The 115,343-nt window shown below is 63.9% G+C and carries 106 protein-coding genes, 1 tRNA gene and 2 pseudogenes (2 of these 109 only partly in view); 50 read left to right on the top strand and 59 right to left on the bottom strand.

Annotated elements, in window-relative coordinates; genetic code table 11:
• The 5 genes in view from ACIPY2_RS09480 to ACIPY2_RS09460 are tightly spaced (at most 55 nt apart) and all read left to right on the top strand, a layout consistent with a single transcriptional unit that may run on beyond the window.
• A protein-coding gene (locus tag ACIPY2_RS09480) for a 5-(carboxyamino)imidazole ribonucleotide synthase (protein WP_400266115.1) crosses the window boundary here: on the top strand, positions 1–826 show its 3' portion. 362 nt of this gene lie to the left of the window's left edge; the window shows 826 of its 1,188 coding nt (coding positions 363–1,188); the start codon falls outside the window, past its left edge; its stop codon occupies positions 824–826.
• Entirely contained in the window at positions 823–1,386 is a 564-nt protein-coding gene (purE, locus tag ACIPY2_RS09475; RefSeq protein WP_400266114.1) for a 5-(carboxyamino)imidazole ribonucleotide mutase, read from the top strand. The genes ACIPY2_RS09480 and purE overlap by 4 nt, the downstream gene beginning before the upstream one ends.
• 11 nt (positions 1,387–1,397) lie before the next feature.
• Positions 1,398–3,038, top strand: a complete 1,641-nt coding sequence (locus ACIPY2_RS09470) for an LCP family protein (RefSeq protein WP_400266113.1) — start codon at positions 1,398–1,400, stop codon at positions 3,036–3,038.
• A gap of 55 nt (positions 3,039–3,093) precedes the next feature.
• Positions 3,094–4,344, top strand: a complete 1,251-nt coding sequence (gene manA / locus ACIPY2_RS09465; RefSeq protein ID WP_400266112.1) for a mannose-6-phosphate isomerase, class I — start codon at positions 3,094–3,096, stop codon at positions 4,342–4,344.
• Positions 4,345–4,347: 3 nt separating this feature from the next.
• Positions 4,348–5,301: a lipid II:glycine glycyltransferase FemX gene (locus ACIPY2_RS09460; RefSeq protein ID WP_400266111.1), complete on the top strand. Its 954-nt coding sequence runs from the start codon at positions 4,348–4,350 to the stop codon at positions 5,299–5,301.
• Positions 5,302–5,379: 78 nt separating this feature from the next.
• On the opposite strand, the gene glpX is transcribed toward ACIPY2_RS09460, so the two are convergent.
• Positions 5,380–6,402 carry a class II fructose-bisphosphatase gene (gene glpX / locus ACIPY2_RS09455; protein ID WP_400266110.1) on the bottom strand — a complete coding sequence of 341 codons (1,023 nt, stop codon included), beginning with the start codon at positions 6,400–6,402 and terminating at the stop codon, positions 5,380–5,382.
• Positions 6,403–6,602: 200 nt separating this feature from the next.
• Here glpX and ACIPY2_RS09450 point away from each other — a divergent pair, with 200 nt between their 5' ends.
• The 5 genes from ACIPY2_RS09450 to ACIPY2_RS09430 all read left to right on the top strand — a co-directional run bounded on the left by ACIPY2_RS09450 (position 6,603) and on the right by ACIPY2_RS09430 (position 11,860).
• Entirely contained in the window at positions 6,603–7,304 is a 702-nt protein-coding gene (locus tag ACIPY2_RS09450; RefSeq protein ID WP_400266109.1) for a DUF4245 domain-containing protein, read from the top strand.
• 9 nt (positions 7,305–7,313) lie between these two features.
• Positions 7,314–7,928, top strand: a complete 615-nt coding sequence (locus ACIPY2_RS09445; protein WP_400266108.1) for a carbonic anhydrase — start codon at positions 7,314–7,316, stop codon at positions 7,926–7,928.
• 87 nt (positions 7,929–8,015) lie between these two features.
• Positions 8,016–9,443 carry a class II fumarate hydratase gene (locus ACIPY2_RS09440; RefSeq protein WP_400266107.1) on the top strand — a complete coding sequence of 476 codons (1,428 nt, stop codon included), beginning with the start codon at positions 8,016–8,018 and terminating at the stop codon, positions 9,441–9,443.
• Between the two features lie 156 nt (positions 9,444–9,599).
• Positions 9,600–10,268 (top strand): TetR/AcrR family transcriptional regulator, encoded by a 669-nt coding sequence (locus ACIPY2_RS09435; RefSeq protein WP_400266106.1) that lies wholly within the window; start codon positions 9,600–9,602, stop codon positions 10,266–10,268.
• Complete coding sequence (locus ACIPY2_RS09430) at positions 10,265–11,860, top strand: MDR family MFS transporter (protein ID WP_400266105.1); 1,596 nt, start codon at positions 10,265–10,267, stop codon at positions 11,858–11,860. The genes ACIPY2_RS09435 and ACIPY2_RS09430 overlap by 4 nt, the downstream gene beginning before the upstream one ends.
• Before the next feature lie 6 nt (positions 11,861–11,866).
• Here the strand turns inward: ACIPY2_RS09430 and ACIPY2_RS09425 are convergent, their stop codons facing one another.
• Both ACIPY2_RS09425 and ACIPY2_RS09420 read right to left on the bottom strand, forming a co-directional pair.
• Complete coding sequence (locus tag ACIPY2_RS09425) at positions 11,867–12,340, bottom strand: NUDIX hydrolase (protein WP_400266104.1); 474 nt, start codon at positions 12,338–12,340, stop codon at positions 11,867–11,869.
• A gap of 19 nt (positions 12,341–12,359) precedes the next feature.
• Positions 12,360–12,905 (bottom strand): prepilin peptidase, encoded by a 546-nt coding sequence (locus tag ACIPY2_RS09420; protein ID WP_400266103.1) that lies wholly within the window; start codon positions 12,903–12,905, stop codon positions 12,360–12,362.
• A 61-nt stretch (positions 12,906–12,966) separates the two neighbouring features.
• Between ACIPY2_RS09420 and ACIPY2_RS09415 the strand changes: the two genes are divergently transcribed.
• Entirely contained in the window at positions 12,967–13,773 is an 807-nt protein-coding gene (locus tag ACIPY2_RS09415; RefSeq protein ID WP_400266102.1) for a hypothetical protein, read from the top strand.
• Between the two features lie 53 nt (positions 13,774–13,826).
• The gene (locus tag ACIPY2_RS09410) at positions 13,827–14,471 is read left to right on the top strand and encodes a GNAT family N-acetyltransferase (RefSeq protein WP_400266101.1); all 645 of its coding nucleotides are present in this window, start codon (positions 13,827–13,829) and stop codon (positions 14,469–14,471) included.
• Positions 14,472–14,527: 56 nt separating this feature from the next.
• On the opposite strand, the gene ACIPY2_RS09405 is transcribed toward ACIPY2_RS09410, so the two are convergent.
• Entirely contained in the window at positions 14,528–15,922 is a 1,395-nt protein-coding gene (locus tag ACIPY2_RS09405) for a PhoH family protein (protein WP_400266100.1), read from the bottom strand.
• A 247-nt stretch (positions 15,923–16,169) separates the two neighbouring features.
• A complete protein-coding gene (locus tag ACIPY2_RS09400; protein ID WP_400266225.1) occupies positions 16,170–16,931 on the bottom strand; it encodes an isoprenyl transferase in 762 nt (253 codons plus the stop codon).
• Positions 16,932–17,082: 151 nt separating this feature from the next.
• Here ACIPY2_RS09400 and ACIPY2_RS09395 point away from each other — a divergent pair, with 151 nt between their 5' ends.
• A complete protein-coding gene (locus ACIPY2_RS09395) occupies positions 17,083–17,724 on the top strand; it encodes a hemolysin III family protein (RefSeq protein WP_400266099.1) in 642 nt (213 codons plus the stop codon).
• A 51-nt stretch (positions 17,725–17,775) separates the two neighbouring features.
• Here the strand turns inward: ACIPY2_RS09395 and ACIPY2_RS09390 are convergent, their stop codons facing one another.
• From ACIPY2_RS09390 to mca, 3 genes are all read right to left on the bottom strand, one after another.
• Complete coding sequence (locus tag ACIPY2_RS09390; protein ID WP_400266098.1) at positions 17,776–19,935, bottom strand: thioredoxin domain-containing protein; 2,160 nt, start codon at positions 19,933–19,935, stop codon at positions 17,776–17,778.
• On the bottom strand, positions 19,913–20,194 hold the full coding sequence (locus ACIPY2_RS09385) for a hypothetical protein (RefSeq protein WP_400266097.1): 282 nt from the start codon (positions 20,192–20,194) through the stop codon (positions 19,913–19,915). The genes ACIPY2_RS09390 and ACIPY2_RS09385 overlap by 23 nt, the downstream gene beginning before the upstream one ends.
• 98 nt (positions 20,195–20,292) lie before the next feature.
• A complete protein-coding gene (mca, locus tag ACIPY2_RS09380; protein ID WP_400266096.1) occupies positions 20,293–21,195 on the bottom strand; it encodes a mycothiol conjugate amidase Mca in 903 nt (300 codons plus the stop codon).
• 76 nt (positions 21,196–21,271) lie between these two features.
• On the opposite strand from mca, the gene ACIPY2_RS09375 reads away from it, so the two are divergent.
• Together ACIPY2_RS09375 and greA are read left to right on the top strand one after the other, a co-directional pair.
• Positions 21,272–21,730, top strand: coding sequence for a DUF4307 domain-containing protein (locus ACIPY2_RS09375; protein ID WP_400266095.1), 459 nt, complete (start codon positions 21,272–21,274; stop codon positions 21,728–21,730).
• Positions 21,731–21,881: 151 nt separating this feature from the next.
• Complete coding sequence (greA, locus tag ACIPY2_RS09370; protein WP_400266094.1) at positions 21,882–22,376, top strand: transcription elongation factor GreA; 495 nt, start codon at positions 21,882–21,884, stop codon at positions 22,374–22,376.
• A 67-nt stretch (positions 22,377–22,443) separates the two neighbouring features.
• On the opposite strand, the gene ACIPY2_RS09365 is transcribed toward greA, so the two are convergent.
• The 4 genes from ACIPY2_RS09365 to ACIPY2_RS09350 all read right to left on the bottom strand — a co-directional run bounded on the left by ACIPY2_RS09365 (position 22,444) and on the right by ACIPY2_RS09350 (position 26,634).
• Complete coding sequence (locus ACIPY2_RS09365) at positions 22,444–23,073, bottom strand: rhomboid family intramembrane serine protease (protein ID WP_400266093.1); 630 nt, start codon at positions 23,071–23,073, stop codon at positions 22,444–22,446.
• A gap of 14 nt (positions 23,074–23,087) precedes the next feature.
• Positions 23,088–24,326 carry a threonine ammonia-lyase gene (ilvA, locus tag ACIPY2_RS09360; RefSeq protein ID WP_400266092.1) on the bottom strand — a complete coding sequence of 413 codons (1,239 nt, stop codon included), beginning with the start codon at positions 24,324–24,326 and terminating at the stop codon, positions 23,088–23,090.
• Between the two features lie 3 nt (positions 24,327–24,329).
• Positions 24,330–25,610, bottom strand: a complete 1,281-nt coding sequence (locus ACIPY2_RS09355; protein ID WP_400266091.1) for an AI-2E family transporter — start codon at positions 25,608–25,610, stop codon at positions 24,330–24,332.
• Positions 25,611–25,680: 70 nt separating this feature from the next.
• A complete protein-coding gene (locus ACIPY2_RS09350; RefSeq protein ID WP_400266090.1) occupies positions 25,681–26,634 on the bottom strand; it encodes an aldose 1-epimerase family protein in 954 nt (317 codons plus the stop codon).
• A gap of 97 nt (positions 26,635–26,731) precedes the next feature.
• Between ACIPY2_RS09350 and galT the strand changes: the two genes are divergently transcribed.
• Genes galT through ACIPY2_RS09335 form a run of 3 tightly spaced genes read left to right on the top strand, consistent with a single transcriptional unit; the run spans position 26,732 to position 30,322 of the window.
• Complete coding sequence (galT, locus tag ACIPY2_RS09345) at positions 26,732–27,880, top strand: galactose-1-phosphate uridylyltransferase (protein ID WP_400266089.1); 1,149 nt, start codon at positions 26,732–26,734, stop codon at positions 27,878–27,880.
• Positions 27,877–29,037, top strand: a complete 1,161-nt coding sequence (gene galK, locus ACIPY2_RS09340) for a galactokinase (protein ID WP_400266088.1) — start codon at positions 27,877–27,879, stop codon at positions 29,035–29,037. The genes galT and galK overlap by 4 nt, the downstream gene beginning before the upstream one ends.
• A 46-nt stretch (positions 29,038–29,083) precedes the next feature.
• A complete protein-coding gene (locus ACIPY2_RS09335; RefSeq protein ID WP_400266087.1) occupies positions 29,084–30,322 on the top strand; it encodes an acetyl-CoA C-acetyltransferase in 1,239 nt (412 codons plus the stop codon).
• A 106-nt stretch (positions 30,323–30,428) separates the two neighbouring features.
• On the opposite strand, the gene ACIPY2_RS09330 is transcribed toward ACIPY2_RS09335, so the two are convergent.
• Entirely contained in the window at positions 30,429–31,352 is a 924-nt protein-coding gene (locus ACIPY2_RS09330) for a Bax inhibitor-1/YccA family protein (protein WP_400266086.1), read from the bottom strand.
• A gap of 402 nt (positions 31,353–31,754) precedes the next feature.
• On the opposite strand from ACIPY2_RS09330, the gene ACIPY2_RS09325 reads away from it, so the two are divergent.
• The 5 genes from ACIPY2_RS09325 (at position 31,755) to ACIPY2_RS09305 (ending at position 36,768) form a co-directional block, all read left to right on the top strand.
• A complete protein-coding gene (locus ACIPY2_RS09325; protein WP_400266224.1) occupies positions 31,755–33,032 on the top strand; it encodes a branched-chain amino acid ABC transporter permease in 1,278 nt (425 codons plus the stop codon).
• Between the two features lie 9 nt (positions 33,033–33,041).
• A complete protein-coding gene (locus tag ACIPY2_RS09320; RefSeq protein ID WP_400266085.1) occupies positions 33,042–34,010 on the top strand; it encodes a branched-chain amino acid ABC transporter permease in 969 nt (322 codons plus the stop codon).
• 86 nt (positions 34,011–34,096) lie between these two features.
• Positions 34,097–35,050, top strand: a complete 954-nt coding sequence (locus ACIPY2_RS09315) for an ABC transporter ATP-binding protein (RefSeq protein ID WP_400266223.1) — start codon at positions 34,097–34,099, stop codon at positions 35,048–35,050.
• Positions 35,047–35,820 carry an ABC transporter ATP-binding protein gene (locus tag ACIPY2_RS09310; RefSeq protein WP_400266084.1) on the top strand — a complete coding sequence of 258 codons (774 nt, stop codon included), beginning with the start codon at positions 35,047–35,049 and terminating at the stop codon, positions 35,818–35,820. The genes ACIPY2_RS09315 and ACIPY2_RS09310 overlap by 4 nt, the downstream gene beginning before the upstream one ends.
• 108 nt (positions 35,821–35,928) lie before the next feature.
• A complete protein-coding gene (locus tag ACIPY2_RS09305; protein ID WP_400266083.1) occupies positions 35,929–36,768 on the top strand; it encodes a phosphotransferase family protein in 840 nt (279 codons plus the stop codon).
• A 69-nt stretch (positions 36,769–36,837) separates the two neighbouring features.
• Here ACIPY2_RS09305 and ACIPY2_RS09300 read toward each other — a convergent pair whose 3' ends face one another.
• From ACIPY2_RS09300 to ACIPY2_RS09185, 24 genes are all read right to left on the bottom strand, one after another.
• A complete protein-coding gene (locus tag ACIPY2_RS09300; protein WP_400266082.1) occupies positions 36,838–38,199 on the bottom strand; it encodes an ABC transporter substrate-binding protein in 1,362 nt (453 codons plus the stop codon).
• A 220-nt stretch (positions 38,200–38,419) separates the two neighbouring features.
• Positions 38,420–38,493, bottom strand: a tRNA-Leu gene (locus tag ACIPY2_RS09295).
• Between the two features lie 21 nt (positions 38,494–38,514).
• Positions 38,515–39,435: an N-acetyltransferase gene (locus ACIPY2_RS09290; RefSeq protein ID WP_400266081.1), complete on the bottom strand. Its 921-nt coding sequence runs from the start codon at positions 39,433–39,435 to the stop codon at positions 38,515–38,517.
• A 105-nt stretch (positions 39,436–39,540) separates the two neighbouring features.
• Positions 39,541–40,995, bottom strand: a complete 1,455-nt coding sequence (locus ACIPY2_RS09285) for an NAD(P)/FAD-dependent oxidoreductase (protein ID WP_400266080.1) — start codon at positions 40,993–40,995, stop codon at positions 39,541–39,543.
• Positions 40,996–41,033: 38 nt separating this feature from the next.
• Complete coding sequence (locus ACIPY2_RS09280; protein ID WP_400266079.1) at positions 41,034–42,413, bottom strand: S8 family serine peptidase; 1,380 nt, start codon at positions 42,411–42,413, stop codon at positions 41,034–41,036.
• On the bottom strand, positions 42,410–43,366 hold the full coding sequence (locus ACIPY2_RS09275; RefSeq protein WP_400266078.1) for an exopolyphosphatase: 957 nt from the start codon (positions 43,364–43,366) through the stop codon (positions 42,410–42,412). Before ACIPY2_RS09275 ends, ACIPY2_RS09280 begins: the two co-directional genes overlap by 4 nt.
• Positions 43,363–44,049, bottom strand: a complete 687-nt coding sequence (locus ACIPY2_RS09270; RefSeq protein WP_400266077.1) for a DUF501 domain-containing protein — start codon at positions 44,047–44,049, stop codon at positions 43,363–43,365. Before ACIPY2_RS09270 ends, ACIPY2_RS09275 begins: the two co-directional genes overlap by 4 nt.
• Positions 44,050–44,119: 70 nt before the next feature.
• Complete coding sequence (locus ACIPY2_RS09265) at positions 44,120–44,899, bottom strand: septum formation initiator family protein (protein WP_400266076.1); 780 nt, start codon at positions 44,897–44,899, stop codon at positions 44,120–44,122.
• Positions 44,900–45,069: 170 nt separating this feature from the next.
• On the bottom strand, positions 45,070–46,350 hold the full coding sequence (eno, locus tag ACIPY2_RS09260) for a phosphopyruvate hydratase (RefSeq protein ID WP_400266075.1): 1,281 nt from the start codon (positions 46,348–46,350) through the stop codon (positions 45,070–45,072).
• Between the two features lie 116 nt (positions 46,351–46,466).
• Positions 46,467–47,174, bottom strand: a complete 708-nt coding sequence (locus ACIPY2_RS09255) for a MazG nucleotide pyrophosphohydrolase domain-containing protein (protein WP_400266074.1) — start codon at positions 47,172–47,174, stop codon at positions 46,467–46,469.
• Positions 47,152–48,294, bottom strand: coding sequence for an adenosine deaminase (locus tag ACIPY2_RS09250; RefSeq protein WP_400266073.1), 1,143 nt, complete (start codon positions 48,292–48,294; stop codon positions 47,152–47,154). Before ACIPY2_RS09250 ends, ACIPY2_RS09255 begins: the two co-directional genes overlap by 23 nt.
• 41 nt (positions 48,295–48,335) lie before the next feature.
• Positions 48,336–49,022 carry a DedA family protein gene (locus ACIPY2_RS09245; protein WP_400266222.1) on the bottom strand — a complete coding sequence of 229 codons (687 nt, stop codon included), beginning with the start codon at positions 49,020–49,022 and terminating at the stop codon, positions 48,336–48,338.
• A 193-nt stretch (positions 49,023–49,215) separates the two neighbouring features.
• Positions 49,216–49,884: a DedA family protein gene (locus tag ACIPY2_RS09240; protein WP_400266072.1), complete on the bottom strand. Its 669-nt coding sequence runs from the start codon at positions 49,882–49,884 to the stop codon at positions 49,216–49,218.
• A gap of 11 nt (positions 49,885–49,895) precedes the next feature.
• Positions 49,896–51,206, bottom strand: a complete 1,311-nt coding sequence (locus ACIPY2_RS09235) for a thymidine phosphorylase (RefSeq protein ID WP_400266071.1) — start codon at positions 51,204–51,206, stop codon at positions 49,896–49,898.
• Positions 51,203–51,607 (bottom strand): cytidine deaminase, encoded by a 405-nt coding sequence (locus ACIPY2_RS09230; RefSeq protein ID WP_400266070.1) that lies wholly within the window; start codon positions 51,605–51,607, stop codon positions 51,203–51,205. Before ACIPY2_RS09230 ends, ACIPY2_RS09235 begins: the two co-directional genes overlap by 4 nt.
• A gap of 3 nt (positions 51,608–51,610) precedes the next feature.
• Positions 51,611–52,900, bottom strand: coding sequence for an ABC transporter permease (locus ACIPY2_RS09225; protein WP_400266069.1), 1,290 nt, complete (start codon positions 52,898–52,900; stop codon positions 51,611–51,613).
• The gene (locus tag ACIPY2_RS09220) at positions 52,897–54,270 is read right to left on the bottom strand and encodes an ABC transporter permease (protein WP_400266068.1); all 1,374 of its coding nucleotides are present in this window, start codon (positions 54,268–54,270) and stop codon (positions 52,897–52,899) included. Before ACIPY2_RS09220 ends, ACIPY2_RS09225 begins: the two co-directional genes overlap by 4 nt.
• A complete protein-coding gene (locus ACIPY2_RS09215; RefSeq protein ID WP_400266067.1) occupies positions 54,257–55,780 on the bottom strand; it encodes an ABC transporter ATP-binding protein in 1,524 nt (507 codons plus the stop codon). Before ACIPY2_RS09215 ends, ACIPY2_RS09220 begins: the two co-directional genes overlap by 14 nt.
• A 125-nt stretch (positions 55,781–55,905) precedes the next feature.
• On the bottom strand, positions 55,906–56,973 hold the full coding sequence (locus ACIPY2_RS09210; protein WP_400266221.1) for a BMP family protein: 1,068 nt from the start codon (positions 56,971–56,973) through the stop codon (positions 55,906–55,908).
• A gap of 266 nt (positions 56,974–57,239) precedes the next feature.
• Positions 57,240–58,262 (bottom strand): NADP-dependent oxidoreductase, encoded by a 1,023-nt coding sequence (locus ACIPY2_RS09205; RefSeq protein ID WP_400266066.1) that lies wholly within the window; start codon positions 58,260–58,262, stop codon positions 57,240–57,242.
• Positions 58,259–58,690 carry an organic hydroperoxide resistance protein gene (locus ACIPY2_RS09200; protein WP_400266065.1) on the bottom strand — a complete coding sequence of 144 codons (432 nt, stop codon included), beginning with the start codon at positions 58,688–58,690 and terminating at the stop codon, positions 58,259–58,261. The genes ACIPY2_RS09205 and ACIPY2_RS09200 overlap by 4 nt, the downstream gene beginning before the upstream one ends.
• 42 nt (positions 58,691–58,732) lie before the next feature.
• Positions 58,733–59,167 carry a MarR family winged helix-turn-helix transcriptional regulator gene (locus ACIPY2_RS09195; protein ID WP_400266064.1) on the bottom strand — a complete coding sequence of 145 codons (435 nt, stop codon included), beginning with the start codon at positions 59,165–59,167 and terminating at the stop codon, positions 58,733–58,735.
• A 119-nt stretch (positions 59,168–59,286) separates the two neighbouring features.
• Positions 59,287–60,492: an amidohydrolase gene (locus tag ACIPY2_RS09190; protein ID WP_400266063.1), complete on the bottom strand. Its 1,206-nt coding sequence runs from the start codon at positions 60,490–60,492 to the stop codon at positions 59,287–59,289.
• A gap of 111 nt (positions 60,493–60,603) precedes the next feature.
• Positions 60,604–61,737, bottom strand: coding sequence for a mannose-1-phosphate guanylyltransferase (locus tag ACIPY2_RS09185; RefSeq protein ID WP_400266062.1), 1,134 nt, complete (start codon positions 61,735–61,737; stop codon positions 60,604–60,606).
• Between the two features lie 253 nt (positions 61,738–61,990).
• Here ACIPY2_RS09185 and sdhC point away from each other — a divergent pair, with 253 nt between their 5' ends.
• The 5 genes from sdhC (at position 61,991) to ACIPY2_RS09160 (ending at position 66,417) form a co-directional block, all read left to right on the top strand.
• The gene (gene sdhC, locus ACIPY2_RS09180; protein WP_018777254.1) at positions 61,991–62,371 is read left to right on the top strand and encodes a succinate dehydrogenase, cytochrome b556 subunit; all 381 of its coding nucleotides are present in this window, start codon (positions 61,991–61,993) and stop codon (positions 62,369–62,371) included.
• Positions 62,372–62,374: 3 nt separating this feature from the next.
• Complete coding sequence (locus ACIPY2_RS09175) at positions 62,375–62,851, top strand: succinate dehydrogenase hydrophobic membrane anchor subunit (RefSeq protein ID WP_400266061.1); 477 nt, start codon at positions 62,375–62,377, stop codon at positions 62,849–62,851.
• A 97-nt stretch (positions 62,852–62,948) separates the two neighbouring features.
• Positions 62,949–64,748, top strand: coding sequence for a succinate dehydrogenase flavoprotein subunit (sdhA, locus tag ACIPY2_RS09170; protein WP_400266060.1), 1,800 nt, complete (start codon positions 62,949–62,951; stop codon positions 64,746–64,748).
• A complete protein-coding gene (locus ACIPY2_RS09165) occupies positions 64,748–65,530 on the top strand; it encodes a succinate dehydrogenase iron-sulfur subunit (protein ID WP_144647665.1) in 783 nt (260 codons plus the stop codon). Before sdhA ends, ACIPY2_RS09165 begins: the two co-directional genes overlap by 1 nt.
• A gap of 110 nt (positions 65,531–65,640) precedes the next feature.
• Positions 65,641–66,417: an alpha/beta hydrolase gene (locus ACIPY2_RS09160; protein WP_400266059.1), complete on the top strand. Its 777-nt coding sequence runs from the start codon at positions 65,641–65,643 to the stop codon at positions 66,415–66,417.
• 77 nt (positions 66,418–66,494) lie between these two features.
• Here ACIPY2_RS09160 and ACIPY2_RS09155 read toward each other — a convergent pair whose 3' ends face one another.
• Positions 66,495–67,799, bottom strand: coding sequence for an ABC transporter substrate-binding protein (locus ACIPY2_RS09155; RefSeq protein ID WP_400266058.1), 1,305 nt, complete (start codon positions 67,797–67,799; stop codon positions 66,495–66,497).
• A gap of 113 nt (positions 67,800–67,912) precedes the next feature.
• Between ACIPY2_RS09155 and ACIPY2_RS09150 the strand changes: the two are divergent.
• Both ACIPY2_RS09150 and ACIPY2_RS09145 read left to right on the top strand, forming a co-directional pair.
• Positions 67,913–68,758 (top strand): annotated as a pseudogene (locus ACIPY2_RS09150) (glycoside hydrolase family 43 protein); the annotation flags it as partial.
• Between the two features lie 96 nt (positions 68,759–68,854).
• Entirely contained in the window at positions 68,855–71,044 is a 2,190-nt protein-coding gene (locus ACIPY2_RS09145; protein WP_400266220.1) for a hypothetical protein, read from the top strand.
• Between the two features lie 12 nt (positions 71,045–71,056).
• On the opposite strand, the gene ACIPY2_RS09140 is transcribed toward ACIPY2_RS09145, so the two are convergent.
• From ACIPY2_RS09140 to ACIPY2_RS09110, 7 genes are read right to left on the bottom strand one after another with little or no spacing between them, the layout of a single operon-like run.
• Entirely contained in the window at positions 71,057–71,209 is a 153-nt protein-coding gene (locus ACIPY2_RS09140; RefSeq protein ID WP_400266057.1) for a hypothetical protein, read from the bottom strand.
• An 18-nt stretch (positions 71,210–71,227) separates the two neighbouring features.
• Positions 71,228–72,313, bottom strand: coding sequence for a YihY/virulence factor BrkB family protein (locus ACIPY2_RS09135; protein ID WP_400266056.1), 1,086 nt, complete (start codon positions 72,311–72,313; stop codon positions 71,228–71,230).
• Entirely contained in the window at positions 72,240–72,917 is a 678-nt protein-coding gene (locus ACIPY2_RS09130) for a 2'-5' RNA ligase family protein (RefSeq protein WP_400266055.1), read from the bottom strand. The genes ACIPY2_RS09135 and ACIPY2_RS09130 overlap by 74 nt, the downstream gene beginning before the upstream one ends.
• A 4-nt stretch (positions 72,918–72,921) precedes the next feature.
• Positions 72,922–74,025, bottom strand: a complete 1,104-nt coding sequence (trpS, locus tag ACIPY2_RS09125; RefSeq protein ID WP_400266054.1) for a tryptophan--tRNA ligase — start codon at positions 74,023–74,025, stop codon at positions 72,922–72,924.
• Between the two features lie 23 nt (positions 74,026–74,048).
• Complete coding sequence (locus tag ACIPY2_RS09120) at positions 74,049–74,882, bottom strand: exodeoxyribonuclease III (RefSeq protein WP_400266053.1); 834 nt, start codon at positions 74,880–74,882, stop codon at positions 74,049–74,051.
• A 10-nt stretch (positions 74,883–74,892) separates the two neighbouring features.
• Positions 74,893–75,459, bottom strand: coding sequence for a hypothetical protein (locus tag ACIPY2_RS09115; protein WP_400266052.1), 567 nt, complete (start codon positions 75,457–75,459; stop codon positions 74,893–74,895).
• A 60-nt stretch (positions 75,460–75,519) separates the two neighbouring features.
• Positions 75,520–76,557, bottom strand: coding sequence for a LacI family DNA-binding transcriptional regulator (locus ACIPY2_RS09110; RefSeq protein WP_400266051.1), 1,038 nt, complete (start codon positions 76,555–76,557; stop codon positions 75,520–75,522).
• A 124-nt stretch (positions 76,558–76,681) separates the two neighbouring features.
• On the opposite strand from ACIPY2_RS09110, the gene ACIPY2_RS09105 reads away from it, so the two are divergent.
• On the top strand, positions 76,682–77,770 hold the full coding sequence (locus ACIPY2_RS09105) for a C45 family autoproteolytic acyltransferase/hydolase (RefSeq protein ID WP_400266050.1): 1,089 nt from the start codon (positions 76,682–76,684) through the stop codon (positions 77,768–77,770).
• A gap of 35 nt (positions 77,771–77,805) precedes the next feature.
• Positions 77,806–79,131, top strand: coding sequence for an MFS transporter (locus ACIPY2_RS09100; protein WP_400266049.1), 1,326 nt, complete (start codon positions 77,806–77,808; stop codon positions 79,129–79,131).
• Between the two features lie 24 nt (positions 79,132–79,155).
• On the opposite strand, the gene ACIPY2_RS09095 is transcribed toward ACIPY2_RS09100, so the two are convergent.
• The 8 genes and pseudogenes from ACIPY2_RS09095 to glyA form a co-directional block, all read right to left on the bottom strand.
• Positions 79,156–79,989, bottom strand: coding sequence for an ABC transporter permease (locus ACIPY2_RS09095; RefSeq protein WP_400266048.1), 834 nt, complete (start codon positions 79,987–79,989; stop codon positions 79,156–79,158).
• Positions 79,986–80,840 carry an ABC transporter permease gene (locus tag ACIPY2_RS09090; RefSeq protein ID WP_400266047.1) on the bottom strand — a complete coding sequence of 285 codons (855 nt, stop codon included), beginning with the start codon at positions 80,838–80,840 and terminating at the stop codon, positions 79,986–79,988. The genes ACIPY2_RS09095 and ACIPY2_RS09090 overlap by 4 nt, the downstream gene beginning before the upstream one ends.
• Entirely contained in the window at positions 80,833–81,762 is a 930-nt protein-coding gene (locus ACIPY2_RS09085; protein WP_400266219.1) for an ABC transporter ATP-binding protein, read from the bottom strand. Before ACIPY2_RS09085 ends, ACIPY2_RS09090 begins: the two co-directional genes overlap by 8 nt.
• Before the next feature lie 140 nt (positions 81,763–81,902).
• Positions 81,903–82,220: an SHOCT domain-containing protein gene (locus tag ACIPY2_RS09080; protein ID WP_400266046.1), complete on the bottom strand. Its 318-nt coding sequence runs from the start codon at positions 82,218–82,220 to the stop codon at positions 81,903–81,905.
• A 150-nt stretch (positions 82,221–82,370) separates the two neighbouring features.
• Positions 82,371–82,958 carry a response regulator gene (locus ACIPY2_RS09075; RefSeq protein WP_400266045.1) on the bottom strand — a complete coding sequence of 196 codons (588 nt, stop codon included), beginning with the start codon at positions 82,956–82,958 and terminating at the stop codon, positions 82,371–82,373.
• Between the two features lie 338 nt (positions 82,959–83,296).
• Positions 83,297–83,638: pseudogene (locus ACIPY2_RS09070) on the bottom strand (histidine kinase dimerization/phosphoacceptor domain-containing protein); the annotation flags it as partial.
• Positions 83,639–84,129: 491 nt separating this feature from the next.
• Positions 84,130–85,023 (bottom strand): bifunctional methylenetetrahydrofolate dehydrogenase/methenyltetrahydrofolate cyclohydrolase, encoded by an 894-nt coding sequence (locus ACIPY2_RS09065; RefSeq protein WP_400266044.1) that lies wholly within the window; start codon positions 85,021–85,023, stop codon positions 84,130–84,132.
• A 144-nt stretch (positions 85,024–85,167) separates the two neighbouring features.
• Positions 85,168–86,460, bottom strand: coding sequence for a serine hydroxymethyltransferase (gene glyA, locus ACIPY2_RS09060; protein WP_400266043.1), 1,293 nt, complete (start codon positions 86,458–86,460; stop codon positions 85,168–85,170).
• 237 nt (positions 86,461–86,697) lie between these two features.
• On the opposite strand from glyA, the gene purU reads away from it, so the two are divergent.
• The gene (purU, locus tag ACIPY2_RS09055; protein WP_400266042.1) at positions 86,698–87,546 is read left to right on the top strand and encodes a formyltetrahydrofolate deformylase; all 849 of its coding nucleotides are present in this window, start codon (positions 86,698–86,700) and stop codon (positions 87,544–87,546) included.
• 88 nt (positions 87,547–87,634) lie between these two features.
• A complete protein-coding gene (locus tag ACIPY2_RS09050; protein ID WP_400266041.1) occupies positions 87,635–88,156 on the top strand; it encodes a gamma carbonic anhydrase family protein in 522 nt (173 codons plus the stop codon).
• Between the two features lie 122 nt (positions 88,157–88,278).
• Here ACIPY2_RS09050 and ACIPY2_RS09045 read toward each other — a convergent pair whose 3' ends face one another.
• Positions 88,279–89,967 (bottom strand): flavin monoamine oxidase family protein, encoded by a 1,689-nt coding sequence (locus ACIPY2_RS09045; protein WP_400266040.1) that lies wholly within the window; start codon positions 89,965–89,967, stop codon positions 88,279–88,281.
• A complete protein-coding gene (locus ACIPY2_RS09040) occupies positions 89,964–91,394 on the bottom strand; it encodes an amino acid permease (protein ID WP_400266218.1) in 1,431 nt (476 codons plus the stop codon). The genes ACIPY2_RS09045 and ACIPY2_RS09040 overlap by 4 nt, the downstream gene beginning before the upstream one ends.
• Before the next feature lie 195 nt (positions 91,395–91,589).
• On the opposite strand from ACIPY2_RS09040, the gene alr reads away from it, so the two are divergent.
• From alr to ACIPY2_RS09025, 3 genes are all read left to right on the top strand, one after another.
• The gene (gene alr, locus ACIPY2_RS09035; protein WP_400266039.1) at positions 91,590–92,822 is read left to right on the top strand and encodes an alanine racemase; all 1,233 of its coding nucleotides are present in this window, start codon (positions 91,590–91,592) and stop codon (positions 92,820–92,822) included.
• Positions 92,812–94,395, top strand: coding sequence for a PucR family transcriptional regulator (locus ACIPY2_RS09030; RefSeq protein ID WP_400266038.1), 1,584 nt, complete (start codon positions 92,812–92,814; stop codon positions 94,393–94,395). The genes alr and ACIPY2_RS09030 overlap by 11 nt, the downstream gene beginning before the upstream one ends.
• Before the next feature lie 168 nt (positions 94,396–94,563).
• Positions 94,564–94,839, top strand: a complete 276-nt coding sequence (locus tag ACIPY2_RS09025; RefSeq protein WP_400266037.1) for a hypothetical protein — start codon at positions 94,564–94,566, stop codon at positions 94,837–94,839.
• On the opposite strand, the gene ACIPY2_RS09020 is transcribed toward ACIPY2_RS09025, so the two are convergent.
• On the bottom strand, positions 94,836–95,666 hold the full coding sequence (locus tag ACIPY2_RS09020) for a carbon-nitrogen hydrolase family protein (RefSeq protein WP_400266036.1): 831 nt from the start codon (positions 95,664–95,666) through the stop codon (positions 94,836–94,838). The genes ACIPY2_RS09025 and ACIPY2_RS09020 overlap by 4 nt on opposite strands.
• Before the next feature lie 383 nt (positions 95,667–96,049).
• On the opposite strand from ACIPY2_RS09020, the gene ACIPY2_RS09015 reads away from it, so the two are divergent.
• The 8 genes from ACIPY2_RS09015 (at position 96,050) to ACIPY2_RS08980 (ending at position 105,768) form a co-directional block, all read left to right on the top strand.
• Positions 96,050–97,240 carry an ROK family transcriptional regulator gene (locus ACIPY2_RS09015; RefSeq protein ID WP_400266035.1) on the top strand — a complete coding sequence of 397 codons (1,191 nt, stop codon included), beginning with the start codon at positions 96,050–96,052 and terminating at the stop codon, positions 97,238–97,240.
• A gap of 129 nt (positions 97,241–97,369) precedes the next feature.
• Positions 97,370–98,929: a multiple monosaccharide ABC transporter ATP-binding protein gene (gene mmsA / locus ACIPY2_RS09010; protein ID WP_400266034.1), complete on the top strand. Its 1,560-nt coding sequence runs from the start codon at positions 97,370–97,372 to the stop codon at positions 98,927–98,929.
• Positions 98,930–98,974: 45 nt separating this feature from the next.
• The gene (gene mmsB, locus ACIPY2_RS09005) at positions 98,975–100,243 is read left to right on the top strand and encodes a multiple monosaccharide ABC transporter permease (protein ID WP_400266033.1); all 1,269 of its coding nucleotides are present in this window, start codon (positions 98,975–98,977) and stop codon (positions 100,241–100,243) included.
• A 68-nt stretch (positions 100,244–100,311) separates the two neighbouring features.
• Positions 100,312–101,409 (top strand): sugar-binding protein, encoded by a 1,098-nt coding sequence (locus ACIPY2_RS09000; RefSeq protein ID WP_347110231.1) that lies wholly within the window; start codon positions 100,312–100,314, stop codon positions 101,407–101,409.
• A 189-nt stretch (positions 101,410–101,598) separates the two neighbouring features.
• Positions 101,599–103,023 carry an ABC transporter permease gene (locus ACIPY2_RS08995; protein ID WP_400266032.1) on the top strand — a complete coding sequence of 475 codons (1,425 nt, stop codon included), beginning with the start codon at positions 101,599–101,601 and terminating at the stop codon, positions 103,021–103,023.
• Positions 103,024–103,025: 2 nt separating this feature from the next.
• A complete protein-coding gene (locus tag ACIPY2_RS08990) occupies positions 103,026–103,718 on the top strand; it encodes an ABC transporter ATP-binding protein (protein ID WP_400266031.1) in 693 nt (230 codons plus the stop codon).
• A 441-nt stretch (positions 103,719–104,159) separates the two neighbouring features.
• Positions 104,160–104,684: a hypothetical protein gene (locus ACIPY2_RS08985; RefSeq protein WP_400266030.1), complete on the top strand. Its 525-nt coding sequence runs from the start codon at positions 104,160–104,162 to the stop codon at positions 104,682–104,684.
• A gap of 13 nt (positions 104,685–104,697) precedes the next feature.
• Complete coding sequence (locus ACIPY2_RS08980; RefSeq protein ID WP_400266029.1) at positions 104,698–105,768, top strand: Gfo/Idh/MocA family protein; 1,071 nt, start codon at positions 104,698–104,700, stop codon at positions 105,766–105,768.
• A gap of 37 nt (positions 105,769–105,805) precedes the next feature.
• On the opposite strand, the gene ACIPY2_RS08975 is transcribed toward ACIPY2_RS08980, so the two are convergent.
• Complete coding sequence (locus ACIPY2_RS08975) at positions 105,806–106,240, bottom strand: DoxX family protein (protein WP_400266028.1); 435 nt, start codon at positions 106,238–106,240, stop codon at positions 105,806–105,808.
• 120 nt (positions 106,241–106,360) lie between these two features.
• Here ACIPY2_RS08975 and ACIPY2_RS08970 point away from each other — a divergent pair, with 120 nt between their 5' ends.
• A complete protein-coding gene (locus ACIPY2_RS08970) occupies positions 106,361–107,470 on the top strand; it encodes an FAD-dependent oxidoreductase (RefSeq protein ID WP_400266027.1) in 1,110 nt (369 codons plus the stop codon).
• A 56-nt stretch (positions 107,471–107,526) separates the two neighbouring features.
• Here the strand turns inward: ACIPY2_RS08970 and ACIPY2_RS08965 are convergent, their stop codons facing one another.
• Positions 107,527–109,746: an NADP-dependent isocitrate dehydrogenase gene (locus ACIPY2_RS08965; RefSeq protein WP_400266026.1), complete on the bottom strand. Its 2,220-nt coding sequence runs from the start codon at positions 109,744–109,746 to the stop codon at positions 107,527–107,529.
• 345 nt (positions 109,747–110,091) lie between these two features.
• Here ACIPY2_RS08965 and ACIPY2_RS08960 point away from each other — a divergent pair, with 345 nt between their 5' ends.
• The gene (locus ACIPY2_RS08960) at positions 110,092–111,093 is read left to right on the top strand and encodes a trypsin-like serine peptidase (protein ID WP_400266025.1); all 1,002 of its coding nucleotides are present in this window, start codon (positions 110,092–110,094) and stop codon (positions 111,091–111,093) included.
• A gap of 77 nt (positions 111,094–111,170) precedes the next feature.
• Here the strand turns inward: ACIPY2_RS08960 and purH are convergent, their stop codons facing one another.
• Positions 111,171–112,841: a bifunctional phosphoribosylaminoimidazolecarboxamide formyltransferase/IMP cyclohydrolase gene (purH, locus tag ACIPY2_RS08955; RefSeq protein ID WP_400266024.1), complete on the bottom strand. Its 1,671-nt coding sequence runs from the start codon at positions 112,839–112,841 to the stop codon at positions 111,171–111,173.
• 206 nt (positions 112,842–113,047) lie between these two features.
• Between purH and ACIPY2_RS08950 the strand changes: the two genes are divergently transcribed.
• The 3 genes in view from ACIPY2_RS08950 to ACIPY2_RS08940 are tightly spaced (at most 42 nt apart) and all read left to right on the top strand, a layout consistent with a single transcriptional unit that may run on beyond the window.
• On the top strand, positions 113,048–113,995 hold the full coding sequence (locus ACIPY2_RS08950; RefSeq protein ID WP_400266023.1) for an N-acetylglucosamine kinase: 948 nt from the start codon (positions 113,048–113,050) through the stop codon (positions 113,993–113,995).
• Positions 113,970–114,932 (top strand): N-acetylmuramic acid 6-phosphate etherase, encoded by a 963-nt coding sequence (murQ, locus tag ACIPY2_RS08945; protein WP_400266022.1) that lies wholly within the window; start codon positions 113,970–113,972, stop codon positions 114,930–114,932. Before ACIPY2_RS08950 ends, murQ begins: the two co-directional genes overlap by 26 nt.
• Before the next feature lie 42 nt (positions 114,933–114,974).
• Positions 114,975–115,343 carry the 5' portion of an MFS transporter gene (locus tag ACIPY2_RS08940; protein ID WP_400266021.1) on the top strand. It continues 984 nt past the right edge of the window, so 369 of the gene's 1,353 nt are visible here — the first part of the coding sequence; the start codon lies at positions 114,975–114,977; the stop codon falls past the right edge of the window.

Here is a 115,343-nt window from a genome sequence, read left to right as displayed (position 1 = left end):
CGCAGTCCATTCCGTAGAGGAACTCGTGGCTTTCGGCGACAAGATCGGCTGGCCGGTAGTCCTGAAGACACCGCGTGGCGGCTATGACGGCAAGGGTGTCCGCATCATCGATTCAGCTGCGGAAGCCGCTGACGCCGCGGAATGGTTTGAAACCATGAGCCCGCTCCTGGCAGAGGCCAAGGTGGAATTCAGCCGGGAACTCTCCGCGCTGGTGGCACGCACTCCCAGCGGCGAATCCCGCGCATGGCCCGTGGTCCACACCATCCAGGTGGACGGCGTTTGTGATGAAGTAATCGCTCCTGCCCAAAACATTCCGGTGGAGGTTGCCGCGGCCGCAGAGGAAGCAGCACTTCGAATCGCCAACGACCTCGGCGTCACCGGGGTCATGGCCGCCGAACTCTTCGAGACGCCCGGTGTTGGAGCAGGCTTCCTGGTCAACGAACTCGCGATGCGCCCGCACAACACAGGCCACTGGACCCAGGACGGCTGCGTCACCAGCCAGTTCGAACAGCATCTGCGGGCTGTGCTGGACCTCCCGTTGGGAGCCACGGACGCGCTGGCACCCGTCACCGTGATGAAGAACTTCCTCGGCGGCGAAAACCAGGACCTGTTTGCAGCCTTCCCCATGGCACTGGCATACGAGCCGGCCGCCAAAGTTCACAGTTACGGCAAATCGGTCCGCCCGGGCCGCAAGATCGGGCATGTAAACCTGGTGGGCGCATCCGCCGCAGACGTTGATTCAGTCCGCGAACGTGCCACGGCAGTAGCCAACACCATCCGTGACGGCCGCGTTCCGGCTCAAGCAACCACAGAGGAGACCCCATGACCGCCGAAAACACTGCTCCGCTTGTTGGGCTGGTCATGGGCTCGGACTCCGACTGGCCCGTCATGGAAGCTGCCGCAGACGCCTTGGCAGAGTTCGGCATCCCGTTCGAGGCAGACGTCGTGTCCGCACACCGGATGCCCACCGAGATGATCCGTTACGGCCAGACAGCGCACGAACGCGGCCTGCGCGTCATCATCGCGGGCGCCGGAGGCGCTGCCCACCTGCCGGGAATGCTGGCCTCCGTCACTCCCCTGCCCGTGATCGGCGTACCGGTGCCCCTGAAGACCCTGGACGGCATGGACTCGCTGCTTTCCATCGTGCAAATGCCGGCCGGCGTTCCGGTGGCCACGGTGTCCATTGCCGGCGCCCGCAACGCGGGACTCCTGGCGGTGCGGATGCTGGCGTCCGGAACCGACGAGCTCGCCGTCCGGCTCCGCGAAGACCTCCTCCGTTTCGCGCAGGAACTGAACGACGTCGCCACCAAGAAGGGCGAAAACCTGCGGCACAAGGTGGAACAAGTCTTTGCCCCTGCCGATGCTTCCGCACGGAGCACCCGCTAGGAAGGCAGCGGATGACCACCATGCACAACGGCACGGGTCAGCCAGGCGCCGGCCTGACTGACCCAGTCCGCTATCCGGCCGGTGCCAGCGCTCCGGTACGGACCAAACGCGCGTTCGTGCTGGTCCTCCTCACCCTCTTCGTCCCCGGCAGCGCACAGATCGTGGCTGGAGACCGCAAACTGGGCCGTATTGCCCTGCGGGTAACGCTCACCGTCTGGGTCCTGGCCATCCTGGCCCTGGTCCTCGCCCTGGTGGACCGCAGCCTGCTGATTACGCTCGTGACCCATCCTGTGGGTTCCCTGCTGATCATCGTGGTCCTTGCGGCCCTTGCCCTCGGCTGGGCTTTTCTGTTCCTCAATACGCTCCGGCTCATCCGACCCGTGCTCCTTGCTCCCGGAATGCGGCCCATCATCGCGGTTGTACTCGTGGCGGCAACCGTTCTGGCCAGCGGCTCGCTCGGTTACCTGGCGTACGTGCTGAATGTAAGCCGTAACGCCATCGGCAGCATCTTCGACGCCGGTCCGGCCATCGACCCCGTGGACGGGCGCTATAACTTCCTCATGATGGGTGGCGACGCCGGCGATGACCGGACAGGCCGCCGCCCGGACAGCCTCTCGGTCATCAGCGTGGACGCCAAGACGGGCGAAAGCGCCATCATCTCTGTCCCCCGCAACCTGCAGAACGCCCAGTTCAGCGAGGGTTCGCCCATGCGGAAGGTCTACCCTGACGGGTACAACTGTGGCGACGAATGCCTCATCAACGCCGTCAACACCGAGGTCACCAACAACTACAAGGACCTTTACCCCGGAGTTGCCGATCCCGGTGCCCAGGCAACCCTCGAGGCGGTGTCCGGCACGCTCGGCATCACTGTCCAGGCCTATGTGCTTGTGGACATGGACGGCTTCGCCAAGCTGATCGATGCCATGGGCGGCATCCGGGTCAAGGCCGGGGGTTGGGTTCCGATCAGTGGTCCCGTCACCGACGAGGCCCATGGAATCCACGGCATGCCTGACGGATGGATCCCGGCCGGAGACGTCCACCTCGATGGCTTCCACGCACTGTGGTATGGACGTTCCCGCGAATTCGTGGACGACTACGCCCGCATTGCCCGTCAGCAGTGCGTCCAGCAGGCCATGCTCAAGCAGCTGGATCCAGGGACGCTGCTGACCAAGTTCGAGGACATCGCCAATGCCGGGACCAAGGTGGTGGATTCGAACATTTCCTCCTCCCAGCTGGGCAGCTTCGTGGATCTCGCACTGAAATCCAAGAACCAACCGGTCAAGCGCCTGACCATCGGACCGCCGGACTTCGAAGCCTGGTTCTCGACCAGCCCCGACTTCGACACGATTCACACCCGGGTCCAGGAACTGCTGAGGTCCAACAGCGGTGCCAAAGCCGATGACACCTTCATTTCCCACACGGGATCAGCCGCGGGAACTGCGAGTGCGGCCGGACCGGTTGCCAAGCCTGCGGGGACCCAGGGCACCACCGGGCAGCAGCCCTCGCCGTCGTCGTCGGATTTCACGCCGGTGACCACCACCCCGGACGGTACGCCCATCACGGAGGAGTTGCTCAACGGCCTCAAAGCCCAAGGAGATGAGCAGGGAATCCGCGACCTCGTGGCCACCAACGGCCAGTGCGCACCGCTCTAGCCAGCCAAGCCCCACCCACACAAATTTCAGCGCGACGATTAAAGGACTTTCCTTCGTGTACCAGATTGAAAATGTTTTGCGGCCCTATGCGTGGGGATCGACGACGGCGATCGCGGAGTTGTTGGGGCGGCCGGCTTCGGGCGGTCCGGAGGCGGAGTTGTGGATCGGGGCCCACCCGGACTCTCCTTCCACCGCGTTCCATCCCAACGGGGTGACCCAGTCCCTGGATGAGCTCATCGCTTCGAACCCCTTGCACCATCTGGGTGCGGCAAGCCTTGAAGAGTTCGGGCCACGCCTGCCGTTCCTGACCAAACTCCTCGCCGCGGAACAGCCGTTGTCGCTGCAGGTCCACCCCAGCCTGGAACAGGCACGTGACGGCTACGCCCGCGAGAACGCGGCGGGGATGGCGGCCGGTTCAGCCGAACGGAACTACAAGGACGACAACCACAAGCCGGAAATGATCTTCGCCCTGACGCCGTTCCGGGCGCTGTGCGGTTTCCGGCCCGCGGCTGTTTCGCGGAGCATCTTTGAGCACCTGGCCTCCGTGCTGGACTCAGCCGCCAGGAACGTGCCCGCGATCATCACCGGCGTAATCCAGGACCTTGGCCAGGACGACGAAGCGTCTGCGCTGAGGGCTGCGTTCACTCGCTTGATCGAGGGCGGCGACGAGGTATCCGCAGCCGTGGCTGACGTTGAGTCGGTCCTGCGCTCGGGGGCTCCCCGGGAGCCGCACGACGAAGCCCTGACCGCCATGTTGGGCATCAATGATGCGTTCCCCGGGGACCCTGGCGTGCTCATTTCGCTGCTGCTGAACCACCTTTCCCTTCAACCCGGCGAAGCGGTGTACCTCCCGGCCGGGAACATCCACGCCTACCTCCACGGCCTCGGCGTAGAGGTCATGGCCGCCTCGGACAACGTCCTGCGCGGCGGACTGACGCCCAAGCACGTGGACGTCCCCGAGTTGCTCAAAACGGTCCGTTTCGAATCCCTCGGAGTGCCCCGCGTCCTGGCCGAAAGCACCGGCCTGGGCCAGGAGCTGTACCGCCCGCCTTTCAAGGAGTTCCAGCTCCAGCGCATCGAGCTCGGACCCGACGCATCGCCGGTTCCACTGGCGCAATCCGGGCCCGCCGTCGTCGTGGTAGTGGCCGGTTCAGTGGTACTGGACTCGCCCAAGAGCGATCTGCGCCTCACCCGCGGCGGCACCGCATTCATCCCGGAAGTCGAAGCCCCCGTCAACGTCCACCCCGTCCAAGGAGCCAGCGGAACCAGCGTGGCCTTCGCCGTGACCACCGGATTGGGGAACTGAACCGTGGACTACTTCCTCCAAACGCCCGCCTGGGCCGCCGTGCAGCGCTCCCTCGGCCGGCGGGTCCACGAGCAGTCGGGACCTGGCTGGAGCTTCCTTGCCATTGAGGAAAAGAACCCGGCAGGCAAGGTCATCTACGCTCCCTACGGCCCCGTGGCCGAATCAGTGGAAGCGTTCGACGCCGCCACAGCTGCCTTGGTGGCGCTGGCCAGGAAGGAGCATGCGGTCTTCGTCCGCATGGAGCCGGTTTCGGCCGGGTTCACAGCGTCCGACGCCGGTCCCCTCCTACGTGCGCGCGGCCTGCGCCCGGCACCTGCCAACCAGCAGCCGGAGCTGAGCTGGATCGTGGATCTTGAAGGTGATTTCAAGGACGTCCTGGCGGGCATGAAGCCCACCAACAGGAACCTGTACCGGAACATCCACAAGAAGGGCGTGACGTTCCGGGCCTCACAGGACCCCAGCGATATTTCGATCCTGCTGCACTTCCTGCACCTGACTGCGGCGCGGAACGGATTCAAGCCGCAGAGCGACGACTACCTGGCCACGGTGGCGGAGTCATTGCTGCCCTCCGGTGCCGGCACGCTCTTCATCGCCGAGCTTGAAGGTGAACCAATAGCGGCAGCCTTCGCCTACGATTCGGCCGATACCAGGGTGTACGCGCACGCCGCCCTCGATGACACCCACCGGAAGCTGAGCGCCGGCATTCCCCTGCTGGTCAACCTCATGGCCGACGCCCAGGAGAAGGGGCTCAAGCATGTGGATCTGTGGGGCGTGGCACCGGAGGACCAACCTGATCACAAGTGGGCCGGCTTCACGGCGTTCAAGAAGTCGTTTGGCGGCCGCGAGGTCTCCTACCCGGGAACCTGGGACCTCCCGGTCAACAAAATCCGCTACGGCGCCTACCAGTTGGCCCGCAAGCTGCGGGACAAACTGCGCCAGGCAAACCGCGCTAAATAGACTGCGCCGGACCAATCGGGGCCGGAACAACGAAAGGACGGCAGGCCAAGCCTGCCGTCCTTTCGTTTGTTGGTGGGACTACGCCTTGCGCGCGTATGTCTCCCACTTGGATGCGTGGTGCTCAGCATCGACGAAGCGAACGGTGCCCGACTTGGAACGCATCACGATTGACTGCGTGAGCACGCGGTCCTTCTGGTAGCGCACGCCGCGGAGGAGGTCGCCGTCGGTGATACCGGTAGCTGCGAAGTAGCAGTTGTCCGAAGTGACCAGATCGTTGGTGGAGAGAACGCGGTCCAGGTCGTGTCCGGCGTCGATGGCCTTCTGCTTCTCCTCGTCGGAGGTCGGCCAGAGGCGGCCCTGGATCACGCCGCCGAGGGACTTGATGGCACAGGCAGCAACAATGCCTTCCGGCGTGCCGCCGATGCCCATGAGTGCGTCGACGCCGGTGCCCGAGCGCGCAGCCGCGATGGCACCTGCCACGTCGCCGTCCATGATGAACTTGGTGCGTGCACCGGCTTCCCGGATCTCTTCGACCAGCGGGCGGTGGCGGTCGCGGTCCAGGATCATGACGTTGAGCTGGTTGACCTTGACGCCCTTGGCCTTGGCAATGAGGTGCAGGTTCTGCTTGACCGGGAGGCGGAGGTCGACCATGTCGGCAGCTTCCGGGCCCGTTACGAGCTTCTCCATGTAGAACACTGCGGAAGGGTCGAACATGGAGCCGCGTTCCGCAACGGCCAGGACGGCGAGGGCGTTGTTGATGCCAAGGGCCGTCAGGCGGGTTCCGTCGATGGGGTCCACAGCCACATCGCACTCGGGACCGGTGCCATCGCCAACCTGTTCGCCGTTGAACAGCATGGGGGCCTCGTCCTTTTCGCCTTCGCCGATCACTACGACGCCGTTGAAGTGGACTGTGTGGAGGAATGAACGCATGGCGTCGACGGCGGCACCGTCTGCCTTGTTCTTGTCGCCGAAACCAACCCAGTGGCCACCGGCGATCGCCGCGGCTTCGGTGACGCGGACGAGCTCCAGAGCGAGGTTACGGTCAGGCTCGTCGGTGCCGACAGCGAGCGACGGCGAAATCGTGGAATACTGCTGGGTCATTGGTGCAGGAGACACTTGAACCTCTTCTTCGAGTGACGATTCACGGGACCGGACACGGTTGCACGAGGCTCCCTTGGGTCCCTCTACCAACGATCATAGTCGCCGGAGCAGCGCCGGGTCGCTGGATGACCACCGCCCGAAATACGGCCGGTGAGGATTCCGGTTGTGTGTTCGCAGCAGCGATAAGGGACTATGGAAGGGTGAGTGAAACGCAGGACAAGCCCGCGGCCGGCAATGACCGGAATGCCGCGGAAGACAACCCCACCAGCGCCCCCGAGGCCCCTTTCAAGCCCGTGATTCCGGCGAAAGCCGCCAAGCGCGCCAACGCTTCGGTGATCGGCATGATCATTGCCTTGGTGCTGTGCGTCCTCGCATTCCTCCCCGTGGTCCTCATGAACCCGGCTCCCAAGGGCGAGAACTTCCGTCCGCCCGTGGACGTCGCCGGCATCGCCAGGAACGCCACGGATGTGGCGGGATTCACACCGGTCACCCCTGATACGGGCGACACATTCAAGCCGAACTACGCCCGCTGGGAAACCGGTACCGACACCGGCGTCCCCACCTGGGAAGTGGGCTACCTGACACCCAAGGAAGCCTTCATCGGCCTGATCCAGACAAAGCAGGCCAATCCCACCTGGATCCTGCAGCAGACGGGCAACCTCCCCGTCACCGGCACCCGCAGCGCCGGTGGCCAGGATTGGGAACTGCGTGACTCCGGCAAGGACAAGCGCAGCATGACCCTCCAGTACAAGGGCACCACGATCATCTTGAGCGGCACCGCAAGCATCGACGAGTTCGCAACCTTGGCCGCCGCCGTCGTCAAGTCCGCGGACCAGGCGCCGGCTGCAGCTTCTCCACAACCGGGCGCAACACTTTCGCGGCAGGCAACACCTTCCCCGTAAGGTAATAAGGTGCCTACTAAATTGACTCCAGCCCTGGCCTGGCAACGCCTCCGCGAGGGCAACGAACGCTTTGTTTCCGGTGAATCACGTCATCCCAACCAGGATGCGTCCCGCCGCTCCTCGCTCCTCGAGGGCCAGAATCCTTTCGCGGTCATCTTCGGCTGTGCGGACTCCCGGCTCGCGGCAGAGATCATTTTCGACCTCGGCCTTGGCGACGCCTTTGTGGTGCGCACGGCCGGACAGGTGATTGACGACGCCGTCCTGGGTTCGCTCGAGTACAGCATCAGCGAACTCAAGGTTCCCCTGATCGCCATCCTCGGCCACGACAGCTGCGGTGCCGTGACAGCCACCAAGGGCGCAGTGGAAACCGGAGAAATGCCCCCGGGCTTCATCCGCGACCTCGTCGAACGCATCACCCCCTCCGTACTCACCGCCAAGCGCAACGGCCAGGAGGACGTCAACGACATGGTGGTGGAGCACGTCAAGCAGACGGCCGAGCGCCTCGCGGACAGTTCGCGTGTGATTTCCGACGCCATTGAGGAGGGCCGCGTCGCCGTGATCGGCCTCTCCTACAAACTCGGGGAGGGCCAGGCGGCCCTTGTTTCCGCCATCGGCGAGCTGTAGCAAGCCGTGCCCCGGCCAGCCGGCCGGGGCACGTAGCACAGCCTTCCGGGTTTTCGGTGGAGCCCGCAATCGCCATAAGCTAGCCCCATGACTTCCACCACTGAGTTCCGTATTGAACATGACACGATGGGCGAAGTTCGCGTCCCCGTGAACGCCCTGTACCGCGCCCAGACGCAGCGTGCTGTGGAGAACTTCCCGATCTCCGGCAAGACGCTGGAGCGCACGCACATCGAAGCCCTGGCCCGCGTCAAGAAGGCCGCTGCCCTGGCGAACGCCGAACTGGGGGTGCTCGATGGTGAGCTCGCCGAGGCCATCGCCGCGGCCGCCGATGAGGTTGCCACCGGCAAGTACGACGGCGACTTCCCGATCGACGTCTTCCAGACGGGTTCGGGTACGTCCTCCAACATGAACACCAACGAGGTCATCGCCGAGTTGGCGTCCCGCGCCCTCTCCGCTTCCGGCAGCGACAAGGTGGTCCACCCCAACGACCACGTCAATGCTTCGCAGTCCTCCAACGACGTCTTCCCGACGTCCGTCCACGTTGCCGCCACCTCGGCCCTGATCAACGACCTGATCCCGGCCCTCGAGTACCTGGCAGCGTCCCTGGACCGCAAGGCCGAGGAGTTCAAGGACGTCGTCAAGTCCGGCCGCACGCACCTTATGGATGCAACGCCCGTCACGCTTGGCCAGGAATTCGGCGGCTACGCAGCACAGGTCCGCTACGGTATTGAGCGCATCAACGCAGCACTCCCCCGCGTTGCCGAAGTTCCCCTTGGTGGCACCGCCGTCGGTACCGGTATCAACACCCCTGCCGGCTTCCCGGAACGCGTCATCGAGCTCCTCGCAGCCGACACCGGCCTGCCGCTGACCGAAGCTCGCGACCACTTCGAGGCACAGGCTAACCGCGACGGCCTCATCGAAGGTTCCAGCCAGCTGCGCAACATCGCGATTTCCTTCATGAAGATCAACAACGACCTCCGCTGGATGGGTTCAGGCCCCAACACGGGCCTCGGCGAAATCGCCATCCCCGACCTGCAGCCGGGCTCGTCCATCATGCCCGGCAAGGTCAATCCCGTGATTTGTGAAGCCTCCATCATGGTGTGCGCCCAGGTCATCGGGAACGACACCGCGATCGCATGGTCCGGAACCAACGGTGCTTTCGAGCTCAACGTCGGCATCCCGGTCATGGCCGCCAACCTCCTCGAGTCCATCCGCCTCCTGGCCAACACCAGCCGCGTCATGGCCGACAAGATGATCGACGGCATCACTGCCAACGTCGAGCGTGCCCGCTTCCTGGCCGAGGCTTCCCCGTCCATCGTGACGCCGCTGAACAAGTACATCGGCTACGAGAACGCTGCCAAGATCGCCAAGATCGCCGTCAAGGAAGGCCTGACCATCCGCCAGGCTACCGAGAAGCTCGGCTTCGTCGGTGAGGGCGAAGGCAAGGTTTCCGAGGCAGACCTCGACAAGGCACTCGACGTCACCACCATGACGTCCCCGGCCCACAAGGCTTAGGCGCAGCACCCCTTAAGTACGACGACGGCCGGTACCTTCCGCACGGAAGGTACCGGCCGTCGTCGTACCTGCGCCTGCCTGTTTGCGAACCGGTGCGGTGAATGGCATCTCACCACTCTTTTGCACTATGAGGCCTTAAGTGCAAAACTTTACTCTGTGGCAAATAGTGCAATTAACGACGGCGGGCTTCGCGAGCGCAAACGCGCCGCCACCCGCCTTTCCATTACCGAGGTGGCGCGTACCCTCACCGCCGAGCGGGGCCTGAACGGTTACACCGTGGAAGAAGTGTGCGAAGGCGCGGGAATCTCCCGCCGCACGTTCTTCAATTACTTCCACTCGAAGGAAGATGCCGTGATCGGCGCGTTCTCGGACGAGCTGCCGCAGGATGCGCTGGATGAGTTCAACAAGGAAACAGCACCCGTCTCCGGCAGCATTTCCGGCACGCTGCTTGGAGCACTGCGCGCGCTGACGCTGGACATCGTTGGGCGCTCGACCATCAGCCGGACCGAAGTACATCAGCTCATCGCCGCCATCAAAGCCGAGCCGCAGCTCCTGGGCAGGATGACACTGGAGGGCGAAGCGAAGGAGCGGCAGTTCACCGAGCTGATCGCCGCAAGGGAAGGCCTCTCCCCCGAGCATCCCGAAATCATGATGGCAGCTGTCGTCTTCGGTGCCGTCAGCAGGAAAACAGCCCAGCAGTTCTTCTCGCACGACAATTCCCGGCCCTACCGCGAACTCCTGGACCAGAACCTTGCGGCAGCCCGGAAGCTTTTTTCGCAACCGCTGGACACCACCCCCGCAGAAAACCAGAAGGATCCCGCATGACTACACCCTCGAAGGCAGCCGAGCCACTGTTGTTGACCCAGAAGCGAATCTGGATCATTTTCTCGGCACTGATCGCCGGCATGCTGCTGTCCAGCCTCGACCAAACCATCGTTTCCACGGCCATGCCCACTATTGTGGGAAAGCTCGGCGGCGTGGAACACCAGGCCTGGATCACCACGGCCTACCTCCTGGCCACCACCATCGTCATGCCGATCTACGGCAAGTTCGGCGACATCCTTGGCCGACGCAACCTGTTCCTGGTGGCCATCGCGCTCTTCACCCTCGCTTCGGTGGGATGTGCCTTTGCCACCGAATTCTGGGGCTTCGTCATCTTCCGGGCCATCCAAGGCCTGGGTGGCGGCGGCCTCATGATCCTTTCGCAGGCCATCATTGCGGACATTGTTCCCGCCAAGGAGCGCGGAAAGTACATGGGACCACTGGGGGCCATCTTCGGCCTTTCCGCTGTGGCAGGGCCGCTTCTCGGTGGCTTCTTTGTTGACCACCTGACCTGGGAATGGGCTTTCTACATCAACATCCCCATTGGCATCGCCGCCTTCATCACGGCGTGGTTCACCCTGACCCTGCCGAACAAGAAGGCCGAAAAGAAGATCGACATCCCGGGCGTCATCTTCCTCTCCGCAGCCACCACCTGCCTGATCTTCTTCACGGACTTCGGGGGCAAGAAAGAAGAGGGTTGGGATTCTCCCCTTACGTGGGCCTTTGGTGCGGGCATGGTCCTTGCCGCGTTTGCTTTCGTCATGGCCGAACGCCGGGCGGAAGATCCGATCATTCCGCTGAGCCTGTTCCGCAACCCCATCTTCATCAACGCCACGGCTATCGGCTTCACCCTGGGCCTGGGCATGTTTGCCGCAATCGCGTTCGTCCCGACGTTCCTGCAGATGTCCTCCGGCACCTCCGCAGCCGAGTCAGGCTTGCTGATGCTCCCGATGATGGTTGGCTTGATGGGCACCTCCATCTTCTCCGGTATCCGCATTTCCAAAACGGGCAAGTACAAGCTGTACCCGATCATGGGCGCCGCCCTGACCATCGTGGCAATGCTCTGGCTGACCACACTGACCGCGGAGACCCCGATCTGGATGATCTGCGTCCAACTGTTCATTTTCGGTGCGGGCCTGGGCCTGATCATGCAGGTGATTGTCCTGGTGGTGCAGAACTCCGTTCCGGCGGACCAGATCGGTACGGCCACGAGCACCAACAATTATTTCCGCGAGGTCGGCGCCTCCCTGGGTGTGGCCGTCTTCGGGTCCATCTTCACCAACCGCTTGGCAGAGTCCCTGACCAAGGCCTTCACCGGGGCCGGGGCGTCGTCCGAACAAGCGTCGCAGTCCACGAGCACCCTGGATCCGCAAGCCCTTGCCCAGCTGCCGGAGCAGTTGCGCGACGCGATCGTCAACGCCTATGCAGACTCCCTGGCTCCCGTGTTCTGGTACCTGGTTCCCTTCATCGCCGTCGCCTTGGTCCTGGCCATCACGCTTAAGCAGATTCCGCTCTCCGATACAGCCGGCATGGTTGCCCGGGGCGAGGCGATCGGTGGTGCCGAAGCCGAAGAACTGGAAGCAGCCCGGAGCTGACTGCCGCTACTCCGCTTGGAATGCCACGGGGCCTTCGGGCTCCGTGGCGAGCCTTATTGCCTGCAGGTGTCCGTGGCTCATGTCCGGAAGGTCGTCGAGGTCGAACCACTGGACATCCATGGACTCGTCGTCGTTCACCCGGGCGTCGCCTGAGATGTATTTGCAGCGGAAGGTGATGTCCAGGAAGTCGCAGACGTCGCCGTTGGCGAAGGTCACCGGCCCAACCACCCCGACGCCGATAATCCTCTCGGCTTCGGCCACCACAGCCGTTTCCTCGAAGATTTCGCGCACAAGCCCGGGGGCCGGGTGCTCGCCCGGATCCAGGATCCCCGTGATGGGAGTCCAGTGGCCGTTGTCAGAACGCTGGCACAGAAGAACCCTGCCATCATCATCAAAAACGATCCCGCGGACTGCCGGCAGCCACAGAGGATCGTTCCCGATCTTTTCCCGAAGTTTCAGCACAAAATCAGGTGCACCCATGGGGCCCAGCTTACGGATCTCAGGCCGGCAGAACCACCATGGCGGCCGCCGCTCCGGCCAGCATGAACGGGCCGAAGGGAATCGCGGACGCCAGTCCTCCGCGCCGCGTCGCCAAGACCACCAGCCCCCAAAGCCCGCCCAGCAGGAACGCGGCGAACGTCCCGGCAAACACGTGGCCCCACCCGAGGTAGCCGAGGTACAAGCCAAGTACTCCGGCCAGCTTCACGTCGCCAAAGCCCATGCCCGGCGGGTACACCAGCCTGAGCACGAAATAGAAAAGCCAGAGCGCCGCTGCTCCGGCGATAGCCCCCAGTCCCGGAACGCCCAGCCAGGCGGCATCATGGGCGGGACTTGTGCTGTTCGACCAACTCACCAGGGCAGCGGCCACGAGCAGCGCACCTGCCACCGCATATGAAGGAAAAACGATCCGGTTCGGCAGGAGGTGGCTGCGGATATCGATCACCGTGAGCCGTGCTGCCATGACCAGAAAATACAGGCATGCCAGCAGCACAAGCCAGTAGGCCGCAGTGCTGGTTTCCCAGAGCGCGCTGAGTCGTCGGATCACCCTCGGATGCTACCCCGGATTACCCCTGAGACCTGATTGATCCTCTGGCTAAACTGTGGATATGGGTCGCTACAGTGCTGAATTACCCGGGTTCCGTTCGGGGTCCGGGCCTTCCGGCGGCCGGACCGGGCAGCCGGCCGACCTGTCCTCCACATTCCGGAACCTATGCCGCTCGTCTCCCTGGAAATGGATGAGCCTTCGCTTCGAGTACCTGGAACGACCGGGCACCGGCGCCAACATTGTGCGGGCCTGGCTGAGGAGGCCCGGGGCGCTCCGCCTGGAGACTCCGGACGGCCAACTCCTGTACAGCACCACGGGTATCAACGACTCCCGTGACGGGTTCTATGTCAGCGCCACACGGCGGTCCTGGCTGCTCCCCCCGAATTTGGTGACTCCCGTTTATGACGACGCCGGTTTGGTGCGTCGCCGTCCGGAGGCCGCCTACGGTGAACCCTCTTTTGGCAACGGACGCCTCGCCGCTGCGCTGGATCCGGTGGAACTGGCCGGCAACGCCCCGGTCCCCCTCGAGTTCCCGGACACCAATCCGGTTTCCTTCGATCAACCCCGGGAGGTGGACCACGAGGGCCGACCCGCCTTGGAGGCCGTGGTAACCCGGGGCCGGACCTACAAACCCGCTGACGCAACAGCCCCCTTGGCCCATCCCGGCAGGACCCTCATCAGGGTGGACACGGGGACCGGGGTTTGCGTGGCAAGCCAGTCGCTGGACGGTGATTCCTCCGGAGTGGGTCACTGGCTCAAGATTTTGGCAGTGGATGAGTACATGCTCGATGACCTGTTCCTGGCCGAGTCAATGAACCTGACCGATGTCCGCCGCCATATCTCGTGGGACATCGGTCCTGCCGCGTAACCCGCAGCCCCGTGTGACTCTGCCACTGAGCCGAAGCTCGCTAGACTACGGCGATGACCTCGCTGGCAGACATCTGGCCCCCGTTCGCATTTACGCTCACCACGCCGCGGCTCACCTTGCGTCCGATTCTCGACGCCGACATCCCCGCTGCCGTCTCGGCGGCGCGCTCCGGGATCCACGAACCCGGCAAGAGCCCGTTCAGCACGCCCTGGGCCGAACTTCCGGACGATGAACTGGCCCCCAATATGGCCCGGTGGTACTGGCGCTGCCGGGCAGGGTTCTCCCGCGAGGATTGGACGCTCCTGATGGGTGTCTGGCAGGACGATGAGTTCCTGGGCGTCCAGGACCTGGGCGCCAGGAACTTCGCCGTCCTGAGGACCGTCAACACCGGTTCATGGCTTAAGAAAGCCGCGCAGGGCCGTGGGGTCGGCAAGGAGATGCGTGCCGCCGTCGTGTGCTACGCCTTCGACTACCTGCAGGCGGAAGTGGCTGAGTCCGAGGCCGCCGCGTGGAACCGGCAATCCCTCGGCGTCTCCCTGGGCCTCGGTTACGAACCCAATGGCCTGGCCCGCCACACCTGGGGCACCAAAGTGGAAGAAGTGCAGAAAGTCCGCCTCACCCCGGAATCCTTCAAACGCCCGGACTGGACCCTCCACGTCCAAGGGCACGAAGGGCTGAAATCCTACCTGGGGCTTTGAACGGCGAAGGGCCGTGGCCCGGGCGAACCCGGCCACGGCCCTCCGTGGAACCCCGGCTAGATTTCCGCCCCTTCGAGCAACTCGGTCACCAGGGCCGCAATCGGCGACCTCTCGGAGCGGGTCAGCGTGATGTGACCGAACAACGGGTGTCCTTTAAGGGTTTCCACGACGGCAGCTACGCCGTCGTGCCGCCCCACCCGAAGGTTGTCGCGCTGGGCGACATCGTGGGTAAGGACGATCTTTGAGTTTTGCCCGATGCGGCTCATGACCGTCAGGAGCACGTTTTTCTCAAGGGACTGTGCCTCGTCCACGATCACGAACGCGTCGTGCAGGGAGCGGCCCCGGATGTGGGTGAGCGGCAGGACCTCGAGCATGCCGCGGTCCATCACCTCTTCCACCACTTCCTGGCTGACCAGGGCACCCAGGGTGTCGAACACCGCCTGCGCCCAGGGATTCATCTTTTCGGACTCGGAACCGGGCAGGTAGCCGAGTTCCTGGCCGCCCACGGCGTAGAGGGGGCGGAAGACAACCACTTTGCGGTGTTCACGGCGTTCCAGGACGGCTTCCAGCCCCGCACAGAGGGCCAGCGCCGACTTACCCGTTCCTGCGCGTCCACCGATGGAGACGATGCCCACTGAAGGATCCATGAGGAGGTCGATGGCCAGGCGCTGCTCAGCGGACCGCCCGTGAAGGCCGAAGACGTCGCGGTCGCCCTTGACGAGGCGGACCTGCTTGTCCGAGCCCACCCGACCCAACGCCGAACCCCGGTTGGAAAGCAGGACGAGTCCTGTATTGACGGGCAGTTCGGCCGCCGCCGGAATAAAGACCGGCTCGTGGCCGTAGAGCGTGGAAATTTCCTGTTCACTGGCTTCGACCTCGGCCATCCCTGTCCAGCCGGAGTCCTTGACCAGTTCGTTGCGGTATTCGTCGGCGTGCAGTCCCATGGCCGAGGCTTTGACGCGCATCGGGAGGTCTTTGGAGACCACCGTGACGTTATGCCCCTCATTGGCCAGGTTCTTGGCAACGGCCAGGATTCTGCTGTCATTGTCGGCACCGCGGAAGCCTGCTGGAAGTACATCGGGAGAGATGTGGTTCAGTTCCACGCGGAGCATGCCGCCGTCGGTACCCAGGGGGATGGAATGGTCAAGGCTGCCGTGTTCTATCCGCAGGTCGTCCAGGAGCCTCAACGCCTTGCGGGCAAAATAGCCCAATTCCGGATCGTGGCGTTTACCCTCGAGTTCGCTGATGACCACGATCGGAACAATGACCTCGTGCTCGGCGAAGCGCAACAACGCGTGCGGGTCCGAAAGCAATACGGAGGTGTCTATGACGTAGCTGCGGCCTGTGGGCGCCGTAACTTTCTTTGTTCCTTTGGTGGCGCGCTTTGTGCGAGAGGTAGCTGCACTTTCCCCGTCGGAAACCATTGCGGGCAGTTGCTCTGAAATAGCCACATCGACTCCAGCCCCGGGCGTTCGCCCGGCCTTATGGTGAAGCGGCTCGGCCGGAAGGCCGGGCGTGGCCTCCCCTGTAACTGGTGCGATGATCCGCTCCATATACTGGCCTCCCCGATCAGCGGGCGGTTTTGCCTGCTGATGGGTTTAACGTAATCCGGCTCACAGGCATTTCCGCAATCCCTGACCGGCAAGTCGTGAGTCCGTGAAGTGAATTTCGCGTAAACCGGATATCACACCGGCGGAACTAGGAACCGAACCGTCGCTGGCGGCCGGCAAAGTCGCGGAGGGCGCGGAGGAAGTCCACCTTGCGGAACGCGGGCCACAGCGCCTCGCAAAAGTAGAACTCGCTGTAGGCGCTCTGCCACATCAGGAAGCCGGAGAGCCGTTGTTCACCGGACGTACGGATGACGAGGTCCGGATCGGGCTGGCCCCTGGTGTAAAGGAACCGTGAGATATCGTCCACCGATAGTTCATCTGCGACGTCGGACATGTTACGGCCCTTATCCACGGCGTCATGCAGGAGCTCGCGGACGGCGTCCACGATTTCACGCCGGCCACCATAGCCCACGGCGACGTTGACATGGATCTTCTCGTGGACCGGCGTCCTGGCAGTGAGCTTGTTGAGGCGTTCGGCGAGGTAGTCGGGAAGAATTTCCGGCGCTCCCATAGCGTGGACTGAGATGTCCTCGTTTTCATCCAGCCGGTCCATGGTGTTGGCGATGATTCCCATCAGGAGGTCCAGCTCCTCGCCGGAGCGGCTCATGTTGTCCGTGGACAGCATGTAGAGGGTGACCACCTTGACCCCAAGTTCCTGGCACCAGCCCAGGAATTCATGGATTTTGTCAGCCCCCGCTTGGTGCCCCTCACTGGTAGGGGCGTTGAACTGCCGTGCCCACCGACGGTTGCCGTCCACCATCACGCCGATGTGGCGTGGAATCCTGTCATGGTCGATGGTTTTCAGGAGTTGGCGCTCGTAGAAGCCATAGAGGAAACCGGGCAGCTCCACCGGACTCACCTGACTTCCTTGCTCTACTATCGACGACGCACATCCTAGGCTACCCGCCCCAGCCGGGAGGCTTGTGCAGGAAGTGCCGGGAATCCTCCACTCCTAAAGCTACTCATCGGTAACTTACCGGAACGTAGGTTACTCTTAAGCAATGTCAGAGCAGCTGTCCGTGAAGCCCCTGTGGCGCGGTTGGATCCACGCCGTTGCAACGCCTTTCGCCCTCGCTGCCGGCATCGTGCTGGTCGCACTGGCACCCACGGTGGACCGCAAAATCACGTCCTCCGTCTACGCCCTGACTGGCGTCCTGCTGTTCGGCATCAGCGCCGTCTACCACCGGGGCAACTGGTCGCCCCAGGTCCGCCTGGTCCTCAAGCGGCTGGACCACACCAACATCATGCTGGTCATTGCAGGGAGCTACACACCCCTGGCTTGGTCCCTCCTGGAGCGCTCACAAGCCGTGACGTTGCTGTGGACCATCTGGTCCGCGGCGATCGTCGGCGTGCTCTTCCGGGTCCTGTGGACGCACGCTCCCCGCTGGCTCTACGTGCCGATCTACATTGCACTGGGTTGCGGTGCGCTCGTGTACCTGCCCCAGTTCTTCGCCGCGAACGCCGCCTCAGCGGTGCTCATCTGCGTGGGCGGGGCCCTGTACATTGCGGGGGCCGTCTTCTACGGCATCAAGAAACCCAATTTCAGCGCAACGCACTTCGGATTCCACGAACTCTTCCACGCGTTCACGGTGTTCGCGTTCGCCGCGCACTTCATCGCGATCATGATTGCCGTCCTGAACTAGCACCTGGCACACAGCAACCAACCAGGCCCGGAAAGCGGGGCGGACCGGAAATCAGTCGCCGGAAACCATCGCGGCGAGCCGTGACTCGACGTCGGCCAAAGTCCCCACCGGCCGTTCACACACCATCCCGCGGCAAAGGTACACCTGCGGAGATCCGTCCCGGGCGCCGGAGCGGTGGAGGAGCAAAGGGACCTCGACGGCGGAGGCCGGGGACACGTCGTCGTCCTCCGATTGGAGGGCGACCACCAACCCGGGGGCGGCCGAGTTGAGCAGTGCCCGGTGCAGTTCCTGCCGTTGCGGAGACGCAGGGCCGGCAACCGCCGCCTCCAACGGGCCTGCGAGGGCGGCTTGCGCGGTTGCCAGGAGCCAGCCCGCAACCCGCGGAGCGCGGGATGCGAGGGGAGGCAGCAGTCCAAGGATGTTCGCAGCCATCAAGCGGTGTTCATGGGAACCTGAATAGGCCGAGGAGGTCAGCAGGGCGCCGGCGAAGGCGGAAGCACCGCTTGGAGTGGCGTTGTCGAACGGATCAAGCGAAGCCTTCTGCCCCTGGGCGTTGAACACCTGCGCTGATTCGCCGGCGGAGTCAGCCAGCTGTCCGTCCTTCACGAATCGTGCCGCGGCCGCCTCAATCAGTTCGGTTCCCAGCACATACCAGCGCTTCCGGCCTGTCACCGCGTACAAGGCAAAGGAACCCTCAGCGCAGAATGCGTAGTCCTCCAGGAGTCCGCCTATCCCCCGCGCCGCAGAGTCGTGCGAGACCCTCGTCAGCAGACGATTTGAAGCATTCCAATGAACCCGTTCCAGATAGTCCGCAATCCCTTCTGCAGCCTCCACCAGCTCCGGCCTGTCCAGGATCGCGCCGGCCTCGGCAAGTGCTGCCATGGCAAGTCCGTTCCAGCCCGCCACCACCTTGTCATCGCGGGCCGGCTGTTCCCGCCGGCTTCGCGCTTCCTGGAGGACGGGACGCACCCGCTGCCACAACGACGTCTCGGATCCATCCAGCAAGCGGCCCGGATGAAGGGGCGAGCCCAACGCGGAAACCGTACCTTCAGGGCCAACATTCATGATGCGGCCGACTTCCGCACCGTCCGCCTCACCGAGCACCTCGATCAAGGACTGCGGTGTCCAAAGATACGCCGCTCCCTCATGGTGTACGCCGTCCACCACGGTGTCAGCGTCCAGGGACGAAGCCAATGCTCCGTCCGGGAGGGCAAGCGATGCGAGTAACCAGTCGGCGCACTTCGATGCAACGCCGGCTGCCTCCTGCGCGGAAAAGACAGGGTTGCCGCCCAAACGTACCCAATGCGCATAGACACGCAGGAGCTGGGCATTGTCGTACAACATCTTCTCGAAGTGCGGCACAGACCAGTCCGCCGTGACGGAGTACCGGGCAAATCCGCCGTCGAGCTGGTCGCACAAAGCCGAGCGGGCCATCCCGGCCAAGGCCCGCCCGGCCATGTCGCGGGCGGCGTCAGCCGTATCGGAAGTTACTGCGGCATGCCGGACCAGGAACTCCAGAACGGCCGACGGCGGGAACTTGGGGGCGGTGCCGAAGCCTCCGGCGTCGGGGTCCTCGGAACGGGCCAGGCCCTCAACTGCCTCCGCGAGCAACGCGGGGTCCAGGACCTCCGGCGGCCCGTCCAGCCGCACGGCCGCCGACAGTTGGGCGTTCGCCATATTGGCGGCCAAACCCCGGGCGTTCTGCTCCACGGCTTCGCGCCTGTCCCGCCACGCTTCGTGGACAGCTTCCAGGACGTTGCGGAAGGAAGGCCTACCGGGAAGGGGCACGGGCGGAAAGTACGTCCCGGCGTGGAACACCAGGCCTTCGGGCGTCAGGAAGACGGACATGGGCCAGCCACCCTCGCCGCTGATGGCCTGCGTCGCTGCCATGTAGACCGAATCGACATCCGGGCGTTCTTCACGGTCCACCTTGACCGGCACGAAGCGGGCGTTCAGGTAGTCGGCGGTCGCCTGGTCTTCGAATGACTCGTGAGCCATGACATGGCACCAATGGCACGCCGCGTAGCCAATGGAAAGGAACACGGGAACATCGCGGGCGGCAGCCAGCGCGAACGCCTCATCGCCGAAGGGACGCCAGAAGACCGGGTTGTCCGCGTGCTGCCGTAGATAGGCGGAAGGTTCCGAACCCAGGACGTTGGACGCCCCGGGCCAGTTGCTTTCCGGATGCTCAGCGGTTCCCGGGAGCGGCATTGCCGGTCTCATCCGTGGGAGCATCCGTCGACCCCGAGTCGGCGGCGAGGCGCGCTTCCTCCACCTGCGCCCGGTACCTGACACGGCGGATCCGCCTGACCATGTCCACAATGAGGAAGGTAGTCAGGATGACGATAAAGGCGGTGAGGACGAAGCCCCAGGTACCCGGGGTTACCTGGTCCTCGGACAGGCCGGGCCGCAGGGTGCCGGTCGGGTCTGGCGACGGGCTGACGGTCAGGGCGAGGATCAAGTGGTGCACGTTCAAACCTTCTATGGGAGCTGATGCATGCCGGTATCAGCGGGGCTGAAAGCTGGCTGGCCAGGGAAATTCTACAAACGATAGAATCCCGGCTTCCCCTATCTTATCCCCGCGAAGAGATCCTTTTCAGGCAGCTCCGAGGAGACGTTGGACTTCACCAGCGTGTAATCCTCCCAAGGCCAAACCTTGCGCTGCAGCTCAGGGGAAACCGCGAAGAAGAAGCCCAGCGGATCGATCTGGGTCCGGTGCGCCCGCAACGCGTCGTCGCGCTTTTCGAAGAAGTCGCCGCAGTCCACCTGGGTGGTGGTCCGGTGGCCCGGAACCGGCGGGGTGTGTCCCTCGGCGTCGGCCTCCAGCCATGCGGCCAACCGCTCCGCGTAAGGGGACTGAAGGCCCGCCTCTTCCAGGGCGAAGTGCAGGGCGCGGAACCGTTCGGGGCTGAAAGCGCGGTCGTAGTAAAGCTTTGCCGGCTCCCAGGGCTCGCCCGCTCCCGGGTACTTGTCCGGATCACCTGCGGACTCAAAGGCCTCCACGGCCACCTTGTGCGCCATGATGTGGTCGGGATGCGGATAACCGCCGTTTTCGTCGTAACTGATGATCACGTGCGGCTTGAAGTCCCGGACCAGCCGCACCAAGGGCCTGGTGGCACGCTCAAGTGGTTGGAGTGCAAAGCAACCCTTCGGCAGCTCGGGCAGCGGGTCTCCCTCCGGAAGGCCGGAGTCCACGAATCCAAGCCAGCGCTGCTTGATGCCAAGGACCGCCGCAGCATTGGCCATTTCGAGGCGCCGCGCACCGGCCATATCGCGCTTGGGGTGCGGCGCGTCCTCCATGGCCGGATTCTGGATGTCTCCCCGGGAACCGTCGGTGCACGTGGCAACCATGACCTGCACGCCGGCAGCCGCGTACATGGCCATGGTGGCTGCACCCTTGCTGGACTCATCGTCGGGATGAGCGTGGACGGCCAGCAGCCTAAGCTGCTCCGGAGTGCTGGACGCTGTCACGGGACGGCTCCTCTTTCATGGATGGTGCATTGCGGGACTGTGCGGGTGGTGCCGGGAACCGCACTAAACTGGATGGGTGACTTCAGAGGACCTATCGGCCACCGAACTTCCGGCAAGCAACAGCCTAGCCAATCGCTACGGCGGTCAAAAGCGCGGGCTGGGACGGAAGGGCAAACGGAACATCGTCATCGGTGCGCTGGTGGTGGGAATCGGATTCGCGGGCTACGTCGCCACCGGTTCCGGCCAGTCCCCGGTGTCCTTCAAGGACATTGGCTACAGCACCGTGGACGATACCCAGGCCGAGGTGGACTATCAGGTCATCAAGGACCCCGAGGCCACGGCAAAGTGCGCCATCAAGGCCATGGATTCAAAGTTCGCCGTCGTGGGCTGGAAAGTGGTGGAGATCGGCCCCAACCCACCGCAGCAGGACGCAGACGGGGGCAGGACCACCGCCCAGCGAACGGTCCTTGCCACCGAGTCGCCGGCAGTCTCGGGGATCGTGGACAGTTGCTGGATCACGGACAGCGGTAAATAACAACTATGTGACACAGCACTCAACCGGTTTGGGTTCATCCAAAGGATTTACTACAATGGATGAAACCTTCACCCCGTTAAGTTGGTTACTGAGATTCACGAGTGGCCACCTCGGCGGGGTTTTTGCATTGTCAGATCAAGAGGAGAAATCCGTGTCTACCACCAACAGCGCCACTGCAGCTTGGCTTACCCAGGAAGCTTTCGATCGCCTGAAGGCTGAGCTGGACCACCTTTCCGGCGCTGGCCGGGCGGAAATCGTCCAGAAGATCGAAGCCGCACGCCAGGAAGGCGACCTCAAGGAAAACGGCGGTTACCACGCAGCCAAGGAAGAGCAGGGCAAGATCGAGGCCCGCATCCGCCAGCTCACCGTGCTCCTGCGCGATGCCCAGGTTGGCGAGGCTCCGGCCGACGACGGAATCGTTGAGCCCGGCATGCTGGTTGTCGCCAAGATCGCAGGGGACGAAGAGAAGTTCCTCCTGGGCTCCCGCGAAATCGCCGGCGACTCGGACATTGACGTCTTCAGCGAGAAGTCCCCGCTGGGCGCAGCAATCGTGGGCCACAAGGAGGGCGACAAGCTGAGCTACACCGCCCCCAACGGCAAGGAAATCTCCGTGGAGATCCTCTCCGCCAAGCCGTACTCCGCCTAAGCACAACGCTTTAAACGCAACGCCGGCCTTCCCGATACGGGAGGGCCGGCGTTTTGCATGTCCCCACTCAGGCTGTGATTCCGGCGTCATCCGCCGCGCTTTTGGGGCGCAGGAGGACCGCCGCAATGATGCCCCCGATCGCGCCGCCCAAGTGGGCCTGCCAGGACACGTAGCCCATGACGGTCGGCAGTACGCCAAAGAGGATGCTTCCGTAGGCCATGAACAGCACCACCGAAAGCAGGATCTGCCACCAATTGCGGTTGAAGAACCCACGGACCAGCAGGAACGCGAAGAGACCGAACACCAGGCCTGAGGCGCCTACTGTGACTCCGCCTCCCCCGATCAGCCAGACAGTCAGGCCCGAGCCCAGCCAGCTGAACGCCAACGCCGTGATGAACACCCGCAATCCGGCGAGGAACACCAGGAAGCCGAAGATCAGCAGTGGCAAAGTGTTGGACAGCAAGTGGTTGAGGTTGGCGTGAAGCAGTGGAAAGGTCAGGATGTCCAGGACGCCGTCCAACGAACGGGGACGCAGGCCAAAGGTCCGGTTGAGGCCGTGCAGCATCAACGTGTTCAGGAACTCGATGACGTAGAGCACCACGACGAATCCGCCCATGAACAGCAGCCCGCCTTTGGCCCGTGCTGCCAGCGAGTCCCGGGCGTCGGCCTTGGACCCGTCCGGTGTTTCGAGTACCATCCCGGCCGTCCCCGTCAGTGCACCACGATCGGCTGGAACCCCTCGGTGCGGAGTGCCCCGAGGACCTGCTCACCGTGTTCGTGGCCCTTGGTTTCCAGGTTGATGGTGATGGAAACATCGCCCATGCTGATGGAGCCCCCCAGGCGGGTGTGGTCGAGGCCGGTGACGTTGGCATCGTTTTCGGCGATGATGCGCGCAATGGTGGCCAGGGAGCCCGGACGGTCGTCAAGCATCATCCGTACAGTCATGAACCGGCCTGCCGCGGACAAGCCGCGCTGGATGACTTTGAGCATCAGCATCGGATCGATGTTGCCTCCGGAAAGCACGACGGCGGTGTTCCCCGGGTTTTCGATCTTGCCGTCCATCAGTGCGGCGACGCCCACGGCACCTGCCGGTTCCACCACCATCTTGGCGCGTTCCAACAGGAAGATCAGGGCGCGCGCGAGGGAGTCTTCGCTGACGGTGACCACGTCATCGACGAGTTCCCGGATGATGCTGAACGGAAGCTGTCCGGGCCGGCCCACGGCGATGCCGTCGGCCATGGTGGAAACCTTCTTCAGGGGAACCAGCGCGTCGGCGGCGAGGGAGGGAGGATAAGCCGCAGCATTTTCCGCCTGGACACCGATCACGCGGATTTCCCTGCCGAGTTCCTTGGCCTTGGCTTTGATGGCGACCGCCACACCTGCCAGAAGACCGCCACCGCCGACTCCCATGAGGATGGTGTCCACGTGCGGTACCTGTTCCAGGATTTCCAGGCCGATGGTTCCCTGGCCTGCCACGACATCTACGTTGTCGAAGGGGTGGACGAAGACAGCTCCGGTCTCGTTGGCGTACCGCTCGGCCTCGGCCAGGGCTTCGTCTACGTTATGGCCGTGCAAGACCACCTCGGCGCCGTGGCTGCGGGTGGCAGCCAGCTTGGGCAGTGCGACACCGAGCGGCATGTAGATGCGGGCGTTGATGCCGAGGCTCTTGGCCGCGACCGCAACACCTTGGGCGTGGTTGCCGGCAGACGCCGCCACCACACCGCGCTTCTTTTCTGCGTCGGAAAGTCGGGCCATGCGCACATAGGCACCGCGGACCTTGAAGGAGCCTGCACGCTGGAGGTTCTCGCATTTGAAAAAGACGTTGCCTCCCACGAGGCTGCCGAGTGCGCGGGAGGACTCCACCGGAGTCTTGGTAATAATGCCCTCGAGCAGCTCCTGCGCCTTGAGGACATCGTCCAGCGTGACGGGCAGGGTATCGAGGGTATTCACTGGCTATTCTCCTTTGTTGGTGTCGGTTTCAGCAGGCTCCGCCGGGGAGCTTCCTGAGACCTTGGCCTTGCTATCGGCACTGGCGGCAGCGCGGGATCGACCGTGCGGAAGGTCGACTTCCTTGAAGTTGGAGTCGCCGTCCGGCCCGGGTGATCCTTCGGCAGTTGCGGACTCAGCCGCGCCCAGTCCTCCATCATGTTCCCACGTCCGTCCGGCAATGTAGCGAACGGCCGTGTTTACTACGGCGAGCAAGGGGACTGCAAAGAGCGCGCCGGGGATGCCCGCCAGGTACGAACCCGCCGCCACCGTGAGGATTACGGCAACGGGGTGGAGTGCCACGGCCTTGCCCATGACAAGCGGCTGAAGGATGTGGCTTTCGAGCTGCTGCACCAGCAGGACTATTGCGAGCATGATCAGCGCATTCACCGGTCCATTGGCCACTAAGGCCAAGAGCACGGCAATTGCACCGGTCACCAGCGCACCCACCACCGGAATGAAGGAACCGATGAACACCAGCACGGCCAGCGGCAGCGCCAGTGGGACCTGGATGATGGCTGCGCCCACGCCGATGCCGACGGCGTCCACGAAGGCGACGAACATTTGGATCCGCACGTAATTAACCATGGAGGTCCAGCCGCGACGGCCTGCTCCGTCAGTTGCCCTGCGTGCTTTCCTGGGAAGCAGTCGGACCAGGAAGGCCCAGATCCGGTTACCTTCAAGCAGGAAGAAGATCAGGATAAACAGGGCGAGCACCAAGCCGGCCGCAAAATGGCCGGCGGTACTGCCGAAAGAGAGCGCACCGCTGAGGATGCTGCTGCTGTTGTTTTGCAGGGCGTTGGCGGCATCGGAGACGTACTTGTCGATCTGGTCGGCGGTCAGGTGAAGGGGTCCGTCGGCCAGCCAGGTCTGGACTTGCTGGATGCCTGTGAGCGCCTGTTGCCATAGTTCACCGAAGCCGGACGCCAATTGCCGGCCTACCAGCGCCAGCGCCCCCGCTATTACGCCAATGAATCCCAACACCGTGATGGCGACGGCAAGCCCGTTCGGCACTTTCCGCTTACGCAGCCAGGCGACCACGGGATACAGCAGGCCCGCCAAGAGGGCGGCGACCATGACCGGGATGATGAGGAAACTGACCTTGCCGAGCAGCCAGACCAGGATGCCGATCATGACGAGGATCAGTCCGGCCCGCCATGACCAGGCTGCCGCTATTCGCACCCCGTACGGTATGCCCTCGGCGATTTGGCGATCGGAACGGAATTTGGCGTCGGGCGTTGGCGTCATGAATCCATACTTCCGCAGCGTGGGCCGTATGGGAAACCGGATCGCCCTGCCCTTCAGTCGCCAAAGAGAGCTAGAGGGAAGCCGAGATGCCCCAAGACATGGTGAAGGATTCGCCGGGCGCAAGCCAACGGAGGCCATCGCCGCTGTTGAGCGCGTTGGCTGGTCCGGTCATTGGTTCGATCGCGACTGCCTTTGAACGGCCCGGGAAAGTGTCCGTCACGAAGACGTGGACGTACTGGCAGGCTTCGTCCTGCAGCAGGCTCACACTGCGGCCATCAGGTGCGCTGAGGACGTGGCGGGCCAGTCCGCCGTCGTACTTCAGGTCCGTGAAGGCTGCATCAATGTCCAAGCTGCCCACGGAGCGCCCGTCCGAGAGGTCGAAGTCCCCGTCCACGGCAGCGGTGCTGCGGGGAATCTTGCGCTCTCCATCTGCCACCAGGCGCGTTCCGGCACGTACTGTCAGGGTCAGGTCTTCGGGAGCAACGTCCCCGATCCGGAGATACGGGTGGGCGCCGAGAACGAAGGGGGCTTCCTCTCCGGAGTCATTGACGAGGGTCTGTTCCACCTGGAGGTTCAGGTGCTCATCCAGGCCGTAGCAGACGCGGTGGCGCACCAGGAACGGGTAGCCGTGTTGCGGAAAGACGGTCGCTTCCAAGGTCACGGAGAACTCGGATTCGTCCACCAGCGCGTATCCGGTGTTCCTGAGTAATCCGTGGCTGGCGTTGTTACGCGAGACCTCCGTGATGTCCAGTTGTTGCTTCTTGCCATTGAGGTGCCAGACCCCGTCCTCCACGCGGTTGGCCCAGGGTGCGAGGGTGATACCTGTGGCGCCCGGCGGAATCTCGGAATCCCCATAGCTTTCCGTCAGCTGGACACCTCCCCGCTCGTAGAGCCGCAGCCCGGCCGCCAGCTCCGTGACGACTGCGAGCGCGTCGTCACGGCGCAGCTCGAACTGTTTCCCAGTGGCAAACCGCCGGGCAGTGGATTCAGGTGTCCCGCTGGAGGATGGCGAAGTGTTAGGCATGGCAATACCGTACTGCAGCCAATCGCAAGCTGAGATCGGCAATGTGAACTTTTGTTAGAAACTATGCGTTTTTGGGTGCTTGTGGGATGATTGCTCCATGAGCCGCATCACCAACACCCGACTCGCCGATAACCGCGAGCTGATTTACTTCGATGACCCAGGCACCCCGCCTCGTCAGCCTGAATCACTCGTGGACCACCGGGACCTCCCTGCCCGCGGCGAACCTGGTGAAGTCCGGTACGACGCACTCTCGGGAGAATGGGTAGCCGTGGCGGCCCACCGCCAGAGCCGCACGCATCTCCCCCCTGTGGACCAGTGCCCCATCTGCCCCACCACCGCAGCGAACCCTTCCGAGATACCGGCCGCAGACTACGACGTCGTGGTCTTCGAAAACCGGTTCCCCTCGCTGGGACCTGCCTTGGGCGGGATTCCGGAGGCGCCGGCTTCGGGAGGTCACGGGATCAAGGGAGCCGCGTTCGGCCGCTGCGAAGTAGTTGCCTTCACTCCCCGGCACACCGGTTCCTTCGCCGAACTTGGCCAGACACGTGCCCGAACGGTCATCGAAGCCTGGGCCCAGCGCACGGAAGCCCTGAGCGCCCTGCCCGGCATCAAGCAGGTGTTCCCGTTTGAAAACCGCGGTGCTGACATCGGGGTCACCCTGCACCATCCCCACGGACAGATCTACGCCTACCCTTACGTGACTCCGCGCGCGGCCATCCTGGGCGCGGCAGCACGGAAGTATTACGACGACGTCGCCGCCAAGGAAACGCTCGGCGCCTCGCTCCTCCGGGCGGAACGGAACGACGGCAGCCGAATGGTCCTGGAGGCAAAGCACTTCAGCGCCTATGTGCCTTTCGCTGCACGGTGGCCCTTGGAAGTCCACCTTGTTCCGCACCGGCAAGTCGCCGACCTCGCCGGCCTGACGGGAGAGGAACGGGACGAACTCGCCCATGTGTACCTCGACCTGCTCAAACGCCTCGATGCGCTCTATCCGACCCCCATGCCCTACATTGCGGCGTGGTATCAAGCCCCGCTGGACCCGGTCCTGCGCCCTGCCGCGCAGTTGCATCTGCAGCTCACCTCGCCGCGCCGGGCGGCGGATAAGCTGAAATACCTCGCCGGCTCCGAGGCTGCGATGGGCGCCTTCATCAACGACACCACGCCCGAGGCCGTGGCAGATCGCCTGCGCAACGTGGCCGCGCCCCGGACCGCTTCCGCCAAGACCCTGGAGGGCTCACAAGCATGACCGGCACCACCGACACCAGCGCCATCTCCTTGCGCTTCAAGGAGACCTTTGGCCAAGCCCCCGACGGCGTCTGGCAAGCCCCTGGGCGGGTGAACCTCATCGGAGAGCACACGGATTACAACGAGGGCTTCGTCCTGCCGTTCGCGATCGACAGGACCGCCAGGGTGGCACTGCGGCTTCGAGACGATTCACGTGTCCGGTTGCTTTCCACGTTCGGCGGGCAGGGCCTCGTGGAAGCCTCGCTCGATGACCTGCGGCCGGGCTCAGGACAAGGATGGTCCCGCTACCCCCTGGGTGTGGCATGGGCCCTCCAGGAACGCGGGGTTGTCGTCCCCGGATTCGACCTGCTCCTTGATTCCGATGTGCCGCTTGGTGCCGGCCTGTCCTCCTCGCATGCCATCGAATGCGCCGTGATCACAGCACTGAACGAAGTCACCGGGGCCGGCCTGGGGGCCGAGGAGTTGGTTTTGGAGACCCAACGTGCCGAGAACCTGTTCGTCGGAGCTCCCACGGGCATCATGGACCAGTCCGCCTCCCTTCGGGGCGCCAAGGGCCACGCAGTGTTCCTGGATTGCCGCGACCAGCACGTGGACCTGGTTCCGTTCGACGCAGAAGCCTCCGGATTGGTGCTGCTGGTGATCGACACCAAGGTTTCGCATTCCCATGCCGACGGCGGGTATGCCTCCCGCCGGGCCTCATGTGAACTCGGTGCCCAGGTCCTGGGCGTCCGTGCGCTGAGGGACGTCGGGGTGGAGGACCTCGAGGAGGCCGCGGGAGTCCTGGACGGGACAACTCTCCGCCGCGTCCGCCATGTTGTCACCGAAAACGATCGCGTCCTCCAAGCCGTGGAACTCCTGGGCGCGCAGGGACCTGGCAGCATCGGGCACCTGCTGGATGCCAGCCACGCTTCAATGCGCGACGACTTCGAGATTTCCTGCCCGGAACTGGACTTGGCCGTGGAAACTTCAAGGGCCAACGGGTCGATCGGAGCCCGGATGACCGGGGGCGGATTTGGCGGCTCCGCCATTGCCCTCACGCCGGTGGGCCATGAACAGCAGGTTCGTTCCGCCGTCGTACGGTCCTTTGCCCGGGCCGGGTTCACCGAACCGGACATCTTCACCGTAACTCCCGCCGCCGGGGCGCTGCGCCTGGCGTGAGCCTTAGGGCCGGTCTCCGTCCTGATGCCGGGCGTAAGCTTGCCCCATGACTGAGGCCGTCATTGTTTCCACCGCCAGAAGCCCCATTGGCCGGGCCTTCAAGGGCTCCCTCAAGGACGAACGTCCCGACGACCTGGCGACAGCCATGGTGCAAGCCGCGCTGGATAAACTCCCTGGTTTTGACGCCGCCGCCCCGGGCGGGCGGGGGCTGGATGACATCCTGCTCGGTTGCGCTGAGCCAAGTGGGGAAGCCGGGTCCAACATGGCCCGCGTCGTGGCAGTTCTCGCAGGACTGGACAGCGTGCCGGCCGCCACCGTGAACCGCTTTTGCGCGTCCAGCCTCCAGACTCTCCGGATGGCCTTCCATGCCATCAAGGCCGGTGAGGCCCACGCAGTGGTGGCTGCCGGCGTCGAGAGTGTCTCAAGATACCAAAACTGGGCCGGGGCCGGTGAGACGGATGCAGCCAACCACAATCCGCTCTTCGAAGCGGCAGGGCAGCGGACAACGTCCCGCGCAGCGTCGAACATTCCCTGGACTGATCCGAGGCTCGGCGGACGGCTCCCCGACGTCTATATCGCCATGGGCCAGACGGCGGAAAACGTTGCCACCACTTATGGCATCACCCGCGCCGAACAGGACGAATGGGGCGTCTTGAGCCAGAACCGGGCCGAGAAGGCCATAGCTTCGGGTTTCTATGCGCGGGAGATCACACCGTACACGCGCAAGGACGGCTCGGTGGCCAGCGCCGATGACTCCCCACGTCCGGGGGTAACCATGGAAGGCGTCTCAGCGCTGGAACCGGTGTTCAGGACGGGCGGAACCGTCACTGCAGGAAACGCCTGCCCCCTCAACGACGGCGCCGCCGCCCTGGTGGTCATGAGTGACAGCCGCGCTGCTGAGCTTGGCCTGGCCCCGTTGGCCCGGGTGGTTTCCACGGGCGTAAGCGCCCTCTCTCCCGAACTGATGGGCATGGGCCCTGTCGAATCCACTCGAAGGGCGCTGGCCGGGGCAGGCCTGACCATGGCCGACATCGACCTCGTGGAACTCAACGAGGCCTTTGCCGTGCAGGTCATAGCCAGCGCGAGGGACCTTGGCATCGATCCGGAGAAGCTCAATGTCCATGGCGGTGCCATTGCCTTGGGGCATCCGTTCGGCATGACCGGCGCACGCATCACCACCACCCTGCTGAACGGCTTGAAGGAGCGGGACGCCTCACTCGGGCTGGCAACTCTTTGCGTAGGCGGCGGCCAGGGCATGGCGGTGGTTCTGGAGCGCCTCACCTGATACGAGTTGACAGGCCTCAGCCGACGAGCCCGGACCCGCACAAAAAATGCCCCCGAGAGAATTTCGGGGGCATTTTCGGTGAGTCGACTAATTATTCGCGGCCCTGTTAATCGTCGCCGCGCAAAATAGCGAGGAGGCGGATGATTTCAACGTAGAGCCAAACCAGCGTGACGGTGAGGCCAAAGGCCGCAACCCAGGAATAACGCTCGGGTGCGCCGGCCCGCACGCCTTCCTCGATGCTGGTGAAATCCATGATCAAGGAAAAAGCGGCCAGGCCGATCGCCAGGATGCCGATGAAGACACCCAAAGGAATGCCTGCGATGGTGATGCTGGTGCGCAGGCCGAAGGGTTCCTGCACCGCACCGGTCCACATCATGACGAGGTTGATCAAGGCGAAGACGGCGTAACCGATCGTGGCGATCATGAAGAAGCGGATCAATTTGGGCGTTGCACGGACCTTGCCGCTCTTGAAGAGCAGGAGAGTGACGCCGAAAACGGCCAGCGTGCCGATGACGGCCTGGAGCCCAACCCCCGGGAACATGCGGTCAAGGACGCGGGTGAGGCCGCCAAGGAAGAGGCCTTCAAGGCCGGCGTAGGCCAGGATCAGCGCCGGCGACGGCTGTTTCTTAAAGGTATTGACCAAGGCGAGGACGAACCCGCCCAGTGCACCAACGATCATGAGCATCGAGGAGAGTGCAGGGGCGACAAAAAGCGTCACTCCCGCTCCCAGGACCAGCACCACAAGGCACAGGACCGTCTTCATGATGACGTCGTCGTACGTCATGCGGCCGGTTTCGACCGGGCCGGCAGCAGGCTGGTTGTACATCTGCTGCAATTGTTCGTTGGTCATGCTTTGCTGCTGGGCAGACCACGCTGCCTGGCCATCAATGACCTGGCTGGGTGCACGTCCGGGTACCTGGTTGAATTGCTGTCCGTAAGGATTGCCATACGGATTTTGCGGTACAGACGGTGCCTGTTTGGCTCCACGGAAATTCTTTCCGTTGAAGATCGGGTTTCCGCCAAGTGCCATTGCGGGTGTCCTCCTGAAAAAGGGCTGAGTGATAATTCACGGTACCAATTACCACGAGCCCAGGGCAGGGAAAGTTCCCCTGTTCACCCAGCCGAAACCCGATCGTGACACGGGACTGGAAGAGTGAGGGCCAGTTGCCTGTAGCGTCACAGTTGTTACCCGATCGCGACCTTTGTACCCCTGACGTGGGCCTCTTTTGGACCCTCTCGGCGGTAACATAGCCACACATGGGTGACTTGGGTCACATTCGAGGCAGCTAGGCAAGAACTGTTCGCGAGCCCCATGACCGTTCGCACCGGCTGCAATGGCGCAGCCGGGACCACCCCCACTGTGGAGGTTTCCATTTTGAGAAGCACACTGCGCGACCCGTCCATCAGACGGTCCAAGGGACTGCAGAGAGCAATGGGGGCGCTGTTCGCGTCCCTCCTTGCTGTCCTGCTGATCGCCGCCCCCGCGGCGGAGGCAACCACCCCCTCGCCTTCGCCATCCGCCACCAATTTCCAGAACAGCATCAGCGGCTTCCTCCGGGACGACGCCCGCGCCCCGATATCCGGCGTCAAGATCAAAGCTTCCGGCAACGGATTCGAGGGTGAAGCCACCTCCGGTTCCAACGGCGCCTGGAGCATCGGCGTTCCCGTCCAGGGCACCTACAAAGTTGAGCTTGATACGTCGACGCTGCCTGACGGCATCAAACTCGCAGACGGACAAGAGAATCCCCGGAACGTCACCTTCAGCCAGACGTCCAACTTGTCAGTCATCTTTGCCTTCGGCAAAGGCATCGTGGTCCAGCAACAGGACTTCGGCCAAAACCTCCTCAACCGGCTCGTAGCAGGGCTGAGCTTCGGCCTACTCCTGGCACTCGCATCGGTTGGCCTGTCCCTCATCTTCGGCACCACGGGCCTGACCAACTTTGCGCACGGCGAAATGGTTACCCTGGGCGCCGTCCTGGTATTCCTGTTCAACGGGTTCGGCTTCCCGTTCTGGCTTGCCATCCTGCTGGCCCTGGTGGGCGGCGGGCTCTTCGGTTACGTCCAGGATGCAGGGCTGTGGCGCCCACTGCGCCGACGCGGCACAGGACTGGTTCCGATGATGATCGTCAGCATCGGCCTTGCCTTGGCCATCCGCTATGTCATCCAGTTCTACTTCGGCGGCGCAACCCAGCAGCTGCCCGGCGCACAGAGCGCGGAAATCCAGATCGGGCCTGTCTCCATCTCGCCCAACAACCTGTGGTCGCTCATCATCAGCGCCGTCGTGATTGCGCTCATCGGGATCGTCCTGCTGAAGACCCGGCTCGGCAAGGCAACGCGTGCCGTAGCCGACAACCCGGCACTTGCCGCTGCTTCCGGCATCGACGTCGACTCGGTGATCCGCATTGTCTGGATCGTGGGCGGGGTCCTGGCTTCGCTCGGCGGCATCCTGTGGGCCTACTACCGGCCCGGCGTCACGTTCGACATGGGTTCCCAAATCCTGCTCCTTATCTTCGCGGGCGTAACGCTTGGCGGTCTGGGAACTGTATTTGGCGCCCTGATCGGATCGATCGTGGTCGGCATCTTCGTGGAGCTGACCACCGTTTTCGGTCTCCCCGCCGACCTCAAGTACGTCGGCGCCTTGTTCATCATGATCGTTGTCCTTTTGTTCCGACCGCAGGGCATCCTCGGCCGGCGTGAGCGTGTGGGTTAGGAGCGGGCCATGGACTTCGGATTCATTCTTTCCAGCGCCCTGGGCGAACTTTTCAGTCCGACGACGGCGGCCTACGCGCTTGCCGCCCTGGGCCTCGCCGTGCATTTCGGCTACTCGGGCCTGCTGAACTTCGGGCAGGCGGGCTTCATGGCAGTCGGTGCCTATGGTTTTGCCATCTCGACGCTTACCTTCAAGGTTCCCTTCTTCATCGGGCTGCTCATCGCCATCCTGTGCTCGGTGATTTTTGCCTTTATCCTCGGCATTCCCACGCTGAGGCTGCGCGCGGACTACCTCGCAATCGTGACCATCGCCTCGGCGGAAATTGTGCGGTACGTCGTCACCACCAACCAGCTGACCAGCGTGACCGGTTCAGCCAACGGCCTGGCGGCCTTTGAGGGCGATTTCTACGCCATGAACCCCTTCCCCGAGGGCTCGTACATGGGCATGAACAACAGGGACTTCTTCATCCGCGTGGTGGGATGGGCTTTGGTCATTGTTTGCTGCGTGCTGGTCTGGCTCCTGATGCGCAGCCCGTGGGGCCGCGTGCTGAAGGGCATCCGCGAGGATGAAAACGCAGTGCGGTCGCTCGGCAAGAACGTCTACTCCTACAAGATGCAGGCGCTCATCATCGGCGGCGTACTCGGTGCATTGGCCGGGATGATCTTCACGCTCCCCCGCGGCGCCGTGCAACCCTCAAACTACGGAACTGAACTGACGTTCTTCCTGTGGACCTGCCTCCTGCTGGGCGGCATGGCCACCGTCCTGGGCCCCGTCATCGGCGCGATGATCTTCTGGGTGGTCCTTTCCCTGACCCAGAGCCTCCTGTACGGCCTCATCGAATCGGGAACCATCACCTGGCTGACCACGGTCCAAGCCGGCCAGTTGCGCTACATCCTGGTAGGCGTGGCCCTGATGCTCCTGATGATCTTCCGCCCGCAAGGCGTCTTCGGCAATAAGAAGGAGCTTGCATTCGCATGAGTGAGAGCAACAATCCAGTGAACCCAAACAATCCGGTCAATCCACGTGCTTCGGAAAACCCGGCAGACCCCTCGGGGATCGACTACATGACAGACTCCCGGCCGATCGCCATGGGGGAAAACGCCCCCGGCTGCAAGAAGCGGGATCCGATCGTGGTGGCTGAGAACGTGACCCGGTCCTTCGGCGGCATCAATGCCGTCGACGTCGACTACCTTGAGATCCCGCGGCACAAGATCACAGCGTTGATTGGGCCCAACGGCGCGGGCAAGACCACGCTGTTCAATTTGCTCACCGGCTTTGACACCCCCAACTCGGGTCAGTGGAAGTTCGAGGGCAACAGCCTGGCCGGTGTCTCCTCCTACAAGGTGGCCCGGATGGGAATGGTCCGGACCTTCCAGCTCACCAAGGTCATGGGCAAGCTGACGGTCATGGAGAATATGCGGCTCGGCGCTTCCAACCAGCCCGGCGAACGCCTTTCAAAAGCCCTGTTCAGGGGAATGTGGGGCAGCCGCGAGAAGGAAATCACGGCCCAGGCAGATGTCCTTCTTGAGAAGTTCAAACTCGACGCCAAGAAGGACGACTACGCCGCATCCCTGTCCGGCGGCCAGAGGAAGCTCCTGGAAATGGCGCGCTCCCTCATGGTCCGCCCCAAGCTCGTGATGCTGGACGAACCCATGGCCGGCGTCAATCCGGCGCTGACGCAGTCCCTGCTGGACCACATCAAGAACCTCAAGGCAGAAGGCATGACCGTGCTGTTCGTGGAGCACGACATGAACATGGTGCGCCACATCGCCGACTGGGTAGTGGTCATGGCCGAAGGGAAAGTGGTGGCCGAAGGACCTCCCGGCGAAGTCATGAAGAACCCGGCGGTCATTGACGCCTACCTCGGTGCACACCACGACGTCGACCTCGGCGACGCCCAGGGCATCAAGGAACTCGAAGCAGAACTCGTCAATGACGAAGAATCCGTCGTGGGAACCGAAGATGCCGGCATTTTGTCCCCGGAGGCTACCGAAACCAAGCAGGAGGACGAGAAATGAGCGCACCAAGCGCAATGCCCGCCCCCGCCGCCAATCCCACGGAAGACGCCGTCGTAAAAGTCACGGACCTTGTGGCCGGCTACCTTCCGGGAGTGAACATCCTCAACGGATGCAGCATCGAAGCCCGCAAAGGTGAACTGATCGGCATCATCGGGCCCAACGGTGCCGGCAAGTCCACCCTGCTGAAGGCGATGTTCGGCTTGGTCAAGGTCCACTCCGGCACCGTAGTGGTGCGGGGCCAGGACCTCACCGGCCTGAAGGCGAACAAGCTGGTTTCCCAAGGCCTGGGCTTCGTACCCCAGACCAACAACGTTTTTGCCACGCTCACCATCGAGGAAAACCTTCAGATGGGCCTGTTCCAGCGGCCCAAAGTGTTCAACGAGCGCTTCGACTTCGTCACGAGCCTCTTTCCCGAGCTGGGCAAGCGCCGCGCGCAACGGGCCGGCTCGCTCTCCGGCGGTGAACGGCAGATGGTTGCCATGGGGCGGGCCCTCATGATGGATCCGGCAGTGCTGCTCTTGGACGAGCCGTCGGCCGGCCTCTCCCCCGTCAAACAGGACGAGACCTTCCTCCGGGTCCACGAGATCAACCGTGCCGGCGTTTCGGTGATCATGGTGGAACAGAACGCACGCCGTTGCCTGCAGATCTGCGACCGCGGATACGTGCTGGACCAGGGCCGCGATGCCTACACCGGCACCGGTCGTGAACTGATGAAGGACCCCAAGGTCATCCAGCTCTACCTCGGCACCCTGGCGGACGAGGTCGAGTAAGTCCCGCACCAACACCACGTGGGCCCCGGTTCAGGTAACTGAGCCGGGGCCTGCGCTTGTCCGAGGTGGGTCGCAGCCGCCCTCGACCCGTGGCATGCTGGATTGGTGATGGAAGGGATCAACGAGGAGCAGCAGCGGCTTCTGTCCTCGTGGTTGGGCCCCTTCGAGGTTGTTAGGGACCACTCCTGGGCGTTGCAGGACACCACGGTCCTCCAACTTGGCACCTCGGATGGCAGCCAATTCATCGTCAAGGCCAGCCAAACCAGCCACCATATCCGCCGGGAGATCGCCGCCTACGCACGCGGGATGCCCGGGCTGGAGGGGCGCGTTCCCTCACTTGTCGACGCTTCCGCGGATGCCCGCGTTCTGGTGTCGCGCTTCCTGCCGGGCACGCTGGTGGCAGGGACTCCGGTGGAGCACGATCCCGAAACCTACCGCCAGGCCGGGGCAATCCTGAGGCAGCTGCACCAACCCGCGGGCAGCTCCGGGAGCTACATGCGGTCACTGGCGGCAAGGACCAGCGCAGTCATCAACAAAGCGCGGATCCTCCTGCCCGAAGCCCTGGTGCGGCGCCTGCAAGAGGAGGTTGCCGCCGTCGAACTTTCACCCGTTGAGCTGGTGACCAGTCACGGTGACTACCAGCCACGGAATTGGCTCTACCACGACGGCGAGGTGAAAGTCATCGACTTCGGCCGGGCCGATCTGCGCCCGTGGGTGCATGATCTGGTCCGGCTCACCCACCAACAGTTCCTGACGGATGCGGGCCTCGCCACGGCCTTTCTGGACGGCCTGGGGAGGGCCATCGCGAGTCCTGAGGAGACTGCTGTGTGGCGGCTCGAAAACCTGGACCAGGCCGTGGGGACGGTGGTCTGGGCACACAGCATAGGCGACGCATCCTTTGAACAGCAGGGCGTCGCCATGGTGGAAAGAGTCCTCACGAGTCCTTAAAAAGGAACGGGTCCCCTTCCATTGGGAAGGGGACCCGTTTCTTTCTGGAGTTAGCGCAGAGTGGGCGGCTTAGAGCTTGCCGAACTCTTCACGGACGGGCTTGTAGGTGTTGTCGTCCTGGTACTCGTAGATACCGATGTAGGCCTCGGTGGGGTCACCGGCGTCGGAGAACGTGACCGGACCGGACTGGCCGTCGTAGTCGATGTCCTTGCCCTGACGGAGGAGCGTCACGCAAGCAGCGTAGCTGTTGCACTTCTCCCCGCCCTCAGAGACTTCCTTCAGCTTGGCTGCGATGTCCGTGCCCTTGGTGCTCTTGGCTGCCTCGGCTGCCAGGGCAATCAGGTTCACGGCGTCGTAGGACTCACCTGCGTAGCTGTAGTCCTTCAGGGCCGGGTCGATGGCCAGGAGCTTCTTCTTGAAGTCGTCCTTGGCGAAGGTGCCCGGGATGGTTCCCTGGGCGCCCTTCAGCGTGCCCGGCTGGAAGTCCTTGCTGTAGTCCGAGGTGTTGCCGTCCACCATGAACAACTGCGTGGGCTTGATGCCCTTGCCGGTGATCAGGGGAACGATGCTCTTGGCCTGGTCGAAGGTGATCAGTGCGATTGCGTCCGGCTTGGCGGCCAGGACCTTGTCCACCTGGCTGCTGAACTGGGAGTCACCCTCGTTGAACAGTTCCTCGGCAACAACCTTGCCACCGGCTGCTTCGAAGGCTTCCTTCACGTTCTTCTGGAGTCCGGTTCCGTAGGCGTCGTTCAATACGATCATGCCAACGGTCTGGGCGCCACAGGTAGCCATGTAGTTGCCGAGCACCTTGCCCTGCAGGACATCGGACGGTGCAGTACGCCAGTACAGGCCCTTGTCGTCCCACGTGGTGAAGTCAGGCGACGTGTTCGCAGGCGAGAACTGGATGACACCGGCACCGGTGATCTGGTTGATGACCGTCTTGGAAACACCCGAAGAAGCTGCGCCGATGATGGCGCTGACGCCCTGTCCGAGCAGTGCCGTGGTGGACTGTGTGGCGATGTCCGTCTTGGTGTCACCGGAGTCGCGGTGGATCACGGAGACAGGAGCACCCAGCACACCGCCGGCATCGTTGACTTCCTTGATGCCGAGGTTGACGCCGGCAATTTCGGGTGGGCCAAGGAACGCCAGCGACCCCGTTGTCGGCAGGAGCGATCCAATCTTCAGCGGCGTGGAAGTAGTGGTGGTCGAGGGAGGTACAGGGCCAGAGTTGGTGGCAGCCTGGCTGTTGCCGGCACCTGCCCCCGCGCTGGGAGCCGGGCAGGAAATGCCTGCCGAGGCCGCGGAACTGGAACCGGAGCCGGTCTGGCTCGGCGTAGAGGACCCACCACAGGCCGTGGCGAGAAGAGCGACCCCAATGCCAAGCGCTGTTAGCTTGGCGGCCCGGGGCGCCGCTTGGGAAAGATCAAACATTCGTTGTCTCCTCGATCGAAAGGTGCGAACTGCCTTTGATGCGATTACTCAGGTGTTCCTGATTAGGACTCAAACTAGTGCAATTGATCCGGGAACATAAGTGATTCAGGTCACATCCCTATAACACTCGTTGCCTGTGGGGAATCTACGAGCCTGCTGGGAAGATTCTCCGAGAAGAAAACGAAAAAAGGAAGGGGGGCAGACGCTCCCCTTCCTGCAGTGCCCCAGGTGGGACTCGAACCCACAACACGCGGATTTTAAGTCCGCTGCCTCTGCCAATTGGGCTACTGGGGCGCCCGGACCATGGTATCCCAGCTACAGGCGTTCGAACGGCGCTGCGTAGCGGAAGGTCCCGCGCACGTCGTCGGGCCAGCCGGGAAGTGCCAGCAACTGGAAGTGGTCACCCCACACGGCTTCCGGAGGCTGAACGCCGCGAGACGTGGCGGGAACGAACCCAAACCGCCGGTAATAGGCGGGGCTGCCCAGCAAGGCGATGCCTGGCTCGCCGGCGGCGGCGGCACGGACGGCCGTTTCCTTCATCAGGGCCGAACCTATCCCCCTACGCTGCAGCGTGGGAGCGACGCCGATGGGGCCGAGGCCAAGGAGAGGCAACTCCCCTACCCAGGCGCGCGTACTGATCACGTGGCCCACGATGTCCCCGCCGATCTCCGCCACGATGCTGAGCTCAGGCAGGTACTCTTCGCTGGCAAAGAGTTCCCGGAGCAGGCCGACCTCAATCGGGGTGCCCGCCACGGGTTGGCCAGTTACCGGAGAGACGGAAAAAGCCTGCGCCGTCAGCTCAAGGATTTCCGGCCGATCCTGGGGCTGTTCGCTGCGCAGCACGATGCCCTTGCCCAACAGTTTCAAAACACCCAGCGCGCGTTCCGCGTCACCGGCAGGCACCAGCAGATGGTCGTGGTGGAAACCGGCGAGGACGTTGCAGCTGATCCCGGCATGCGTCAGCGCCGCACTGACTGCGGCCGTCAAACCGACGGCTTCCAGGGCCGAGTGGATCTGCAGGGTAATCCATGCGGCCACGAAATCGTAGGCAAGACCCAGCCTGTCGGCCTCCTGCCGGCGCAGGACCACAGTCAATCCCTCCGCCTCGCGGACCGCGGCCTCCACATCGCCCTCCAAGGGGCGTCCGTGCGGCCACAGTGCATAAACGTACTCACCGTTCCGGACCACCGGATGCATGGACTCCAGAAGTGTTTCCAAATCGGTTTCGCCAGCCATGGCTACAGTCTAGGGGCCGGGCCGGGGCACCCTTCCGATATCACCCACCCTTAAACGCCGACGGCGGCCACTCCCCTGAGGGGAGCAGCCGCCGTCGGGCGTTTGCTACTTGGCGTCAGCCGTGACCGGAGTCTTGGACTCTTCGGCCTTGGCTTCAGCCGGGGCCGGTGCAGGAGCAGCGGCAGGCTTGGGGGCCGGGGTTGCTGCAGCCACGAACGCGCCGCGCGGGTTGTCCAGATCCATCAGCTGCGTGGTGTCGCGGCCGGCGAAGAAGGACAGGATCCAGCCGAAGATCACGCGGAACTTGCGCTCAACGGTGGGCATGGCCATGCCGTGGTAGCCGCGGTGTGCCAGCCAGGCCAGGCCGCCCTTGAGGCCGATGCGGCCGAGCAGGTTGATGTTGGCAACACCCTTCCACTCGCCAAAGCCGGCAACAGCACCAAGGTTCTTGTGCTTGTAGTCGTGCAGCGGCTTGTCCCAGCGGGATGCCCAGAGGTTCTTGGCGAGCTTCTTGGCCTGGCGAAGTGCGTGCTGTGCGTTCGGAACGCAGGTACCGTCCGGGAGGCCCTTGCCGGTCAGGTCCGGAACAGCGGCGATGTCGCCGGCGGCCCAGGCGTTCTCGATGATGCCTTCGTCGCCTGCGATGCGCAGGTCCGGGAGGACGCGGACGCGGCCACGCGGTTCCAGCGGGAAGTCGGTGGAGCGGATCATCGGGTTGGCCTGCACACCGGCAGCCCAGACCAGGGTGTCAGCCTCAACTTCGCCGGCGGACGTCTTGTCCGGGAGGTTGATGAGCTTGAGGTTGCCCTCGGCGCTGTCCAGGGAGGTGTTGAGCAGGACTTCGATGCCACGGCTGCGGAGGTGCTCAACGACCCATTCGGCCTGGGAGGCCGTGACCTCGGGCATGATGCGGCCCATGGCCTCGACCAGGATGAAGCGGACCTCTTCCTGGCGGATGCGCGGGTTGTTGCGGACTGCGGCGCGGGCGAGGTCTTCCATTTCGGTAAGGCACTCGATGCCCGCGAAGCCGCCGCCAACCACCACGAAGGTGAGGGCCTTGGCACGCTCTGCGGGGTCCGTCATGGTGGACGCGGCTTCGATGCGCTCGAGGAGCTTGTTGCGCAGGGCAACTGCTTCCTCGATGGTCTTCAGGCCGATGCCCTTGTCCGCGAGGCCCTTGATCGGGAAGGTGCGGGTGATGGCACCGGCAGCCATGACGACGTCGAAGTAGGGAATCTCGAACGGCTCGCCGCCGTCGGAGGGGGCAACCACGGCGGTGCGGTTCGCGTGGTCGATGCTGGTGACGCGGCCCTGGATGAGCTCAGTCTGCTTCAGGTGCTGGCGGTGCGAGACCACGGCGTGGCGTGCCTCGATGTTGCCACCGGCCACCTCGGGGAGGAACGGCTGGTAGGTCATGTAGGGCAGCGGATCGACGACGGTGACGATGCCACCGGCGTTCGCGATCTTCTTCTGCAGTTTGAGGGCTACGTACAGGCCGACGTAGCCGCCGCCGACGACGAGAACCCGGGGACGGTCAATGAGCTCTGGGGTGGTTGCCATGCCTCCAGAGTACAGTACTTTGTGAAAATCTTCACTAACTACGTTCTGTTCGGCGGATCGACCGCCTCCATGACCCCTGTATCTGCTTCCTCGGGCGTGGCAGGCGGGTTCTTGTAAGCCCTGCGCAACTGGAACGCGGCACCCGCGACAATAGCGACAAACAGGGCTCCAAAACCAAGCACGACGACGGCAGGCAGGGCGTTGTCGACATTTGCCGGCGTCTTGGCAACGGGAACCGTTGGATCGGCCAAGGTGGGCGGTGCGCTGGTAGGGCTGGCCACCGGAGCTTGCGACGGCACACTCAAATCACCGCGGCGGTGGACCCTGATCCAGTCCGCGATCGATCCAAGGGGGTTGGTGCTGGTGGTGGGGACGTCGCCCTTGAGCGCAGCCTCGGCATCAAGGATGCCGTAGCCGTAGATCGGATCCTTGCCCGGCGCCCCGGCGTCCTTGGCAGTGCTGACGATCCTGTTGATGACCTGCTTGGCGCTCATGTCCGGCCACTTTGAGCGGATCAAGGCGGCAACGCCGGAAACGATGGGCGCGGCCCCGGAGGTTCCAGCCCATTCGGCGTAGCCGCCACCCGGGATGCCGCCCACCAGATCCTCGGCAGGGGCTGCAACGCCAATACTGATGCCCTGGGAGGAGGAATCGATGCTGGCGTTTCCCTGCCCGTCGAGCCCGGCTACCGTCAAGACGCCGGGGATGGTCGCCGGCGCTCCGACCTGAATGTTTCCGCCCACGCGGTTTCCCGCAGCGGCAACAATCACCACATCCTTCTGCTCGGCATACAGGAAGGCCGCGTCCCAACTCTGTGGCCAATCCGGGGAGGTGCTGCCGAGGGAAATGTTGATGACTTTTGCCCCATTGTCCACCGCCCATCGCACGGCGGTGGGGATCTGTTCCTGGTCTGTCTTCCCTCCCGGGTTGGGTGAACCCAGCCACGTGGAAACGGAAATGATTTCCGATTCGGGGGCTACACCCACCATTCCTTCCGGCCCCCCGGCCGGCGGAGTGGTAGGCGCTGCCGATGGTGACGCTGAGGGAGCGGGAGGCGGCGCGCTGTGACCGCGCCCGGCCAGCATGGTCGCCACCAGCGTGCCGTGTTCCGGCTTTGCGCCGATGCTCTTCTGGCCGTTGGCCGCTCCCGCGCCGGAAGCGTCTGCACCACCGGTGACAACACCCTTCAGGTCGGGGTGGTTGCCGTCAATCCCGCTGTCGATGACAGCCACTTTGACGCCCGCACCTTTGGAGACCTGCCAGGCGTTGGTGATTCCCGAGTCCTTGAGCCAGTGCTCCTTGTCCCGCCAGGAGTCAGCCAGCGCCGCAGGAGCGCCCACGAGCGATCCGGCCAGCGCTCCCCCGGCCAGGAAGGCAGCCAAGCAGGCGGAGAGGACACGGCGGCGCAGCGAAGTCATACGGAATCCCGAATGCTCAGGGCAATGCCGTCCAGGATGTCGTGCTCACTGGAAATCGCTGCGTTGATCCGTCCGTTGCTGAGTTGGCCAAGCCGCCAAAGGATCCGGCGCCACACCAGGGCCCCGGCGCCGATCACATCCACCCGCCCCGGGTGCATGTAGGGCAAGGCCGCCCGTTCGGAGCGGCTCATTTCGAGCAGGTTGGTAGCCGCGTCACTGATGGTCGCTGCATCAAGGCGGGCGCCGTGAATCCGGTTCGGCTGGTACTCGCTGAGCCCTAAGGCGTGTGCCGTGATGGTGGTGATGGATCCTGCCACCCCAACCACGGCGGTGGCGCGGTGGAGGGGTACCACCTGGGCCGCGAGGTCGATGGCGGCATCGACGTCGGCCTCCGCGGCCGTGATTTGTGCCGCCGTGGGTGGATCGCCCTTGAGGTGCCGTTCGGTCAGCCGCACGCATCCGATGTCCACCGAACGCGCGGCGATGACCCCTGCGGAGCCGCCGAGGACGAACTCGGTGCTGCCGCCGCCAAGGTCCACGACGAGGACCGCGTCGTCGCCCCGGACGGGAAGGACGCTGCTGGCCCCCGCAAACGAGAGTGCGGCTTCTTCGTCGCCGGTTATGACTTCCGGCTCCACACCCAGGATTTCCCGGATTCCATCCACGAACACCTGCCGGTTGCGGGCGTCGCGGGTAGCCGATGTTGCCACGAACCGGACGGCTCCGGCTCCGTGCCGGCCAATGAGGTCCGCATAATCCTTGGCAGCCGCGAAGGTTCGCTCCAAGGCCTCCGGCGCAAGCTCACCCGTGGCGTCCACGCCCTGGCCCAGCCGCACCACGCGCATCTCGCGTACGACATCGGTGAGCGGCCCCTTCGAACCGTCCTCCGCGGCGTCGGCAATCAGGAGGCGGATCGAGTTGGTTCCACAGTCAATGGCGGCCACGCGGCTCATGTGCGTTCTTCCGTTGCTTCGGCTGAATCTTCGGTCTTCGACTTCCGGACGGGCGCAGGCCGCCCAACGATCTCCGGCAAACCCTGCGGTCCGTGGCGGCTAAGGTCCCTGGAGGGGGCCTCGCCCGCGGTGTCCCAGGCACCATCGCAGTAGCAGCGGTCCTTGGTCCACCATTCGGCGATGGCCTCGATGGCCTCGTCGCCGAGGGGATTCACACCCGGCCCTGAGGCCAGGGATTGCCCCACCAAGACGTGCAAGCACTTGACGCGGGTGGGCATTCCGCCGGCGGAGACCCCGGCGATTTCGGGTACTTCACCGGTACCCGACCGTTCGGCGATCTCGTTCCTGGCCTGGAGGTAGGACTCGTGCGCGTGCTGATAGGCGCCGGCGAGGTCCTGGTCCGCAACAAGGCGATCGTTCATGGTGTTCATGAGTCCGCCCGCTTCAAGCCTGGAAACAGCCGAGGTAATGACGGGGTGGGTGAGATAGAACGTGGTCGGGAACGGAGTTCCGTTGCTCAGCCTTGGCGCGGTGGCCGCCACGAGTGGGTTGCCGCAGATACAACGCGCCGGAATCTCCACCACGTCGCGCACCGGGCGGCCCAGCTGGCGGCTCAGGACGTCAAGGTCGTGTGCTGATGGCTGGCGGGATTGCTGCGGCACTGCTGCCGTGTTCTCTTCCACTTGCGCTGCCAACCTTCCTGCCCCTTTTTGTCGTTTCCCGTCCAGGGCACGACGGCGGCGGGCACCGCGTCTAGTCTGTTGCCGATCGTTTGATGGACTCCCAGAGCGCATCCACCCAGGGCAGGTTTGCCGGGTTTTCGGATGTGCCGGAGCCGGTGCGGCCCCCAGGGGTTCCGGCGGCTTCATCCCCGCCAAAAACCCAGTAACCCGTTTCACCCGGCATAACCATGTTAATGCGGTCGCGGGCCTGCTGCTTCACGTAGTTGGGGTCCTGCCACCGGGACAGCTGTTTGTTGAGGTCCGCCTGCTCGGCCTGCTTGCTGGAGATCTCTGCCTCGAGGGCAGAGATCTCGGACCGCTTTTCCAAGAAGATCCTGACGGTTGGAGCCAGCATGATGGTGATGGCAATCATGACGACGGCCAATGCCAGCACCCGGCCCGAGAATGCCTTCGCGGGAACGGGATCATTCTCCGGGGTTTCCTCGCGGACGGCCCCAGCGGGCTTGGCTTTGCCGGAGTCCGCTGCCTTCATTTTGTCGGACTTGCCAAGTGTGGCGGCCTGTCCCGGTTTCGATGCCTTGCCTGGAGTGCTTGCCGCACCGGCAGTGGACTTAGGCCGGACGGGAACCCGGGGGGCGCCTGGCCGACGCTCGGCCGCACCCGAGGCCGATGGGGGCGCCGTCTTGGTGGCTGGACGGCCCGAAGCTGCCGCTGTCCGCTCCGATCCTTGACCGGCGTCGTTGTTCCCGGCGCCTTGATGGCCTGCGGACAGCTGGCCGGCTGACTTGGCCGGACCGGACGGGCGGCCAAGTGCGTCCGCCCTGGGTACCTTTGGTCGACGGGTGGCCATGACACTCCTGTAATGCCCGGTGCTTGCCTGGCGGGTTGCTGCGCTTGCCCTGCGCCTAACGTACGTGACAAAAGTCCTGCGGCGCCCGCGGTTGGGCGGGCGCGTGTTAAACAGAACCGGTGGCTATGGTCTTTCCACCATAGCCACCGGTCAGCTGTTTTCGCTGAAGGCTAGCCCTTGAAACGCGGGAACGCGCTGCGGCCGGCGTAGCGTGCGGCGTCGTCGAGTTCCTCTTCGATGCGCAGGAGCTGGTTGTACTTGGCAACGCGCTCGGAGCGGGCCGGGGCACCGGTCTTGATCTGGCCCGCGTTGGTGGCAACGGCGATGTCAGCAATGGTGGTGTCCTCGGTTTCGCCGGAGCGGTGCGAGGTGATGGTGGTGTAACCGGAACGCTGGGCCAGGGAAACGGCATCCAGGGTCTCGGTGAGGGAACCGATCTGGTTCACCTTGACCAGCAGGGAGTTGGCCGTGGCGGCGTCGATGCCCTGCTGCAGGCGGACCGGGTTGGTGACGAAGAGGTCGTCGCCCACCAGCTGGACCTTGTCGCCGATCGTGTCGGTGAGGGTCTTCCAGCCTTCCCAGTCGTTCTCGTCCAGCGGGTCCTCGATGGAAACCAGCGGGTAGTCGGCAACCAGACCGGCGTAGTAGGCGCTCATCTCGGTGGCGGAAAGTGCCTTGCCTTCGAACTGGTAAGCGCCGTCCTTATAGAACTCGGAGGAAGCAACGTCCAGTGCCAAGGCGATGTCAGTGCCCGGGGTGTAGCCGGCGTTCTTGATGGCTTCGGTAATCAGATCCAGTGCTGCACGGTTGGACGGCAGGTTCGGAGCGAAGCCACCTTCGTCGCCGAGGCCCGTGGAGAGGCCCTTCTCCTGGAGGACGGCCTTGAGGTTGTGGTAGACCTCGACGCCCCAGCGCAGGCCCTCGGAGAAGGTCTCGGCGCCGATCGGGGCGATCATGAATTCCTGGATGTCGACGTCGGAGTCGGCGTGGGAGCCACCGTTGAGGATGTTCATCAGCGGAACCGGCAGGACGTGGGCGTTGGGTCCACCGAGGTACTTGTAGAGCGGCAGGTCGGCCGAGGCAGCGGCGGCGTTGGCCACGGCCAGGGAGACACCCAGGATGGCGTTGGCGCCCAGCTTGCCCTTGTTCGGGGTGCCGTCGAGGTCGATCATGGCCTGGTCGATGCTGCGCTGGTCAGTGGCGTCGAAGCCAATGAGTGCCGGGGAGATCTCGTCGATGACGGCGTCGACGGCCTTCTGGACACCCTTGCCGAGGTAACGGCCCTTGTCGCCGTCGCGGAGTTCGACAGCTTCGTGCTCGCCGGTGGAAGCACCGGAGGGAACTGCTGCGCGGCCGATCTGGCCGTCGGAGAGCAGGACCTCAACTTCTACGGTCGGGTTTCCGCGGGAATCAAGGATCTCGCGTGCGTGGATGGCATCGATAAGCGCCATGGATGTGCTCCTTATGGGCAAATTACAGGAATGAGGAGGGAAATTCTCAACGTCCTCGTCGCTACTAGCGTAGTCCAGAGTGGCTCACGTTACGGAACGAATTCCAAGCTTTCACGTCATGTAGGCCGGCTTTGGCCGCCCTGGAACGTCCGCACGGCCTTGCGCAGGGCCCGCTCGGCGTCGAGCCCCCGCTCGCGGGCACCGGCCACGATCGCCAGCAACAGCTCCCCCAGCTCGTCTTCGGAGCCTGGAACCGCGGAAAGCCCGACGGCGGCAGCCGGGCTGACGCCGTCGGCATCGAGTCCGGCGCGGGCAGCCCGGTCGAGGGACTTCTGCGCCGCCGCCAGCGCCGGGAGGTGCGGCGGAATACCTTCGAAGGGATCCCTGCGTTCGGGTTTCTCGGCACGCTTGGCTGCATCCCACTTGATGATGATTTCCTCGACACTCGCCGGGAAACTCTCCTGCAGGGAGCCATCGGCCTTGAAGACGTGCCCGTTCCGCCGGATCATCTTGGCGTTGATCCCGCGGGCCACGGCGTCGAAGTCGAAGCTGCCGCGCTCCTCGGCGAGCCGGGCATGCAGTACCACCTGAAGCAGCACATCGCCCAGCTCGCCGCGGAGCTCGTCATCGAAGGAGGGAGCGTCTCCGCCCCGGCCGGCTTCGATCGAATCCACCACTTCATAGGCTTCTTCGATCAGGTACTCAACCAGCGACTCATGCGTAAGCGCGCCCATCCACGGGCAATGCTCACGGAGCGCTGCGATTGTTCCGATCAGCTGGCCGATGCCGTCCGCCGGCTTGCTAGCCGAGGTTGGCGTAGGCATCGTTGATGTACTCAACCAAGGCCTCGCGCTCGTCCAACGGCAGGAAGGCTGCCTCGGCGGCGTTCAGCGTCAGCTCAAGCAAATCATCGAGATCGTAGTCGAAGGCCTCCACGAGGAGCTCAAATTCGTCCGTGAGGGTGACGCCGCTCATCAGCCGGTTGTCCGTGTTGATGGTGACGTTGAACCCAAGCTGGAACAGCATGTCCAAGGGGTGGCTCTCGATCCCCTCGCCGAAGTTCGCGATAGCACCGGTCTGCAGGTTGGAGGACGGGCAGATTTCCAAGGCGATGCCACGGTCCCTCACCCAACCGGCCACGTTGCCCAAGGTCACCAACCCGACGGTGCCTTCGCCGTCGTCGTCGGCGTTTTCCTCAAACTCAACGGTGATGTCTTCGGCGATCCGTACGCCGTGGCCCAGGCGGAGCGCGCGTCCGTCCACGAGCGCCGACTGGATGCTGTCCAGACCGGCGGCCTCACCTGCGTGAACCGTGGCCGGGAAGTGGTGTTCGGCCAGGTAGGTGAACGCGTCCTTGAAACGGGAGGGCAGGAAACCGTCTTCGGCTCCTGCGATGTCGAAGCCGACTGCGCCCCTGGTCCGGTGCCGGACGGCGAGTTCGGCGATTTCCTGGCCGCGGTCCGCGTGGCGCATGGCGGTAATGAGCTGGCCAACCTGGATCTGCTGGCCGCGTTCGTCAGCGGCGGCAACGCCGGCCTCGAGCCCTGCCTGGACGGCTTCCACTACCTCATCCAGGGTGAGGCCCTTCTGCAGGTGCTGCTCGGGAGCCCAGCGGACTTCGCCGTAGACCACACCGTCCTCGGCGAGGTCTTCGACGAACTCCTTGGCAACGCGGAAGAGGCCTTCCTTGGTCTGCATGACGGCAATGGTGTGGTCGAAGGTTTCAAGGTAGCGGACCAGCGAACCGGAGTCTGCGGACTCCCGGAACCATTCACCCAAGGCCACCGGGTCAGTGGAAGGAAGGGTGTGGCCGACGGCCTCGGCCAGCTCAATGATGGTTGCGGGCCGCAGTCCTCCGTCCAGATGGTCGTGGAGGGAAACCTTGGGCAGGCTCTTCAGGTCGAAGTCGAGGGCAGGGGCGGCGTCAACAATTGGCTCAGTCACAGACTAAGACTAATCCCCCACCGCGCCCGGACGTTGGTCTGTCAGCCGGCCGGCTTGGAGAGGTCGGCACGGGCAACGCCAGTGTGTCCCGCCTCAGGTGCCACAGGTACGTCCGCGCCGGATTCCGCGGCGCGGGCAGCGTCCTTACGTTCGAGGTGCTTGTGCCACCACCGCAACACATGGTCCACGACGATGCCAAGGACCACGGCAAAGGCGATGGCAATGCCGACACCAAGAAGCGGGTTGTGGTGGACCCATTGACCGGCAAGGAGCCCGATGCCGATCGAGTACCCAACCCAGGTGAGGCAGGCAAATGCGTCCAGGAAAAAGAAATTGCGGTGCGGATAACCGGTTTGGCCGGCCACGTAGTTCACTGCCACGCGGCCCCAGGGAATGTAGCGGGCCGTGAAAATCAGGACGGCGCCGCGCTTGTCCAGCTCATATTGCGCCCAGGCGAACATCTTCTGCACCTTGGGCCTGCGCATCCACTTCCACCGGGTCAAGCCGATTTTGCGGCCAAGCATGTAGGCCATGTTGTCGCCGGCCATCGCACCAACGAGTGCCGTGCCGCCCAGGATCCACAGGTTGGGCTCTCCGCTGTGAAGGGACAGCGCCGAAAGCCCCACAATCGCTGTTTCGCTGGGAAGGATGGTGGCAAATCCGTCGATGAAGAAGAACACCAGGAGTACCGGGTAAATCCAGGGCTGCCCGGCTGCATGCTCGAGCATATGGTTCAAAAACTCCACGCGGGGGTAGCTCCTAGATGAATATGACTTGACACTGTGACGGAAGTCGCTCTTAGTGTCCCATGGCCGGGACGTCGTTCGCTACGCCCCAGCCTCGGGATCACACAATTAACGCTATCGGGGACGTACTGGTTCCATCGTCAACCGGCGGGCTGATCTTGCCCCGCCTGTGCCCTCATACCGTGGGTGGAGCCTGGGTGCCTTCTCCCGTTGAGTTCTCCGCCTCCGGGATGTTTTTGCCGTCCAGGGGAACCGAACCGCGGACCTTGCTGATGATCCGGTCAATGATGATGCCGAGGATGACAGCCACCACAATGGCGATGACGGCGCCAAGCAGGTGGTTGTGCTCGAACCACACACCGAAGAAGAACCCGAGCACCACGGAATAGCTGGCCCACAGGAGGGCAGACAACCCAGTCAAGGCCACAAACCGGCGGTGGTTGAAGTGGGTTGCACCGGCCGTGAGGTTGACTGCCACGCGGCCAATGGGAATAAAGCGGGCCACCATGATCAGTGAGGCGGCCCGCCGTCGGAGTTCCTTGCCGGCCCACCGAAAGGCGCCCTGCATCCGCTGGGCACGCATCCATCTCCACCGTTGAATACCGATGCGGCGGCCAATCAAATACGCGATGTTGTCGCCGGAAAACGCGCCGAGTGCCGCCACCAGGCCCAGCAGCCAGACGTTGGGCACGCCGCTGCTGCCGGACACGGCACCAAGACCCACCACCACCGATTCGCTGGGAATGGGCGGGAAGAAACCGTCGATCAGGCAACAGGCCAACACAAGGAAAAGCACCCACGGCTGACCGGCCGCGGCGAGGATGAAATCGTTGATGGCCTGCACGGGATATAAGCCTAGGCGATCCTGTCGATGATGAGTTTCCTGGCCGGTCGGGAGCCTTCGGGGGCAATCACCACGGCATCCCTGAGTGCTTCCTTGGCGCGGTCGAACTTCTCCGGCGTATCCGTCAGAAGGGTCATCAGGGGCTCGCCGGCACGGACCAGGGCACCCGGCTTGGCATGCAGTCGGACACCTGCCGCGGCCTGGACCTGATCCTCCTTGCGGGCCCTGCCGGCCCCGAGGCGCCAGGCGGCGACGCCTACAGACAATGCGTCGAGTTCGACCAGGACGCCGTCCGCCGGGGCATAAATCACCTCGGACTCCTTGGCCACCGGCAACGCCGCACGGGGATCGCCGCCCTGGGCCTCGATCATCCGGTTCCAGACATCCATTGCGCGGCCGTCCCTAAGCGCGGCCGCCGGATCGGCGTCGTGGATACCGGCACCTGACAGCATCTCCTCCGCCAGCCGGACGGTCAGCTCGACGACGTCTTCCGGACCGCCGCCCGCGAGCACCTCCACCGACTCTTCTACCTCGATGGCATTTCCTGCTGTCAACCCCAAGGGCGTGGACATATCGGTCATGAGGGCAACGGTGTGGACCCCCGCGTCCTTGCCGAGTGCCACCATGGTCTCGGCAAGCTCCCGGGCCTTGGCCTCATCCTTCATGAAGGCCCCGGAACCCACCTTGACGTCCAGGACCAGGGATCCGGTGCCTTCGGCGATCTTCTTGCTCATGATGGAGGAGGCAATCAGCGGAATGGCTTCTACCGTGCCCGTAACGTCGCGGAGGGCATAGAGCTTCTTGTCCGCCGGAGCCAGCCCGGAGCCTGCTGCGCAGATGACCGCGCCGACGTCCTGGAGCTGGGCCATGATCTCCTGGTTGCTGAGGTTGGCCCGCCAGCCAGGGATCGCCTCCAGCTTGTCGAGCGTGCCCCCGGTGTGGCCCAAGCCGCGGCCCGAAAGCTGCGGAACTGCCACACCGAAGACCGCCACCAGCGGTGCCAGCGGCAGGGTGATCTTGTCCCCGACCCCACCGGTGGAGTGCTTGTCGCTGGTAGCCTTCCGGCCGCCGTCGGGCGTTGTGAGCGACGAGAAGTCCATCCGCTCCCCCGAGGCGATCATCGCCGACGTCCAGCGCGAAATCTCCACGCGGTCCATGCCGTTGAGCAGGATGGCCATGTTGAGGGCCGCCATCTGTTCCTCGGCGATGACGCCCCGGGTGTATGCGTCGATGGTCCAGTCGATCTGCTCCGGGGTCAGCGTGCCCTTATCGCGTTTGATGGTGATGATCTGGACGGCGTCGAAGGCTTCGGTGCTGGTCAAGGGGTCTCCTCCAGATGTTCCGGACCGAAGGCGTCAGGAAGCACCTGGTCCATGGTTTTGATGCCTTGGGTGGTCATCAGCTGCATCCCGGGTGCCCGGAATTCGTAAAGCAGCTGGCGGCAGCGTCCGCACGGCATCAGGACATTGCCTTGGCCGTCCACGCAATAGAACGCCGCTAGCCTGCCGCCGCCGCTCATGTGGAGCTGCCCCACCAGCGCGCACTCGGCGCACAGGGTCAGGCCATAGCTGGCGTTCTCCACGTTGCAGCCGCTGATGATCCGGCCGTCCTCGGTGAGGGCCGCAGCCCCCACCGGGAACTTGGAATACGGTGCGTAGGCCTTTGCCATGGCCTCCTTGGCCGCGGCTTCCAGGGCTTGCCAGTCGGTATCGGTGGCAGCCACGCGTCAACCCTTCACGTACGGTATGCCGCTGGCCGCCGGTGGCCTCGACCTGCCCACCAAACCGGCGACGGCGAAAATGGTCACCAGGTACGGGAGCATGGCCATGAACTGGCTGGGCACCGGAGTTCCGATGATGCCAAGGATCGACTGCAGGTTGTAGGCGAAGCCGAACAGCAGCGAGGCCAAGAACGCACCAATGGGATTCCATCGGCCGAAGATCAGCGCCGCCAGGGCAATGAAGCCGCGGCCCCCGGAGATCTCCTTGGTGAAGGAGTCAATGGTCACCAGCGTGAAGACCGCCCCGCCAATGCCGGCAATGGCGCCGCCAAGGGTGACGTTCCAGAAGCGGGTTGCGTTGACGTTGATGCCCAATGTGTCCGCCGCTTGGGGGTGCTCGCCGACAGCACGGACCCTTAGTCCCCACCGGGTCTTGAACAGGCCGAACCACACCACGGCCACCGCGATGTACATGAGGTAGCCGGCGATCGACTGTTCAAAAAGGATCGGACCGATGATGGGGATATCGGAGAGCAACGGGATGGGGAGGATGTCCAAGCGGCCGGGAGTGTTGAACTGGTCCTTGTTCGGAGCCATGACGGTGCCGAACAGGAAGCCCGTGAGCCCCGAGACCAGGACGTTCAACACCACACCGACGATGATCTGGTTGACGAGGTACTTGATGCTGAAGACTGCCAGCACCATGGAGACGACGGCGCCTGCAGCGGCCGCCGCGATCAGGCCGATATAGGGGCTTCCGGTCACCGTCGCAACGAGCGCCGCCGTGAAGGCGCCGCCCAGCAACTGGCCCTCGATGGCGATGTTGACCACGCCCACCCGCTCACACAGCACCCCGGAAAGCGATCCAAAGACCAGCGGTACGGCAAGGGTGACTGAACCGGCCACCAAGCCGGCGAGGGAAATGGACGGCTGGCGTGCTCCGGCCACGATCCAGACGAGCAACGCAAAGACAAACACCACGGAGAAGGCGATGGGCAACCACTTGGGCGAGCGTTCTCCGCGGGTCCACAGGTAGATCGAGTAGGCCGCCATGGCCAGCAGCAGGATGGCGAGCACTATGCCGCCAACCTGGCCCGGGATCATGAGCGCCGGGACCTGGAACGTATCGCCCGGATCGCTGATCTTCATCTCGGCAGTCTGGCCGGGACCGAGCAGCCCGAAGAAGACCAGGGCCACGAGGGCCAGCACGCCGAGGGACACGGGGACTTTCAACGAGGGCCGTGCGCCCGGCAATGCCGTTGCTCCAGCCCGGGGAGCTGTTGTAGTTGCGCTCACTTGGCACCTCCGGTGGCGTTGGCAACTGCGGCTTTGGGGGCCGCTTTTTTCTTGTTCTTCTTTTTGCCTTCCAGCCGGAAGATGGACCGGATCAGGGGCGGCGCCGCGATGAAGAGGACGATCAGCGACTGGACCACCAGGACGATGTCGATAGGGGTTCCCGTCTGGATCTGCATCTGCACCGCCCCCGCACGGAATGCGCCGAACAACAGGCCTGCGAAGAAGGTACCCCACGGGGTACTCCGGCCCAGCAGTGCCACCGTGATGGAGTCGAAGCCGATCTGGGCGGCGACGCCACCGGTGAGGACTTTCTCGGTTCCGGCCACCTGGGCCACACCGCCGAAGGCCGCAAGGGCACCAGCGAACGCCATCACCAGGATGGTGGCGCGGGGAACTTTGACGCCGGCGGTTCGTGCCGCTGCGGGGTTGGCACCAACAGCCCGGAACTCGAATCCAATGGTGGACCGGTTGAGCATCCACCAAACACCGTAAGTCAGGGCCACTGCGACGAGGAAGCCCAAATGGAGCCGTGAGCCCGGGATCAGCACCGGATACGTTGCCGAGTCATCCAGGCGCGGCGAGATGGGGCTGTTATCGCCGGGGCGGCGGAATGCCGAGGTATTCAGCAGGAAGTCCAAGAGGAACAGCGCCACGTAGTTGAGCATGATGGTCACAATCACCTCATGCGCACCCGTCCTCGCTTTAAGGACCCCCACGATTCCGCCCCAGACGGCGCCCCCGAGCACGCCCATGACCACTACGAGCAGCAGGTGCAGTCCAACGGGGAGGTGCCAGGTGAACCCGACGTAGGCCGCCAACGTGGCACTGATGATGATCTGGCCTTGGGCACCAATGTTGAACAACCCAGCCCGGAACGCCAAGGCAACGCCCAGGCCGGCGCAAATCAGCGGGGTGGCAACGGTCATCGTCTCCAGGAGCGGCATGAAGCCCTGCCTCGGGTTGAAGACGGCACCTTGGAAAAGCGCCACGTAGCTTTTGGTCATGGCGTCCCACAGTGCGGAGAGGAAGTCCGTGGGCCGGGCGAAGAAGTAACCTGCGGACTTGGCGACGCGGGCATCCGTGCTGGCAATCAGGAGGCCGCCCAGGATCAGCGCCACGATGACGGCAAGGACGGACACAAAGCCGCTGCCCATGACGATCCTGCGGAACAGGCTTCCCTCGTGGTGTCCTGTGTCGCCGCTTTGCGAGGAGACGGGGACTATCGACGGTTCCAGGGTGCCGCCCGCTGTATCCAGCGCTACGTCCGCGGCCTGCACGTCAGCGGTGGATTCCTGCGGCGCAATGTGGGATTCCTGCGGCGCAGTGTGCTTGCCGGCCTGGTCGCTGCTGGTCTGGTCATTCGTTGTCATCGGAGCCCCCTTCCGGGCTGACGCCGGCCATCATGAGGCCGAGGGTGTCGCGGGGAGTCCCAGCGGGAACGATGCCCACGAGCTTGCCCTTGTAAAGCACGGCGATGCGGTCCGCCAGTTCCATCACTTCGTCCAGTTCCGTGGAGACGATCATCACCGGAGTTCCCACGTCGCGCTCGGCAACGATGCGTTTGTGCAGGAATTCGATGGAGCCGACGTCCACGCCACGGGTGGGCTGGCTGGCGATGAACAGCCGCAAGGGCCTGGACAGCTCGCGCGCCATAACGACTTTTTGCTGGTTGCCGCCGGAGAGCGTTCCCGCTGCTGCGCCCGCCGAAGGAGTGCGGATATCGAACTCCTCGATCTTGGCCTTGGCGTTGTCTGCCACCTTGGCGGGCTTCATGCTGACTCCACTGGCGAAGGGTGCCTGGTCATAAAGGTCCAGCACAAGGTTCTCAGCCACTGAGAACGGTCCCACCAGGCCGTCGACGGTACGGTCTTCCGGGACGAAGCCAACGCCGGAGCGCAATACTTCTTTCACCGGCAGCCCAAGGAGTTGCTTTCCGTCCAGTGTGACGGAGCCCGTGACGTGCTCCTGGACCCCGAGGATCGCTTCCGTGAGTTCCGTTTGGCCGTTGCCCTGGACGCCGGCGACGGCGAGGATCTCGCCTTGGGCAATGTCGAAGCTGATTCCATCCACCACGTTGGTGCCGTTGGGGGCCCGGACCGTCAGGTTCTCCACCACGAAGGTGGTTTCCTTCGGCTGGGCTGCTGCCTTGTTCAGGCTCAGGCTGACGGGCCGGCCGACCATCATCGAAGCAAGTTCCGTCGCGGACGCCGACGGAGGAGCATCGCCCACCACTTTGCCGCGGCGGACCACGGTGATGACGTCCGAGACCGCTTTCACTTCACGTAGCTTGTGGGAGATAAATACGATGGACGTGCCGCTGGCTTTGAGCTGGCGCATGATGTCAAGGAGCTCATCGGTTTCCTGGGGCGTCAGCACGGCCGTGGGCTCGTCCAGGATGAGCACCTTGGCTTCGCGGACAAGTGCCTTGATGATCTCGACCCGCTGCTGGACGCCCACGGGAAGGTCTTCCACCAAGGCGTCCGGGTCCACGTCGAAGCCGTATTTATCGGAGATTTCCTGGATCCTCTTGCGGGTTTCGTCCATGCTGAGGACGCCGCCGAAGGAGGTCGGCTCGGCGCCCAGGGCCACGTTTTCAGCGACCGTAAAGACAGGCACCAGCATGAAGTGCTGGTGCACCATGCCAATGCCCGCTGCCATGGCGTCGCCCGGGCCACGGAAGTTCACAGGCCGGTCGTCCACCAGGATTTGGCCGGCTGTGGGCTCGTACAGCCCGTACAGCACATTCATGAGGGTTGATTTGCCGGCGCCATTCTCACCGAGGAGGCAATGGATCTGGCCGGATTCGACCACGAGGTCGATGTCTTGGTTGGCGTAGAAGCTCCCGAATGCCTTCGAGATCCCCTTTAATTCGAGTTTCACAACTCCCACCGTTCTTTGAGTCCGAGGGACGGCTGCAGTGCTCACTACCTATGGCAGCAGCCTACGTCAGGGCAAAAACGCGCCGCCAGTACCGGGGACGGTACTGGCGGCGCGTCCAGGAGTTGCTACTTCTTGGGGCTGGCCGCCGATTCGACCTTCAGCTTCCCGGAGACGATGTCCGCTTTCAGGGAATCGAGCTCCTTCTTGGTGTCTGCCGAGATCGCGGAGTCCAGATCGTGGAACGGGGCGATCGCAACGCCATCGTTGGCAAGCGTGCCTACGTAGGCCTCGTTGCTGAACTTGCCGTCCTTGTCATCCTTCACCACGGTCTCGACTGCTTCACCCATCTGCTTGACCACGGAGGTCAGCATCAGGTCCTTGTACTCGGGAGCGGTGAGGAAGCCGTCGGAGTCAACCCAAATCAACTTGACGTCTTTGCCGGCAGCCTTGGCTTCCTTGAGCGCGGCACCGGCGCCCTTGCCAACAGGTCCGGCAACGGGCATCACGATGTCCGCGCCCTGATCCAGGAGGTTCTTGGTGATCTGCTTGCCGGTGTCCTGCTTCTCGAAGTCACCGGTGAAGGAGCCATCCTGCGTCGCCTTGTCCCAGCCGACAACCTGGACGGACTTGCCCTTGGCCTTGTTGTAGGCCTGGACGCCGTCGTAGAAGCCATCCATGAAGATGGTGACGGTAGGCAGCTTGATGCCGCCGAAGGTTCCAACCTTGCCGGTCTTGGTTGCCGAAGCCGCGGCGTAGCCTGCCAGGTAGGCTGCCTGCGCGGTGTCGTAGACAACGGGCTTCACGTTGGCGACCGGCTTCTCGTAGGAGTAGTCGATGATCGCGAAGTGCTTGTCGGTGTTCTTCTCCGCAGCAGCCTTGGTGGCGTCGCCCAGGAGGAAGCCGACCGTGATGGTCATGTTGCAGCCGGCGGAGATCATGCCGTTGAGGTTGGTTTCGAAGTCGCTGTTGGCCTTGGATTCGGCCGACTTCATGGTGATGCCCAAGTCCTTCTCGGTCTTCTTGAGGCCTTCGAACGAGGACTGGTTGAAGGACTGGTCGTCGAATCCACCGGAGTCGGAAACGATGCAACCGGTGTAGCTGCTTTGGGAGTTGTTGCTGGACCCGGCGTCTGGGGCCTGTCCGCAACCGCTAAGCATGAGCGCTGCTGCGCCCATGGTGGCCACACCGGCCATTGAACCGCGCTTCAGGGTGGCACGCAGTGGTTTCTTCAATGTTCCTCCAGGAAGAAAGTGAGTGGCGCTACGACTGGTGGTCAATGAGTGTCCGTTTCCAAAACCCCGGGGCAGAAATTCTGTTTTCACTGATGCTTCGCAGCACTGCGCCGAAGCGCACTAATAGCAACCACCCTAGTGGCGCACAACACACGGAGGTAGCACAAAAGTGACCCCGGCCCCAGATTGTTGACTTTTTGTTACCAATCGGTAGGCCGGGGTTCACGTCACAGGCGGACGAGCATCTTTCCGGTGTTGGCTCCGTCCAGCAGGTCGATGAAAGCCCGGGGAGCGTTCTCAAGACCTTCAACAATGGTCTCGTCATAGCGCACGGTTCCATCAGCCAGCCAGGCGGCCATCTTCTGGCGGAATTCAGCGGCGTGCTGCCGCTGTCCGCCCACAAGGAAGCCACGGAGCGTCAACTGCTTGCCGATCGCAACGGCCAGGTTTCGAGGCGCGGCCGGCGGCTCGGTGGAGTTGTACTGGGCAATCGCACCGCACATGGCAACCCTGCCGCCAACATTCAAGACGGCCAGCGCCGCCTCAAGGTGCTCTCCGCCTACATTGTCGAAGTACACGTCGATCCCGCGCTCCCCTGCAGCTGCCTGCAGCTGTTCCAGGACCGGAGCGTCGTTGTAGTCGAACGCCGCATCGAAGCCCAGTTCCAGGAGCCGGGCCACTTTGGCGGGCGAACCCGCACTGCCGATCACCTTGGCGGCACCCATGGCTTTGGCGATCTGGCCCACCATGGAGCCCACGGCGCCGGCCGCGCCGGATACGAAGACCACATCGCCTTCCTTGAATTCGGCCACCTTGAGCAAGCCTGCATAGGCAGTCAGGCCGGTCATCCCCAGCGCGCCAAGGAACGCCGACGTCGGGGCCAATCCGGCCGGAACGTTGGTGGCCGCCGCGGCGTCCACTACTGCGTGCTCACGCCACCCCAGCTGATGCACGACGACGTCACCCACCCTGTGTGCCTCCGACCGGGACGCGATCACCTCACCCACCGCTCCGCCGTCGAGCGCTTCATCGAGGCGGAAGGGTGCCGAATAGGACTTTGCATCGTTCATGCGCCCGCGCATGTAGGGGTCCACGGACATGAACCGGTTTTCCACCAGGACCTGCCCGTCGGCGAGTTCGGGTAACTCTATTGTTGCCAGGCGGAAGTTGTCCGGAACCGGTCGGCCGGACGGGCGGGAGGCGAGATGGATTTCGCGGGTGCTGGCCGGAGTTGCTGCGCGGGGGCTCATGCTGCGAACTCCACGAGCTTGAGGTCAACGTTCATGTTGCCGCGCGTAGCGTTGGAGTACGGGCAGACCTGGTGGGCCTTCTTCATGAGTTCCTCGGCCTTTTCGCGGCCAAGTGCGGGGAGGGCGATTTCAAGTTCGGCGGCCAGGCCGAAACCCACACCGTCCGGAAGGGCACCGATGTGGACTTTCGCCGCAACGGCGGAGTCGGTGAGGTCAACGCGTTCCTTGCGGCCTACCAGGCGCAGTGCGGAGTGGAAGCAAGCGGCGTAGCCGGCAGCGAACAACTGCTCCGGGTTGGTTCCCTGCCCGTTGCCACCTAGCTCCACGGGGCTGGCGAGGGCAACATCGAGCTTGCCGTCGTTGGTACGGGCGTTGCCGTCGCGGCCTTCGCCGGAGGCAAGCGCCTCAGCTGTGTAGAGGGTCTTCATGGGTGTATCCCTTTCTGGTGAGAAATCTTCCTGGGCAAGTCTTCAGAGTGAGTTCTGCAGCGCGGCGGTGAGCTTTCCAAGCGTGGCGTGGAGCTCTTCGATCTCGGCAACCGACAAGCCCGCGGCATCGGCCAAGCGCTGGGGAACGGCACCCGCCTTCCCGCTCAACCGGGTGCCTGCATCCGTGAGGACGACGTCGACACGGCGCTCGTCCTCCACGGAGCGATGCCGCTCGACCAGCCCCAGGGTTTCAAGCCGCTTCAGGAGGGGCGACAACGTACCCGAATCCAGTCCGAGCTCAGCACCAAGCTCCCGAACACTCCGCGGTTCCTGCTCCCAAAGGACCAGCATCACGAGGTATTGCGGGTACGTCAGCCCCAACTCGTCCAGCACCGGGCGGTAGACCGCCGTCGCTGCCTTGGAGGCCGAGTACAGCGCAAAGCAGACCTGATGGCGGAGGCGGGGAGCATCACTCATGAAGAAAACGATAGCGCACAATTAAGTTGTGCACAACTCAATTCGGCGTAGCGCCCCACTAGGGGACAGATCACGCTCCACTGAACGCTCAGTGGGCCGCCATCTGTCCCCCAGTTGGGTTATTCGTCGAGGTCGCGGATAGTGCGCAGTGCTGCTGCGGTCAGGACGCGGACCGCGTATCCAAGGGCCCGCTCGTCCACGACGAAATCGCCGCGGTGGAGGTCATACTCCTCACCGCCGGGCGTGTGCGTGCCCAGCCGCATCATGGCGCCGGGGAGGTCGGCCAAGAACCAGGCGAAGTCCTCGCCACCCATGGACTGCGGGGTCAAGACGACGGCGTTCTCGCCCAGTTCCGCGCGGGCCGCGGCCTCAATCAGGGCGGTCTCGTGCTCCGAGTTCACCACCGGCGGGACGCCGCGGGTGTGCTCCAAATGGACATCCACCCCGTACGGCGCGGCAACCTGCTTGACCACTTCATCCAGGAGTTCACCCGCGCTGTGCCAGGCGTCACGGTCCAGGCACCGCATGGTTCCGGCCATGTAGCCGCTTCCGGGAATGGCGTTCGGAGCAGAGCCTGCCGAGATCTGGCCCCAGACAACGGAAACGCCGCTGCGGACATCGACCCGCCGCGACAACACTGCCGGAACGTTGACGGCGATCTGGGACAGGGCGAACACCAGGTCCTCGGTCAGATGCGGGCGCGACGTGTGCCCGCCGCGCCCCGTGAGCTCGATCTTGATGGTGTCCGATGCCGACGTGATGGCACCGATGCGCGTACCGATCTGGCCCACGTTGATGCGCGGATCACAATGCAGCGCAAGGATGCGGGGCACTCCGTCCAGCACGCCTTGCTCGATGCAGGACAAGGCGCCGCCGGGCATGGTCTCCTCGGCGGGCTGGAAAATGATGCGGACGGTGCCGCCCAACGGGTTGTTCTTATGCATGCGCTGAAGCGTCAGGGCAATGCCCAGCATGGTGGTGGTGTGGACGTCATGGCCGCAGGCATGCGTGACGCCATGGTTCTTCGAAGCGAAGGGCAGGCCCGTCTCCTCGATGATCGACAACGCGTCGATGTCGCCGCGGAGAGCCGTGGCGATCGGCCCCTCCCCCACGTCCACCGTCAGCCCGGTGCCTTCGAGCCGGCGCGGTTGCAGGCCCGCAGCCTCGAGCCGCTCCACCAATTTGTCGGTGGTGCGGAATTCCTTGAAGGAGAGCTCGGGGTGCGCATGCAGGTCACGACGGAAGTCGATGAGTCCGGGCAGAAGTTCATCAACCCAGGGTCCTACAACGGGAGTGGGCTCGGTTTCAGTCGAGTAATTGCGCACGTCACAACTCTAGCCAAGCGAGGCCCACGAAGAACGAAAGCCGCCTCTTGGTTACGCTGCGTTCAGGCGCAGGGTCACCAAAGAGGCGGCTCACGGTATAAGGGCAACAGGCTACAGAACGTCAGTGTCTCCGCTTGCCTTGAGGGCGTCAACGGCACCCTTGACGCGCTGCGCATGCTCCTTGGTGGTCACCAGCAAAGCGTCCGGAGTATCCACAATGACCACGTCCTTGATGCCGATCAGGGCGATGACGCGCTTGGTGTCGGAAACCACCACGCCGCTCGCGTTCTCCGCAAAGACACGGGCGCCTTCGCCGAGCACCGTCACTTCATCGACGTCGCCGGCGTTGTTGAGGCGGCCGATCGCGGCGAAGTCGCCGACGTCGTCCCACCGGAAGGTACCGGGCACGACGGCGACATCGCCGGCCGCCGCTGCGGGCTCCGCCACAGCGTAGTCAATGGCAATCTTCGGCAGCGTCGGCCACACCCTTTCGGTGACCTCGGCGCGCCGGGGGGTGTCCCAGGCCCGCGCGATCTCCTGGACGCCGGCAAAGAGCTCGTGCTGGTTCGCTTCAAGGTGCTTGAGCATCAGCGCTACGGGTGCCACGAACATGCCTGCGTTCCAGACGTAATCGCCGGCTTCAACGTACTTGCGGGCAACGTCCTCGCTGGGCTTTTCGACGAATTCGGCCACTGCAAGGGCATTGGGTGCGCCGTCGACCTTCAGGGCCTTGCCCGAACGGATGTAACCAAATCCCGTCGAGGGATGCGTGGGCTTGATGCCGATGGTCACGATCTTTCCGGTGGCGGCAGTAAAGATGGCCTCCCGGACGGTGTCCTGGAAGAGGTCGTCAGGACTGATCACCTGGTCCGCGGCGAAGGAACCCATGATGGTTTCCGGATCCCGCTGGTAAAGGATCGCAGCAGCGAGGCCGATCGCGGCACCGGAATCCTTCGGTTCGCTCTCAAGGACAAGCTCGTCGTCGCCCACTTCCGGGAGCTGGCGGCATACGGCTACGCGGTGCGCCTGGCCCGTGACGACCAGGACCCGCTCACCGGCAAGCGGCTCAAGGCGATCGTAGGTAGCCCGCAGGAGGGTGCTGCCCGAACCGGTCAGGTCGTGAAGGAACTTGGGCGCAGCGGCCCGCGAGAGTGGCCACAGCCGGGTCCCCACACCGCCCGCCGGAATGACCGCATGGAAGCGGTCCAATGGCGATTCCGGAAATGTCGCGTCTTCTGTACTCACCTCAACACTTTATCCGACACCGCTATGAAGCCCTGCCGCACGCCACGGATGTGGCCTTAGTCTCACAGTTCGGCAAAATTCGCGGAAATACGGGAAGGAAACATGGATTTAACAAGCAGAGAAGCAGGTCCTAAATTGAATAAGCTGTAAGCGAAGCCTAGATTTAGGCGTGAGCTACGAGTGCTCTCGCAGCAGGCGTTCCCCCCGCGTGGATCCCATGCCAGCGCCGCTGTGTTGCAGGAAGGTTTATTCAGTGCCGACAAAACCAGCTGGCACCTTGTACCGCGGCCGTGAAGGCATGTGGTCCTGGGTTGGACACCGTATTACCGGTGTAGTGATCTTTTTCTTCTTGTTGGTCCATGTGCTGGACACCTCATTGGTGCGTGTGTCCCCTGAGGCCTACACCGCCGTCATTGGCGCATACAAGAACCCCCTCATGGCCCTGGGTGAAACGGGCTTGGTCGCTGCGATCATCTTCCACGCCTTCAACGGCCTGCGCGTGATCGCCATCGACTTCTGGAAGAAGGGCGCGAAGTACCAGCGCCAGATGCTGTGGGTCGTGCTTGCACTGTGGCTGGTCACGTTCGCAGGCTTCGCCATCCGCCACCTTTCCCTCGCGCTGGGAGGCCACTAAGCCATGACTACTATTGAATCTCCGCGCAGCGGAAAAATCGGATCCGGCAAGATCGCGCCCAAGTACAACCGCACGGGCTCCAGCCGCGGCAACTTCGAGATGATCGCATGGCTCTTCATGCGCCTCTCCGGCGTTGTCCTGGTGGTGCTGATCTTCGGCCACCTCTTCGTGAACCTGCTGGTGGGCGAAGGTATCCACGCCATCGACTTCGGCTTTGTTGCCGGCAAGTGGGCAGATCCCTTCTGGCAGTTCTGGGACCTCGCCATGCTGTGGCTCGCCATGCTCCACGGCACCAACGGCGTGCGCACCATCATCAACGACTACGCGGAAAGGGACGCCACGCGCTTCTGGCTCAAGGCTGTCCTCTACGCCGCTGCTGCCGTCATCATCATCCTCGGCACCCTGGTGATCTTCACGTTCAACCCGTGCCCCGTCGTCGACGGCGTTCAGCTGCCTGGTGGTTTCTGCCCGGCGCCGTAGCAGCTCCCTTGGCGCAGCGGGCCGCAGCCAGCCGCGCCTTACTTTGCGGAGCAGCCTCCGCCGACCATCTGAATTTTTGAAAGAGAGAGCATCTGGTATGCAGGTCCATAAGTACGACGTCGTCATTGTCGGTGCAGGTGGCGCCGGCATGCGCGCCGCGATCGAGTCCGGTCAGCGCGCACGCACAGCGGTACTGACCAAGCTCTACCCCACCCGCTCGCACACCGGTGCGGCCCAGGGTGGTATGTGTGCAGCACTGGCCAACGTCGAGGAAGACAACTGGGAGTGGCACACCTTTGACACCATCAAGGGTGGCGACTACCTGGTTGACCAGGACGCAGCGGAGGTCATGGCGAAGGAAGCCATCGACGCCGTGCTGGACCTGGAGAAGATGGGTCTGCCGTTCAACCGCACGCCCGAAGGCCGGATCGACCAGCGCCGTTTCGGTGGCCACACCCGCGACCACGGCAAGGCTCCCGTCCGCCGTGCCTGCTACGCCGCAGACCGTACCGGCCACATGATCCTGCAGACGCTGTACCAAAACTGCGTCAAGCACAACGTGGAGTTCTACAACGAGTACTACGTCCTCGACCTGCTGATCGTCGAGGAAGACGCCGTCCGCGAAGACGGTACCGCGTACAAGCAGAAGCGCGTTGCCGGCGTCGTATCCTACGACCTCGCTTCGGGCGAACTGCACGTCTTCCAGGCAAAGTCCGTGGTGTTCGCGTCCGGCGGTGCGGGCAAGGTCTTCAAGACCACGTCCAACGCGCACACCCTCACCGGTGACGGCATGGGCATCGCGTTCCGCCGCGGCATCCCGCTGGAGGACATGGAGTTCTTCCAGTTCCACCCGACCGGCCTTGCCGGCCTTGGCATCCTCCTCACCGAGGGTGCACGTGGTGAAGGCGCCATCCTCCGTAACTCCGAGGGCGAACGCTTCATGGAGCGCTACGCCCCGACCATCAAGGACCTCGCACCTCGTGACATCGTGGCCCGCGCCATGGCCAACGAGGTCCGCGAAGGCCGCGGTTGTGGCCCGAACAAGGACTACGTGCTCCTTGACCTGACCCACCTTGAACCCGAGCACATCGAAGCCAAGCTGCCGGACATCACCGAGTTCGCCCGTACCTACCTGGGCGTGGAACCCTTCACGGATCCCGTTCCGGTGTTCCCGACCGCGCACTACGCCATGGGCGGCATCCCCACCAACATCGCCACCGAGGTGCTCCAGGACAACGACACGATTGTTCCCGGCCTCTTCGCGGCAGGTGAAGTTGCTTGTGTCTCCGTGCACGGCTCCAACCGCCTTGGCACCAACTCCCTCCTGGACATCAACGTGTTCGGCAAGCGCGCCGGCATCGCGGCTGCGGAATACTCCAAGACCGCGGACTTCGTTGAACTTCCCGAGGACCCGGAGGCCATGACCCGCGGCATCCTGACGGGCCTGCTCAACGGCACGGGCACCGAGCGCGTGGCACAGATCCGCAAGGAACTGCAGGACACGATGGACGCCAACATGCAGGTGTTCCGTACCAAGGAATCGCTGGAGCAGGTCCTCCGTGACATCGCTTCCTTCGAAGAGCGGTACAAGAACGTCACCGTTCAGGACAAGGGCAAGCGCTTCAACCTGGACCTCCTGGAAGCCGTTGAACTGGGCTTCCTGCTCGACATGGCCAAGGTCATGACCGTCGGTGCCCTGCACCGCGAAGAATCGCGCGGTGGCCACTACCGCGAGGACTTCCCCGACCGCGACGACGAGAAGTTCATGAAGCACTCCATGGCTTACCTGGACAACTCCGTTACCGCCGACTCGTCAGCCGAGTCCGTTGCGGGCATCCGTCTTGAGACCAAGCCCGTCATCTTCACCCGTTACGAGCCGATGGAGCGTAAGTACTAATGACGACCGAAATGGCGGAGCCCGCCTCCAAGATCGAGCTTCCGGCGAGTGTTGCCGGCGACGGTGAAATCCCCACGTTCCACATCACGCTGCGCGTTCGCCGGTACGATCCCGAGATCTCCGACGAAGCCCGCTGGGACGACTACAAGCTGACCATGTACGGCACGGACCGTGTGCTGGACGCCCTGCACAAGGTCAAGTGGGAGATCGACGGCAGCGTATCCTTCCGCCGCTCCTGCGCCCACGGCGTGTGTGGATCGGATGCCATGCGCATCAACGGCCGCAACCGCCTGGCCTGCAAGACGCTGCTGAAGGACCTGGACACCTCCAAGCCCATCACCGTCGAGCCGATCAAGGGCCTCCCCGTGGAGAAGGACCTGATCGTGGACATGGAACCCTTCTTCCAGTCCTTCCGCGAAGTGATGCCGTTCCTGATCAACAAGGGCCACGAGCCCACCAAGGAACGCCTGCAGTCCGTTGAGGACCGTGAGCGCTTCGACGACACCACCAAGTGCATCCTCTGCGCAGCCTGCACCTCGTCCTGCCCGGTCTTCTGGACCGATGGCCAGTACTTTGGCCCGGCAGCGATCGTCAACGCACACCGCTTCATCTTCGACTCCCGTGATGACGCCGGCGACATGCGCCTTGAGATCCTCAACGACAAGGAAGGCGTGTGGCGCTGCCGCACCACCTTCAACTGCTCGGAAGCATGCCCCCGTGGCATCCAGGTGACCAAGGCAATCGCCGAGGTCAAGCAAGCCATCCTGGCCCGCAAGATCTAGTCGCCGTTCCTTCAGGAACAGCACGACGACGGCGCCGCTCACCACTGCTGGTGACGGCGCCGTCGTCGTTAATCAATTGGCAACCCACATCCCAACGCAAGGAGACCAGCGTGTCACGCTCTGAGAAGATCAGCTTCACGGGAAGCACCGGCGATACGCTGGCCGGAATCGTGGACGTACCCGAAGGACCTGTGCGGGGTTGGGGCGTGTACTCGCACGGCCTCACCCTGGGCAAGGACAGCCCGGCCGCTTCCCGAATCTGCAAGGGGCTGGCAGAGCAGGGCGTTGGGATGCTCCGGTTCGACAACCTGGGCCTGGGCGGATCCGAAGGTGAATGGTCGGCCGGTTCCTTCAGCGTCAAGGTGGCGGACACGATCCTGGCTGCAGACTTCATGCGGCTCACCGGCCGGGAGATCTCTTTGCTCGTGGGCCACTCTTTCGGCGGGGCGGCCGTACTGGCTGCGGCCCGGGACATTCCGGGGCTGAATGCCGTAGTGACCGTTGGGGCACCTTATGAGCCTAAGCATGTTGAGCATATGTTCGACGCCGAAATCGACTCCATCCTGCGGGACGGGTCCGCGGTGGTGGACCTTGGCGGCCGGCCGATGGAAATCCGGCGACACTTCGTGGAGGACGTGGAGCGGGCGGACCTGCGGGACTGTATCCGCACCCTCCACAAGCCGCTGATGGTGATGCACTCCCCCACCGACAACACCGTGGGGATCGACAACGCGAGCGAGATCTTCCGTACAGCACGACACCCCCGAAGCTTCATTTCCTTGGAAGGCAGCGAACACCTGCTCACCGGGAAGGGCCAGGCAGCGCGGGTGGCCCGAATCATCGGCGCCTGGGCCGATCCGTACTTGGAAATCCGCGACGCCGGCTAACGGCACGGTCCTAGGAGGGGACAGCAAACGTTCCACTGGTGGCTCAGTAGAACGTTTGCTGTCCCCCAGTTGGGTGCTTACTTCCCGATCGCGGCCTTGCTCTCGCTGAGCCACTGGTCCGCAGCCTTCTCCGGGCTCAGGCGCTTGAAGAGGACCTCCGTGTTGATGCGCGCCGTGATCTCGGAAACGGCCGTGGAACCAGTGGGGCCAATGTAGGTGGGGGCGAAGTCCATCTTGCCGATTTGGTCGATGTAAGCAGCCTCAACCTTGCCCTGCGGCGCGAGCAGGCCCTGGATGGCCGTACGCATCCCGGAGTTGCTGGGCACGCCGCGATCGCTCTGGATGATCTTGGCTGCTGCCTCGTTATTCACCAGGAAGCTCACGAGTTTGGCTGCAGCGTCCGTATGCTTGCTGCGGGCCGAGATGGTGTAAAACTGCGAAGACTGCAGCCAGATACCCGGCGTGGGCGTCTCCCCCGGTAGTTTCAGAAGCTTGAGCTCGGCACCGGATGCCTTGCTGAGGGCCGAGAGTGAGTTGCTCCAAGTGAGCATCATGCCCGCCTGGCCCATGCCCATGAGGGTCTGTTCCGTGCTCACGTTGAGCTTCTCAACGGTTTCCGAGGCGCTGGGGGCAGCACCTGATTCACTCAGTTTCAGGGAGTAGTCGAAGTAGGCCTGGACAGTGTCCTTGTCCAGACCCAACTGGCCGTCCTGGGTGTAGAGGGACTTGCCGCGCTGGCGGGCGAAAGCATCCAGGGAATCGTGGGTCAGTACCGTCGCCGTGCCATAGGTGCCCTTGGGACTCTTGGACGTGATCTCGCCTGCGATGCGGGCGAAGTCGTCCCAGCTCCACTTGCTGTCATCCGGAAGTGCCACGCCCGCGGCCTGGAAAACGGCCGGGTTCACAACGATGGCAAGGGCGTTGGCGCCTGTGGAGACGCCGTACTGCGTCCCCTTGACCTGACCGTTTTCCACTGCGCCCTGATCCAGCTTGGACAGGTCCAGGGATCCGCTGACCTTGGAAAGATCGAGCAGCGCGCCGCGGTTCGCGTACTCGGCTGGGTAGGCACCACCCATGGTGATGACGTCCGGAGCATCATTGGCAGCCACCTGCGTGGCGAGCTTGTCGAAGTAGCCACCGATGTCGCCATACTCGGGCTTCACCTTGATGTTGGGGTTGGCTGCCTCGAATTCGGCGATCGCCTTGTTGGTCAGCTCGGCGCGGCCGGCGTTCCCCCACCAGGAGAACCGGATCTCCACGGGGCCATTTTCGGGTTGGTTGTTGCTGCTGCCCCCGGCACATCCGGTGGCGAGCCCGGCGAGGCCCAGGGCTGCGGCGAAGGCTACTGTCTTTCGGATATTACGTAGAGATTTACGCACCATTGGGTAAGCTTCTTTCAGGCTGAGAAAACGGTTCCTGAAACGTATCAAGTACACTCTGAAGCGTCAATAGTTCTGATCGTTAACTATTTAGCCCTGTCCCCGGAGGCCCCGCCGTGACCCAGCAACTGACCGACATCCAGATCCGAGACCCCTACGTCCTGACGCTCCCCGCTACCGGTGAATACCTGCTTTTCGGCAGCACCGACAAGAACATCTGGTCCGGACCTGCCACCGGATTCGACTGCTACCGCAGCCGCAACCTCAGCGATTGGGAAGGTCCCGTTCCGGCCTTCAGGCCCACGCCTGGATTCTGGAGCCAGGAACAATACTGGGCACCCGAAGTGCACGAATACCATGACCGCTTCTTCATGTTCGCGACGTTCACCGCCCCGGGACATTTCCGCGGCACCCAGATACTTTCCAGCGATCTCCCCGAGGGCCCCTACACACCTTGGAGCGACGGTCCGGTCACGCCCAGCGACTGGGAGTGCCTGGACGGCACACTGCATGTGGGCGCAGACGGAACACCTTGGCTGGTCTTCTGCCACGAATGGAAACAGATCCGCGACGGCGCCATCGTGGCACAACAGCTGAGCCCGGACCTTCGCGCGGTGGTTGGCGAACCAACCGTGCTGTTCACGGCGTCAGAAGCACCGTGGGCGCGGGCCCTGGACAAACCGACGGCGGCGGACAAACCCTCAGCACAGGACAACCCCTCGGCGTCCGGCCAAGCGATTTACGTCACCGACGGCCCCTTCCTCCACCGGCTCGCCAGCGGGAAGCTCATCATGCTCTGGTCCAGTTTCGGAGACGAGGGCTACGCCATGGGCATCGCCCGAAGCCAGTCCGGGACGGTGCATGGACCATGGCTCCAGGAACCGGAAGCTTTGTGGAGCAAGGACGGCGGACACGGCATGATCGCCCGGAACCTGGACGGCAGCCTGTTCCTCACCCTTCACCAGCCCAACAAAAGTCCCCACGAACGTGCGGCCTTCTTTGCCCTCCGGGAACTCGAGGACACTGTGATCCTGGACAGCTTGCCCCCGAAGTCCAGGATCGATCGCGAATCGTTGGTCCGGCGTCACAACGTACAGCAACAGGAACTCGATCCACGCAGTCCTGTGTCCGTAGGCAATGGCGAGTTTGCCTTCACGATGGACCTCACCGGGCTGCAGACACTTCCCGGCGCCTACCCCGTGGGGGCACGCGACGACCTTCCGCCCGGAACGCTCCTTGGCACGCAGGCACAGTGGGGCTGGCACTCAGTTCCATCCGCAGCGTCCTACGACCTTGCCGGCTCCACCGTCTTGTACGACTCGCCCCGCGGCCCCGTGCCTTACGTGGACATGGTGGGCGACATCGTCAACGACCGCGAAACAGACACCTCTCACGCGGAAACGTGGCTGCGCGCCAACCCGCACCGGCTGGATCTCGGGCGGATCGGCTTCCGGCTGGTGGAGGATGGGGTGGAACGCGCCCTGACGCCGGCTGACATCGCGGGAACCGAGCAGACCTTGGACCTCTGGACCGGCGTGGTGACAAGCCGCTTTTCGGTAGCCGGCTACCGAGTGAAGGTTACGACGGCGTGCCACCCCGATCGTGACGAGCTCGGCTTGCGCGTGGAGTCGCCCGCGTTGGGGACAGGACTGGTGATCGGCATCGACTTCCCGTACGGCTCCGAAGCCTGGCATGACGCCGCCGACTGGGCCAAGCCGGAAGCGCACACCACATGCCTGGGCGCAGCCAGTCCGGGTGAGCTGCGCGGTGACTCAAGCTGGGTTGTCCACCGTGAACTCGACGATTCACGCTACGACGTCGTCATCACCGGGCGGGAACTCCAGGTCCAACAAACGGGAGATCATTCCGTGCGCGTAGGACCGGAACAGCGCGGGACGGTGCTCGATCTGTCCATCGCTTTCGTTTCCAGTGGAGATGGTGACTGCGTCCCGCGGGGCAACAACAGGGCCGGCTGGCAAGCAACCACGGCGGGCCGGGCAGCAGAGCCGGGTTCCGGCGTCGTACGCGCTCTTGAAATTGAGGCCGGAAGCAGGGTCGCGGCAGCCTCGGCCGGCTACTGGCCGGAGTTCTGGGGCTCAGGCGGGGCGATCGAACTTGACGGCACTGATGATCTACGGGCCAAGGAATTGGAACGCCGGATTGTGCTCTCGCAATACCTGACCGCGGTGAACTGTTCGGGCTCAATGCCGCCGCAGGAAACCGGACTGGTATGCAATTCGTGGCGTGGCCGGTTCCACCTGGAAATGCACTGGTGGCATGCCGCCCACTTCGCGCAATGGAACCGTCCGGCACTCCTGCTGCCTTCATTGCGCTGGTACTCCACTGTGCTGGAGACCTCGCGTCGGACGGCCAAGGAACAGAGCTTCGCCGGTGCCCGCTGGCCCAAACAGGTGGGGCCGGACGGGCGGGAAAGTCCAAGCCCCATCGGGACGTTCTTGATCTGGCAACAGCCACACCCCATCTATCTGGCCGAACTGGCCTACCGGGCCAATCCGGGCCGCGAAGTGCTGGAAGAGTTCGCCGAGATCGTGTTCGAGTCGGCGGAGTTCATGGCCGGGTTCGCCCATCCGACCCAGCGCGGCTTTGAACTCGGACCTCCCTTGGTTCCTGCGCAGGAGAGCTACGGGTCGATCCGGGGAAGAGTCAGTAATCCCACGTTCGAGCTTGCCTATTGGCAATGGGCGCTGGGCATCGCCTCGGAATGGCGCAGAAGGCTTGGTCTGGAGCCAGTGGCCGAGTGGGATCGAGTGGCGGAAGGCATGGTGAAACCCCATGTCATGGACGGCGTCTATGCGGCCATCGACGTTGAGCCCTTCACCATCCGCACCGACCACCCGTCCATGCTGTGCGCCCTGGGTGTCCTGCCGGAGACTCCACTGATCGACCCGGCCATCATGAGGGCAACACTGCACGACGTGCTGGCGGACTGGGACTGGGCCAGCACATGGGGCTGGGACTACCCGGTGATGGCCATGACGGCTGCGCGTCTGGAGGACCCGGAAGCAGCGGTCAATGCCCTCCTGCTGGACGCCGGGAAGAACACCGTGCTGGCCAACGGGCACAACCGGCAAACCGATTCGCTGCCGCTGTACCTTCCCGGCAATGGGGGCCTCTTGGCGGCAGTGGCCCTCATGGCGGCGGGTTGGGACAACGGACCGCAGCGGCATGCGCCGGGGTTCCCGCCGGAGTGGACGGTGGCCTGGGAGGGTTTGGTCAAGGCGCCGTAAAGAGGATGCTTCCTAGCCTCGCTTAGGGCCTAGTGACGCCCCCACCAATGCGCCCAGGCCTACTCCGATCAGGATGCCGAGAAACGGCGAATTGAAGACCAGTTGGCCAACGACGAGCCCGGCCGCAGCTCCAACGAGGCAGGCGATCCACAGCTGGCTGTTCACGCTTCCTCCAGACGGGTGTCAGGTTTGGGGTGTGGCCCGGCGGGCGCCGAGGAACCTCTTGCGGGGCGTCTCCCCTGCCTGCTCATCAGCTTCGCGGATCGCCGACCACGAGGCCGAGACCAGATACACCTGGCTGACGAGGTTGAACCAGATCAGCAATCCGATGATGATCGCGAAGGAAGCGAGGACCGGGTTGTTGCCCGCCCTGGCCAGGAGTTCCGTGCTGAACAACTGGAGGATGGTGGTTCCGACACCGGCCAGGACCACTCCCTCCAGGAACGCCCGACGCCCCAGCTCGAGTCCCCCTGCTATGCGGAACAGGACGCCCGCTGTGGCACAGTTGAGCAGGAGGGGAACCACGATCTTGACGACGGCGGCAATCGGTCCCGCGATCGCCTCGTCCAAGCGCAAGACGGAGAAAAACCAGTCGGCGGCGGTACCGAAAACCAAGGACGCGCCGGCGCTGACTACGAGGATCACGCCGAGCAGCAGCAGGGTGCCGGCGTCGAGCAGTTTCTGGATCAGCGCGCTGCGCTGCAGCGGATCCGCGCGCATCACGCCACGCAAACCTTCGCGCACACTCGCGATCCATCCAAGCGATGTGAAGATGGTGACAGCTGCCGCAATGACGGCCGTCCACCCCAGTCCCGAGGGATTGAGCAGGGTCTGCGGATCAACCAAGCCCTCTCCCCCGTTGACCTGGAGGAGCCCCGGAGCGGCGGAAGCAACACTCTTGACCACGGCGTCCACCAGGACCGGGTTGCCTCCCAGGACGATGCCCGCGATGGCGAAACCGGTGGTGAGGAGACCGGTCACCGAGAAAAACATGTTGAAGCCGATGCCGGCGCTGAGCAGGGGGCCGTGCTGACGCGAATAGTGCTGGAAAGAGCGCATGGCCCGGTTGGTGTTCAGCCTGGCGAGGGCGAGGGCCACGAACACCCCAAGCCTCTTCGGCAAGGCGTCGCCGGCACGCTTGCTGTGGCCCCAGTCCTGGCGTTTGTGGAGAAGCTCCAGTTTGAGCTTGGCCAGCTCAGTTGGCAGCGGAGGACTGTCCGCCTGTTGACGTGGGTTCCGCCTGCTGGTCTTCGTCACTGTCGCCGCCAAAGTCGAGCTCTTCCCGTAGCTGCCAAATTCCATTGGTGTCGTGCTCGTAAAGTCCCATGCTAACCACAGGGAAGGTGGCCCGGTAATCACTGAGGACCGTTTCGGCCTCGTCAAGATTTTCCTGGGCCACGTCATGGGCAACTGTGACGTGCGGGTGGTACGGGAAAGGAAGCCGCCGCTCCAAGGGTCCGGTCTGGAGTTTCTCGTGCAACTGCACGCATTCCTCGAAGCCTTGTTCAACATTCACGAACACCACGGGCGAAACCGGCCGGAAGGAGCCCGTACCGGAAATGGTGATGGTGAAAGGTGCCTGGGTCCGGGCAACTTCACGGACGTGGTCCCGTGTGGCCTCCCAGTCCTGTGTTGGCGTGGTGGTGACCAGGGTGATGTGCGCGGGGATGACCTCCGCCATCGGGTCGCCGAACGACGCCCGCCATTCCTGGAGTTCCTTGGCGATCCCTGGCGGGAAGCCGAGGATCACCCCGACGCACATGGCGTCACCGGCACCGCAACCGGTGCCGGTGACAGCGGGCTGGCGCGAATTGTCCGGACCGGCTCCCCGTGGGGTGTCGGTCTTGACGTTGGGCTGACCAGCGGCGCACATGGATCTAGAGGGCTCCCTGGTTGCCGGTGTTTCCGCGGTAGGGCAGGAAGCCAACCTTGGAGTACACATCTGCCAATGTGGCCGAAGCGATCTCCCTGGCCTTGTCCGCGCCGTGGGCCAGGAGGCGGTCCAGTTCGGCGGGGTCTGCCAGGAGTTCGTTGGCGCGCTCCCTGATAGGGGCCAGGTGGCCGGACACGAGCTCGGCAAGGTCCACCTTGAGGTGGCCGTACATCTTGCCTTGGTAGTCGGCCACGATCTTCTCCACCGGGGTACCGCTGATGGCGGAGTAGATGGTCAGCAGGTTCGACACACCGGGCTTGTTCCCGCGGTCGTACCGGATCTCGGTCTCGGTGTCCGTCACGGCGGACTTGATGCGCTTGGCTACAGTCTTGGGATCGTCCAGCAGGTTGATAAGCCCGGCCGGTGATTCCGCCGACTTGGACATCTTCGCCGTGGGGTTCTGGAGATCGTAGATCTTGGCCGATTCCTTCTGGATGAAGGCCTCCGGCACCTGGAAGGTCTCACCGAAGCGGCTGTTGAACCGGTTGGCCAGGTCCCGGCTAAGCTCCACGTGCTGGCGCTGGTCCTCGCCCACCGGCACACCGTGCGGCTGGTACAGGAGGATGTCCGCGGCCTGCAGGATCGGGTACGTGAACAGGCCAACACTGGCATGCTCCGAGCCCTGCTTCTGGGCCTTGTCCTTGAACTGGGTCATGCGGCTGGCTTCACCCATGCCGGTGATGCAGTTAAGCACCCAAGCGAGCTGGGCGTGCTCAGGAACCTGGGACTGGACAAAGAGCGTGCACTTCTCCACATCCACGCCGCCTGCAATGTACTGGGCGGCAGTCACGCGCGTCCGGCGGGCAAGTTCGGCAGGGTCCTGCGGAACGGTGATGGCGTGCAGGTCCGGAATGAAGAAGACGGCGTCGTACTCGTCCTGCATACGGACCCAGTTGACCAGCGCGCCAAGGTAGTTGCCCAGGTGCAGCGAGTCCGCCGAGGGCTGCATTCCGGAAAGCACCCGGTGCTTGGCGCCGGCAACGGGCTTGGTGGATGTCACGGGGGTAGCGGCCGGCAGAACGGCTGCGTCGGTTTCAGCAGTAGTCATGGGGATGGTAACTTTCGTCAAGCTTAGAGCCGGTAGTCAACAACCAGCGGTGCGTGGTCAGAGAAGCGGGTGTCCCACGAAGGCGCCCTGTCCACTACTGCCGAGAATGCTGCGGCAGCCAGTGCGGGGGTGGCCAGGTGGTAGTCGATGCGCCAGCCTGTGTCAGTGTCAAAGGCTTTTCCGCGCTGGGACCACCAGGTGTAGGGGCCGGCGACATTTCCTGCCAGGCCCCTGTGGACATCCCTCCATCCGATCTCTTCGCCGAAGAAGCGGTCGAAGTACGCACGCTCCTCCGGAAGGAAGCCGGCACGCTTGACGTTGCCCTTCCAATTCTTGATGTCGAGTTCCGTGTGCCCGACGTTGAGGTCGCCAACCACCAGCGCATGGTCGCTGTGCTTGGCCAATTCGGGCAAGCGGGTGGTCATGGCATCAAGGAAGCGGTATTTGTCATCCTGCTTGGGAGTGCCGGCCTCGCCCGAGTGGACGTAGGCACTGACGGCGGTCAGCGTGGTGGCCTCCCCGGCGGCATTGTGCAGGAGGAAGTCTGCTTCAACCCAGCGTCCGGACTTGTCAAAGTATTCGTCGCCGTTGCCCACGCGGGTGGCAGTGGGCTCCTGCCGGGAAGCGATCGCAACCCCGGCACGGCCTTTGGCTTCGGCCTCGGCGTGCAGGATGTACCAGCCCTCGCCGATCAGTGTATTGACGATGTCATCCGGAGCACGGACTTCCTGCAGGCAAAGGATGTCGACCTCGCGCGGCTCCAGCCATTCCGCCATGCCCTTCTTGTAGGCAGCCCTGAGGCCGTTGACGTTGACTGATGCGATGCGAAGGAAATCCTTCTTCAATGCCGTGCTCACCCGCTCTACTCTAGTCGATGATGGTTCCGGCCACGGGCTCGTCGGAGCCTCCGGAGGACTTGATCATGTCCCTGCCGTTGGTGGCCGTGATGGCAATCGTTTCCAGTGCCCGGTTGATCGTGTCCTGGTTGGCGGCGTCACCCTTGGCGCGTTCCTCGTCAACCACGCGGACCTGCACCTGGACGATCTTGAAGGAGTGGTCCAGCTTGAGGTCACGGACATCGTCCGCCTGACTGCGTTCGGACACTACGCGGGTGCCCCCATGGTCCGCGGAGGACGACGACGGCGCGCGGCCCGTTGCCGCTGCGAACGCATTCTGCGCTTCGGACAACTTGGCACCGGCCCGCTTGGCGGCCCGCTGGATGCTGAAGACCACGAAAGTGGCGAGGGCCAGCCAGCCGAAGGACACAACGGCAACGACCCAACCCACGACGTCGTTCTGGTTGGCTGCGAAGATCACTGCCACCAGGAAGGCGATGATCACAACAGTCATTCCCAACCCGCCTATGCGGAAGCCCTTCAGGGGGCCGCGGGCGGAAGTGGACGTAGCGGGGTGCGGGTCACCGAGAGATTGCATGGCTCTATTCTCTCAAACGCCCGGAGGTGCCCTGCACGCTTCCACGGATGGCGAACAGGGTCAGCCGCGCGTGGTTGATTCGCGCTGGAGGAAGCGTGCCGGCAGCAGCAGCGGTTGCCGGTCCGAGGCTCCGTCCATCAGCTCACAGAGTGTGCCCACCAGCGCAGCAGCCGCCGCGGGGATATCGACGTCGAGCGCCGAGATGGGCGGGTGGTGCTGCCTGCTGTGTTCCGAGTCGGATCCGGTGCAGACCAGGACGTCGCAGGGAATCTCCAACCCCCTTTCCTGCATCGCGCCCGCAACACCGCTGGCATGCCTGCCCGTCAGGCAATAAACGGCGTCCGGCACTCCTTCGGCGTAGATTTCGGCGCCCAGTTGCCGTCCCCCGTCGATGCCGGCCCTCTCGGGCACGTGGTGGATCCGGGGTTCACGGCGGGTCTCCCCGCACCAGGCGACGTAAGCGGCTTCGCAGTCAAGATTCCAGGCATTGGCGTCGGTCCCACCTACGTAGGCGATGCTTTGCGCTCCGGCGCCCGCCAAATGGTCCAGGACGAGCCGGGTGGAGGCGGCGTCGTCGTGGGCCACCCAGTTGCCGAGGTCGGGCCGCCCGGGGTCGCGGTCCCAGGTGACATACGGGATGCCGCGCTTCTCCAGCAGACGCACCACGGGATCGTCGTAGTGCGGAGCGAAGACGATGTAACCGTCCAAGGACATCGAGAACGGCGGCAAAGGGCTGCGGCTCAGGTCCGGGACCAGCATGAGGCCCAGGTTGCGGTTCAGGGTTTCCGAAGCCACGGCGCCGGCGAGTTTCATGAAGACATCCACGCCGTTGGGTCCGTAGTTACCCAGGCTGTCGAGGGAGCGGAAGACGAGTCCGATCGCGTTCATGGTTGAGCTGCGCAGGCCCCGCGCCATGGCGTCGGCGACATAGCCAAGGTCCGCAGCGGCTGCCTGCACCCGCTGCCTCGTGGCGGCGCTGATCACGCCTTTGCCGTTGAGGGAGTGGGACACCGTGGTGATGGACACGCCGGCTTTCCTGGCGACATCCCAGATGGTTGCACCCTGCTGAAGCTTGTGCGCTTTTGCTTCGCGGACCATGAAACGGCCTCCTGCCGACCCTTCTGATGAAGCGACGTTAAATTCTTTGGCACACCCTACACAAAAACGTTTTTGTTCCGTACTTTGAGCGTCACCAATGATCCACGACACTCCAAGGAACTCCATGAAGCTGCACCACCACACCTCCCCGGAACCAGACCCTCGGCTGCGCGGGCTGGAGATCGGCCGAACCTGGGACACGCAGACACGTGCAGCAGCCAAGCTCTATGCGGACTTCTTCGCCACGCTCGGCATCACTCCGCAAACAGTTCGGGCTGTCGCCGAGCAAAGCCACCGATCCCTGCGCGCTTGGAGTCCCGCCCTCGCGGCAGAGGCTGAAGGCTGGGCCGAGGGCGCAGGCCTTGAAACCTGGGAACTCGGCGTGGTCACCGCCCGAACAGAGATCCTGGTGGCCGCACCAAAAAAGGCCGGTTCCCATGAATGTTCGACGGCGGTCTACGCACCTGCCGCCGCCGGCAACCCGCAGACCATGCAGACCTGGGACTGGCACCAGCACCTCACGCCCGAGGGGTTGTTGCTGCAGGTAACACCCAGGGAGGGCTGGATCACCAAGACCTTCACGGAATTCGGCACCCCGGGCAAGATCGGGGTCAACAACCAGGGCCTCGGGCTGCACTTCAACATCCTCTCGCACGCAAGCGACAACAGCTCAGGCGGCGTTCCCGTGCACGCGGTCGCACGGCGCATCCTGGACGAGGCAGCCACTGTTGAGGAGGCCACCGCGATCGCATCATCCGCCGTGGTCAGCGCATCCACGGTGTTCACTGTCTTCACCGCCGGTACCGGCTCGAGCACCTCCGCAAGGGCCGCCAGCCTGGAGGTCTCACCCGCAGGCACCGCCGTCGTCCATCCCGGCGACGACGGTTGGCTGCTCCATACCAACCACTTCCTTGATCCTGCGCTGGCTGAAGCGGACACGATCGACCACGACGCCCTGTCACCGGAGCGGTTGGCGCACCTGGAGCAAGTGCGCAGCAGCTTGGAGGGCCGCGGTGCCACCGAACGGGCGCGGCAGTTCTGCTCGGCCGCCGGCGAATCGTCGGTGGTGTGCTTCCACCCGGACGCCTCAGCGGCACCACATGAGCAGTGGCAGACCCTGCTGACCATCGGCGTCGACGTCGCCGCGGGCACCCTGGAGTATGCCGCCGCCAACCCTGCCCAGGCAGCCCGCACCGGCTTCCAAACGTTCTGACCCCAACCATCAATCCCCCAACGAAAGGCACGTCCTTGCCGCAATCGATTCAGCCCAATGTTGCGCTGGAAACATCACAACCACACTCCAAACGTCCTGTTTCCGCGCTCCGCACGTTCTTCGTCTCGTGCTTCGGCACAGCACTGGAGTTCTACGACTTCACCATCTACGGACTCGCGGCGGCCCTCGTGTTTCCGCAGCTGTTCTTCCCCGACCTCGATCCTTTGACCGGGACGCTGGTGGCCTTCGCGTCCTTCGGCGCAGGCTTCCTCGCCCGGCCCCTGGGCGGGATCGTACTGGGTCACTTCGGCGACAAGCTGGGCCGCCGCAAAATCCTGGTCCTGACGCTGCTGATGATGGGCGGAAGCACGTTCCTGATCGGCTGCTTGCCCAGTGCCGCCACACTTGGTTCGGCCGCACCGATACTCCTGATCGTCCTGCGCCTGGTCCAAGGGTTCTCGGCCGGCGGCGAATGGGGCGGCGCTGCGCTGGTGGGCATTGAAGCTGCGCCCGCAGGGCGCCGGGGCTTCTGGGGAAGCTTCACCAGCATGGGCATCGGGCTCGGCGTGCTCCTGGGTTCGGGCGTGTTCTCGCTGACGGATGCCGTTGCCGGTGGCGAAGTGGCCGCCTTTGCCTGGCGGGTGCCGTTCTGGATCGGCGGCCTGCTGGTAGTCGCCGGACTGGTGGCCCGGCTCTCACTCCCCCAGGACGAACGTCCGTCCACCCAGGAAACGCCCAAGATCCCGCTGCTGGCAGTGCTGAAGTCCCATCCCCGCAGGATCCTGCTCTCCATCGGCGTGAGCTACGGCTACAACACGTTCACCTACATTGCCACGGTGTTCCTCATGTCCTACGTGCTCCAGCACGGTTACTCCGGGACCGAATCTCTCCAGTTCCAGCTCTGGGGTGCTGTGGCCAGCGTGATCTCGGCTCCCCTGGCTGCCGCTTTGTCAGACCGGATCGGCCGTAAACCCGTGATGGTGGTCGGCTCCGCCATGCTGATCATCTATTTCGTACTGTTCTTTCCATCCATCGAGACACACACGGGATGGCTCGCCCTGCTGATGTTCACCCTGGGCGGCGCGCTGAACACCGTTCCGCAGGGACCACTGCCTGCCTTCCTGGGCGAGCAGTTCCCGGCGGCGTCGAGGTACTCGGCGATTTCCGCCAGCTACCAGATTGGTTCGGCACTTGGCGGAGGTACCGCCGCAACGGTGGCGACGGCGCTGCTGATCGCCAACCACGGCGACCCGATCGGCGTCGTGATTTACACCGTTGCCGCACTGGCAATCATGGGCTTGTGCTCGTGGGGCCTGCGGGACAACGCCAAACTGACCATGGTGGAGATCGAAGCAGCCTGAACCGCGCGGCTGCGCCGGCTCCTCCTACTTCAGGAAGAGCTGGCGCAGCCTGCCGGTAGTCAGCATGATCCCGAGCACGATCATCACCAGGTAGTAGCCCACATGGATGGCCGTTGCAGGAGTAAACACCCCAACGCTGATCTGCCGTAGCAACTCAACGCCGTGCCACAAGGGCATGGCCTGGATGAACCACTGGATGGGCTGCGGGTAAACGCTGAGCGGGTAGAACGTGGCACTGAACAGGAACATGGGGAGCAGGAAGAAGTTGATCCAGTCCATCTGCTGGAAGGTCTTCATGAAGCTCGTGATCCCCATGCCGAAGCTCGCGAAGCCGAAAGCAATGAGCACCGATGCCGGGATCACCAGGACGGCCCACCAACTGGTGAGCAGGCCCATCACCCCCATGACGGCCGTGAATCCCGTGGCGTACAGGAGCCCCCTGAGCAGGGCCAGGAAGATCTCCCCGATGGCAACATCCAAGGGGCCCAGGGAGGTGTAGAGCATGCCCTGGTATAACTTGGCGAAGTTCATCTTGAAGAAAACGTTCCAGGTGGAGTCGTAGATTGCGCCGTTCATGGCCGAAACCGCCAGGAGGGCAGGCGCAATGTACGCCGCGTAGCTGATTTCCTCGCCGCCCGGACCCTGAACGGTGCCCACGATGGAACCCATTCCCACGCCCATGGCCAGCAGGAACAGCACCGGCTCGAAGAATCCGGACAACAGCACCAACCAGGTGCTCGACTTCGCGGCCATCAGGCCACGCGCCACCACAGCTTTGGCGTTGCGGGAGTACAACGGCCCGAACTTCCGTTCCCGGGCAACGTCGGTGGCGCTGTGTCCGCCGGTCAGGATGCTCATGAGCCCATCCTCTTCACGAACTGCCGGCGCACCAGCAGGAAGCCCGCGGTTGCCGTGCCCACGAGGAACACCACGTGAGTGAGCGTCAGCAACGGGTTCTCGTCCATGCCGTACGTAAACACGCGGCCCAACTCCGTCCCATGCCAGACGGGCGAGATCCAACCAATCCACCGCACGGCCAGCGGCAGGGTGTCCAAGGGGAAGAACGTGCCCGAAAACAGGAACAGCGGCATCACGATGAAACGCTGCACCAGGGCGAACTGGCCCTTGTCCTGGGTGATGCTTGACGCATACGCCATGAGCGGGAGGCCGAAGGACAGCGCGGCGAGGGTCGCCACCAACGCGGACACCCAGCCCCACGGACCGGGCGAGGCGCCGAACAGGGCTACCACCACGAAGTAGGCCACCGACTGCAGCAGGAACCTCAGGCTGCTGGCCATGATGTGTCCGGTGGCGATCTGCTGCGGGACCAACGGCGAGGCGTGCGGACCGTAGAACACCCGTCGCCACTTGAAGCCGTCCATGATGGGGTAGGAGAACTCCCCCGAGGCCGTCATCACCGCGGCGGAGACCAGCAGCGCAGGCGCCACGAATTCGATGTAGCTCACGCCACCGAACACGGATTCGCTGTTTGCGTCCACCAAGCTGGCCAGGCCCACACCCATGGCGAACAAGTACGCCACCGGCTGGCCCACGCTGTAGAGGACAACGGACCAGCCGTAGTTCCGCATGACCCGAAGCACTTGTTCGGCGTAGAAGAACGAACCCCATCTCCGCGCCCGGGCGGCCGAAACCTCAGGCGAGTGCGCCCGCAATGGAGGCGCCGCCGTCGTGATTGGTTTATCAGTCAACGAGGCTCCTTCCCGTGAGCCGGAGGAACACGTCCTCCAGCGACGATCGGCGCACCAACGAGGTCAGGGGCCGCAGGCCACGGCCGGAAACCTGCTCCATGGCCGCTTCGCCATCGTCGGTGTAGATCAGGACGCGGTCGGGCAGCGTTTCCAGCCGCTCACCGATGCCTTCAAGCTCGACGCCGATGGTCCCGTTCCGCTCGGATCCGAACCTCAGCTCAAGTACTTCGCGGGAAGAGTGCTCGCGGATCAGGCTGGCAGGCGATCCCTCAGCCATGATCCGGCCTTTGTCCACCACGATCAGCCGGTCGCAGAGTTGTTCGGCCTCGTCCATGTAATGCGTGGTGAGGATGAGGGTGACGCCGCTTTCCTTGAGCCGGAACAAACGGTCCCACAAGATATGCCTTGCCTGGGGATCCAGGCCGGTGGTGGGTTCGTCCAGGAGCAGGATGCGCGGCTCGTTGATGAGGGACCGCGCAATGGTAAGCCGCCGCTTCATGCCGCCGGATAAGGCATCCACTTTGGAGTTCGCCTTGTCCGTGAGTTGCGCGAATTCCAGCAGCTCATCGGCTTTGGGCTTGAGGTAACTCATTGGCAGGCCGAAGTATCGTCCGTAGACGATGAGGTTTTCGCGGACTTTCAACTCTTCGTCGAGGTTGTCCTGCTGCGGTACCACGCCCAAGTGCGCGCGGACTTCGGGCCCGTGGGATTCGGGGTCCAGTCCCATGATGTCCAGGGTCCCGGAGGTTCGCTGGGATACGCCGCCGATCATTTTCATGGTGGTGGACTTGCCCGCACCGTTGGGGCCGAGAAGCCCGAACGACTCCCCCGCGGGAACGTCGAAGGAGATGTTGTCCACGGCGGTGAGCTCACCGTAGGCCTTGGTGAGCTTGTGCGCGCGGATGACGATGGGTGGGTTCATGGCGGACGTTGCGTACTGCGGTTCTGAGAGGGATGCAGGGCGGGTTGCTTCATTGTGCACCCTCAGCAGACTAGTAGCGCCCATCGAGATGTGAAAGAGCTCTTGCAGATATTCCTGCAAGAGCCCTCTCATTTTCGGCGTTACGCCGGAGGCTGCGAGCGCAGGACCTCCAAGCGCTGGCGGAACTCGGTCTCGTCGATCTCTCCGCGCGCATACCGCTCACGCAGTACGCCCTCGGCACCTTGGGTGGCAGCCCAATTGTGGTTGCGGCGCCATGCCCGGCGTCCCACAAAGATGAACAGGAAAATCACCAGGATCCAGAAAAGCGGGAAAACAAGGAAGAACGGCCAAAACGTGCCGTCACCCCACGGACCATGCGCGACGACGGTGGCCGGCACTTGTGCCAAGGCTCCCCCGAGCGTGGTCTCCCCGACGAGTGAAGTCAATGCGGTGAACATGTCAGTGGTCCAAACTCTCGGCGCCGGCTTCCGGCGCGAACCGTCTTTCGGCTCTGGTTCGAGTCTTCCGCCCGGCGCCCGTCGGGGCGTCCGCCGTCGGGAGTCATCTTCTCCGGTGCGCGTACTCCGCCGGGAGGCCGCCGGAAACCGTCAGTTGCTCCACCCCGGTTTCACCAGCCCCGACTCGTAGGCAAGGACCACCAGCTGGGAACGGTCCCGGACCATGAGCTTGGTCATGATCCGGGACACATGGGTCTTCGCCGTCAGGGGTGTGATGAACAGTCGTTCGGCAATCTCTGCGTTGTTCAGGCCCTCGCCCACCAGCGCAAGCACTTCCCGTTCCCGCTCAGTCACGTGATCCAGCTTCACCAGTTGCCCGGAGGCACGGCTGTGCGAAGCCAGTTGGGCCATGATGCGTCGGGTCACCGAGGGCGAGAGGAGCGCATCCCCGTCGTGAACCACCCGGACGGCCCGGATCAGCTCTGCCGGCTCCGTGTCCTTCACCAGGAAGCCGGCGGCTCCAGCCCGGACTGCTTCGGCAATGAATTCGTCCAGTTCAAACGTGGTGAGGATGATGATCCGGGTACCGGCCAGGGCGGGATCGGCGAGGATGTTGCGGGTGGCAGCCAGGCCGTCGTCGTCCGGCATGCGGATATCCATGAGGATGACGTCCGGTCGCTCCCGCGCGGCGAGCCGCGCGGCGTCCTTGCCAGTCCCCGCTTCGCCCACCACTTCCATATCCGGCTCCGCATCCCCGTGAGTCCGTTGCCGGGAACCGACGAACCCATGCCCGCGCCGTCGTCGTCAATGCGGACGGTGAGGCTGTTGCCTTCGGCGCCCTGCCGCATTTCCAACCGCACGACGGCGGCTGAGGCACCGGAGTGCCGTCCCACGTTGGTCAACGCCTCCTGGATGATCCGGTAGGCGGCTTCCTGCTGCGCACGCCCAATGGCGGAGTGATCCGTTGTGTCCTCGAACCGGACCTGCAGGCCGCCAAGTTCCGCCTGGCCAATGAGTTCAGGCACCCGGTCCAGGGTAGGTGCGGCTGCAGGCTCGAAGGGCACGTCCTCGCGCAGCACTCCCAGGAGCTGCCGAACCTCGGTGAGTGACTCCTTGCTGGCAGTCTTGATGGCTTCCAGGGCGGGGCGCAGTTTCTCCGGGTGGTCCGTGCCCAGGTGCAGCGCGACGGAGGCCTGGACGTTGATCATGGAGAGTGAATGCGCCACGACGTCGTGGATGTCCCGGGCCAGGGTAAGCCGGTATTCATCACGTTCGGCCCTTGCTGCGGCCTCGCGTCGGCGCCGGTACTCCGCGAAACGTTCGCTCCTCCGCCGGATACCCTGGCCGAGCACCACGAGGATGACCGCCCACCCGATGCCGGCCGAGGCGCGGAATGGCCAGCCGTCGTCTCCTGCCATTGCGGCACCCGCCACCACGGCAGCGGCCGCCAGCCCGGCTCCAAGCCATGCCTGCCAGCGCAAACCCGCCGAAGCAGTGAGCACGATCGAGAGGGCCAGGGACAAGACGATCGGACCCCACGCGTAGCCCCAAGCCAGATAGGCGCCGGTGGCTACGAGTGCCACCGGGAGCATGAGCTCCGGCGACTTCTTCCGGAAAGCCAGTCCCGCTGGTCCCAGCAGCAAGAGGACAATGGCGAAAACGTCCAGGGGCCGCGCTTCTTGGTGCGCAGCGGAGACCAGGGTACCCACCACTTGGATCACGGCCACCGAGATGACGATGAAGCGGGTGGGCGGACCGTTGAAGCGGCGGGGAGGTCCCTCGGACACGAAGGGACCTTGGTAAGGGCGCATACACCGAGGGTAGACGGGGGTAGGACAAAGGGCGTCCCCGTAACGGAGCAAGACGCCTACTCCCTGCGGAGTAGGCGTCTTGCGGTGTTCGGAGAAGGTTAGGCGATGCCGGCCTGGCGCTCGGCGCTCTCCACGACGTTGGCGAGCAGCATCGCGCGGGTCATCGGACCCACGCCGCCCGGGTTCGGAGACAGCCAGGCGGCGACGTCGGCAGCAGCCGGGTCGACGTCGCCCGTGACCACAGCCTTGCCGTTGCCGTCGTCCACGCGGCTGACACCGACGTCGAGCACGATTGCGCCCGGCTTGAGGTCCTCAGCCTTGATCATGTGCGGCACGCCGGCAGCAGCGATCACGACGTCGGCCTGCTTCAGTTCCGCGGGCAGGTCAACGGTTCCCGTGTGCGCCAGGATCACCGTTGCGTTGACTTCCTTGCGGGTGAGCAGGAGGCCGATGGGGCGGCCGATGGTGACTCCGCGGCCAACCACCAGGACGCGCTTGCCCTTGAGGTCGATGCCGTGGCGGCGGAGCAGTTCGACACAGCCCTTGGGTGTGCACGGAAGCGGCGACTTCATTTCGCCGTTCACGTTGGCCACCAGGCGGCCGAGGTTCATGGGGTGCAGGCCGTCGGCGTCCTTGTCAGGATCCATGGCCTCGAGGATGACGTCCTGGTCAATGTGCTTGGGCAGCGGCAACTGGACGATGTAGCCCGTGCATTCAGGGTTTTCGTTGAGCTCCTGGACAACCTTCAGCAGGTCTTCCTGGCTGATGTCCTCAGGCAGGTCGCGGCGGATGGACTGGATGCCAACCTCGGCGCAGTCCTTGTGCTTTCCGCCGACGTACCAGGTGCTGCCGGGGTCCGAGCCCACCAGGATAGTGCCGAGGCCGGGGACGATTCCCTTGCCTGCGAGGACGGAAACGCGTTCGGTCAGTTCGGCCTTGATGGCTGCGGCTGTGGCCTTGCCGTCAAGGATCTGTGCTGTGGACTGTGTCATTCCATCTGCTCTTTCTGGAGGGTGACCTGTTGGCTCATGCCAACGGGACCCGCCGCCGGGTGTTTGGCGGCGGATCCCGTTGGCTCCGGTTCAGTGCCGGGATGTTGCTTCAGGCAGCTGGTGCCTCAGCCTGGGAAGGGCTGGTTACCACTGCTCGTGCTGCGGGTACAGCGGGAAGTCGGCGGCGAGCTTGTCGACGCGGGCTTGGAGCGACTCGACGTCTGCCGAGGTACCGGCCTTGAGCGCCGTGGCGATGATCTCGGCAACCTCGGTGAACTCGGCGGCGCCGAATCCGCGGGTAGCCAGGGCAGGCGTACCGATGCGGAGGCCGGAGGTGACCATCGGCGGGCGGGGGTCGAACGGAACGGCGTTGCGGTTCACGGTGATGCCCACGGAGTGGAGGAGGTCTTCTGCCTGCTGGCCATCGAGCTGCGAGTTGCGCAGGTCCACGAGGACCAGGTGGACGTCGGTGCCACCTGTGAGGACGGAAACGCCGGCCTCGGCAACGTCGGACTGGTTGAGGCGGTCGGCGATGATCTTGGCACCCTCAAGGACGCGCTCCTGGCGCTCCTTGAACTCCTCGCTGCCGGCGATCTTGAAGGCAACAGCCTTGGCCGCGATGACGTGCATGAGCGGGCCGCCCTGCTGGCCCGGGAACACGTTGGAGTTGATCTTCTTGCCGTACTGCTCCTTGGCCAGGATCACGCCGGAGCGCGGGCCCGCCAGGGTCTTGTGGACAGTGGAGGTGACGACGTCGGAGTGCGGCACCGGGCTCGGGTGCAGGCCTGCTGCGACCAGGCCGGCGAAGTGGGCCATGTCCGTCCAGAGCAGGGCGCCAACCTCGTCCGCGATGGAGCGGAAGGCAGCGAAGTCCAGGTGGCGGGGGTAGGCGGACCAACCGGCGATGATGACCTGGGGCTTCTCAGCGATGGCCTGCTCGCGGAGCTTGTCCATGTCCACGCGGAAGGTGTCTTCCTCCACCTGGTAGGCAGCAACCTCGTAGAGCTTTCCGGAGAAGTTCAGCTTCATGCCGTGCGTCAGGTGGCCACCGTGGGCCAGGGAGAGGCCAAGGATCTTGTCGCCCGGGTTGATCATGGCGGAGAGCGCTGCGGCGTTGGCCTGTGCACCGGAGTGCGGCTGGACGTTGGCGTATTCGGCGCCGAAGAGGGCCTTGACGCGGTCGATGGCGAGCTGCTCGGCAACGTCGACGTATTCACAGCCGCCGTAGTAGCGCTTGCCCGGGTAGCCTTCGGCGTACTTGTTGGTCAGGACGGAGCCTTGGGCTTCCATGACTGCGCGGGGAGCGAAGTTCTCGGAAGCGATCATTTCCAGGGTGCCGCGCTGGCGGCCAAGCTCCTGGTCGAGGACTGCTGCGATCTCGGGATCGAGTTCGGCGAGCGACTGGTTGCTGACAGACGCTGAAGTGGTGGTAGTCACGGAGATCTCCTGGCTAGGGAACGGGTGGTGCTACAGGTCAGGCTACCGGCAGCGGCATTCCCGCGTCCCCTTGATGACAAGAGGGATCGGTCACGCATATGCATCGGTAAAACATGACCCTCGGCCCAGGCGTACGATCCGTGGTCTTCGTGATTGCCGCTCCCTGGTGGTAGTCCACCCAACGCCAGTTGCGACCCATTAACAGTACAACAACGCCGCACCGGTAGGCTTGGTGGTGTGACTGACTCCGCTTTTGTTGTGACCCTTTCCTGCCCTGACCGCCCCGGCATCGTCCACGCCGTGGCGGGAGCGCTCCTCGAAGCAGGATGCAATATCGCCGACTCCCAACAGTACGGAAGCCCCAGCACAGGCAACTTCTTCATGCGCGTGGAGGCGACGACGTCGAACTCCCAGTCGGAACTGACTGCCGCGCTGCGGCCAGTAGCAGAATCCTTCGGGATGACATGGCAGATCAACCCCGTGGGCGAGAAGGTCCGGACCATCATCATGTGTTCCAAGGACGCACACTGCCTCAACGACCTCCTGTTCCAGCAGCGGGCGGGTACCCTGCCCATCGACGTTCCGGCCATCGTGTCCAACCACCGGGACCTTGAGCCGCTGGCGGAGTTTTACGGCATCCCGTTCCACCACATTCCCGTCACGCCGGAGAGCAAGCCGCAAGCCGAGGCCGAACTGCTGAAGCTGATCGCCGAGCACGATGCTGAGTTGACGGTGCTGGCCCGCTACATGCAGGTCCTTTCCAACGATTTGTGCCGCGAATTGAACGGCCGCGCCATCAACATCCACCACTCGTTCCTGCCTTCCTTCAAGGGAGCCAAGCCCTACCACCAGGCGCACGCCCGCGGCGTGAAGCTCATCGGCGCCACGGCCCACTACGTCACTGCCGACCTGGACGAGGGACCGATCATCGAGCAGGAAGTCATCCGCGTTGACCACGCCCGCACGGCAGCCCAGTTTGTCCGGATGGGCCGCGACGTGGAAGGCCGCACCCTGACGCAGGCTGTCCAGTGGCACGCCGAGCACCGAGTGCTTTTGGACGGCACCCGGACTGTGGTGTTCAACTAACCCCCGCACCAACTGGGGGACAGCAAACGCTCCACTGGCCGCTCATTGCGACGTTTGCTGTCCCCCAGTTGGGAATATGCTGGGGCTCATGGCTCCCACTTACACCTTTGCCGGGGACACCCCGGCCATCCATGAAACCGCCTTTGTGGCGCCCACGGCTTCGATTATCGGCAAGGCCACGCTGGCCCAGGACTCAAGCGCCTTCTACGGTGTCTCCGTCCGTGCAGACACCGCCGCCATCAAAGTTGGTGCGGGGTCCAATCTCCAGGACAACGTGGTCCTGCACGCGGATCCCGGCTTCCCCTGCACTGTGGGCGAACGCGTCTCGGTGGGGCACAGTGCCGTGGTGCACGGCTGCACTGTGGAGGACGACTGCCTGATCGGCATGAGCGCCACCATCCTCAACGGGGCTGTGATTGGCTCGGGTTCGCTGATCGCTGCCGGAGCGGTGGTCCTTGAAGGCACGGTCATCCCGCCACGGTCACTGGTAGCAGGAGTGCCGGCGAAGGTTCGCCGCGAGCTCACGGATGAGGAATTCGACGGCGTGAAGCGCAACGCGGCGCACTACAGGGACCTCGCTGCGGCGCACAGGGAGATGCACGGCTCCTAGGACACTTGTGAGGCCCGCTCTGCATCCCCACCGCCTCCCTGACTTCGCAAGCTCAGCCAGGGAACCCGGGCGGCGTGGGCCCTGCAATGGGGTTAGTGCGCAGAGCGGGCCTCGCAACGTATTTAGTCGAGGGAGATCGGGCCAAGTTCCTCCAACAGCTCCCCCGGACCGGGGTTGTTCGCGGCCGACGATCCACCCAGATGGTTCACCACGCCCCACACTGCGTTGAGGCCCGTGGTCACCGCGCCCTCCGCCCAACCAGCCGTGAAGGACACGTCATCTCCGGCCAGGAAGATGCCGCGCTGGTGCTCCGGCAACTTGTCCTGCTTGAAGTGCGTGAACAGCCGCTGCTGGTACCGGTAGTGCCCGGGCAGGTTGGCTTTGAAGGCACCCATGAAGTTGGGATCCGCTTCCCAGGACACTGTGATGGGCTGGCCAACGATGTGGCTCGCGATGTCCACGCCGGGGTAGATCTGTTCCAGGGAGTGGAGCATGAGCTTCACACGCTCTTCCGCGCTGAGGGCAAGCCACTTCAGGGCGTCATCGTTCCATGTGTAGGACAGGAGGATGACAGCGGGCTTGTCCGGGCCGTCGTCGAGCAAGTACGTTGCCCGGTTCAGGCGGTCGGTGAGGGTCATGGAAAGCACCTCGCGGCCTGTTTCGGGATCGATGTCCTTCCAGAAGGGCCGGTCCACCATCACGAACGTCTTGGACGACTGCATGTAGTGCGAGCGTTCGATCGCGGTCCACAGTTCCGAAGGGAAGAGCGCTTCTTCCGTGTGGATGCGGGTGGACAGCAGCCACGACTGGCACGTGGTCACGACGGCCGGGTACGTTGCCTCCCGGCCCCAGCTTTCACGGACCACTAGGTCGCCGTTGTCTGCGCGGCGGATATTGTCCACGGCGCCGCGCGGCGAGCCTGAGTGCAGCGACGCCAGTGAGGTGCCTTGCGGCCAGTGCAGGATGTCCGACGGCGCGTGGTTCCAAAGTGCTTCGGGGAGCCTTTGGGCGCCTCCCGCGATCAGGCGGTGCTGGTCGTCGGCGTCGGTATAAACGACCCGCAGGATTTCCAGAATGGAGTTGGGGAAGTCGGTGTCCCAACCACCGGTTCCAAAACCCACCTGGCCAAACGCTTCACGGTGGGCGAACCCTGCATCCTTGAACGACTTGCTGGCCGCGATGAAGCTGTAGAAGGTCTGTTCATCGAGTTCGGGCAGGAGTTCGTTCCACAGTTCCTTGATGCGCTTGGTGTCACGGGCCTTGATGGCCTCCTGCATCTCCGTGAACGCTGCGCCGTCCTTGATGGCGTCCCTCCAGGCGTCCGCCACCTCGTGGAAGAAAGCCGGGAGGTCCTCCGGAGTGGCGGCATAGTGCTTCTTGCCGGCCAGTTCAATGACCGTGCTCGAAGTAACCGGCGCCAGCGGGTTCGGGAAGTCCTGTGTTTCCAGTCCCAGCAGGTCAACGTAGTGGTAGAACGCCTTGCCGGAGACCGGGAAGCGCATGCCGCCGAGGTCCGCCACCACGCCGGGGGCCGAGGGGAAGCTCGCGGTCCGGAGGCGGCCGCCGATCTGATCGGCCTCGTAGATGACGGGCTTCAGGCCAAGCTTCATGAGCTCATAGGCGGTAACCAGTCCTGAAAGGCCGGCGCCGATCACGGCAACTTCGGTGCCGAGCTTGTCCTCCGGGACCGAGCCGAGGCCGTCCGGGTGGGCAAGGTAGTGGTCGTAGCTGAACGGGAAATCCGGGTTCAGCATGGTGATGGGAGCTTCTGCAGGGCTCTCAGGCGTTGGGAGTTCGGTGGCGATGGTCATGCGTTGTCTGCTTTCACAGGTTCCGGGCTCAAGGCCCTGGTGGTCAGTTCACGGTAGTCCTGCTCGCTGAGCGCGGCTACCTTGGAGTTCCGGCGTCCATAACCGAAGTAGATGGCGATGCCCACGAGCATCCATACGCCGAACACGATCCACGTATCGGCGCCGAGGTTTGCCATGAGGTAGGCGCACATCAGGGTTCCCAGCACCGGCGTGATCGGGTACAGCGGGACGCGGAAGCTGCGCTTGAGATCAGGCTGGTTGCGGCGCAGGTAGATGACGGCGACGTTCACGAGGGCGAAAGCGAACAAGGTGCCGATGCTGGTGGCATCCGCCAGTGCACCCAGCGGAACCAGCCCTGCGGTCAGTGCGACGGCGGTGCCTACGATCAGCGTTCCCGCTACCGGAGTGCCGGTGCGGCGGGAGACGCGGCCGAAGACTTTGGGAACCAGTCCATCGCGGGACATCGAGAGAAGGATGCGGGTCTGGCCGTAAAGGACAGTCAGGACGATGCTGGCAATGGCCAGGACTGCGCCTACGGAGAAGACCAGCGCCATCCACGGCTGGTTGGTGATTTCCTCGAGGATCTGGACAAGCGCTGCTTCCGTACCGTCAAACCAGCCCCAGGGCCGCGCACCGATGGCGGCCACCGCAACCAGGACGTAGATGCTGGTGACGATCACCATGGACAGCAGGATGGCCCGGGGCAGGTCGCGCTTGGGGTTGCGGGCTTCTTCGCCGGCAGTGGAGGCTGCGTCAAAGCCGATGTAGGAGAAGAAGACGCGGGAGGCCGCTGCCGAGACGCCGGCGGCACCCATCGGCATGAGGGGCTCGAAGTTGCCTGCATTGAAGGCGGTGAAAGCCACGGCACAGAAGAACAAGAGGATGCCCACCTTGATGATGACAATCGCGGTGTTGATCCAGGCGCTCTCGCGGGCTCCCCGGACCAGGAGGACCATGGCGAGCACCACGATCACCATCGCGGGAACGTTCACCAGTCCCCCGTCGCCCGGCGGCTGGCTCATGGCGTCAGGCAGTACTTGTCCGAACGCGGCGAGCGTCTCATTGACATACTGCCCCGCGCCCACGGCCACGGCGGCTACGGAGACGGCGTACTCGAGCACGAGGCACCAGCCGCAGATCCACGCCATTCCCTCGCCCATGGTGGCGTAGGAGTAGGAGTAGCTGGAGCCGGCCACGGGAACCAAGCCGGCCATTTCGGCGTAGGACACCGCCGAGAACAGCGCTGCCAGTCCGGCGATGACGAACGAGATCCAGATGGCGGGTCCGGCCAGCGGCACGGACTCGCCAAGGATCACCAGGATGCCGGTACCGAGGGTGGCTCCAACGCTGATCATGGTCAGCTGCAGGACGCCGAAGCTCCTCACCAGAGGAGTGCCGCCTTCGCCGCTTCCGGCTTCGCTGACCATCTGGCCAATCGGCTTGCGGCGCAGCAGCTGGGCCCCGAGGGCGGGCCGGACGAGGCTTGCCGGAGTTGGGTCTTGGGTGTTCACAGGCACGGTCACCGTTGACGTCCCTTCTGAGTAGTTGTCGGTTTCCCCTCATCAAGGTTGGCATGTGAGCCACCTCTCATGTTGGTGCAAAATGCCCTATAGTGTTCCTCCATGAGACGTAATGCACATCAATCATCGCCCGCTTCGGCGGCGCTTTCGGGACAGGTCAAAGTAGATCTGTCTGCGATTTCAGACAACATCAAAGTACTGAAGGGCCGCACTGACGCACCCTTCTTCATGGCCGTGGTGAAAGGCAACGCGTACGGTCACGGCCTCGTTGAAGTGGCCCGGACAGCAGTGGAAGCCGGGGCCCATTGGCTTGGAACCGCGCAGCTTTCTGAGGCCATCTCGCTTCGCCAAGCGGGAATCACCGTTCCGATCCTTTCGTGGCTGTATCTCGCATCCCAGACGAGCGAGACAATCCGGGAAGCACTGGAAAACCACATCGATGTTTCCCTCGGCAGCGTCCACCAACTCGACGTCCTGGCAGGCATCGCAGCCAGCCTCGGCCGTCCCGCCGTCGTGCATCTTGAACTGGACAGCGGACTCAGCCGCGGCGGCGCCCGCAAGGAGGACTGGGCGGAACTCGTGGCCCGCGCACGGCAGGCGGAACTGGACGGGACGCTTCGGGTGCGGGGCATCTGGACCCACCTGGCCTGGGCCGACGTTCCTGCGCACCCCGGAAACGCAGCGGCCGTAGCGGAGTTCGAAGACGCGGTCAGTGAGGCACGCAAAGCCGGGCTGACACCGGAACTCCGTCACGTTTCAAGTTCCGCAAACATCCTGGACCGGCCGGAATTCCACTTCGACATGGTCCGTGCCGGACTCGCCATCTATGGCCTGGCTCCGGCCGACCATCTGGATCCGGCCGACTTCGGGCTTCGTCCGGCACTGAGCGTGACCGCTCCGCTGGTGATGGTCAAGAAAGTCCCAGCCGGAACGGGTGTCAGCTACGAGCACCAGGCCATCACTTATGAACCCCGATACCTGGGGCTTATCCCCCTCGGGTACGCGGACGGCATCCCGAAAGGCATCAGCGGACGTTCAGTGGTGAACGTCGCCGGTCGGAACGTCCCCGTGATCGGCAAGGTCTGCATGGACCAATTCATGGTTGACCTCGGACCGGATGCCACCGGGATCGACGTCGGCGATACGGCGGTGCTCTTCGGCGATCCCGCATCCGGGGCCGCGAGCGCCGACGATTGGGGCGCCGCGATCGGGAGCCACGGGGACGAAATCATCAACCGGATAGCGCCGCGGCTGCCCCGGGTTTACGAATCCAGCGCCTACGAGTGCCCCGACTACCAGGAGCCGGCAGCTGCCGGGCAGGGCAATGTCGCCTGAGCCCGCCACCGCCCGCCTGAGTTTCGTCACGCTCGAGCAGTTCCTGGAGCAGCTGCCGCCCGAGTTGAAATTGCTTCACGACGGCGGCAGCGGCGCCTCGCTGCTGCGGTGGGTTGAACCGAGTGAGCTCGAGGACCCCACGCCCTACCTTCCGGAGGGCGAGTTCCTGCTCACCGCCGGGCTGCCTTTCCTGGGGAAAGGTGGCTCGGCGGCGAAAGTGGACGCGTACGTGAAGAGGCTGGTGGACGCCAAAGTGGCTGCGCTCGGCTTTGGCATCAAACCCTATTTCGACGCCGTTCCGGACGTTCTGCTGGACGCTTGCCGTACCCACAACCTCACCTTGTTCGAGGTACCTGAGTCGGTCCCCTTCGCAGCGATCGGCCTGGAGTTCTCGCAACTCCTTGAATCGGACAACGCAAGGGTTTTCCGGCAGCTTGCCGATACCAACCGGCAACTGATGCGGGCCGTGCTCTCCCCCAGGCCGGAACACGAACTGCTGGCCGCCCTGGTTCAGCGCGTGCCCGTGTGGGCCGTCCTGGTCGGAGCGGACGGGCGGGTGCGGGCACGCGGCCACAGCGCCGGCGGCAGCACCGGCGTCGAACATTCCCTGCTGGCCCCCATGCTGGAGCGGCTGCTGTCCGGAAGCGGGCCGCGCGTGGAGATGGACGGGTTCGACCATCCAGGCTCGGCGTTGGTATTTGGCCATCCGCTGCGGAGTACGAAGGACGCCAACCTTGGGGCGCTGATCCTCGGCTCCGATGTGCCGTTGACCCCTGCGCAGAACAACGTGGTGCAGTCGGCCGTGGGGTTGCTTGAGCTGCTGGTACGTCAGCGGACCAGCGGATCGTTGGCCCCAAGCCAGCTGGCGACTGCCATGCTGCTTCACCCGGAAACACTAATTTCGGGTGGGACAAAGCAACTCAACGGACTCAAGGACCTGCTGGCGCAAAGCCTGTCCTCAACCCGGTCCGGACAGATGCGGGTGGTTCAGGGAGTGAAGCTGGACGGCGCCGACGACGGTCCCGTGCGCGAGGTGCTGCAATGGCGGCGCTTGTTCGATACCAAGCTCGTTGAGGTCACCGACTACGGCTTCGCGGCCATCACCCGCCTGCGCGTGGACGATTCGCTCCTGGCCGACGTCGAGAAGCTGGGTTGGCGGCTGGTCATCGGCGAACCGACAGAGCTCACAGGGCTTGCGGCCGCCTACCAGCGGGTCACCTCCCTGCGTTCCCGCGTGCTTTCCACCGGCCTGAGCGCGCGGGTGGACGAAGTGACCTGGTCCGTGACCGGGCTGTTGGGACGGGATGCGGGGACCATGCTCGCCGGACGCCTGCTGGCTCCTTTGCTGGCTTTGGAATCCGAGCGCCGGGATCCCCTGTTGCCCGTGCTGCGCGGATGGCTCGCCGAGAACGGCAGCTGGGACGCGTCCGCCAAGCTGCTCGGCCTGCACAGGAACAGTGTGCGGCGGCAGATCGGCGTGGTTGGCGAGTTGCTGGATATGGACCTCAACGCAGCACAGGTCCGGGCCGAGCTGTGGATCGCGTTGCAGTATGTGGATTCGCTGGTTGAGTGAGGCTCGATGGGCACCACCTAGATGACCACGTCAAAACCCCTATTTGACCGTTTTCGCCACCCAATTTAGGCGTTTTCACCACCTAATTTTCGAAAAGGCATTCAGGGACTGACGCGGACCCATTAGGGTGCCAACCAAGGTAAAAGACACTCATCATGGGGGAAATGCATGTCGATACTGCGCAATCCAGCAATCGCCATTCGGGTGGTCATCGTGGCCGGCTTGGCCGTGGCATTGGCCTGGATCGTCGCGGCAGGTGTCCTCACTGAGCGCGGTAGTTTCCGGGACGCCTACATGGAAGGCATTCTGCACGCCGATGGCGGCTTTCGATTTGAGCTCGGCGTTTCATATCCCGTTCTTCTTGGCATCGTCGTGGTGGCCGCACTTCTTGCAGCATTGAACTCGCTGTTCAAAGCCCGGCGACGGCTGAGGAATGCCCCCTAGCGGTCCCACTCCGCATACAGCTCCGGGCGGCGTTCCTGCAGATAGGGAACCTCGGCGCGGGCGGCGTTGACGCTATCCGTTCCAACCTCGGCGAAAAGCAAGCTGGCGCCGTCCCCTGCCGCTGCGAGCAGGGAACCATCCGGCCCTGCGACGACGCTGCCACCAAGGAAGTTGTAAACGTCCTCGTGCCCGCAGTGATTGGCGTAGGCCACGTTGAGCTGGCTCTCCAGCGCACGGGCACGGATAAGCACCTGCGGAACGTTGTCGAACCCTGCTGAGAGTGCCGTTGGGACCAGGAGCAGCTCGGCCCCGCGGGTCGCTGCGGCGCGAACGGCCTCGGGAAACTCGACGTCGTAGCAGATGAGCATGGACGTTCGGAGACCGTTGAAATCCACGACGGCGGGCGGTGCTTGGGCGCCGACGAACGCCTTGTGCTCTTCCGCGCCAAAGAGGTGGACCTTGTTGTAGCTCAGGATTTCTTTCCCGGAGGCGTCCAGCAAAGTAGCCGAGATGTGCCAGCGACCGCCGCCGGAAGCTGGCTCGGCGTCGTCGTCGTATGTGTGCTCCGCGGCCGCGGGGAGGCTGTACACCAGGCCGATGCCGTGCGTCCGGGCGATGTTCGCCAAGCGCTCACGGATGCCCGGAAGGGTTTCGGGGTCCAGTTCCGCATGCAATCGGAGCGGCGCGTAGCCCACCGGGAAAAGCTCGGGGGTCAGCAACAGGCCGGCACCGGCTCGGGAAGCACGCCGCGCGGCGTCGTCGATCGTCCGGAGGTTTGCGTCCACGTCCAGGACGGAGGCGTTGGCCTGCAGGACTGAGAGCAGCATCGTTACCACCTTTGGTTCTCCGGAATCCGGACCTGGCGCAGGCCGGAAAGTCTTTGTCTCTCCAGCGTAGGCATGCGCGTCCGCGAACGTCCGGGGCGTTTGGACCCCGGAGCCAAGGAATCAGGACACATTGCCCGCCGACCCTCCGATGCGGGGCCCGCTCTGCGCGCTAAAACCAGAACTTAGGACGAATAACGGGCCTCGCAACCGGAGGGGAAGCGTTGTGGGGCCCGCTCTGCGTGCCAAGACCAGATCTTAAGGCGCTTAGTGGGCCCCACACGGGGTACATACCCGATGTCGTTGCGTTGGAGTATGTCGGTCAAGATTGACTGCTTGTGTTCACTTCTTGACTACAAAGCTCTTCATGGGGCACTCTTCTTGTCATGCCCGCTACACAGCGCTCAACGAAGAGCCACCCGAGAAAACCCGGCTCGCAGTCCGCGCTGCGCCATTTGAACCAGCAGCGGATCATCGAGTGCCTGCTGAGCGGGCCGTCGACGCAGGCGGAGCTTTCCCGACAGACCGGGCTTTCCACCGCCACGGTTTCCAACATCGTCAAGATCATGCAGGACGCAGGCCTGGTGTCCACCGAGCCCACCACCAGTTCCGGCCGCCGCGCAACCAACGTGAGGCTGAACAGCAACGGTGCGGTCGCCGTCGGAATCGACTTCGGCCGACGCCACCTCCGCGTGGTCCTGGCCTCCCTTGGTTACCACGTGATTGCCGAGGATTTCATCGAGCTGCCCCTCGGCCATCAGGCCGAAGAAGGTATCGCTGCCGCAGTGAAGCTGCTCGCCCGGCTGCTGGAAGAAAACAGCATAGACCCAAGCGCAGTCGTGGGTGCCGGGGCGGGCATTCCCGGGCCGATTGACCGCAGATCCGGCACCGTTGCCCAGGGCGCGATCCTCCCCGAATGGGTAGGCATCGACATCCTCCACCGGCTGGAGGAAGCCCTCAACTGTCCCGTATTCGTTGACAATGACGCCAATCTTGGCGCGCTGTCGGAAGTGACCTGGGGGCCGCACAGCGGCGTCTCCAACCTGATGTTCCTGAAGATCGGTTCGGGCATCGGCGCGGGGCTGATCCTCAACGGTGTGCCGTATTACGGGAACGTGGGAATCACGGGCGAAATAGGCCACGCCACCATCCACGAACACGGCTTGGTATGCCGTTGCGGCAACCGGGGATGCCTGGAAACCATAGCTTCCACCACCACCATGATCGAGCTGCTGGGACGCGGCCAGGACACACTCCTCACGCCGCAGGACATCGTGCGGAACTGCCTTGCCGGCGACTCCGCAACGCAACGGGTAGTTGACGACGCCGGGCTCGCGGTGGGGCGCGCACTGGGCAACGTTTCCAACCTGATCAACCCTGAAGTGATCGTGGTGGGAGGCCCCCTGGCAGGCTTGGGAGACCTCCTGCTGGACCCCATCCGGCGGGGACTCGTGCGGCACGCGGTACCCGTCGTTGGCGAGACAACGCACCTTGCGATGTCCTCCTTGGGAGCCCGGGCCGAAGCCCTCGGAGCGGCCGCCTTGGTCTTCCAACATGCCGGGATTACTACTAAGTAACAAAATCGTTAGCTCGTTCATGCGTTCAAGTCTTGACGACAAGACGGGTGATCAAGTTTACTTTTTCATCAGACAGCTCCGCCGCCGCGGAGCCGACAACGAAGTCATGCATTGGAGGCGCAAGGGCTGATGACAACCCTCGACACGCAAGGTGATCCCATCCTTTTGGAGATGCGCTCGATCACGAAGGAATTCCCCGGCGTGAAGGCCTTGTCGAATGTGAGCCTGCGGGTGAAGGCGGGCGAAATCCACGCCATCTGTGGAGAAAACGGTGCCGGCAAGTCGACCCTCATGAAGGTCCTTTCCGGGGTCTACCCCTACGGCAGCTACACGGGCGATATCGTCTACCAGGCTGAAACCCAGCAGTTCAAGGACATCCGCGCAAGCGAAGCCGCCGGCATCGTGATCATCCACCAGGAACTCGCGCTGATCCCCGAACTGTCCATCATGGAGAACATCTTCCTGGGCAACGAACCCACCAAGTGGGGCATCATCGACTGGGCCGAGGCCCGACGTCGTTCCATCGAACTTCTGGCCCGCGTCGGCCTCCGTGAAGACCCGGATACCGTCATCAAGGAAATCGGCGTCGGCAAGCAGCAGCTGGTGGAAATCGCCAAGGCGCTGAACAAGTCCGTGAAGCTCCTCATCCTCGACGAGCCCACGGCCGCCCTGAACGAGTCCGACTCCCAGCACCTGCTGGACCTCATCCTCGGCCTCAAGGGCAAAGGCATCACCTCGATCATCATTTCGCACAAGCTCAACGAGATCGAACAGATCGCGGACGAGATCACCATCATCCGAGACGGCAAGTCGATTGAGACCCTCAACGTGAAGCGTGACGGCGTGGACGAAGACCGGATCATCAAGGGCATGGTCGGCCGTACGCTCGAGTCCCGTTTCCCGGACCACGAACCGAAGATCGGCGAGGTCTTCTTCGAAGTCAAGGACTGGACCGTGGGACACCCCGCCATCCAGGACCGGCTGATCTGCAAAGGTTCCAACTTCTTCGTCCGCCGCGGCGAAATCGTGGGTTTCGCCGGGTTGATGGGTGCAGGGCGCACTGAGTTGGCACGGTCCCTTTTTGGACATTCGTACGGAAAGTACATCTCCGGCGAGGTCTACAAAGACGGCAAGCGGGTGAACCTCCGCACGGTCAAGGCCGCGATCGACGCCGGACTCGGCTATGTGACCGAGGACCGCAAGTCCTTGGGCCTGAACCTCCTGGACGACATCAAGACCACCACTGTTGCCGCGGCCCTGAACAAGATCAGCAACTACAACGTGGTGGACTCCCGCAAGGAATTCCAGGTAGCCGAGGAATACCGCAAGTCCCTCCGGACCAAGACACCGTCCGTGGAAGAAGGCGTAGCCAAGCTTTCCGGCGGCAACCAGCAAAAAGTGGTGCTGGCCAAATGGATGTTCACCGACCCGGACCTCCTGATCCTGGACGAGCCCACTCGTGGCATCGACGTTGGCGCCAAGTACGAGATCTACGGCATCATCCAGCGGCTGGCCAACCAGGGCAAGGGAGTGATCGTCATTTCCTCGGAGCTCCCCGAACTCCTGGGCCTCTCCGACCGCATCTACACGATTTTTGAAGGCTCCATCACCGGCGTCCTGAACAAGGACGAAGCCAGCCAGGAAAGCCTGATGAAACTCATGACCTCCAACCGCAAGACAGCAGCCTGACCCAGTGGCCCAGAAACGCCCCTTCCTGACTCAAGGACCAAAACAATGAACGCGCTCAAGAAGCTATTTGGTGGCAATACCCGCCAGTTCGGCATGATTTTCGCCCTGGTGGCACTTATCGTCTTCTTCCAGATCTTCACCGAGGGACGCACGCTCACCCCCGGCAACGTGATCAACCTGTTCAACGGCAACTCCTACATCCTGATCCTGGCCATCGGCATGGTGCTGGTGATCATCGCCGGGCACATCGACCTCTCCGTCGGATCCGTGGCCGCATTCGTTGGCGTCTCAGTGGCCCTTGCCATCCGGGACTGGGGCATTCCCTGGTACATGGGCGTGCTGTTCGGCCTGGTCCTGGGAGCCATCATCGGCGCCTGGCAAGGGTTCTGGACTGCCTATGTGGGTATTCCTGCCTTCATTGTCACGCTGGCCGGCATGCTCCTCTTCCGCGGTTTCAACCAGTTCGTCGGCAAGTCCAACACCATCCCGGTACCCAACGACTTCCAGTACCTCGGCTCGGGCTACCTTCCGGAAATCGGACCCAACACCGGCTTCAACAACCTGACGCTCCTGATCGGCATCCTGGCCGCAGCCTTCGTCGTGGTCATGTCCCTGCGGACCCGCGCAGCCAACAAGGCGCTTGGCGCCGACGTTCCCGAGCTCTGGGTGGAGGTCACCAAGCTGGTCTTGATCTGTGGTGCCATCCTCTACGCAACGTACCTGTTCGCCACGGGCCGCCCCGGAACGTCGTTCCCTATCCCGGGCCTGATCCTCGCAGTGCTGGTGCTGTTCTACGGTTTCGTGGCGGACAAGACCGTCCTCGGCCGCCACGTCTACGCCGTCGGTGGCAACCGCCACGCAGCGGAACTCTCCGGTGTGCAGTCCAAGAAGGTCAACTTCATGGTCATGCTCAACATGTCCGTCCTGGCGGGCCTCGCCGGCATGATCTTCGTTGGCCGCTCCACCGCCTCCGGCCCGTTTGACGGCGTCGGCTGGGAACTGGACGCCATCGCAGCTGTCTTCATCGGTGGCGCAGCCGTCACCGGTGGCGTAGGTACAGTCATCGGCTCGATCGTTGGTGGTCTTGTGATGGCTGTCCTGAACAACGGCCTCCAACTCCTGGGTGTTGGCGCCGACCTTACCCAGATCATCAAGGGCCTGGTGCTCCTGGCCGCCGTCGCCTTCGATGTCTACAACAAGACCCAGGGCAAGCGGTCCATCACGGGCCTGCTGATGAAGAACTTCCAGCGCAACAACGAGATCAAGGCGGACGAAACCACGTCCACCAAGGAAGTCATCTCGAAGGAAGCCTGACCGGTCCCGTCCGGTTGCAATACCCCAGAACTCGCTCCACCCCACCCACACAGAAAGTGAACCAAGATATGCGAATGTTTGGTAAAGCAGGAAAGGCAGCAGCAGTCGCTGCCATCGCGGCACTGGCGCTGACGGCCTGCGGCCGCACGGACAGCGGCTCAAGCAGCAGCACAGCTGGCGGGGAAGCGTTCCCCAAGGACTCGCTGATCGGCGTCGCCCTTCCCCAGAAGACCAGTGAAAACTGGGTTCTCGCAGAAAAGCTGTTCAACGACGGCCTTAACGGTGCCGGCTTCAAGCCGGACGTGCAGTTCGCCAACGGCGGCGTTTCCGAGCAGCAGAACCAGATCAGCGCCATGGTCACCAAGGGTGCCAAGGTGATCATCGTGGGTGCCATCGACGGCGCCCAGTTGGGTACGCAGCTCAAGCAGGCAAAGGATGCCGGCGCCACCGTCATCGCTTACGACCGCCTGCTCCTGAACACCGAAAACGTGGACTACTACGTGGCCTACGACAACTTCAAGGTTGGTGTGCTCCAGGGCCAGGCACTGCTGGACGGACTCAAGGCCAAGAAGCCGAACGGCCCGTACAACATCGAACTGTTCGCCGGTTCCCCGGATGATGCCAACGCAAAGGTCTTCTTCGACGGCGCCATGAGCGTGCTGAAGCCGAAGATCGACGACGGCACCCTGAAGGTCCTGTCCGGCCAGACCGCTTTCGAGCAGGCTGTGACCCAGGGCTGGAAGGCTGAAAACGCCCAGCGTCGCGCCGACACCCTCCTGACCGGCAGCTACGGCACCGCTTCCCTGGACGGCGTCCTCTCCCCGAACGACACCCTGGCACGTGCAGTCCTGACCTCCGTCAAGGCCGCAGGCAAGCCGCTCCCGGTTGTCACCGGCCAGGACTCCGAGGTTGAGTCCGTCAAGTCGATCATGGCAGGCGAGCAGTACTCCACGATCAACAAGGACACCCGCAAGCTGGTTGAGCACGCCATCACCATGGTGAAGGACCTGCAGGCCGGCAAGCAGCTGGAGATCAACGACAAGGATTCGTACAAGAACGGCGTCAAGACGGTTCCGGCTTACCTCCTGCCTCCGCAGATCGTGACCGCCGCGAACGTCAAGACCGCTTACGTTGACGATCCGGTACTCGGCCCGATCACCAAGTAGTACGTCTTAACAGATAAGACAGAAGCCCCGGTCCCCCAGTCATCCTGGCGGGCCGGGGCTTTTCTGTTGCCCCGGTAACGTTTCACAGCCCACGCATAGCTTCGGCTGGCTTGCCGCACAGCACCGGTGAGCAGTCTTGGATCTGCGGCCGGCGTCCAGCCGGCCGCTCATCAGGTCCGAAGGAGAAACGTGAGCGTCCTTGCCCGCAGCGTAGGCAATGCCTTCCGCAACAAAATCAGAACGGCGGCAGTGGTTGCCGTCCTGGCTGTCGCCATCGGCCTGGCACTGGCCATGCTCGTGGCCAACCAGGCCGTAGGCGCCAAGGTCCAGGAACTCAACGCTTCTGTGGGTACCACGCTCACGGTAAATCCAGCCGGCGGGCAGGGCTTCGAAGGAGGCGGCGAACCGCTCACCAGCACCCAAGCAGCAACCGCGGCAGGCGTGGCAAACGTGACGAACGTCGTCGGGACCAAAGCCCTCCGACTGCAGACAGCAACAACCGGCAGCACCGCTGCAACTCAACAAGGCGGCGGTTTCGGTGGTCCCGGGGGCCAGCAGGCCACCAGCGTCACCACCAACCTGACGGCCGCCGTCGACGCCGGTACGCTCGGCAACCGCAACAACGCCAACAGCAACGCCACCAACCAGCCCGCCCGCACGCTCCCCATCACTGCTACCGGAATCGGCGCAGAGGTAGACAGCAGCGGAAAGGCCCTGAACATCACCAGTGGCACGGGCCTGGGAGACTACACCGCGTCTGAAGCAAAGGCCCTTGTGGGCACAACCTTGGCTGATAAGAACAGCCTGAAGATCGGTTCCACCTTCACCATCCAGGACAAGACGTTCACCGTGGCTGGTGTCTTCGACGCCGGCACGACCTTTGGCAACAACGCGGTCTACGTGACACTCCCCGAAGCCCAGACCCTGGCCGCCACCCCGAATGAACTTTCCTCCATGATCGTCACCGTCAACAGCATGGAGAACGTCGACAGCACCAAAACTGCCCTGCAAAGCGCCCTCGGAACGGACAAGGCAGATGTCACCCAGGGCCAGCGGAACCTGGAAACCGCCGTCAACTCCCTGGACAGCGTCAAGAACATCTCGCTCGTCGCATTCATCGCAGCCCTCGCCACGGCGGGACTCATCATTCTCCTCATCATGGTGATGCTGGTCCGCGAACGCCGCCGTGAGATCGGCGTCCTGAAAGCCATTGGTGCCCGCAACCGCACCATCGGACTCCAATTCGTACTGGAGTCCCTGGTCCTGGTGGCGCTGGGCAGCGTAGTGGGTGCCGCGATCGCGTCCTTCGCGAGCGGCGGGATCGCTTCCGCGCTGATCAGTTCCAATACAAGCACGACGGCGGGCTCCACCCAGCGCGCCGGCGGCCTGGCCGGGGCTGTACCCAACGGGGCTGTTCCGGGTGGCAACTTCGGTGGCCGTGGAGGTGCCTTCGGCGGTGCCTCGCAGTTGCTGACCTCCGTGACAGCCAGCGCCTCCCCCGGCGTGATCGCCGCCGGCATTGCCGCCGTGTTCGCCGTCGCCATCATCGGTGCCCTGGTTCCGGCACTGCTGACCGCCCGTATCCGTCCCATCGAAGTCCTCCGAGGAGAATAGCCGTGATCGTAGTCAAAGACCTGGTCCGTCAGTTCAAGTCCGGAGACCGGACCATCAAGCCGGTCAACGGCGTCAGCTTCGAACTCGAGAAGGGCTCGCTGGCGTCCATCGTGGGCAAAAGCGGCAGCGGCAAGAGCACGCTCTTGTCCCTCCTTGGTGCGCTGGACAAACCCACCAGCGGAGACGTCGTCGTGGATGGTGTCAGCCTGGCCGGGCTGCCGGACAGCAAGCTGACCGAATACCGGCGCCAGGACATCGGCTTCGTGTTCCAGCAGTTCAATCTGATCCCCAATCTCAGCGGCGTGGATAACGTCATGCTGCCGATGGAGTTCGCAGGTGTCCGGAAGGCGGCACGGCTGCAGCGCGCCAAGGAACTGCTGGAACAGGTGCAGTTGGATCCGGAGAAGCACTCCCGGCGGATCAACCGCCTCTCCGGTGGCGAGCAGCAGCGTGTGGCGATTGCCCGTGCCCTGGCCAACGAGCCCAAGCTGATCCTTGCCGACGAGCCCACCGGAAACCTGGACGAGCAGACCGGTGAACACATCATCCAGCTGCTGAGTTCACTGAGCCGTGACCACAACACCACCATCCTTGTGGTTACCCACGACCGCTCGCTGGCCCAGAAGACGGACCGTCGTTTCCGGCTCCAGCAGGGCCGGCTGGCTGAGGAGCTCAAAACCGGATCGCATCAATGACCTTCAGGCGCACGACCACGAGCGCGGGGATTCAAGCGAGTGCGCCTGCCAGAACAGCTGCTGCGAAGCCAAGGAGGCCGTTTAGACGGGATTACCCGGGTACTGGGTGAGTACCCGGGTAATCCCGTCTAACCCAAGGTATGAACAAAATGCTTACCGTGTCGCATGGTTTGATCCTGCCCACGCTGCATGCAAGACTGGTCGGGTACACGCCCCAGTGACCATTCGGCAGCTATGCCGGACTCCTGGGGCAAATTTTTTTAACTACATCGGGGAACTGTGGACGTTGGCTCATTCGGAAGTCTGGAACAGCTCGTCAGCGCACCTCGCTTCCAGACTTATCTCCGGCATTACCGCGGTAGTTACCATCTAGCGTCGCGCTTGTATGCGTGGAATATCGAAGTTTCGGCAGCTTTCTGGGGACCACTTAGCATTTTGGAAGTGTCCTTGCGGAACGCGATGCACAACGCATTGGCAGACGGGCGCAGTGAATCCTGGTGGGAACTCCCGAACATCCGGCTTATGGACAATCACAGAGCGATTCTCGATGAGACGATCATCAAACTTCGCCGCCAGGTTTCCGCCCCGACCCCCGGTCAGATAGTCGCGTCCCTGCCGTTCGGTTTCTGGACCCGGCTCCTCGACAAAGGCATCCCCCGCGATCCCGTTCTAAGCTACGAGACGGCATTCTGGCAGCCCCGATTGATCAAGGCGTTTCCTCAAGCTGTCAATCTCAAACGGAAAGTACTCTTCGCCGATCTCACTCAAATACGGGAGATGCGCAATCGGATCGCCCATCACGAGCCCATCTTTAAAATGCCCTTGGAAACGATCCAAAATGACATCTCCCGAATCGCTGGCTATGTGCACGCCGATGCCACGGTAATCATGAACGGGTGCAGCCGCGTCGCTGCCGTGCTGGAGCGCAAGCAAGACGCAATCGTGCACGGCATCAACAGCTTCTGAGAGGATTGCTGGCATGACGCTCCCCATCGCCAGGCCGTGGCTCTTCTCCCAGACCAACCAGGATCCACGGGCTGGAACGGGCAAACGGCTGCGATGGGGTGTCGTGTCCACAGGAAACATCGCCAACAGCGTCTCCAAGGACCTGGCGCTGCTTGACGACGCCGAGTTGTACGCTGTGAGCTCACGCACGCAGGCCGCAGCTGACGCCTTCGCGGGGCTGCTGGGTTTCGCAAAGGCATACGGGGACGACGGCGATGTGCCCGGCTACCAGCGGCTGTTCGACGATCCCGACGTGGACGTGGTCTACGTGGCGACTCCGCACGCACAGCACTACTTGATTGCCTCGGCCGCTCTTAGCGCGGGCAAGCACGTGCTGTGCGAGAAAGCGTTGACCATCAACGCCAGGGAGGCCACGGAACTGGTGAGGTTGGCCCGCGAGCACAACGTGTTCTTCATGGAAGCTGTGTGGAGCAGGTTCCTGCCCAGCATGCAGCGGGCTTTCGAGATCGCAGGATCAGGTGAAATTGGCCAGGTCCAGTGGGTCAGCGCGGATCTGGGCTTTCCTGCACCCTACGATCCCGCAGCCCGCATCTGGGCCCTCAACGACGGCGGCGGGGCACTCCTTGATATCACCGTGTACCCGCTGCTTTGGGCTCTCGGCACCTTGGGTTTTCCGCAGTCCGTCACCGCTATCGGCTCGCTCAACGAGGACGGGGTGGACACCCAGAACGCCCTGACGCTCGGCTATGACACCGGCGCCCAGGCCCAGCTCACTTCGTCCTTAATGGCCCACGGACCAAGGAACGCCACTGTCGCCGGAGGACTCGGTTATTTGCAGACAGTGGGTTCGGTAAACAACCCGCGCGAACTTGTGGTCCGGGTGGGCTGGGACGAGCCCCGTCACGAGCACTTCGACGTGGTGGGAACCGGCTACACCTACGAGCTCCGGGAAGTGACCCGGTGCATTCAGCAGGGGTTCACGGAAAGCCCGGTCATGCCGCTTGAGGATTCCATCAACGTGATGCGATTGTTCGATGGCGTCCGTTCCCAGCTGGGGATCCGGTACCCGAACGACGCGCGCTAAAGGCGGTCGTCGCCGTCGTCGTTTTAACCCAAGCGGGTTAACGCTTCCCTGGTTGCCGGGCCAACTTCCGGTCCACGGAGAGGGCACCGGGCCCGAGGAAGACGAAGGATACGGAGAGCGCGAAGTACACGATCAGCAACTCGGCTGTCACTCCGGAAGCGTCGGTGATCAGGGGCTTGCCGGCTTCCGTCACGAACCAAATCGACGCAAAAAGGATCGCTGCGAGGAACCCTGCCACCCGGGTCAGCGCGCCGACCACCAGCAAAGCGCCGAGGCCCAACTCTCCGGCGATGACCAGCCAAGCGATGACGTCCGGTTTCTGCACACCCATGGCGGCCACTGATGCAGCGAACGCTGCGTGTCCGGCCATGAATTTCTTGAAGCCATGCACCACGAGCAGCGCGCCGAAGACGACACGCAGGATGGTGACGCCGCGGGATGAGGACGTGGGAGATGGGTGAAGGAATTTCACGCGTTCCAATCTGTCATGCTTGGCCGCCGCGCACCAACCCGACTTTGTCGCAGGTTGGGTGAGTAGGGGGACAATGGAGGCTGACGGTTTTGCAGGGAGCCAATCAAGGATGGAGCGGGTATGCAGGTTGATGTGGTGGTTGTTGGCGGCGGAGCGATGGGATCGGCCGCAGCGTGGCAGTTGTCCCGGGCCGGCAAATCCGTGGTCCTCCTGGAGCGGTTCGAGGCCGGGCACCACATCGGCGCCTCACACGGCGCAACCCGCAACTTCAATACCGCCTACGCCGAAGCCGATTACCTGGACCTCCTGGCCGAGTCCAAAATCCTGTGGGATGAGCTCGCCGCAGAACATGGCGCTCCCCTCCTGGACTTGGTGGGCCTGGCCAACCACGGCAACGTTCCCAAGCTTCAACACGTCCGTGCGGCTCATGAGGAACGCGGCATAGAGAGCTACTTCATCTCAGCCGACGAGGCCGCGGATCGCTGGCGGGGCATGAACTTCAGCACCGACGTCCTCTTTGTGCCAGGCTCGGGACGCATCCGGTCGGCGGACGCACTTGTCGCGCTAAGGACCTCCGCCGAGTCGCGAGGAGCCATCTTCAAATATTCCACGCCGGTCCGCGACATCCGGATCGACGGCGCCGAATCCGTGGCGGTGGTAACGGACGAGACCGAGTACTCGGCCAAGCGGGTTGTCGTGACCGCGGGCGCTTGGACCAACAAGGTCCTGGACGGCCTGGCCAAACTCCCTGCCCTGGTGGTCACGCAGGAACAGCCGGCCCACTTCACCCCGTTGGACAACAGCCTGGTATGGCCCAGCTTCAACCACAACCCGGACCCCGATCCCGCGAACGAACTCTACGAATACTGGTACAGCCCCGTCTACGGCATGCTCACTCCGGGCGAAGGCGTGAAAGCGGGCTGGCACGGCGTCGGCCCGGTGATGGACCCCGACGAACGCACGTTCCAGCCCATCCCCCAGCAGCTCGAAGCGTTGGTGCGGTACGCGGAAGAGTGGCTTCCCGGCGTCGACCCTTCCACTGCGGTTCCCATCAGCTGCACCTACACCACCACACCCAACGAGGACTTCGTCCTGGACAGCTTCGGCCCGCTGGTGGTGGGTGCCGGTTTCTCCGGGCATGGTTTCAAGTTCACTCCGGCGATCGGCCGAGTGCTGAAGGACATCGTCGACGGCGGCAGGGCGCCGGAGCGGTTTTCAGCCTCGCGCTGAGTACCCAACAAAAAAGACCCCGCAAGCCAGTGGCCTGCGGGGTCTTTTTGCGGATGCTAGCTCAGGGTCGCGAGGACCTTGTTGAACGTTGCCGACGGGCGCATGATCTCAGCGGCCTTGGCGGCATCCGGACGGTAGTAGCCACCGAGGTCGACGCCGGGACCCTGCACTGCGTTCAGCTCGCCGACGATTGCCTCTTCGTTGGAGGTCAGGGCCTCCGCAATCGGAGCGAAAGCTGCTGCCAGCTCGGCGTCGGAGGACTGCTTGGCCAATTCCTGGGCCCAGTACATGGCCAGGTAGAAGTGGCTTCCGCGGTTGTCCAGCTCGCCAACGCTGCGGCGCGGGGACTTGTTTTCCAGCAGGAAGGTACCGGTGGCGCGGTCGAGGGTGTCGGCCAGGACCTGGGCGCGGGCGTTGCCCGTGGTGGTGGCAAGGTGCTCGAAGCTGACGGCCAGGGCAAGGAATTCACCCAGGCTGTCCCAGCGGAGGTGGTTCTCCTTGACCAACTGCTGGACGTGCTTGGGAGCGGATCCACCGGCACCGGTCTCGAACAGGCCGCCACCGTTGATCAGCGGAACGATCGAGAGCATCTTGGCGCTGGTGCCCAGTTCGAGGATCGGGAAGAGGTCCGTCAGGTAGTCGCGGAGGACGTTGCCGGTCACCGAGATGGTGTCCTGGCCCTTGCGGATGCGCTCCAGCGTGAAGGCCGTGGCCTCGACCGGGGAGAGGATCTCGATCTGCAGGCCCTCGGTGTCGTGGTCCTTCAGGTATTCGTTGACCTTGGCGATCAGGTTGGTGTCGTGGGCGCGGCCCTTGTCCAGCCAGAACACGGCCGGAGTCTGGGATGCGCGGGCACGGGTAACGGCCAGCTTGACCCAGTCGCGGATCGGGACGTCCTTGGTCTGGCACGCACGCCAGATGTCGCCCGGGGAGACCTGGTGTTCGATCAGCACGGTGCCTGCGCGGTTGACGAGCTGGACGGTGCCGGCTGCTTCGATCTCGAAGGTCTTGTCGTGGCTGCCGTATTCTTCGGCCGCCTGTGCCATGAGGCCCACGTTGGGAACGGTACCCATGGTGGTGGGGTCGAATGCACCGTTGGCGCGGCAATCGTCGATGACTACCTGGTAGACACCTGCGTAGGAGCTGTCCGGGAGGACTGCCAATGTGTCGGCTTCCTTGCCGTCCGGGCCCCACATGTGGCCGGAGGTACGGATCATGGCCGGCATGGAAGCATCCACGATGATGTCGGACGGAACGTGCAGGCTGGTGATGCCCTTGTCCGAGTCCACCATGGCCAGCGCCGGACCCTCTTCGAGGCCCTTGGAGATGGCTGCCTTGACGCCTTCGCGGACGTCTTCGGGCAGGTCTTCCAGGCCGTTCAGGATGGCGGCCAGGCCGTTGTTCGGGTTGATGCCTGCTGCAGCAAGCTGCTTGCCGTAGGTGTCGAACAGCTCGGAGAAGTAGGCCTTCACCACGTGGCCAAAGATGATGGGGTCGGAGACCTTCATCATGGTGGCCTTCAGGTGTGCGGAGAAGAGGATGCCCTCTTCCTTGGCGCGGGCAACCTGTGCGGCGAGGAACTCGTCCAGGGCGTCTGCGCGCAGCACGGTGCCGTCAACAACTTCGTTGGCAAGGACCGGGAAGTCCTTTTTGAGGACCTTGACGGAGCCGTCTTCGCGGACCAGCTGGATGGTCAGCGCGTCATCGGCTTCGATGACCACGGATTTCTCGTTGGAGCGGAAGTCGTTCTGGCCCATGGTGGCAACGTTGGTCTTGGAGTCTGCGGACCAAGCGCCCATGGAGTGCGGGTTCTGGCGGGCGTAGTTCTTCACCGACAGGGGCGCGCGACGGTCGGAGTTGCCTTCACGCAGCACGGGGTTGACTGCGGAACCCTTAATCTTGTCGTAGCGGGAGCGGATGTCCGTCTCGGTATCGGAGGAGGGGTTGTCCGGGTAGTCGGGGAGGGCGTAACCCTGTGCCTGGAGCTCGGCGATGGCCGCCTTGAGCTGCGGGACGGAGGCGCTGATGTTGGGCAGCTTGATGATGTTGGCTTCCGGCCGCTTTGCCAGTTCGCCCAGTTCCGCGAGGGCATTGCCCGTGCGCTGCTCTTCAGTCAGGAAATCGCCGAACACGGCGATGATGCGGCCGGCCAGCGAAATGTCGCGGGTTTCGACCTCCACACCTGCGGTTGCGGCGTACGCTTCCACAATCGGCAGGAACGAGTAGGTAGCCAGCATCGGCGCTTCGTCTGTGTGGGTATAGATAATCTTGGCCATTGGCGGGGTTCTCCCTGAAAGTCTGCAGATTTCAACATCTCTAACTTACCCGAGCAGGCCGTTTTGGGGGCTCTTCGTGTCCGGGATCACGCCTTGCGTTACCGTTTTCCCGGCCGCGCCGAGGACGCCTTTCGGCAGCTTGGAATGGCCCGACGGCGGCCTGCCGCCAAAGGCGCGTGCCGCCGTCGTACGCCTCTTCCCGAGCCTTCACAACAACTGACAGCAAAATATCACAAAGTCTGAAACATCTCTTTACAAACTTGTCACACGCCCGGTAGCTTCGATTCCGTCAGTCGGCGGTCGCCATCACTGACCGCCTCACTCCCTCGATTAGGTAGGAACAACGTGACAAAAACCAAGACCCTGGCCACAAGCCTGCTGAGTCTGTCCGCTGCCGCGATCCTCGCCCTGGTTGGAACCACCAGCGCCAACGCGGCCCCCGCCAAGGACACCGACTCCAGCGGCGCTGCGGTCAGCAGCCACGTAGCCTCAGACAATGGCGCTGCGGACTACTGGACCCCGGAACGCATGAAGAACGCCAAGAACGGCGACATCCTCGCCACCAAGGCGCTCCAGCGCACCGGCCTCCTGAACCTCGGCAAAGCCCCGGTCGCCGAAGCCCCGGGCGCCGTCACCAGCATCGAAGGCCAGCAGGCCTCCACGGACTCGAAGGCCATCAACTTGAAGGTCAACCAGTCCGAGACACCGGTCAAGCACATCGGCAAGATCTTCTTCACCCTCGGCGGCGCCAACTACGTGTGCTCGGGCAACTCCGTGACCGCGGCCAACAAGAGCACCGTGTCCACCGCCGGACACTGCGTCAACGAAGGCCCGGGCGCTTACGCCACCAACTTCGTGTTTGTTCCTGCCTACCTCAACGGTTCGGCGCCGTATGGCAAGTGGACAGCAAAAGCCCTGTACTCCCCCACCCAGTGGGCATCCAACGGCAACATGCAGTACGACACCGCATTTGCCGTCATGAACACCCTCAACGGCCAGAAGCTCGCTGATGTGGTGGGCTCCTCCGGCGTCCAGTTCAACGCCGCCCGCGGCCTGAGCTACAAGTCCTTCGGCTACCCGGCAGCCGCTCCGTTCAACGGCGAATCCCTCAAGAGCTGCTCCGGCACCGCCACCAACGATCCCTACAACCCGCAGTTCAACACCCAGGGCATCCCCTGCAACATGACTGGTGGGTCCTCGGGCGGACCGTGGTTCATCGGGACCAGCTCGTCCGGCTACCAGAACTCGATCAACTCCTATGGCTACGGCAGCAACTCCACCACGATGTACGGCCCGTATTGGGGCACCGTAATCCAGTCCACCTACAACACCGCAGCGGCTTCGTAGGTTTGTAGCAGATCCCTGTTAAGTACGACGGCGGCCGTCCCCTTGAGGGGGCGGCCGCCGTTGCGTCATTTATGGAATCAGTGGAAGAAGTGGCGTGCGCCCGTGAAGTACATCGTGATGCCGGCAGCGTTCGCTGCGGCGATGACTTCCTCGTCGCGGACCGAGCCACCGGGCTGGACCACGGCGCGGACACCGGCGTCGATCAAGATCTGCAGGCCGTCAGCGAACGGGAAGAACGCATCCGAAGCTGCCACGGCACCGCGTGCGCGCTCAGGTGCGTTGGCACCGCTGGCGTTGGAGGCACCGCCGGCACCGTCGACGTCGGACTCCACCTGGACGCCCAACGTGTTGGCGCGCTCGACGGCCAGCTTGCAGGAGTCGAGGCGGTTGACCTGGCCCATGCCGATGCCGACTGCCGCGCCGTTGTCGGCGAGGAGGATGGCGTTGGACTTCGCTGCGCGGCAAGCGGTCCAGGCGAAGGCGAGGTCCGCGAGGGTCTTCTCGTCAGCGGCTTCCCCTGCTGCCAGGGTCCAGTTGGCGGGGTTGTCGCCGTCGGCATCCACCTTGTCCGTCATCTGGACCAGGACGCCACCGGAAACCTGGCGCATCTCGGACGGGTAGCGGCCGTAGCCCTCGGGCAGGGCCAGGAGGCGGATGTTCTTCTTCTTGGAGAGGATCTCCACGGCTTCCGGCTCGAAGTCCGGGGCGATGACAACTTCGGTGAAGATGTCGGCCACCGTGCGGGCCATGCCTGCGGTGACGGTGCGGTTCGCAGCGATGACGCCGCCGAAAGCGGACACGGGGTCGCAGGCGTGTGCCTTGGCGTGGGCGTCGGCGATCGAGTCTGCGGCGTCGGCTGAACCAACTGCGACACCGCACGGGTTGGCGTGCTTGATGATCGCAACAGCGGGCTCTGCGAAGTCGAAGGCTGCGCGGAGGGCGGCATCGGCGTCGACGAAGTTGTTGTAGCTCATGGCCTTGCCGTGGAGCTGGTCAGCCTGGGCGATGCCTGCCGGAGCGGCCTTGTCAACGTAGAGCGCAGCCTGCTGGTGCGGGTTTTCGCCGTAACGGAGGACCTCGGAGCGCTCCAGGGCGAGGCCTGCGTAGGCGGGCCAATCGATGACGCCGTCGCCGTCTTCGTCCAGGAACTGGCTCGCGGTCCAGGAAGCAACAGCATTGTCGTAGCTGGCCGTGTGGGCGAAGGCCTTGGCGGCGAGGCGACGACGGGTGTTCAGGTCGAAGCCGCCGTGGGCTGCGGCGTCAACCACAGCACCGTAGAAGTTGGGGTCCGTGACGATCGCGACGGCGGCGTGGTTCTTCGCGGCCGAACGCACCATGGCCGGGCCTCCGATGTCGATCTGCTCAACGACGTCGTCCTGCGCAGCGCCGGACTTCACGGTCTCCACGAACGGGTACAGGTTGACCACCACGAGGTCGAAGGTTTCGATCTCCATGTTGGCCAGGGTTTCCATGTGGGCTTCCACGCGGCGGTCCGCGAGGATGCCCCCGTGCACACGCGGGTGCAGGGTCTTGACGCGGCCATCGAGCATTTCCGGGGAGCCGGTGACTTCTTCGACTTCCTTGACCGGGATGCCTGCGGCGGCGATCTTCTTGGCGGTGGAGCCGGTGGACACGATCGCGACGCCGGCTGCGTGCAGGCCCTTCGCGAGCTCCTCCAGTCCCGTCTTGTCGTAAACCGAGATCAGTGCACGGCGGATGGGAACACGGTCAAGCTGCGTCAAGCTCACAAAAGTCTCCGTCTTAGTTCGCGTAGATATCGCGGGTCGGTGGGGATACGGGCAGTTTATCGTGTTTCGCTGCGTGGCTGGTTTTGCGTCGACCGCCGCCGTCCCCTTGCGCCCTCACCTTGTGAGGCCCGCTCTGCGCCCCATTCCCCGCAATTAGCCCGCACAGCAGGCCCCACAACGGAAGTTGCCCAACATAGGGTTGGTCCATGGATGCCATGGATGTCGTTCTCGTTGCAGATATAGGGAAGAGCCGTTGCCGCGTGGAGTTGCGCGCCGGCGATGAGCTGCTGGGCTCCGCGGACCAGCATGGCTTTCCGGGAGTGCACGTGGACAACGGACCTACCCTGGCGTTCGACCTCGTCCTTGAGACCACCGCCATGCTCCCGCCGGGCCTGCCCGTCAGCACCCTGACCGGTATCGGTGCTGCCGTGGCCGGCGTCGAAGCATCAGCGGCAAAGTCCCGCGAACTCGCCGCCATGCTCGCCCAGCACTTCAGTGTCCCGGCCGCGGTCCTTTCCGACGCGACTGCAGCCCACCTCGGCGCGCTGCAGGGCGCCCCCGGGATCACGCTCATCGTCGGCACCGGCGCGGTCGCCTTCCGGTTTGACGAGGGCGGTGTACTCCACAGGGCGGACGGGTGGGGCCCTTATCTGGGTGATCGGGGCAGCGGCCGCTGGATCGGCCAGCAGGGGCTCCAAGCCGTTTTGCAAGCGCTCGACGGCGGGCCGGCCACGTCGCTGTCGGCCGCTGCCGGGGCACTGGTTGAGTCGCCCGGGGAACTGCCGGCTTGGCTTGCCGAACAAGAAAACCCCTACCGGGCGATGGCCCGTTTCGCTCCCCTGGTGCTGCACGCCGCGGAGGCGGGTGACGCCGTCGCGCGTGACATCGTGGAGGAAGCGTGCCGCATCCTCACCCACACCGTGCAGCTGACCGCCAGCGGTGACCCGAGCGGTGCGCCGCGAGTGGCGGTGCTCGGCGGCGTGGCCAGCTCGGAGTTCTTCGCGGGCCTCTTGCAGAAGTCCCTGGCTTCGGCTGGGATTGAGGTGGTGGCCCCGCTCGGCGACGGCCTGGACGGTGCCGCCCTCGCTGCGCAGCGCCGCGGGCTCCTCCAGGAAAGGTACATCCACCGTGACGGAACAAACTGGCCCGACTGACGCTGACAAACTCGCGGACCTCCGTACGGAACTCGCCGGTCTCCAGACCGAAGCCGCAGCGGAGAACCTCAAGGACCTTGACATCCTGGGCACGGACGAGTTGGTGGCAGCCATGCTCGACCATACGGCCGGGGTACACGCTGCAGTCGCGGAAGCGCGGGAGGCAATCGTCCAAACGGTCGACGCCGTTGCGGAGCGGCTCCAGCGCGGCGGTCGCCTTCTGTACGTGGGAGCCGGAACAGCCGGGCGGCTCGGTGTGCTGGACGCGAGCGAGTGCCCGCCGACGTTCGGTACCCCGCCGGGACTCGTCGTCGGACTTATCGCGGGCGGTACCCAGGCAATCCAGAAACCGGTGGAGTATGCCGAGGACAACGCGACCGCTGGCGCGCGGGACCTGCACGATATCAACGTGACCGAGGCGGACGCCGTCGTGGGTATTACTGCGTCCGGGAGGACGCCGTACGTGATCGGCGCGCTGGAGGAGGCCCGGAAAAAGGGTGCTTTCACGGCGTCGTTGGCGTGCAACAAGGGCTCGGCCGTGAGCCACCTGGCAGATGTCGCAATCGAGGTGGTGGTGGGTCCGGAGTTCATCGCGGGCTCCACGCGGCTCAATTCGGGGACCGCCCAGAAGCTGGTGCTCAACATGATCAGCACGCTGGTGATGGTGAAGCTCGGCAAGACCTACGGCAACCTCATGGTGGATCTGCGCGCTACGAACGAGAAGCTGCTGGCGCGGTCGCAGCGGACTGTGCAGCACGCGACTGGGGTGTCCGCAGTTGAAGCCGCTGCGGCGTTGGACGCCGCGGGCGGTTCCGTGAAGGCGGCCATTCTGGTGGTGCTGACAGGGTTGGATCCTGCGGCGGCGAAGGGCGCCCTGGAGGAAGCAGGGGGGTTCCTGCGGAGGGCCATCGAGAATGCTCCCGGCCACCAGAGGTAACAGTGTCCGGCCGACCGCCTAGAGTTGCATGCAGGAGGCCTCATGAATACATACACAACCGTGTCCAGCGGCGAACAAGTGGTGCAGGAATTGCCGTGGCGGTGGAAGGTCCAAGGCAAGATTTTCCTGATCGGCGGCCTCGGCTTCATGTTCGACGCATGGGACGTGACGCTCAACGGCATCCTTATCCCCCTGCTGTCCAAGCACTGGTCCCTGCAACCCGCCGATGCTGCGTGGATCGGCACCGCCAACCTGATCGGTATGGCGGTGGGCGCGTTCGCATGGGGCACCATTGCGGACACGATCGGCCGGAAGAAGGCCTTCACCGCAACACTCCTGATCTTCAGCATCTTCACCGTGCTGGGCGCATTGGCTCCGGACATTGTGTGGTTCTGCATCTTCAGGTTCATG

It is taken from the genome of Paenarthrobacter sp. NPDC089675 (genome assembly GCF_044749185.1).
Lineage (GTDB): Bacteria > Actinomycetota > Actinomycetes > Actinomycetales > Micrococcaceae > Arthrobacter.
The sequence above is the reverse complement of the archived record's forward strand: the minus strand, read 5'-3'. Positions and strand labels throughout refer to the sequence as shown.

Excerpts from the sequence above, each read along its gene's own strand:
- ACIPY2_RS09000 (WP_347110231.1), top strand. The coding sequence starts at position 100,312 with ATGCGAATGTTTGGTAAAGCAGGAAAGGCAGCAGCAGTCGCTGCCATC.
- ACIPY2_RS09245 (WP_400266222.1), bottom strand. The coding sequence starts at position 49,022 with ATGCTCGAGCATGCAGCCGGGCAGCCCTGGATTTACCCGGTACTCCTG.
- mmsA (WP_400266034.1), top strand. The coding sequence starts at position 97,370 with ATGACAACCCTCGACACGCAAGGTGATCCCATCCTTTTGGAGATGCGC.
- ACIPY2_RS09305 (WP_400266083.1), top strand. The coding sequence starts at position 35,929 with ATGGAAGGGATCAACGAGGAGCAGCAGCGGCTTCTGTCCTCGTGGTTG.
- ACIPY2_RS09165 (WP_144647665.1), top strand. The coding sequence starts at position 64,748 with ATGACGACCGAAATGGCGGAGCCCGCCTCCAAGATCGAGCTTCCGGCG.
- ACIPY2_RS09355 (WP_400266091.1), bottom strand. The coding sequence starts at position 25,610 with ATGACGCCAACGCCCGACGCCAAATTCCGTTCCGATCGCCAAATCGCC.
- galT (WP_400266089.1), top strand. The coding sequence starts at position 26,732 with ATGAGCCGCATCACCAACACCCGACTCGCCGATAACCGCGAGCTGATT.
- ACIPY2_RS09320 (WP_400266085.1), top strand. The coding sequence starts at position 33,042 with ATGGACTTCGGATTCATTCTTTCCAGCGCCCTGGGCGAACTTTTCAGT.
- ACIPY2_RS09415 (WP_400266102.1), top strand. The coding sequence starts at position 12,967 with ATGGGTCGCTACAGTGCTGAATTACCCGGGTTCCGTTCGGGGTCCGGG.
- ACIPY2_RS09075 (WP_400266045.1), bottom strand. The coding sequence starts at position 82,958 with ATGGAAGTGGTGGGCGAAGCGGGGACTGGCAAGGACGCCGCGCGGCTC.
- ACIPY2_RS09310 (WP_400266084.1), top strand. The coding sequence starts at position 35,047 with ATGAGCGCACCAAGCGCAATGCCCGCCCCCGCCGCCAATCCCACGGAA.
- galK (WP_400266088.1), top strand. The coding sequence starts at position 27,877 with ATGACCGGCACCACCGACACCAGCGCCATCTCCTTGCGCTTCAAGGAG.
- ACIPY2_RS09280 (WP_400266079.1), bottom strand. The coding sequence starts at position 42,413 with ATGACTTCGCTGCGCCGCCGTGTCCTCTCCGCCTGCTTGGCTGCCTTC.
- ACIPY2_RS09470 (WP_400266113.1), top strand. The coding sequence starts at position 1,398 with ATGACCACCATGCACAACGGCACGGGTCAGCCAGGCGCCGGCCTGACT.
- ACIPY2_RS09265 (WP_400266076.1), bottom strand. The coding sequence starts at position 44,899 with ATGGCCACCCGTCGACCAAAGGTACCCAGGGCGGACGCACTTGGCCGC.
- ACIPY2_RS09395 (WP_400266099.1), top strand. The coding sequence starts at position 17,083 with ATGTCAGAGCAGCTGTCCGTGAAGCCCCTGTGGCGCGGTTGGATCCAC.
- ACIPY2_RS09365 (WP_400266093.1), bottom strand. The coding sequence starts at position 23,073 with ATGGTACTCGAAACACCGGACGGGTCCAAGGCCGACGCCCGGGACTCG.
- ACIPY2_RS08970 (WP_400266027.1), top strand. The coding sequence starts at position 106,361 with ATGCAGGTTGATGTGGTGGTTGTTGGCGGCGGAGCGATGGGATCGGCC.
- ACIPY2_RS09275 (WP_400266078.1), bottom strand. The coding sequence starts at position 43,366 with ATGAGCCGCGTGGCCGCCATTGACTGTGGAACCAACTCGATCCGCCTC.
- eno (WP_400266075.1), bottom strand. The coding sequence starts at position 46,350 with ATGGCGCTTATCGATGCCATCCACGCACGCGAGATCCTTGATTCCCGC.
- alr (WP_400266039.1), top strand. The coding sequence starts at position 91,590 with ATGAGACGTAATGCACATCAATCATCGCCCGCTTCGGCGGCGCTTTCG.
- ACIPY2_RS08980 (WP_400266029.1), top strand. The coding sequence starts at position 104,698 with ATGACGCTCCCCATCGCCAGGCCGTGGCTCTTCTCCCAGACCAACCAG.
- ACIPY2_RS09015 (WP_400266035.1), top strand. The coding sequence starts at position 96,050 with ATGCCCGCTACACAGCGCTCAACGAAGAGCCACCCGAGAAAACCCGGC.
- ACIPY2_RS09205 (WP_400266066.1), bottom strand. The coding sequence starts at position 58,262 with ATGAGCCCCCGCGCAGCAACTCCGGCCAGCACCCGCGAAATCCATCTC.
- ACIPY2_RS09410 (WP_400266101.1), top strand. The coding sequence starts at position 13,827 with ATGACCTCGCTGGCAGACATCTGGCCCCCGTTCGCATTTACGCTCACC.
- ACIPY2_RS09335 (WP_400266087.1), top strand. The coding sequence starts at position 29,084 with ATGACTGAGGCCGTCATTGTTTCCACCGCCAGAAGCCCCATTGGCCGG.
- ACIPY2_RS09425 (WP_400266104.1), bottom strand. The coding sequence starts at position 12,340 with ATGGGTGCACCTGATTTTGTGCTGAAACTTCGGGAAAAGATCGGGAAC.
- ACIPY2_RS09195 (WP_400266064.1), bottom strand. The coding sequence starts at position 59,167 with ATGAGTGATGCTCCCCGCCTCCGCCATCAGGTCTGCTTTGCGCTGTAC.
- ACIPY2_RS09390 (WP_400266098.1), bottom strand. The coding sequence starts at position 19,935 with ATGCCGCTCCCGGGAACCGCTGAGCATCCGGAAAGCAACTGGCCCGGG.
- ACIPY2_RS09430 (WP_400266105.1), top strand. The coding sequence starts at position 10,265 with ATGACTACACCCTCGAAGGCAGCCGAGCCACTGTTGTTGACCCAGAAG.
- ACIPY2_RS09130 (WP_400266055.1), bottom strand. The coding sequence starts at position 72,917 with ATGTGCGCCGCTGGTCAGCCCAACGTCAAGACCGACACCCCACGGGGA.
- glpX (WP_400266110.1), bottom strand. The coding sequence starts at position 6,402 with ATGACCCAGCAGTATTCCACGATTTCGCCGTCGCTCGCTGTCGGCACC.
- ACIPY2_RS09350 (WP_400266090.1), bottom strand. The coding sequence starts at position 26,634 with ATGCCTAACACTTCGCCATCCTCCAGCGGGACACCTGAATCCACTGCC.
- sdhA (WP_400266060.1), top strand. The coding sequence starts at position 62,949 with ATGCAGGTCCATAAGTACGACGTCGTCATTGTCGGTGCAGGTGGCGCC.
- ACIPY2_RS09255 (WP_400266074.1), bottom strand. The coding sequence starts at position 47,174 with ATGCCTACGCCAACCTCGGCTAGCAAGCCGGCGGACGGCATCGGCCAG.
- ACIPY2_RS09030 (WP_400266038.1), top strand. The coding sequence starts at position 92,812 with ATGTCGCCTGAGCCCGCCACCGCCCGCCTGAGTTTCGTCACGCTCGAG.
- ACIPY2_RS09290 (WP_400266081.1), bottom strand. The coding sequence starts at position 39,435 with ATGGCTGGCGAAACCGATTTGGAAACACTTCTGGAGTCCATGCATCCG.
- ACIPY2_RS09025 (WP_400266037.1), top strand. The coding sequence starts at position 94,564 with ATGTCGATACTGCGCAATCCAGCAATCGCCATTCGGGTGGTCATCGTG.
- ACIPY2_RS09175 (WP_400266061.1), top strand. The coding sequence starts at position 62,375 with ATGACTACTATTGAATCTCCGCGCAGCGGAAAAATCGGATCCGGCAAG.
- ACIPY2_RS09095 (WP_400266048.1), bottom strand. The coding sequence starts at position 79,989 with ATGAGCATCCTGACCGGCGGACACAGCGCCACCGACGTTGCCCGGGAA.
- ACIPY2_RS09330 (WP_400266086.1), bottom strand. The coding sequence starts at position 31,352 with ATGGCACTTGGCGGAAACCCGATCTTCAACGGAAAGAATTTCCGTGGA.
- ACIPY2_RS08965 (WP_400266026.1), bottom strand. The coding sequence starts at position 109,746 with ATGGCCAAGATTATCTATACCCACACAGACGAAGCGCCGATGCTGGCT.
- ACIPY2_RS09210 (WP_400266221.1), bottom strand. The coding sequence starts at position 56,973 with ATGGCCGGTGTGGCCACCATGGGCGCAGCAGCGCTCATGCTTAGCGGT.
- ACIPY2_RS09200 (WP_400266065.1), bottom strand. The coding sequence starts at position 58,690 with ATGAAGACCCTCTACACAGCTGAGGCGCTTGCCTCCGGCGAAGGCCGC.
- ACIPY2_RS09315 (WP_400266223.1), top strand. The coding sequence starts at position 34,097 with ATGACAGACTCCCGGCCGATCGCCATGGGGGAAAACGCCCCCGGCTGC.
- ACIPY2_RS09110 (WP_400266051.1), bottom strand. The coding sequence starts at position 76,557 with ATGGTCCGCGAAGCAAAAGCGCACAAGCTTCAGCAGGGTGCAACCATC.
- ACIPY2_RS09155 (WP_400266058.1), bottom strand. The coding sequence starts at position 67,799 with ATGGTGCGTAAATCTCTACGTAATATCCGAAAGACAGTAGCCTTCGCC.
- ACIPY2_RS09285 (WP_400266080.1), bottom strand. The coding sequence starts at position 40,995 with ATGGCAACCACCCCAGAGCTCATTGACCGTCCCCGGGTTCTCGTCGTC.
- trpS (WP_400266054.1), bottom strand. The coding sequence starts at position 74,025 with ATGACTACTGCTGAAACCGACGCAGCCGTTCTGCCGGCCGCTACCCCC.
- ACIPY2_RS08950 (WP_400266023.1), top strand. The coding sequence starts at position 113,048 with ATGGATGCCATGGATGTCGTTCTCGTTGCAGATATAGGGAAGAGCCGT.
- ACIPY2_RS09105 (WP_400266050.1), top strand. The coding sequence starts at position 76,682 with ATGAAGCTGCACCACCACACCTCCCCGGAACCAGACCCTCGGCTGCGC.
- ACIPY2_RS09325 (WP_400266224.1), top strand. The coding sequence starts at position 31,755 with ATGGGGGCGCTGTTCGCGTCCCTCCTTGCTGTCCTGCTGATCGCCGCC.
- ACIPY2_RS09045 (WP_400266040.1), bottom strand. The coding sequence starts at position 89,967 with ATGACCATCGCCACCGAACTCCCAACGCCTGAGAGCCCTGCAGAAGCT.
- ACIPY2_RS09220 (WP_400266068.1), bottom strand. The coding sequence starts at position 54,270 with ATGACAACGAATGACCAGACCAGCAGCGACCAGGCCGGCAAGCACACT.
- mmsB (WP_400266033.1), top strand. The coding sequence starts at position 98,975 with ATGAACGCGCTCAAGAAGCTATTTGGTGGCAATACCCGCCAGTTCGGC.
- ACIPY2_RS09440 (WP_400266107.1), top strand. The coding sequence starts at position 8,016 with ATGACTTCCACCACTGAGTTCCGTATTGAACATGACACGATGGGCGAA.
- ACIPY2_RS09115 (WP_400266052.1), bottom strand. The coding sequence starts at position 75,459 with ATGCAATCTCTCGGTGACCCGCACCCCGCTACGTCCACTTCCGCCCGC.
- purE (WP_400266114.1), top strand. The coding sequence starts at position 823 with ATGACCGCCGAAAACACTGCTCCGCTTGTTGGGCTGGTCATGGGCTCG.
- ACIPY2_RS09065 (WP_400266044.1), bottom strand. The coding sequence starts at position 85,023 with ATGACACAGTCCACAGCACAGATCCTTGACGGCAAGGCCACAGCCGCA.
- ACIPY2_RS09300 (WP_400266082.1), bottom strand. The coding sequence starts at position 38,199 with ATGTTTGATCTTTCCCAAGCGGCGCCCCGGGCCGCCAAGCTAACAGCG.
- ACIPY2_RS09085 (WP_400266219.1), bottom strand. The coding sequence starts at position 81,762 with ATGAACCCACCCATCGTCATCCGCGCGCACAAGCTCACCAAGGCCTAC.
- ACIPY2_RS09040 (WP_400266218.1), bottom strand. The coding sequence starts at position 91,394 with ATGGTCAGCGAAGCCGGAAGCGGCGAAGGCGGCACTCCTCTGGTGAGG.
- ACIPY2_RS09050 (WP_400266041.1), top strand. The coding sequence starts at position 87,635 with ATGGCTCCCACTTACACCTTTGCCGGGGACACCCCGGCCATCCATGAA.
- ACIPY2_RS09080 (WP_400266046.1), bottom strand. The coding sequence starts at position 82,220 with ATGTTCACCGCATTGACTTCACTCGTCGGGGAGACCACGCTCGGGGGA.
- ACIPY2_RS09020 (WP_400266036.1), bottom strand. The coding sequence starts at position 95,666 with ATGCTGCTCTCAGTCCTGCAGGCCAACGCCTCCGTCCTGGACGTGGAC.